Origin of the sequence: Streptomyces roseifaciens, from assembly GCF_001445655.1 — a bacterium.
Classification (GTDB): Bacteria; Actinomycetota; Actinomycetes; order Streptomycetales; family Streptomycetaceae; genus Streptomyces; species Streptomyces aureoversilis.
The window spans coordinates 57,385-172,727 of record NZ_LNBE01000008.1; the positions used below are offsets into that span (position 1 = coordinate 57,385).

General features: G+C 72.6%; 97 protein-coding genes, 3 pseudogenes and 1 riboswitch (1 of these 101 running past the window's edge). Of the genes and pseudogenes, 49 read left to right on the top strand and 51 right to left on the bottom strand.

All coding sequences use genetic code 11. The annotated features are described in order from the left end of the window. The 3 genes in view from AS857_RS36030 to AS857_RS36040 are tightly spaced (at most 39 nt apart) and all read left to right on the top strand, a layout consistent with a single transcriptional unit that may run on beyond the window. Positions 1-271, top strand: the end of a protein-coding gene (locus AS857_RS36030) for a YcaO-like family protein (RefSeq protein ID WP_107105767.1). The gene continues 1,241 nt to the left of window position 1, outside the view; only the last 271 of its 1,512 coding nucleotides appear in the window; its start codon lies off the left edge, out of view; it ends in the stop codon at positions 269-271. 39 nt (positions 272-310) lie between these two features. Continuing rightward, complete coding sequence (locus AS857_RS36035; protein WP_063804447.1) at positions 311-1,138, top strand: class I SAM-dependent DNA methyltransferase; 828 nt, start codon at positions 311-313, stop codon at positions 1,136-1,138. A 22-nt stretch (positions 1,139-1,160) separates the two neighbouring features. Continuing rightward, positions 1,161-2,000 (top strand): class I SAM-dependent methyltransferase, encoded by an 840-nt coding sequence (locus tag AS857_RS36040; protein WP_058047699.1) that lies wholly within the window; start codon positions 1,161-1,163, stop codon positions 1,998-2,000. 515 nt (positions 2,001-2,515) lie between these two features. Here AS857_RS36040 and AS857_RS36045 read toward each other — a convergent pair. After that, positions 2,516-2,707 carry a hypothetical protein gene (locus tag AS857_RS36045; RefSeq protein WP_058047700.1) on the bottom strand — a complete coding sequence of 64 codons (192 nt, stop codon included), beginning with the start codon at positions 2,705-2,707 and terminating at the stop codon, positions 2,516-2,518. Positions 2,708-2,766: 59 nt separating this feature from the next. Next, positions 2,767-3,219: pseudogene (locus AS857_RS38375) on the bottom strand (hypothetical protein); the annotation flags it as partial. Between AS857_RS38375 and AS857_RS42555 the strand changes: the two are divergent. Together AS857_RS42555 and AS857_RS41755 are read left to right on the top strand one after the other, a co-directional pair. After that, positions 3,214-3,465 (top strand): annotated as a pseudogene (locus AS857_RS42555) (hypothetical protein); the annotation flags it as partial. The pseudogenes AS857_RS38375 and AS857_RS42555 sit on opposite strands and share 6 nt — an antisense overlap. A gap of 209 nt (positions 3,466-3,674) precedes the next feature. Next, on the top strand, positions 3,675-4,232 hold the full coding sequence (locus AS857_RS41755) for an aKG-HExxH-type peptide beta-hydroxylase (protein ID WP_058047701.1): 558 nt from the start codon (positions 3,675-3,677) through the stop codon (positions 4,230-4,232). Positions 4,233-4,350: 118 nt separating this feature from the next. Here the strand turns inward: AS857_RS41755 and AS857_RS36055 are convergent, their stop codons facing one another. The 4 genes from AS857_RS36055 to AS857_RS36070 all read right to left on the bottom strand — a co-directional run bounded on the left by AS857_RS36055 (position 4,351) and on the right by AS857_RS36070 (position 8,124). Further along, positions 4,351-5,322, bottom strand: a complete 972-nt coding sequence (locus tag AS857_RS36055) for a phytanoyl-CoA dioxygenase family protein (RefSeq protein WP_058047702.1) — start codon at positions 5,320-5,322, stop codon at positions 4,351-4,353. Continuing rightward, positions 5,319-6,260 (bottom strand): NAD-dependent epimerase/dehydratase family protein, encoded by a 942-nt coding sequence (locus tag AS857_RS36060; RefSeq protein WP_058047703.1) that lies wholly within the window; start codon positions 6,258-6,260, stop codon positions 5,319-5,321. Before AS857_RS36060 ends, AS857_RS36055 begins: the two co-directional genes overlap by 4 nt. Then, positions 6,260-7,447, bottom strand: a complete 1,188-nt coding sequence (locus tag AS857_RS36065) for a glycosyltransferase family 4 protein (RefSeq protein ID WP_058047704.1) — start codon at positions 7,445-7,447, stop codon at positions 6,260-6,262. Before AS857_RS36065 ends, AS857_RS36060 begins: the two co-directional genes overlap by 1 nt. A gap of 263 nt (positions 7,448-7,710) precedes the next feature. Further along, entirely contained in the window at positions 7,711-8,124 is a 414-nt protein-coding gene (locus AS857_RS36070) for an ankyrin repeat domain-containing protein (protein ID WP_058047705.1), read from the bottom strand. A gap of 351 nt (positions 8,125-8,475) precedes the next feature. Here AS857_RS36070 and AS857_RS36075 point away from each other — a divergent pair, with 351 nt between their 5' ends. Together AS857_RS36075 and AS857_RS36080 are read left to right on the top strand one after the other, a co-directional pair. Then, entirely contained in the window at positions 8,476-8,670 is a 195-nt protein-coding gene (locus AS857_RS36075; protein WP_058047788.1) for a hypothetical protein, read from the top strand. Positions 8,671-8,791: 121 nt separating this feature from the next. Continuing rightward, positions 8,792-10,438 (top strand): hypothetical protein, encoded by a 1,647-nt coding sequence (locus AS857_RS36080; RefSeq protein ID WP_058047706.1) that lies wholly within the window; start codon positions 8,792-8,794, stop codon positions 10,436-10,438. Between the two features lie 544 nt (positions 10,439-10,982). On the opposite strand, the gene AS857_RS36085 is transcribed toward AS857_RS36080, so the two are convergent. Continuing rightward, positions 10,983-12,506 (bottom strand): SCO1417 family PLP biosynthesis transcription factor, encoded by a 1,524-nt coding sequence (locus tag AS857_RS36085; RefSeq protein WP_058047707.1) that lies wholly within the window; start codon positions 12,504-12,506, stop codon positions 10,983-10,985. A gap of 259 nt (positions 12,507-12,765) precedes the next feature. Here AS857_RS36085 and yczE point away from each other — a divergent pair, with 259 nt between their 5' ends. Both yczE and AS857_RS36095 read left to right on the top strand, forming a co-directional pair. Further along, positions 12,766-13,383 carry a membrane protein YczE gene (yczE, locus tag AS857_RS36090; RefSeq protein WP_058047789.1) on the top strand — a complete coding sequence of 206 codons (618 nt, stop codon included), beginning with the start codon at positions 12,766-12,768 and terminating at the stop codon, positions 13,381-13,383. Between the two features lie 256 nt (positions 13,384-13,639). Next, the gene (locus tag AS857_RS36095) at positions 13,640-14,014 is read left to right on the top strand and encodes an RNA polymerase-binding protein RbpA (protein ID WP_004948858.1); all 375 of its coding nucleotides are present in this window, start codon (positions 13,640-13,642) and stop codon (positions 14,012-14,014) included. A gap of 167 nt (positions 14,015-14,181) precedes the next feature. On the opposite strand, the gene fxsA is transcribed toward AS857_RS36095, so the two are convergent. The 5 genes from fxsA to AS857_RS36120 all read right to left on the bottom strand — a co-directional run bounded on the left by fxsA (position 14,182) and on the right by AS857_RS36120 (position 19,985). Beyond that, entirely contained in the window at positions 14,182-14,796 is a 615-nt protein-coding gene (gene fxsA / locus AS857_RS36100; RefSeq protein ID WP_058047708.1) for an FxsA family membrane protein, read from the bottom strand. 62 nt (positions 14,797-14,858) lie between these two features. After that, complete coding sequence (locus AS857_RS36105) at positions 14,859-15,620, bottom strand: polyprenol monophosphomannose synthase (protein ID WP_058047709.1); 762 nt, start codon at positions 15,618-15,620, stop codon at positions 14,859-14,861. After that, a complete protein-coding gene (gene lnt, locus AS857_RS36110) occupies positions 15,617-17,308 on the bottom strand; it encodes an apolipoprotein N-acyltransferase (protein WP_058047710.1) in 1,692 nt (563 codons plus the stop codon). The genes AS857_RS36105 and lnt overlap by 4 nt, the downstream gene beginning before the upstream one ends. Positions 17,309-17,823: 515 nt before the next feature. Next, the gene (locus tag AS857_RS36115) at positions 17,824-19,467 is read right to left on the bottom strand and encodes an amidohydrolase (RefSeq protein ID WP_058047711.1); all 1,644 of its coding nucleotides are present in this window, start codon (positions 19,465-19,467) and stop codon (positions 17,824-17,826) included. Between the two features lie 74 nt (positions 19,468-19,541). Then, positions 19,542-19,985 carry an Lrp/AsnC family transcriptional regulator gene (locus AS857_RS36120; RefSeq protein ID WP_030365423.1) on the bottom strand — a complete coding sequence of 148 codons (444 nt, stop codon included), beginning with the start codon at positions 19,983-19,985 and terminating at the stop codon, positions 19,542-19,544. A 208-nt stretch (positions 19,986-20,193) separates the two neighbouring features. On the opposite strand from AS857_RS36120, the gene AS857_RS36125 reads away from it, so the two are divergent. After that, the gene (locus AS857_RS36125) at positions 20,194-20,571 is read left to right on the top strand and encodes a hypothetical protein (RefSeq protein ID WP_058047712.1); all 378 of its coding nucleotides are present in this window, start codon (positions 20,194-20,196) and stop codon (positions 20,569-20,571) included. Positions 20,572-20,686: 115 nt separating this feature from the next. Here the strand turns inward: AS857_RS36125 and AS857_RS36130 are convergent, their stop codons facing one another. Then, positions 20,687-21,859: an acyl-CoA dehydrogenase family protein gene (locus tag AS857_RS36130; protein WP_058047713.1), complete on the bottom strand. Its 1,173-nt coding sequence runs from the start codon at positions 21,857-21,859 to the stop codon at positions 20,687-20,689. 366 nt (positions 21,860-22,225) lie between these two features. Between AS857_RS36130 and AS857_RS36135 the strand changes: the two genes are divergently transcribed. Then, positions 22,226-23,482, top strand: coding sequence for a glycoside hydrolase family 18 protein (locus AS857_RS36135; RefSeq protein ID WP_058047714.1), 1,257 nt, complete (start codon positions 22,226-22,228; stop codon positions 23,480-23,482). Between the two features lie 60 nt (positions 23,483-23,542). On the opposite strand, the gene AS857_RS36140 is transcribed toward AS857_RS36135, so the two are convergent. Beyond that, the gene (locus AS857_RS36140) at positions 23,543-24,217 is read right to left on the bottom strand and encodes an esterase/lipase family protein (protein WP_058047715.1); all 675 of its coding nucleotides are present in this window, start codon (positions 24,215-24,217) and stop codon (positions 23,543-23,545) included. Positions 24,218-24,470: 253 nt separating this feature from the next. On the opposite strand from AS857_RS36140, the pseudogene dhaL reads away from it, so the two are divergent. The 3 genes and pseudogenes from dhaL to AS857_RS36150 all read left to right on the top strand — a co-directional run. Next, positions 24,471-25,091: pseudogene (gene dhaL, locus AS857_RS41760) on the top strand (dihydroxyacetone kinase subunit DhaL); the annotation flags it as partial. Positions 25,092-25,196: 105 nt separating this feature from the next. Beyond that, positions 25,197-25,577 (top strand): PTS-dependent dihydroxyacetone kinase phosphotransferase subunit DhaM, encoded by a 381-nt coding sequence (locus AS857_RS41765; protein WP_275477397.1) that lies wholly within the window; start codon positions 25,197-25,199, stop codon positions 25,575-25,577. An 82-nt stretch (positions 25,578-25,659) separates the two neighbouring features. Continuing rightward, the gene (locus tag AS857_RS36150) at positions 25,660-26,901 is read left to right on the top strand and encodes a PP2C family protein-serine/threonine phosphatase (protein WP_144440931.1); all 1,242 of its coding nucleotides are present in this window, start codon (positions 25,660-25,662) and stop codon (positions 26,899-26,901) included. Between the two features lie 50 nt (positions 26,902-26,951). Here AS857_RS36150 and AS857_RS36155 read toward each other — a convergent pair whose 3' ends face one another. Further along, on the bottom strand, positions 26,952-27,671 hold the full coding sequence (locus tag AS857_RS36155) for a PIG-L deacetylase family protein (protein ID WP_058047790.1): 720 nt from the start codon (positions 27,669-27,671) through the stop codon (positions 26,952-26,954). A gap of 333 nt (positions 27,672-28,004) precedes the next feature. Here AS857_RS36155 and AS857_RS36160 point away from each other — a divergent pair, with 333 nt between their 5' ends. Genes AS857_RS36160 through AS857_RS36170 form a run of 3 tightly spaced genes read left to right on the top strand, consistent with a single transcriptional unit; the run spans position 28,005 to position 30,966 of the window. Next, the gene (locus AS857_RS36160) at positions 28,005-29,066 is read left to right on the top strand and encodes an ABC transporter substrate-binding protein (RefSeq protein WP_058047717.1); all 1,062 of its coding nucleotides are present in this window, start codon (positions 28,005-28,007) and stop codon (positions 29,064-29,066) included. Further along, positions 29,067-30,146: a FecCD family ABC transporter permease gene (locus tag AS857_RS36165; RefSeq protein ID WP_058047718.1), complete on the top strand. Its 1,080-nt coding sequence runs from the start codon at positions 29,067-29,069 to the stop codon at positions 30,144-30,146. A gap of 4 nt (positions 30,147-30,150) precedes the next feature. Then, positions 30,151-30,966 (top strand): ABC transporter ATP-binding protein, encoded by an 816-nt coding sequence (locus AS857_RS36170; RefSeq protein WP_058047719.1) that lies wholly within the window; start codon positions 30,151-30,153, stop codon positions 30,964-30,966. Between the two features lie 148 nt (positions 30,967-31,114). Here AS857_RS36170 and AS857_RS36175 read toward each other — a convergent pair whose 3' ends face one another. Beyond that, positions 31,115-32,281, bottom strand: coding sequence for a serine hydrolase domain-containing protein (locus tag AS857_RS36175; RefSeq protein WP_058047720.1), 1,167 nt, complete (start codon positions 32,279-32,281; stop codon positions 31,115-31,117). A gap of 88 nt (positions 32,282-32,369) precedes the next feature. Next, positions 32,370-33,155, bottom strand: coding sequence for an alpha/beta fold hydrolase (locus tag AS857_RS36180; protein WP_058047721.1), 786 nt, complete (start codon positions 33,153-33,155; stop codon positions 32,370-32,372). 209 nt (positions 33,156-33,364) lie between these two features. On the opposite strand from AS857_RS36180, the gene AS857_RS36185 reads away from it, so the two are divergent. After that, complete coding sequence (locus AS857_RS36185; protein ID WP_063804449.1) at positions 33,365-34,243, top strand: helix-turn-helix transcriptional regulator; 879 nt, start codon at positions 33,365-33,367, stop codon at positions 34,241-34,243. A 42-nt stretch (positions 34,244-34,285) separates the two neighbouring features. Here AS857_RS36185 and AS857_RS36190 read toward each other — a convergent pair whose 3' ends face one another. After that, positions 34,286-35,290, bottom strand: coding sequence for an L-tyrosine/L-tryptophan isonitrile synthase family protein (locus tag AS857_RS36190; protein WP_079110962.1), 1,005 nt, complete (start codon positions 35,288-35,290; stop codon positions 34,286-34,288). Between the two features lie 7 nt (positions 35,291-35,297). Beyond that, complete coding sequence (locus tag AS857_RS36195) at positions 35,298-36,569, bottom strand: cytochrome P450 family protein (protein WP_058047723.1); 1,272 nt, start codon at positions 36,567-36,569, stop codon at positions 35,298-35,300. Positions 36,570-37,246: 677 nt separating this feature from the next. Here AS857_RS36195 and AS857_RS36200 point away from each other — a divergent pair. Further along, complete coding sequence (locus AS857_RS36200) at positions 37,247-39,799, top strand: heavy metal translocating P-type ATPase (RefSeq protein ID WP_107105776.1); 2,553 nt, start codon at positions 37,247-37,249, stop codon at positions 39,797-39,799. Further along, positions 39,796-40,275, top strand: a complete 480-nt coding sequence (locus AS857_RS36205) for a copper chaperone PCu(A)C (RefSeq protein WP_058047724.1) — start codon at positions 39,796-39,798, stop codon at positions 40,273-40,275. The genes AS857_RS36200 and AS857_RS36205 overlap by 4 nt, the downstream gene beginning before the upstream one ends. A gap of 123 nt (positions 40,276-40,398) precedes the next feature. Here AS857_RS36205 and AS857_RS36210 read toward each other — a convergent pair whose 3' ends face one another. After that, entirely contained in the window at positions 40,399-40,974 is a 576-nt protein-coding gene (locus AS857_RS36210) for a sigma-70 family RNA polymerase sigma factor (protein WP_058047725.1), read from the bottom strand. Positions 40,975-41,044: 70 nt separating this feature from the next. Between AS857_RS36210 and AS857_RS36215 the strand changes: the two genes are divergently transcribed. After that, positions 41,045-41,224, top strand: coding sequence for a zf-HC2 domain-containing protein (locus AS857_RS36215; protein ID WP_058047726.1), 180 nt, complete (start codon positions 41,045-41,047; stop codon positions 41,222-41,224). A 170-nt stretch (positions 41,225-41,394) separates the two neighbouring features. Here AS857_RS36215 and AS857_RS36220 read toward each other — a convergent pair whose 3' ends face one another. Both AS857_RS36220 and AS857_RS36225 read right to left on the bottom strand, forming a co-directional pair. Beyond that, positions 41,395-42,054 (bottom strand): hypothetical protein, encoded by a 660-nt coding sequence (locus AS857_RS36220; RefSeq protein WP_245700785.1) that lies wholly within the window; start codon positions 42,052-42,054, stop codon positions 41,395-41,397. 371 nt (positions 42,055-42,425) lie between these two features. Next, entirely contained in the window at positions 42,426-42,713 is a 288-nt protein-coding gene (locus AS857_RS36225) for a holin (protein WP_058047728.1), read from the bottom strand. Between the two features lie 134 nt (positions 42,714-42,847). On the opposite strand from AS857_RS36225, the gene AS857_RS36230 reads away from it, so the two are divergent. Then, entirely contained in the window at positions 42,848-44,155 is a 1,308-nt protein-coding gene (locus AS857_RS36230) for a helix-turn-helix domain-containing protein (protein ID WP_058047793.1), read from the top strand. Positions 44,156-44,227: 72 nt separating this feature from the next. Beyond that, positions 44,228-45,751, top strand: a complete 1,524-nt coding sequence (gene exaC, locus AS857_RS36235; RefSeq protein ID WP_058047729.1) for an acetaldehyde dehydrogenase ExaC — start codon at positions 44,228-44,230, stop codon at positions 45,749-45,751. 408 nt (positions 45,752-46,159) lie between these two features. On the opposite strand, the gene AS857_RS36240 is transcribed toward exaC, so the two are convergent. Continuing rightward, positions 46,160-48,754 (bottom strand): AAA domain-containing protein, encoded by a 2,595-nt coding sequence (locus tag AS857_RS36240; protein WP_058047730.1) that lies wholly within the window; start codon positions 48,752-48,754, stop codon positions 46,160-46,162. Positions 48,755-49,867: 1,113 nt separating this feature from the next. Here AS857_RS36240 and AS857_RS36245 point away from each other — a divergent pair. From AS857_RS36245 to AS857_RS36270, 6 genes are all read left to right on the top strand, one after another. Beyond that, on the top strand, positions 49,868-50,272 hold the full coding sequence (locus tag AS857_RS36245; protein WP_058047731.1) for an FKBP-type peptidyl-prolyl cis-trans isomerase: 405 nt from the start codon (positions 49,868-49,870) through the stop codon (positions 50,270-50,272). A 545-nt stretch (positions 50,273-50,817) separates the two neighbouring features. Continuing rightward, positions 50,818-51,081, top strand: a complete 264-nt coding sequence (locus AS857_RS36250) for a hypothetical protein (RefSeq protein ID WP_058047732.1) — start codon at positions 50,818-50,820, stop codon at positions 51,079-51,081. Beyond that, positions 51,078-51,494 (top strand): PIN domain-containing protein, encoded by a 417-nt coding sequence (locus AS857_RS36255; RefSeq protein ID WP_058047733.1) that lies wholly within the window; start codon positions 51,078-51,080, stop codon positions 51,492-51,494. The genes AS857_RS36250 and AS857_RS36255 overlap by 4 nt, the downstream gene beginning before the upstream one ends. Before the next feature lie 436 nt (positions 51,495-51,930). After that, positions 51,931-56,229, top strand: coding sequence for a WD40 repeat domain-containing protein (locus AS857_RS36260; protein ID WP_160330292.1), 4,299 nt, complete (start codon positions 51,931-51,933; stop codon positions 56,227-56,229). Next, entirely contained in the window at positions 56,226-57,101 is an 876-nt protein-coding gene (locus AS857_RS36265; protein ID WP_058047735.1) for a hypothetical protein, read from the top strand. The genes AS857_RS36260 and AS857_RS36265 overlap by 4 nt, the downstream gene beginning before the upstream one ends. Before the next feature lie 456 nt (positions 57,102-57,557). Next, entirely contained in the window at positions 57,558-58,049 is a 492-nt protein-coding gene (locus AS857_RS36270; protein ID WP_058047736.1) for a hypothetical protein, read from the top strand. A 116-nt stretch (positions 58,050-58,165) separates the two neighbouring features. Here the strand turns inward: AS857_RS36270 and AS857_RS36275 are convergent, their stop codons facing one another. From AS857_RS36275 to AS857_RS36300, 5 genes are all read right to left on the bottom strand, one after another. Continuing rightward, positions 58,166-58,582, bottom strand: a complete 417-nt coding sequence (locus AS857_RS36275; RefSeq protein WP_144440932.1) for a hypothetical protein — start codon at positions 58,580-58,582, stop codon at positions 58,166-58,168. Continuing rightward, positions 58,566-58,763, bottom strand: coding sequence for a helix-turn-helix transcriptional regulator (locus AS857_RS36280; protein ID WP_058047738.1), 198 nt, complete (start codon positions 58,761-58,763; stop codon positions 58,566-58,568). Before AS857_RS36280 ends, AS857_RS36275 begins: the two co-directional genes overlap by 17 nt. Before the next feature lie 145 nt (positions 58,764-58,908). Continuing rightward, entirely contained in the window at positions 58,909-59,316 is a 408-nt protein-coding gene (locus AS857_RS36285) for a hypothetical protein (protein WP_144440933.1), read from the bottom strand. Positions 59,317-59,784: 468 nt separating this feature from the next. Next, positions 59,785-61,155, bottom strand: a complete 1,371-nt coding sequence (locus AS857_RS36290) for an outer membrane protein assembly factor BamB family protein (protein WP_058047740.1) — start codon at positions 61,153-61,155, stop codon at positions 59,785-59,787. Between the two features lie 597 nt (positions 61,156-61,752). Then, positions 61,753-62,451 (bottom strand): GGDEF domain-containing protein, encoded by a 699-nt coding sequence (locus AS857_RS36300; RefSeq protein ID WP_063804450.1) that lies wholly within the window; start codon positions 62,449-62,451, stop codon positions 61,753-61,755. 375 nt (positions 62,452-62,826) lie between these two features. Between AS857_RS36300 and AS857_RS36305 the strand changes: the two genes are divergently transcribed. After that, positions 62,827-63,231 (top strand): DUF779 domain-containing protein, encoded by a 405-nt coding sequence (locus AS857_RS36305; RefSeq protein WP_058047742.1) that lies wholly within the window; start codon positions 62,827-62,829, stop codon positions 63,229-63,231. 103 nt (positions 63,232-63,334) lie between these two features. On the opposite strand, the gene AS857_RS36310 is transcribed toward AS857_RS36305, so the two are convergent. The 4 genes from AS857_RS36310 to AS857_RS36325 all read right to left on the bottom strand — a co-directional run bounded on the left by AS857_RS36310 (position 63,335) and on the right by AS857_RS36325 (position 69,520). Next, the gene (locus AS857_RS36310; RefSeq protein ID WP_245700786.1) at positions 63,335-65,716 is read right to left on the bottom strand and encodes a putative bifunctional diguanylate cyclase/phosphodiesterase; all 2,382 of its coding nucleotides are present in this window, start codon (positions 65,714-65,716) and stop codon (positions 63,335-63,337) included. Positions 65,717-66,156: 440 nt separating this feature from the next. Continuing rightward, the gene (locus AS857_RS36315) at positions 66,157-66,981 is read right to left on the bottom strand and encodes an SAM-dependent methyltransferase (protein WP_058047743.1); all 825 of its coding nucleotides are present in this window, start codon (positions 66,979-66,981) and stop codon (positions 66,157-66,159) included. Between the two features lie 232 nt (positions 66,982-67,213). Further along, the gene (locus AS857_RS36320; protein WP_079110965.1) at positions 67,214-67,993 is read right to left on the bottom strand and encodes a GNAT family N-acetyltransferase; all 780 of its coding nucleotides are present in this window, start codon (positions 67,991-67,993) and stop codon (positions 67,214-67,216) included. 72 nt (positions 67,994-68,065) lie between these two features. Continuing rightward, positions 68,066-69,520: a peptidase C39 family protein gene (locus tag AS857_RS36325; protein ID WP_058047744.1), complete on the bottom strand. Its 1,455-nt coding sequence runs from the start codon at positions 69,518-69,520 to the stop codon at positions 68,066-68,068. A gap of 296 nt (positions 69,521-69,816) precedes the next feature. Here AS857_RS36325 and AS857_RS36330 point away from each other — a divergent pair, with 296 nt between their 5' ends. Both AS857_RS36330 and AS857_RS36335 read left to right on the top strand, forming a co-directional pair. Further along, positions 69,817-70,443, top strand: a complete 627-nt coding sequence (locus AS857_RS36330) for a uridine kinase family protein (RefSeq protein ID WP_058047745.1) — start codon at positions 69,817-69,819, stop codon at positions 70,441-70,443. A 471-nt stretch (positions 70,444-70,914) separates the two neighbouring features. After that, a complete protein-coding gene (locus AS857_RS36335) occupies positions 70,915-72,837 on the top strand; it encodes an AAA family ATPase (protein WP_058047746.1) in 1,923 nt (640 codons plus the stop codon). Positions 72,838-72,840: 3 nt separating this feature from the next. Here AS857_RS36335 and AS857_RS36340 read toward each other — a convergent pair whose 3' ends face one another. Further along, positions 72,841-74,265: a uracil-xanthine permease family protein gene (locus tag AS857_RS36340; RefSeq protein ID WP_058047747.1), complete on the bottom strand. Its 1,425-nt coding sequence runs from the start codon at positions 74,263-74,265 to the stop codon at positions 72,841-72,843. Positions 74,266-74,586: 321 nt separating this feature from the next. Between AS857_RS36340 and AS857_RS40210 the strand changes: the two genes are divergently transcribed. Continuing rightward, positions 74,587-75,066 carry a hypothetical protein gene (locus tag AS857_RS40210; RefSeq protein ID WP_058047748.1) on the top strand — a complete coding sequence of 160 codons (480 nt, stop codon included), beginning with the start codon at positions 74,587-74,589 and terminating at the stop codon, positions 75,064-75,066. A 151-nt stretch (positions 75,067-75,217) separates the two neighbouring features. Here the strand turns inward: AS857_RS40210 and AS857_RS36350 are convergent, their stop codons facing one another. Together AS857_RS36350 and AS857_RS36355 are read right to left on the bottom strand one after the other, a co-directional pair. Further along, complete coding sequence (locus AS857_RS36350) at positions 75,218-76,453, bottom strand: MFS transporter (protein WP_058047749.1); 1,236 nt, start codon at positions 76,451-76,453, stop codon at positions 75,218-75,220. 77 nt (positions 76,454-76,530) lie between these two features. Continuing rightward, positions 76,531-78,849, bottom strand: coding sequence for a chitinase C-terminal domain-containing protein (locus AS857_RS36355; RefSeq protein WP_420824009.1), 2,319 nt, complete (start codon positions 78,847-78,849; stop codon positions 76,531-76,533). A 444-nt stretch (positions 78,850-79,293) separates the two neighbouring features. Next, positions 79,294-79,424, top strand: a riboswitch (FMN riboswitch). A gap of 165 nt (positions 79,425-79,589) precedes the next feature. Between AS857_RS36355 and ribD the strand changes: the two genes are divergently transcribed. From ribD to AS857_RS36430, 15 genes are all read left to right on the top strand, one after another. Beyond that, positions 79,590-80,714 (top strand): bifunctional diaminohydroxyphosphoribosylaminopyrimidine deaminase/5-amino-6-(5-phosphoribosylamino)uracil reductase RibD, encoded by a 1,125-nt coding sequence (gene ribD / locus AS857_RS36360; RefSeq protein WP_245700788.1) that lies wholly within the window; start codon positions 79,590-79,592, stop codon positions 80,712-80,714. A 2-nt stretch (positions 80,715-80,716) separates the two neighbouring features. Beyond that, on the top strand, positions 80,717-81,334 hold the full coding sequence (locus AS857_RS36365) for a riboflavin synthase (protein ID WP_058047751.1): 618 nt from the start codon (positions 80,717-80,719) through the stop codon (positions 81,332-81,334). After that, on the top strand, positions 81,331-81,984 hold the full coding sequence (locus AS857_RS36370) for a nicotinamide mononucleotide transporter family protein (protein ID WP_058047752.1): 654 nt from the start codon (positions 81,331-81,333) through the stop codon (positions 81,982-81,984). The genes AS857_RS36365 and AS857_RS36370 overlap by 4 nt, the downstream gene beginning before the upstream one ends. 91 nt (positions 81,985-82,075) lie before the next feature. Beyond that, positions 82,076-83,362 carry a bifunctional 3,4-dihydroxy-2-butanone-4-phosphate synthase/GTP cyclohydrolase II gene (locus AS857_RS36375; RefSeq protein ID WP_058047753.1) on the top strand — a complete coding sequence of 429 codons (1,287 nt, stop codon included), beginning with the start codon at positions 82,076-82,078 and terminating at the stop codon, positions 83,360-83,362. Positions 83,363-83,425: 63 nt separating this feature from the next. After that, positions 83,426-83,911 carry a 6,7-dimethyl-8-ribityllumazine synthase gene (gene ribH / locus AS857_RS36380; protein WP_058047754.1) on the top strand — a complete coding sequence of 162 codons (486 nt, stop codon included), beginning with the start codon at positions 83,426-83,428 and terminating at the stop codon, positions 83,909-83,911. A 34-nt stretch (positions 83,912-83,945) separates the two neighbouring features. Then, complete coding sequence (locus tag AS857_RS36385) at positions 83,946-84,215, top strand: phosphoribosyl-ATP diphosphatase (RefSeq protein WP_058047755.1); 270 nt, start codon at positions 83,946-83,948, stop codon at positions 84,213-84,215. A gap of 81 nt (positions 84,216-84,296) precedes the next feature. Next, a complete protein-coding gene (hisG, locus tag AS857_RS36390; RefSeq protein WP_058047756.1) occupies positions 84,297-85,145 on the top strand; it encodes an ATP phosphoribosyltransferase in 849 nt (282 codons plus the stop codon). Positions 85,146-85,186: 41 nt separating this feature from the next. Beyond that, on the top strand, positions 85,187-85,651 hold the full coding sequence (locus AS857_RS36395) for a PH domain-containing protein (protein WP_058047757.1): 465 nt from the start codon (positions 85,187-85,189) through the stop codon (positions 85,649-85,651). A gap of 235 nt (positions 85,652-85,886) precedes the next feature. Further along, a complete protein-coding gene (locus AS857_RS36400; RefSeq protein WP_058047797.1) occupies positions 85,887-87,218 on the top strand; it encodes a hemolysin family protein in 1,332 nt (443 codons plus the stop codon). Beyond that, entirely contained in the window at positions 87,215-88,324 is a 1,110-nt protein-coding gene (locus AS857_RS36405; RefSeq protein ID WP_058047758.1) for a hemolysin family protein, read from the top strand. Before AS857_RS36400 ends, AS857_RS36405 begins: the two co-directional genes overlap by 4 nt. Before the next feature lie 147 nt (positions 88,325-88,471). Beyond that, positions 88,472-88,777: a CU044_2847 family protein gene (locus AS857_RS36410; RefSeq protein ID WP_058047759.1), complete on the top strand. Its 306-nt coding sequence runs from the start codon at positions 88,472-88,474 to the stop codon at positions 88,775-88,777. 10 nt (positions 88,778-88,787) lie between these two features. Further along, complete coding sequence (locus AS857_RS36415) at positions 88,788-89,696, top strand: trypsin-like peptidase domain-containing protein (protein ID WP_058047760.1); 909 nt, start codon at positions 88,788-88,790, stop codon at positions 89,694-89,696. After that, positions 89,693-92,113, top strand: a complete 2,421-nt coding sequence (locus AS857_RS38395) for a tetratricopeptide repeat protein (protein WP_245700789.1) — start codon at positions 89,693-89,695, stop codon at positions 92,111-92,113. Before AS857_RS36415 ends, AS857_RS38395 begins: the two co-directional genes overlap by 4 nt. Next, positions 92,110-92,943 carry a polysaccharide deacetylase family protein gene (locus AS857_RS36425; RefSeq protein WP_063804451.1) on the top strand — a complete coding sequence of 278 codons (834 nt, stop codon included), beginning with the start codon at positions 92,110-92,112 and terminating at the stop codon, positions 92,941-92,943. The genes AS857_RS38395 and AS857_RS36425 overlap by 4 nt, the downstream gene beginning before the upstream one ends. Then, complete coding sequence (locus AS857_RS36430) at positions 92,940-93,632, top strand: DUF5995 family protein (RefSeq protein WP_058047798.1); 693 nt, start codon at positions 92,940-92,942, stop codon at positions 93,630-93,632. Before AS857_RS36425 ends, AS857_RS36430 begins: the two co-directional genes overlap by 4 nt. Before the next feature lie 48 nt (positions 93,633-93,680). On the opposite strand, the gene AS857_RS36435 is transcribed toward AS857_RS36430, so the two are convergent. From AS857_RS36435 to AS857_RS36470, 8 genes are all read right to left on the bottom strand, one after another. Then, positions 93,681-95,381, bottom strand: coding sequence for a flavin monoamine oxidase family protein (locus AS857_RS36435; protein ID WP_058047761.1), 1,701 nt, complete (start codon positions 95,379-95,381; stop codon positions 93,681-93,683). 61 nt (positions 95,382-95,442) lie between these two features. After that, entirely contained in the window at positions 95,443-96,252 is an 810-nt protein-coding gene (locus AS857_RS36440; protein ID WP_058047762.1) for a carbon-nitrogen hydrolase family protein, read from the bottom strand. Between the two features lie 240 nt (positions 96,253-96,492). Continuing rightward, a complete protein-coding gene (locus tag AS857_RS36445; RefSeq protein ID WP_058047763.1) occupies positions 96,493-97,461 on the bottom strand; it encodes a LysR family transcriptional regulator in 969 nt (322 codons plus the stop codon). Positions 97,462-97,555: 94 nt separating this feature from the next. Continuing rightward, positions 97,556-98,011 (bottom strand): Lrp/AsnC family transcriptional regulator, encoded by a 456-nt coding sequence (locus tag AS857_RS36450; protein WP_030365350.1) that lies wholly within the window; start codon positions 98,009-98,011, stop codon positions 97,556-97,558. A gap of 157 nt (positions 98,012-98,168) precedes the next feature. Continuing rightward, positions 98,169-99,980: an amino acid permease gene (locus tag AS857_RS36455; protein ID WP_245700790.1), complete on the bottom strand. Its 1,812-nt coding sequence runs from the start codon at positions 99,978-99,980 to the stop codon at positions 98,169-98,171. Positions 99,981-100,362: 382 nt separating this feature from the next. Continuing rightward, a complete protein-coding gene (locus AS857_RS36460; protein ID WP_058047764.1) occupies positions 100,363-101,805 on the bottom strand; it encodes a GuaB1 family IMP dehydrogenase-related protein in 1,443 nt (480 codons plus the stop codon). A gap of 200 nt (positions 101,806-102,005) precedes the next feature. After that, positions 102,006-102,977, bottom strand: coding sequence for a LysR family transcriptional regulator (locus AS857_RS36465; RefSeq protein ID WP_058047765.1), 972 nt, complete (start codon positions 102,975-102,977; stop codon positions 102,006-102,008). Between the two features lie 53 nt (positions 102,978-103,030). Further along, on the bottom strand, positions 103,031-104,287 hold the full coding sequence (locus AS857_RS36470; RefSeq protein ID WP_058047766.1) for an MFS transporter: 1,257 nt from the start codon (positions 104,285-104,287) through the stop codon (positions 103,031-103,033). A gap of 69 nt (positions 104,288-104,356) precedes the next feature. Here AS857_RS36470 and AS857_RS36475 point away from each other — a divergent pair, with 69 nt between their 5' ends. Continuing rightward, a complete protein-coding gene (locus tag AS857_RS36475) occupies positions 104,357-104,959 on the top strand; it encodes a CGNR zinc finger domain-containing protein (RefSeq protein ID WP_063804452.1) in 603 nt (200 codons plus the stop codon). Positions 104,960-105,032: 73 nt separating this feature from the next. On the opposite strand, the gene AS857_RS36480 is transcribed toward AS857_RS36475, so the two are convergent. From AS857_RS36480 to rpe, 8 genes are all read right to left on the bottom strand, one after another. Further along, complete coding sequence (locus AS857_RS36480) at positions 105,033-106,148, bottom strand: prephenate dehydrogenase (RefSeq protein WP_420824010.1); 1,116 nt, start codon at positions 106,146-106,148, stop codon at positions 105,033-105,035. A 66-nt stretch (positions 106,149-106,214) separates the two neighbouring features. Then, complete coding sequence (locus AS857_RS36485; protein WP_058047769.1) at positions 106,215-107,897, bottom strand: FAD-binding oxidoreductase; 1,683 nt, start codon at positions 107,895-107,897, stop codon at positions 106,215-106,217. Next, positions 107,894-109,447: a CoA transferase gene (locus AS857_RS36490; RefSeq protein WP_058047770.1), complete on the bottom strand. Its 1,554-nt coding sequence runs from the start codon at positions 109,445-109,447 to the stop codon at positions 107,894-107,896. The genes AS857_RS36485 and AS857_RS36490 overlap by 4 nt, the downstream gene beginning before the upstream one ends. Then, positions 109,444-110,292 carry an oxidoreductase gene (locus AS857_RS36495; protein WP_058047771.1) on the bottom strand — a complete coding sequence of 283 codons (849 nt, stop codon included), beginning with the start codon at positions 110,290-110,292 and terminating at the stop codon, positions 109,444-109,446. Before AS857_RS36495 ends, AS857_RS36490 begins: the two co-directional genes overlap by 4 nt. A 52-nt stretch (positions 110,293-110,344) precedes the next feature. Beyond that, on the bottom strand, positions 110,345-111,520 hold the full coding sequence (hppD, locus tag AS857_RS36500) for a 4-hydroxyphenylpyruvate dioxygenase (RefSeq protein WP_058047772.1): 1,176 nt from the start codon (positions 111,518-111,520) through the stop codon (positions 110,345-110,347). 111 nt (positions 111,521-111,631) lie between these two features. Further along, on the bottom strand, positions 111,632-112,861 hold the full coding sequence (locus AS857_RS36505) for a cytochrome P450 (protein WP_058047773.1): 1,230 nt from the start codon (positions 112,859-112,861) through the stop codon (positions 111,632-111,634). Positions 112,862-113,196: 335 nt separating this feature from the next. Beyond that, entirely contained in the window at positions 113,197-114,186 is a 990-nt protein-coding gene (locus AS857_RS36510) for a sugar-binding transcriptional regulator (RefSeq protein WP_173864883.1), read from the bottom strand. Positions 114,187-114,338: 152 nt separating this feature from the next. Next, complete coding sequence (gene rpe, locus AS857_RS36515; protein WP_058047774.1) at positions 114,339-115,025, bottom strand: ribulose-phosphate 3-epimerase; 687 nt, start codon at positions 115,023-115,025, stop codon at positions 114,339-114,341. Positions 115,026-115,343: the final 318 nt, after the last annotated feature.

The window sequence follows — 115,343 nt, forward strand, 5'->3', positions numbered from 1 at the left end:
GGACGGGTCCGGCGGCGGGCCCGTGGACGCGGTACGAGCGCCGTACGGACGGAGTGCCTGCGACCGGCGGCCGGCCGAACCGGCCGAACCGTCCGGCGGGCTTGCCGCGCTCGCCGCGCACACCGGCGGCGACGTGCTGCTCGTCGACACCGACACCCCCGGCATCCGCGCGGAAGGCGTTCACGTGGTGCGGGTGATCGCCCCCGGTGCCCGGCCCCTGCCCGCCGACGACAGCCGGATGCCCGGCGCGCTCCCCCATCCCTTCGGCTGACCGCCCGCCGGCCGGCCGACCGCGAGAAAGGGCCCGACCATGACCTCATCCGGCTCGCCGGACTACACCGCCTTCGCCGCCCGCTACGACTCCTGGTTCGCCGCGTCCGGCACCACCGCGGCCACCGTGGAGGCCCTCGCCGGGCTCGCCGCGGCGGCCGGGCCGGGGCCGGCCCTGGAGCTGGGCATCGGCACCGGCCGGATCGCGGTGCCGCTCGCGGCGCGCGGCGTGGAGGTCCACGGCATCGACGCCTCCCCGGCCATGGTGGAGCAGCTGCGGGCCAAGTCCGGCGGCGAGCACATCCCGGTGACGATGGGGGACTTCAGCGCGGTCGGGTCCGGAGCCGATACCGGAGCCGGAGCCGGGGACGGGGCCGGGGATGGGGCCGGGGATGGGGCCGATACCGGCATTCCGGGGACGTACGCGCTCGTCTACGTCGTCAGCGGCACGTTCGCCGAACTGCCCAGCCAGGACGCCCAGGTGGACTGCTTCGCGGGCGCGGCCCGGCGGCTGCGCCCCGGCGGCCTGTTCGTCCTGGACGCGCACGTGCCCGAAGCCCTCGCGGACGACCGGTCCACGGGCGGCCAGGTGCTGCCGACCGGGGACGGCGAGGTCGTCGTGCGGTTCCGGGAGACCGACCGGGCGGCGCAGCGCTACCGCTCCCACTACGTCGTCCTCGACAAGGGCCCGGACGGCCTCGGCATGCACCGTACGACGGTGTCGTTCCGGTACGCGGCGCCGGGCGAGCTGGACCTGATGGCGCGCCTCGCGGGGCTGCGGCTGCGCGAGCGCTGGGGCGACTGGACGGGCGCGCCGTTCACGTCGTCCAGCGCGTACCACGTCTCCGTCTACGAGCGCCCGGAGTGACCCGGGGGAAGGGAGGGCGGCCATGGACCCCGAGGCGTACATGGCGGAGAACCGGCGGCAGTGGGAGGCGTGGACGCCCCTGAAGGCCGCCTCCGCCTTCTACGGCCTGGACGACTTCCGCCGCGGCGGCATGCGGATCCGCCGGCTGGAGGTCGAGGAGGTGGGCGACGTGTCGGGCCTGTCCCTGCTGCACCTGCAGAGCCACGTCGGGCTGGACACCCTCTCCTGGGCCCGGCTCGGGGCGCGCGTGACCGGCGTCGACTTCTCCGCCGAGGGGACGGCGACGGCGCGCTCCCTGGCCCGCGACGTCGCACCGTCGGCCCGGTTCCTCTGCGCCAACGTCTACGACCTGCCGCGGCACTTGGACGAGACCTTCGACCTCGTCTACACCTCGCACGGGGTGCTCGGCTGGCTGCCGGACCTGCGCCGGTGGGCGGCGGTCGTCGCGCGGTTCACGGCGCCGGGCGGCCGGTTCTACCTCTTCGAGTCCCACCCGACGGCCTGGCTCTTCGACAACCGCACGGACAGCCGGGAACTCGCCGTCCGCTACCCGTACTTCGGCTCCGGCGAGCCGTTGCGCTGGCGCTACCGCAGCCCGCTGGCGGTGCCGGAGGCCGAGGCGGACGGCTGGGAGTTCTCCTGGGGGCACGCCCTGGGAGACATAGTGAACGCGCTGCTGGAGGCGGGGCTCGCCATCGAGTTCCTGCACGAGTGGCCGTTCGTGGCCTGGCCGATGTTCCCCTTCCTGGAGGAGCGCGACGACGGGTGGTGGCACCTGCCCGCCGGCGTCCCCGCCGTGCCGCTCTCGTTCTCGCTGCTGGCCCGCAAGCCCGCGCCGGACGCCGGGAAGGACGTCCTTTGAGCCACGGCGGCCGTGGATACGCGGAAACCGCTGGTCGGCGGGCGGGTGCGGGCGGCTCGGAACGGCCCGTTCCACCATGGCGATCACGGTGTCCCGCAGGCACCATGTCAGCCGGGTGCGCCGGTGTTCCGACGCCTCGTCGAACGCAAGACCCCTCACCGCCGAAGGAGCGGAAATGCCCCAGGACATCGTAGAAGTCCAGGAAGTCCCGGCCGAGGAGCTCCCCGAGCTCGCCCTCATGGTCGACATACCGTTCGAGGAGTAGCCCGGCCGCGCTGCGCGGACCGCACTCCGGCGGCCGACCGGGCACGGGTCCGGTCGGCCGCTCCGTGCGACCGGGGCGGGCGGGGGCGGGCCGGGGGCGGGGGTGGCTACGGGGACGAGGCAGGAGGACTGCGTGGACGTCGAACCGGACCTCACGACGGCGCACGCCGACCAGCAGGCGCTGCAGCGCCTGCTGGTCGGCGGGCGGGGGCGGGGCGCCCCGCTCCGGGCTGCCCGGCCCGGCCCACCCGTTAGCCGGCGCCGAGCCCGTGCCCGGTCGGCGGTCCGCCACGGGCCGAGCGCGGCCGTGACCGGCTGCCCGTCGGCCCCGGGCCGGGCAGCCCGGAGCGGGTCGCCGAGAGCCGCCTGCGGTTGATCAGGACCGCGCCGTGGACGGTGAAGTCGGTGAATCCGTCGATCGCCATGCCGTCCAGGAGCGCCACTTGGCGGACCACCCCCACCTGCTGCGCATGGCCCGCATGGAGAACAGCCGCACCTACAACCCGCGCGAGCGCCGCCGCGGCAAGATGGTGCGGCTGTTCTCCATGCGGGCCATGCGCAGCAGGTCGGGGTTGACCTCGCGCCGCGCGGCGCGCAGGCGGGAGCGGGGGCGAAGGGGCGGGCACGGGTCCGGTCGGCCGCCGGGGGCCGGCCCCCGGCGGCCGCGGCGCCGCGGCCGCCGTGGTCCGTCTCCTCCTCGAAGAGGTCGTACATCCGCCGGCCGGCGAGCACGTGCTCGCCGGCAGGCGGATGTACGACCTCTTCGAGGAGGAGACGGACCACGGCGGCCGGGCGTCCAGATGCGGCTGCGCTGGAGGCGCTCGATGACCTCGGTGTCGCCGCGCACGGTGTCCAGCCAGTCGCCGAACTCCTCGGCGTTGGAGACGGTGGCCGACAGGGAGACCAGGGTCACCGACTCCGGGAGGTGGATGATGACCTCCTCCCAGACGGCGCCGCCAAGGTCGGCCTGCTGACCGGCGACAACAGCGTCAACGCCGACGCCCCGGTGCTCGTGATGACCACCGAGGTCATCGTCTCCGAGGAGCGGCCCGTCCCGCTGTGGCAGCACGGGCTCGGCGCCGGCTGCGAGGCCGCCGTCCAGCAGTGCCTCTACGCCGGCCTGCGGCTCAACGACGACGAGGCCCGCGCCAGGGTCCGCTCGATCGTCGAGGAGCGCACGGCCGCCATCCCCGACGAGGACCCCCGCCCCGCCCCCGCCCGCCCCCGACCGCGACCGGGCCCGCCGCGTGGCCCGTCGAGCTCGCCGGCCCGGCGGACCACCCCCACCTGCTGCGCAGCCTGCGGCGCGCCCTGGCCCAGCTGCCGTCCCGGCCCGGGGCCGACGGGCAGCCGGTCACGGCCGCGCTCGGCCCGTGGCGGACCGCCGACCGGGAGGCCCTGGAGGCGGCGGTGCGGCTGCTTCAGGACGTGTGGCCCGAGATGCTCGACGAACTCCGCACCGTGGTCCGCCAAGTGGCGCTCCTGGACGGCATGGCGATCGACGGATTCACCGACTTCACCGTCCACGGCGCGGTCCTGATCAACCGCAGGCGGCTCTCGGCGACCCGCTCCGGGCTGCCCGGCCCGGCCCGGCTGGCCGAGGCACTGGTCCACGAGGGCACGCACAACCGCTGCAACGTGGCAGGCGTGCGGGCGCCGTTCCTGCGCCCCGCGGCCGACGACACGGCGGGCCCCCTGGCCACGCCCCTGCGGCCCGACCCGCGCCCGCTCAGCGGACTGTTCCAGCAGACGGTGGTCCTGGCCCGGTGCGTCCTCCTCCACCGCCGGACGGCGGACGAGGCTGCGCTCCCTGCCGCCGGGACGGCGGCGGTACGTACCCGCCACGACCGCCTGCTGACGAACCTGCGAACGGCGGTAACGTCCCTGGCCACGCACCGAACGAGCCTGACGGAGCACGGGGCGGGGCTGCTGCGGCAGTGCGCGACGATCGCACGGGACACCACGTAGGGCCTGGCCGGCGGGGCAGAGCCGAACTGCGCGCATCCACGCCTCGCCGTGACGGCGCGAACGGATGCCTACGGCATCGGGGGGGCGCACGGGCCCGGCATCCCACCCGTCCGCGAAGTCACATCCCCCCGCGCCCCCGCGCCGTCCTCAGCGCATCCCTCACGCCCCCCGCTGTCAGGCGGGACCGCCACGTCGCCCAGTGTTCCCACCGTGTCCCCCAGAGACGGGGGTCCTCGTACGGGACCCAGCCCGTTGCCCGCGGTGGGTATCGCGGTACCCCTACGCACAGGCGCTTCGTGATGACGAAGCGGGTTTCGTCCGTGGTGTTGGGCTGGGACGCGTGGAGGTGGTCGCCGGCGAAGAGGAGGATGTCGCCGGGGTCCAGCTCGATGTCGACCGGGGCGCCGATCTGCTGGCCGGGCAGGAGCGTGTGCCCGTCGTGACGGAGGGGGCGCCGGTACGCGTCGGGGTGGAACAAGAGCCCGTTGCCGCTGCGGACCGGGCCGACGGCCATCCAGAGGTTGACGGAGTTGACGGCGGTGTTGAACCAGGAGTCGACGTGGGCGTCGCGCGGGGTCAGGAAGCCTTCGAGTCCGGCCAGTTCGTCTCCCCCCGCCCCGGCCCCGACCGAGCGCTGCGGCGGCATGATGCGGATCCCGAGGTGCCCGCTGAGGTAGAGCCGGGCTCCTTGCGGTTCCAGGGCCCTGGCCACGTCGTGCAGGACGGTGCGGGAGAAGGGCCGCAGCCGGGTCTCCAGGTCGGTGCGGACGGCCTCGATCTGCGCGGTGTCCGCGTGGCGGTGCGCGTTTTCCAGCGCCGCGGAGACCCGGGACGCACCGGCCGCCGGCAGGGCGGCGGCCACGGCGCGGGCGGCCTCCCGCCGGATCGTCCCCAGCGCGCCGATGTGGCGCAGTCCGCCCTTGACGACCACGAGGGCGCCGTCGAGGACGTGCCGCAGGGAGACGGGGATGCCGTACGGGCCGGGTTCGACGGTGTGCAGGGCGGCGGGCCCGGCCGCGGGCCGGGGGGCCGCACCGGGGACCGGCCCGGGGGCCGCCCCGGCGTCCGGCCCGGCCTCCGGCCCCGTCACGACGCCCCGTCCCGGCGCTCCCGGCCGCCGGCCATGGCCGCGATCCCGTCGTGCAGTGCCGTCCGCGGGCGGAAGCCGAAGGCGCGGGCGGCGACGGTGATGTCGGCTCCGGTGTGCCGGGCGTCGCCCGGCCCGGGTGGCCGCGGGACCACGGCGACGGGCCCGGCGACGCTTTCCACGGCGGCGATGGCCTGTTTCATGGACACCGGCGAGCCGCCGCCGATGTTGGCCACGCCGGTGAAGCCGGACAGGGCCGCGTCCCGCATGCCGGTGACGACGTCCCGGACGTAGGTGAAGTCGCGGGTCTGCTCGCCGTCGCCGTAGAGCGGGAACGGCGGGCCGCCCCGCGCCGCGGCCAGGAGCCGGGCGAAGGCCATGTCCGGCCGCTGCCGGGGCCCGTAGACGGTGAAGAGCCGCAGGGCGACGGCGGGCACCCCGTAGGCCGTGCGGTACAGCTCGCACAGGTGCTCGGCCGCGAGCTTGGTCACCCCGTAGGGCGAGACGGGCCGGGGGCAGGCGGTCTCGGCGGTCGGGAAGGCGCGGGCGTCGCCGTAGACGGAGGAGCTGGACGCGTAGACGAACTTGGCCAGCGGGCGCTCCCGGACGGCTTCCAGCAGCACCTGGGTGGCCAGGACGTTCCGGTCGGCGTAGAGGGCGAACTCGCGTCCCCACGACGGCCGGATGCCGGGCTGGGCGGCGAGGTGGTAGACGACGTCCGCGCCGTCGAGCACCGGGTCGAGCGCGGCGTCCAGCAGGTCGGCGCGGTGGAAGGTGAAGGCCGGGCAGCTCATCGGGCCGCGCAGGTTGCGCTCTTTGAGGGCCGGGTCGTAGGAGTCGGTGAGCGCGTCGATGCCGGCGACGCTGTCGCCGGCGGCCAGGAGGTGCGCGCAGAGGTGGGAGCCTATGAAGCCGGCCGCGCCGGTGACGACGGCGCGCACTAGGGCCGCCCTTCCCCGGGCAGGTCCGCCGGTTCCCCGGGGCCCTGTGGCGCCGCCCTGCCCCCGGGCGGCAGGACGCGGTCGGCGCGCGCCCGCCACGTGTGACGCTCCAGCAGCTGCCGCCGGGCCGCCTCCCCGAGGGCCCGGCGCCGGGCCGGGTCGCCGGCCAGGGCCATGACGGCGTCCGCCCACGCCGCGACGTCGCCGGGCGGGCACATCAGGCAGGTGCGCCCGTGGGCCATGACCTCCCGGAGGACCGGCAGGTCGGAGACGACGATCGCCTTGCCGTACGCCATGTACTCGAAGAGCTTCATCGGGGAGACCCAGCGGGCGATGTCCCCGATGCCCCCGGCGCAGGCCACGCGCTGCTGGTACGGGGCGAGGACGATGTCGAAGGCCCGGTGGTACGGGGGCAGGGCGGCGGGCGGCAGGTGGCCGTGGAAGTGGACGTTGGTGCGGGTGTTGCGGCCCCGCCAGTGGGCCAGGTCCTGCTCGGTGCCGCCGACCAGGTGGAAGTCGACGTCGGGCAGACGGCCGGCGAGGGCCAGGATGACGTCGGTGCCGCGGCCGGGGTAGAGGTGGCCGACGTAGCCGGCCTTCACGGCCCCCGGCCTGCCGGGGAGTTCCGCCACGGGCCCGCCCGCGGGGACCGGGTCGGCGCAGTCGTGGGCGGTGACGAGGTCGGTGCCCGGCCGGGCGCCCAGCCGGGCGCCGAGGCGGGGGAAGGCGGCGCGGTAGTCGTCGGCGAGCGCCTGGGAGACGAAGACGACGCGGGCGAGGCCGGGGCTGCGGAAGAGCAGCCGTTCGGCCGCGCGGACGGCCTTGCTGTGCCACAGGAGGTGGGTCTCGTAGACGAGCGGCGCGAGCCCGGAGGCGGCGACGAGGCCGTGCAGGTCGCGCCCGTAGAGCAGGTCGGGGACGCCGTGGCGCAGGATCTCGGCGCGCAGGCGGCGGGCGCGGAGCCAGACGCCGATCCCCGGTACCGAGGGCAGGGGGAGCGTGCGAATGGGGAAGCGGTTGCGGGTGCCGTAGTAGGCGTGGACGTCCTCCGCGGGGGCCGTGCCGGGCAGGGCGTACAGCTCGGTGTCGTGCCCGGCGTCGGTGAACGCGTCGCACATCCGCATCACGTGCACTCCGTTGGCATAGACGGAGGGAATGCTTCCAGAGTGCAGGTAGGCGATCCGCATGACTGGGCGACCTCCGGAGCGGGCTTGGCGGCTGCCGGCGCGAACCACCGGCCTCTCATTGCGCTCCGGGGCGCGCCGCTGCGGAAGACCGCGAACGAGCCAGCCTCGTCATCGAGCCAGGCGAGCCGGGCGAGCCACGCGAGCCCGGCGTGCCGGGTACGCCGGGCGCCCGGGCCCGCGTGCGGGCGGGCCGGGGCGCCGGCGCGGCACGGACACCGCCTGAGCCAGCAGATCGCTCGCTGCAGGGCCGGCCGCCCCCGGGGTCACTCGCCCCGGAAGAGCTCCAGCAGGTCCTGCCGGCCGAACACGCCCGCGGCCTCGATGGCCGAGGGAGCCCCGGCGGCCGGGTCGGCGCCGTGCGCCAGCAGCGTGCGGACGACCTCGTCCTCGCCCTTGAAGACCGCGCCCGCGAGGGGCGTCTGGCCGCGGTCGTTGGCCCGGTTCGGGTCCGCACCGCGCTGCAGGAGGGCGGTGACGGCGTCGAGGTGGCCGTGGTAGGCGGCCAGCATGACCAGGGAGTCGCCACGGTCGTTGGTGAGGTTGGCCGGCACGCCCGCGTCCACGTAGGCGGCGAGGGTGTCGGTGTCGCCGTGGCGCGCCAGGTCGAAGACCTTGGCCGCGAGCTGGAGCACCTCGGGGTCGTGGGCGGGCTCGGTCTCGGGGGTCTGCTCGGTCATGGTCTGCGGTCCTCCGGTTGGGCGCCTGGACAGCACGCGATGTCGGTGTACTTCCCACCCTATGTACGGTCGCGGCGCGGTGTCCGGCAGGCACGGACGCGCCCGTTCGGGTGAATTGGGAATCCCTCGCGCAGGAGTCGGCGCCGGTGGCCGGTTTCGCTCCCCGAGATGCCGCCCGGAGCCGCGGTCAGGCGGTTTGCCCCTCTTTGTCCATCCGTGGACGAAGATCCGCTCCTTGCCGATCAAGCCTTCCGGACGGTGATCGAACTGCGCTGTCCTTTTGTCGCATTAATACTTTCTGTGAGTCTTGAGGAGCTCATGGTGAACCCCTCGACCACTCAGGAGAACGTCATGATTCTGTCCATCTCCGGCGTCGTGCTGTTCGGCATCATCGTCTTCCTGTTCTTCCGCAAGGACAGCCTGAAGGCCAGCCACGCCATCGTCTGCGCCCTCTTCGGCTTCTACCTCTCCAGCACCGCCATCGCCCCCAGCATCAGAGCGGGCAGCGCGAGCCTCGCCGGGCTCCTGGGCGGCCTCAAGTTCTGACCGCCCCCCACGAGCACGGCCGCCGGGCACCGGGCGCGACCGCCGCGCCCGTTCCGCGCCCGTTCCGCGCCCGTACGCGGCCGTTCCGCCCCCGCCGCCCCGTCCGCAGGAGGAGACCGACGTGGACCCACGACAGCTCCCCCGCAGCCTGACCGGCAGCCGGCGGATCGCCCGCGGCCAGGACCTCGCGCGCACGGCGGCCGACAGCGCGGCCGACATATTCCACCCGCTGATCGTCATCGCGCGCGGACTGCGCGCCCTGGCGGCCGGCGCGTGGCGCAAGTGGGCGCAGACACCGGGCGACCGGCGCGGGCCCACCCTGCTGCTGGTGGGGTCCTGCATCGCCATCGTGGCGCTCGTGCCGTACGGGCCCGCGCTCGCCGGCATCGCCCTGATGACGCTGGCGGCCTGGGCCGGGCGCGACCGCGGCTCCGCGCACGAGACCGTGGCCCGCGAAGGCGAGGGCGAACGGCTCCAGGCGCTGTACGAGGCCCTGGTGCCCTACCTCTCCGTCCCGGAGGACCCGGCACCGCTCTACGCGTACGACGGCGACCGCGAGGAGGCGTTCGCGTCCCACGCCTTCGACCACGGCGGCCGGCTGGTCTCCCTGGAGCTGCGCTACCCGGCCTACTTCACCGACGGCGAACCGGAATCCCGGGCCAGGATCGAGCAGTTGCTGCAGATGAAGGCCGGCCGCGGGCGGGAGTACCGCTTCGACTGGGACGAGGAGGCCAACCGCCTCCACCTGTACGTCCTGCCGCCGCTGCCGGCCGACATCTTCGCCCAGCGGTTCGTGACCGCGCCCGGCGAGAGCGTCCTGGGCTTCACCGACCCCGGCGCCGTGCACCGCACCCTGCCCGTCCTCCTCGACGGCGCGGACCGCAGCGACGAGCCGCCGGTGCTGTGGCGCACCGGCCAGCGCTCCACCGAGCCGCACCTGCTGGTCCTCGGCCGGCCCGCCGCCGGCACCAGCACGCTGCTGCGCTCGCTCGCGCTGCAGGCCCTGCAGGAAGGCGACGTCGTGGCCGTCGACGGCAGCGGATCCGGCGAATTCGCCTTCCTCCGCGGGCGGGACGGCGTCCTGGCCGTCGAATCCTCGCCCGCCGGCGCCCTCGCCGCCCTGGAGTGGGCCACCCACGAGACCGAACGGCGCCTCCTCACGGCCAACCACGCCCGCCGGCAGGGCCACCAGACCCCCGAGGACGTCCGCCGCCCCCTGTGGATCCTCGTCGACCGGCCCACCGCGCTCAGCCACCTCGCCGCGGGCGAGGGGCGGACCGATCCCCAGGAGCTGCTGCAGGTGCCGCTGCGGCACGGGCGGATCGCCAACGTCACCGTCGTGGTGGGCGATCACCTGGACGACGCGGCGAACACGTCCCTGCTCTCCGAGCCGGTGCTCACGCACACGCGCGCCCGCGTGGTCCTCGGCGCCGTCACCGCCGACCAGGTGCGCTCCGTACTCGGCGCCCCGCCCCAGAGCACGCCCCCGCCGGAGGCCCCGGCCGGACGCGGCTACGCCCGCCTCGGCTCGGGCCCGGTCCACCGGATGCAGGTCCCGTCGACGCCCGACCCGTACGACGAGGACACGTCCGAACGTGAACGACAGGCGATCCTGGCGCTGCTGCCGGGCTTGTCCGGCGCAGCCCCCACGCACGACCCCGGGCCGGCCACGGAAGCCGAACACGCCGAGGAAAACTACGCCCACGACGGCCACCCCGGCACCCACCCCGGAGGCGAACCCGGCCCCTTCTCGGTCCAACCCACGTAGCCCGATCCGCCACCCGCTCCCGCAACGGCGACACTCAGGCCGGCTCGGCACCGCCGATCACCTTGTCGCCGGTAACTCGCCGTCGCGGCGGAAGAAGCCGCCGAACCCGGCGAAGGGCAACGGTGAACCCCGCCGCAACGACACAGCCCGGCGGGCGCCTCACACACCTCAGACCGGCTCGGCACCACCCGACATCCTGTCCCCGGCAACTCGCCGTCGCGGCGGCGGAAGGCCGCCGACCCGCACGCTGCTCGCCATCCGGGATCACAGGTGTCGGCACCTGTGATCCCGCCGCGGCGGCGCTCAGCCCCTACGGCGCAGCCCGGCGGTGCCCTGCGCACCCCGGGCCCGGTCGCCACCGCCGGGGGCGGGCCGGCAGACGGCCGCCCCCGGGCAAGCCCGGGCTTGCCCGGGCAGGCCCCCGCACGCCTCAGGTTGGCGCGGCACCGCCGGGCACGTTGGTGCCGGTTGCCCGCCGCCGTGGCGGATGACGCTGCCGGCCCGGGCGAGGTCAGGCGTGACCGGGCGGGCCCCCGGCCCCCCGTCACGCCACGTACGTCCGCGGCGCCTCGACCGCCGCCGTCGCGCCGCTCGCCACCAGGCGGGCGGCCTCGGCCAGGCGGGACGCCGCTTCTTCCGCGACGGCGCCGGTGACGGTGAACGGGAGGCGGACGTAGCCCTCGAAGGCGCCGTCGACGCCGAAGCGGGGGCCCGACGGCACGCGTACTCCGAGCCGTTCGCCCGCCTCGGCGATCCGGGAGCCGGAGAGGCCGCCGGTGCGCACCCACAGCGTGAGGCCGCCGCGCGGGACGGCGAACTCCCATTCGGGCAGGTGGCGCCGGACCGCCGCGACGAGGGCGTCGCGGCTCTCGCGCGTCGTGGTCCGCCGGATGGCGACGGCGGCGTCCCAGCCCTCGGTGGTCAGCAGCCAGGTGACGGCGAGCTGTTCGAGGACGGGCGTGCCGAGGTCGGCGTAGGCGCGGGCGGCGACCAGGCTGCGGATCACTTCGGGCGCGGCCCGCACCCAGCCGATGCGCAGGCCGGCCCAGAAGGACTTGCTGGCGGAGCCGACGGTGATGACGGCGTTGCCGGCGGGGTCGAAGGCGCAGACGGGACGCGGCAGTTCCAGGCCGGGTTCCAGGCAGAGGTCGGCCATGGTCTCGTCGGCGACGAGCAGGGTGCCGGCGGCGCGCGCCGCCTCGACGAGCTGCCGGCGCTGTTCCTCGGTGGCGAGGGCGCCGGTGGGGTTGTGGAAGTCGCCGATGACGTAGGCCATGCGGGGGGCGGCGTCGCGCAGCACCTGGCGCCAGGCCGGCAGGTCCCAGCCGCCGAGCCCGTCGGCCATGGCGACGGGCACCAGGCGGGCGCCGGCCTCGCGCATGAGCTGGAGGACGTTGGCGTACGAGGGCGAGTCGACGGCGACGCGCTCGCCGCGGCCGGCGAAGAGCCGGCAGATGGCGGCGACGGCTCCCATGGCCCCCGTGGTGATCATGATCTGCTCGGGCATGGTGGGCACGCCGCGGGCGGTGTAGCGGTCGGCGACGGCCTGGCGCAGGGCGGGCAGGCCGGCGGGGTAGTCGCCGTGGGTGGCCGCGTAGGGCGGGAGCTCCTCCAGCGCGCCCTGGAAGGCGCGGCCGAGCCAGGGCTCGACGGCGGGCAGGGCGGCGCAGCCGAGGTCGATGACGGAGCCGGCGGCCTCCGGGGGCAGGGGGTCCAGGGCGCGGGTGGGCAGCGGGTTGCCGGCGGGCACCGCGGTCCAGCTGCCGGCGCCGCGCCGGGACTCGAGGAAGCCCTCGCTGCGCAGGGCTTCGTAGGCCGCGGCGACGGTGGTGCGGCTGACGGAGAGGGCGGCGGCGAGCTCGCGCTCGGCGGGCAGCCGGGCGGCGACGGGGACGCGGCCTTCGAGGACGAGCAGGCGGATGCCGTCCGCGAGCGAGCGGTAGGCGGGGGCGCGGCGTCCGCCGAGCGGCGTGACGGTGCCGCGGCCGCCCTGTGCCTCGCGGTCGCGCTGCGAGCCGAGGAGGCGGGCGAGCTTCTGCGCCCCCACCGAGGAGGTCCAATGACTCATATGAATCGGTCCACCTTCCGAGGATTGGCCATGGATCTTGCGTCCACCTGTTCTCCAGACTGTCATGCGGCAGGCCACTTGCACCACTGCAGGTGGCCGCCGCTTGTACCGTCCACGCCGCCTTGGGGCGCGTGCCGAGTGTCAGGAGAAACCGTTGTCCGCATCAGGGGGACCGTCGGAAGGGTCGTCGGAAGGCGCGTCGGGAGGCCCGGGAAGCGCGCCGGAAGGCCCGTCGGGAGGGGCGTCTCTCGCCCGCCGGCTGCTGCAGCTCTACGTCGGGCTCGCGCTGTACGGGGTGAGCGCGGCGCTGCAGCTGCGGGCGGGACTGGGGCTCGCGCCGTGGGACGTGCTGAACCAGGGCGTCGCGGAGCACACGGGGATGTCGATCGGCACGGCGTCGATCGCGATCGGCGCGCTGGTGCTGCTGCTGTGGATCCCGCTGCGGCAGCGGCCCGGCCTGGGCACGGTCTCCAACGTGCTGGTCATCGGCCTGGCCATGGACGCGACGCTGAGCGTGGTACCCGACCCGCGGTCGCTGTGGATACGGATCCCGCTGCTGGCCTTCGCGGTGGCGCTGTGCGCGGTGGCGACCGGGCTGTACATCTCGGCCAGGTTCGGCCCGGGCCCGCGCGACGGGCTGATGACGGGGCTGCACCGCCGGACGGGGCGCTCGGTGCGGCTGGTGCGCACGTGCATCGAGGTGGTCGTGCTGGCGACGGGGTTCGTGCTCGGCGGCTCGGTGGGCCTGGGAACGGTCTTCTACGCCCTGGCGATCGGCCCGCTGTCGCAGTTCTTCCTGCGCCTGTTCGCCCTTCCGGAGGCCCCCGCTCCGGCCCCCGTACACCCGGCCGGACGCGAAATTCCGGACCTGGTTTAGGCCAGGATCGAGCGGGCCGGTAGTGTACGCCTTCGACCCACCGAACGAACCGTTACTGCACGCTAAAGCGACAGAAACACAGGGTGACATCCGTTGCCAGATGTGACAAAACGGGCGTTGGTGGGTACAACAAGGGGCGGCACGACGGGCGACGCATGTCCCTCAACGGGAATCTTCACCGCCGACCGGACGTTGACCGGATGACGACGACAGCGACACCTGTCCTGTGGGCGACTAAGCCCGGGAGGCACGATTCATGAGTGAGCGAGCTCTCCGCGGCACGCGACTTGTGGTTACCAGCTACGAGACCGACCGCGGCATCGATCTGGCCCCGCGCCAGGCGGTGGAGTACGCATGCCCGAACGGCCATCGATTCGAGATGCCGTTCTCGGTAGAGGCGGAGATTCCGCCGGAGTGGGAGTGCAAGGCGTGTGGCGCCGTGGCACTCCTGGTGGACGGCGATGGTCCTGAGGAGAAGAAGGGCAAGCCCGCGCGTACGCACTGGGACATGCTCATGGAGCGGCGTACCCGCGAGGAGCTGGAGGAGGTGCTGGCCGAACGGCTGGCGGTCCTTCGCTCCGGCGCCATGAACATTGCCGTTCATCCGCGGGACACCCGCAAGTCCGCCTGACCGGCGGGAGCCATTGCAGATTGCATTGACAAGGGCCCGGGCCACTGCTTCACGCAGTGGCCCGGGCCCTTGTCATGCGCCGGTGCAGGCGGTGCGATGCGGCCGGCGCGAGGCGCGCTCCAGAGGCCGGCGGCCGGAGGGCCGGCCAGGCCGGCGGGCCGGACGGGCTAGCGGGGCAGCTGGGGGCCGCCGGGGCGCGGCGCCGGCGGCTCGTCGTCACGGATGACCTCGCCCTGGACGACCTTGCCGCCGGGCCCGCCCATGCCGCCCGTGCCACCCGGACCGCCCATTCCACCCATTCCGCCGAGATCGGCGCTGCGGGCCTGCCGGAAGGCGTCCCCGAGGGTGCCGGGGGCCGCCGGGCGGTCGAGCCACCGCTCCCCCGCCTTGCGCAGCAGGGCGCGGGTGGGCGGGAAGAGGCACAGCAGGCCGGCCACGTCGGAGAGCAGCCCCGGCAGGATGATCAGCAGGCCGCCGAGCATGGTGAGGGCGTTGCCGCCGGTCTCCTGGGCTCCCGGCTCGGCGGTCACGCCGCCCGGCTGCAGGGAGACCGTCAGCCGCTTCCAGGCCCGCCGTCCCGCCCGCTTGATCACGTAGGAGCCGAGGACGACGCCGCCGGCCAGCAGGGCGAAGACGGTGAGCCCGCCGGCGGCACCGGCCACCAGCGTGAGCAGCCAGATCTCCAGGACGGCCCAGAGGGCCACTCCCAGAGGGATGAGCCTGCGGGCGCGCCGGCGCTGCGGCGGGCGGCCGTTCATCGTCTGCTGTGCTCCGAACGTCATGCCTCAAGTGTGCCTGGCCTGCGGCGGAACCCGGGGGTGGAGCTTATGGGGCGCTTACGGCGTCACTTGCGGCCGAGCGCCTTGCCGACGCGGGAGCCGACGCCCCAGGAGGTGACCCGCCACAGGGCCTCGGCGACGATGTCGCGGCTCATCTTGCTGTCGCCGAGCTCGCGCTCGACGAAGGTGATGGGGACCTCCACGACGTGGAAGCCGGCCTTGACCGCGCGCCAGGCCAGGTCGACCTGGAAGCAGTAGCCCTGGGAGGCCACGTCCTCCATGCCGAGGCCCTCCAGCGTCTCGCGCCGGAAGGCCCGGAAGCCGCCGGTGACGTCGCGGATCGGCACGTCGAGGAGCAGGCGGGAGTAGGTGGAGCCGCCGCGGGAGAGGATCTCGCGCGACTTCGGCCAGTTCACCACCCGGCCGCCGGGCACCCAGCGCGAGCCGAGCACCAGGTCGGCGCCCTTGAGGGCGGTGAGCAGGCGGGGCAGCTCCTCCGGCTGGTGGGAGCCGTCGGCGTCCATCTCGACCAGGACGCCGTAGTCGTTGTCCAGGCCCCAGCGGAAGCCCGCCAGGTAGGCGGCGCCGAGGCCCTCCTTGCCCTTGCGGTGCAGCACCTTGACGTGGTCGTCGTCGGCCGCGAGCTCGTCGGCGATCTTTCCGGTGCCGTCGGGGCTGTTGTCGTCCGCGACGAGGACGTGCGCCTCCGGCACGGCCGCCCGCACCCGGCCGACGATGGTCTTGATGTTCTCCGCCTCGTTGTAGGTCGGGATGATCACCAAGGTCGTGCCGAGCGGACCGTATCTGCGCTGCCCGTCGTCGTTCACTGCTGGCCCCTCTTGTTCCGCTCGTCCATTCGTACCCGACGGCCGATCAGGAGTGCGGCCGCACAGGACAGAAGCCCCACCATAGCGAGCGCCCATTCGGGCCCCGCACCCACACGGTCGGCGACGGTCGTCCCGTCGCGCAGCGGGATGGTGGCGCTGATGACGTCCCGGGTGAATTCCTCGCTCCGCTGCTGCACCGTGCCGTCCGGGGCGACCACGGCGCTGATGCCGCTCGTGGCGGCGGTGACGACGGCCCGGCCGTGCTCGACGGCCCGCAGCCGCGACATGGCCAGCTGCTGGTCCGGCTGGCCGGTGCGGCCGTAGGTGGCGTTGTTGGTCTGCACGACGAGGGCGCGGGCGCCGTCCTTGACGGTGTCGCGGACGATCTCGTCGTAGGCGACCTCGAAGCAGATGACGTCGCCGAGCCGGGCCGGGCCGACCTGCATCACGCCGGTGTGGTCGCCGGGGTAGAAGTCGCGCTGGACGCGCTGGAGGCGGGTGATCACCTTGCTCAGCGCGCTCCGGAAGGGCACGTACTCGCCGAACGGCACGGGGTGCTGCTTGGCGTACGAGGCGCCGGGCCCGGTCTTCGGGTCCCAGACGATGCCCTTGTTGTCGATGTAGCCGCTGCGGCCCGGGTGGTCCACCAGGGCGCCGACGAGGACCGGCACGCCCATGGCCTTCACGGCCTGGTCGATGCGGTCGTACGCCTGCGGGTACTGGAACGGGTCGAGGTCGGAGGAGTTCTCCGGCCAGATGACGAGGTCGGGCCGCGGGACCTTGCCCGCCTTCACGTCGCGGGCCAGCTGGAGGGTGGCCTCGGCGTGGTTGTCGAGGATCATCATCGGGCGGCCGAGGAAGTCCATGCCGGCGTGCTGGACGTTGCCCTGGACGAGGGCCACCTTGACCTCGTCGTCGGCCTTCGTGGGCACGGGCACGGCGTATCCGGCGAGCAGGAGCGCGGCGGCCAGCGCGAGCGCCTCGACGCCCGGGAGGGCGGCGCGGACGGTGCGGGTGCCCGCCCGGCGCAGCCGCCACAGGGCGGCCGCGGCGTACGCGAGGAGGCCGCCGGAGAGGGCGACGGCGAAGGTCACCAGCGGGGCGCCGCCGAGCGCGGCGAGGGGCGTGAAGGGCGAGCCGGTGTTGGCGAAGGCCAGCCGGCCCCAGGGGAAGCCGCCGAACGGCAGCCGGTCGCGGGCCAGCTCCTGGGCGACCCACAGGCAGGCGCCCCACAGCGGCCAAGCGGGCAGCCGCGAGACGAGGGCGAGGGCCGCGCCGAGCACGGCGACGAACAGGGCCTCGACCAGCGACAGGCCGAAGACGGCGTCGTAGCCGACGACGTGCAGCCAGCGCAGCAGTACGAAGAAGAAGGGCAGCGCGAAGGCGAAACCGGTCCACGCCGCCTGGCGGGCGGTGCGGCCGCGGGTCAGCAGGGCCAGCGCGGCGACGGCCACGACCGACAGCGGCCAGACGTCGTACGGCGGGAAGGACAGCGCGAGCGCGACGCCGGCGAGCACGGCGGCACCGGTGCGGCGGGCCTCGCGGCGCGCGAGCCGGGCGAGGCGCACGGCGCGGCCGGGGCGCTCCTGCGGGGCGGGCGCGTCCTCCGGGGTCTCCGGCGGGCGCTCCTCGCCGGCGGGGGCGGATGCCGCGGCGGCTCCGGCGGTGGTTTCGGGACCCGGGGGCACGGGCGAGCCTTCCTGCTGACTTGCGGTGGTGAGCCCGACGGTACCTCGCTCGGGGCGCCGTGCCCGCCCTGGGTGCGCGGGGAGGGCCGCGGAGGGCGGGAGGGGAGGGGTGGGGCGAATGGGGGCCCGGCGTCCTTCGGGCCGACCTGGGACCCGCTGGCTGCGGGTCGACCTAGAGCCGTTGTCTACTGAACGTCCGGGCCCCACCCGGGTCGCACCTGCCGGCCCGGCAGCACCTCCCTCGCCCCCGTGCGCTGGAACCTGGCTGCCAGTGGCGGTGGGCCGCTCCCCGGCGCACCGCCCCCATGGCCCAGCTGCGTTCGACGACTGTGTGGAAGTGCACCGGCCGGACGTCCTGTGGTGGACTCCGCAGAACCTACCGGCCGTCTCCCGCACCCTGTCAACACTTCCGTGACCTGGAGGTATGCACCAAATCAGCAGGTCAGTACGGCGAGTGATCACAAGTGGCGACAGGCCGACGTCTCATCGTTCGGCGGTACGCGCCGGGCGCGGAGTCACTCGTTCGGCCGCTCGTGGACGGTGTGCCCGCCCACGACGGTGCGCAGGCAGACGGGGAGCGGGCCGCCGGGGGTGAGGTCGGGCAGGCCGGGGGTGCCCGAGCGCGGGTCGGTGGACCAGCTGGCCACGCGATCGTCCGGCACCTGGACCACGAGGTCGCCGGCCTGCCAGACCGCGTAGTCGGCCGGTGCGCCGGGCACGAGGACACCGGCGTCGTCGCGGCCGATCGCCCGCCAGCCGCCGCGCGTGTGCGCGGTGAACGCGGCCCGGACCGAGATGCGGTGCCCGGGGGTGCGGTGGAAGGCGGCGGCGCGGACGGTGCCCCACGGGTCGAGCGGGGTGACCGGGCTGTCGGAGCCGAGGGCGAGCGGGACGCCGGCGCGCAGCAGGGCCGCGTACGGGTTGAGGGTGCGGGCCCGCTCGACGCCGAGGCGCTGGGCGTACATGGCCGTGTCGCCGCCCCAGGTGGCGTCGAAGGCGGGCTGCACGGAGGCCGTGAGGGCGAACTCGGCGAAGGCCGCGATGTGCTCCGGGGTGAGCATCTCGGCGTGCTCGACGCGGTGCCGGGCCGCGCGGACGCGGGCCAGGCCCAGCTTGTCCGCCGCGGCGCGGACGCCCTCCACGACGGCGGTCAGCGCGGCGTCGCCGATGGCGTGGAAGCCGGCCTGGATGCCCGCCTCGGTGCACGCGGCGACGTGGGCGGCGACGGCCGCGGCGTCGAGGTGGGCGGTGCCGGTGGCGCCGGTCAGGTCGGCGTAGGGCTCGTGGAGGCACGCGGTGTGCGAGCCGAGGGAGCCGTCCACGAAGAGGTCGCCGGCGGCGCCGAGCGCGCCGAGCTCACGGATGCGGCCGGCTTCGTTCGCGGACGTGATGGCCTCCGCCCAGTAGCCGACGACGCGGGGGCCGCGCCGGCCGGCGGCCAGGCTCAGCAGCCCGGTGAGGTCGTCGGCGCTGGAGATCTGCGGACCGGCGCACTCGTGCAGGGAGCCGATGCCGAGGGAGACCGCGCGGTCGAGCGCGGCGGCCTGGGCCTCGGCGCGCTGCGCGGGGGTGACCGCGTCGTGCGCGGCGGCGCGCACGGCGTGGTGGGCGTCGCCCGTCAGCGGCCCGTCGGGGTGGTACCCGCCGAGGCCGGCGAGGCCCGGGACGAGGTCGAGCAGGGCCGTGGTGACGACGGCGGAGTGGACGTCGGAGCGGGTGAGGTACAGCGGCCGGCCGCCGGTGGCCTCGTCCAGCTCGCGGCGGGCCGGGGGCCGCTGCTCGGGCCAGGCGCTGGCGTCCCAGCCGTGGCCGAGGAGGACGCGGTCGGCCGGGCGGGCGGCGGCGTGGGCCCGGATCCTGCCGAGGGCCTCGGTCAGGGAGCCGGTGCCGGTGAGGTCGAGGCCGGTGAGCGCGAGACCGGTCGCCGTGGTGTGCACGTGTGCGTCCGTGAACGCGGGGGTGACGAGCGCGCCCTGGAGGTCGACCACCTCGTCGACGCCGTCGGCGAAGGAGTCGGCGGCGCCTTCGGAGCCGACCCAGGCGACGGCGCCGCGCTCGACGACCATGGCCGTGGCGAACGGGTCGGCGGGGCTGTGCACGTCGCCGTTGCGCAGCAGAACGGTGCGCGGCGTGTCCTGGGATGCGAGGGGCTCGGTCATGGGGATCAGTCTCTCCCCTGCCCCGCCCCGCCCCGTAACCGGGGCTCGGCCTTCGGAGCCCTCGGGGCGTGGCGTCAGCCGACGCGCGGCGGCCTCGCCTCGTACGGCGTGGACAGCACGATCGTCGTCCGCGTGGACACCCCCGCCAGCGACCGGATCCGCGCCAGCAGGTGCTCCAGCTCCAGCGGCGTGGCGACGCGCACCTTGAGGATGTAGTTCTCGTCGCCGGCCACGCTGTGGCACGCCTCGATCTCGGGGATCTCGGCGAGGCGGTCCGCGATGTCGTCGGGAGCGCTGGGGTCGAACGGCTTCACCGAGATGAACGCGGTGAGCGGCAGCCCGACCGCCTCGGGGTCGACCACCGCCGCGTAGCCGCGGATGACACCGCGCTGTTCGAGCCGGCGCACGCGCTGGTGCACCGCCGAGGTCGACAGGCCCGTGGCCTTCCCCAGGTCGGTGTAGCTCATCCGCCCGTCCTTGACGAGCAGTTCCACGATTTCTCTGTCCAGCTCCTCCACGCGGATCAACCTACTGGGTTCCGGCCGGAGCAGCACAGTCGACGGCTCCAAGGGGGCGCATGCCGACGCACAAAGACATGTGACGAACAACACAGATATGCACCCGTGTCCTCCGCGATGCGGCGATTACCCGGCTCGCGGCGCGGGAAGTGCTTGCTGTGGCCGAGGCCGCGACGCCTGGCCGGCCAATCCGAGGGGGAGAAAGACTATGCCCAGCCTGGAACGCCTGAACGACGGCGACGGCAGCCCGTACGAGCCGTACGAGGTCGACACCAGCACGATGTTCCGGGTGACCTGCCCGGACTGCGCCCGCCCGATCGCCCTGCTCCCGGACGAGGACGTGCTCCCCGAGCACGCGCTGTGCCCCTCGCCGTGGAATCCCTTCGGGCTCACCGTGTGCCCCGGCTCCGGCCGCGCCATGGAGGAGGCCCCCGCGGTGGACGAGTCGCTGGAGGGCCAGGAGTTCGACACGGCGCTGCTGCTCACCCTGCCGGAGAGCCTGGACTGGCGGACCCAGCCGTTCTCCCACGTCGGGGGCCCCGGATCCCGCCCGGTCCGCGTCCCGGAGATGCGCCGGCCGTCCTGACGGCCGAGGATTCCCGGCGGGCGGTGCGCGTGGCGCCCGCCCGCCGTTCCGGTTCCTGTTGTTCCGCTTCCTGCCGTTCCGCTTGTCGCCGTGCCGGGGCCCGGCGCAGCGGTCCTCAGCGGCTCTCGGGGCCCGCCAGGTGACGGGCGATCACCATGCGCTGGATCTGGTTGGTGCCCTCGACGATCTGCAGGACCTTGGCCTCGCGCATGTAGCGCTCGGCGGGGAAGTCCGCGGTGTAGCCGTAGCCGCCGAGGAGCTGGACGGCGTCGACGGTCACCCGCATCGCCGCGTCCGTGCAGAACAGCTTGGCCATCGCCGCCTGCCGGGAGAACGGCAGACCGGCGTCGCGCAGCCGCGCCGCGGCGAGGTAGAGCGCGCGGCCCGCCTCGATCTGGGTGGCCATGTCGGCGAGCATGAAGCGCAGGCCCTGGAAGTCGGCGATCGGCCGGCCGAACTGCCGCCGCCCGGCGGTGAAGGCGAGCGCCTCGTCCAGCGCGGCCTGGGCGACGCCGATCGCGCAGGCGGCGATGCCCAGCCGCCCGGAGTCCAGCGCGGACAGGGCGATCGTGAAGCCCTGTCCCTCCTCGCCGATGCGACGCGCGTCCGGCACCTGCACCCCGTCGAAGTGCAGCTGCGCGGTCGGCGAGCCCTTCATGCCCATCTTGCGCTCGGGCGGTGCGGCCGACAGGCCGGGGGCGTCGCCGGGCACGAGGAAGGCGGTGATGCCGTGGGCGCCCTCGCCTCCCGTGCGGGCCAGGACGGTGTAGAAGTCCGCGACGCCGCCGTGGGTGATCCACGCCTTGGTGCCCTCGAGGGTCCAGGTGCCGCCGTCGCGGGTGGCGCGGGTGCGCAGTGAGGCCGCGTCGGAGCCGGAGGAGGGCTCGGAGAGGCAGTACGCGCCGAGGAGGCCGCCGCCGAGCATGCCGGGCAGGTGCTCGGCCTGCTGTTCCTTGCTGCCGAAGCCGGCGAGGGCGTGGCAGGCGAGGGTGTGCACGCTGACGCCCAGGCCCACGGTGAGGCGGGCCGCCGCGAGCTCCTCCAGGACCTGGAGGTAGACCTCGTAGGGCTGGTCGCCGCCACCGAACTCCTCGGCGTAGGGGAGGGCGAGCAGGCCCGAGGCGGACAGCAGCCGGAAGACCTCGCGGGGGAAGCGCCCGGCTTCCTCCTCCTCGGCCGCGGCGGGCTCGATCTCCCGCTGCACCAGGTCGCGTACGAGCGCGAGCAGGTCGCGGGACTCCTCGGTGGGCAGCTGTCGCTCCACCGGCTGGGGGCCGTGGTCGGTCATGGCGGCGCTCTCCTCCCTGTCAGGGCGCTGCGACGACGGGCGCGCAAGGGTGTGGCGCCGCCGTCGGTGATCCCCCAGCCGATGATTCCGCGCCGGGTCGCGACACGGGATGACCTGCGGCTGTGGCGGCTTGGAGTATGCCCGATCGGCGGGCGGACGTCACGGGTTGACAAGTCGTGCACCAGGGACAACGTGCTCCTGACGGAGTCGTGAACGGGGTTGGTCCAAACCATTGACCGCACTGGTCTAGTCCTTCTATGGTCCTGCCACCGCTCGGCGAGTGCATGCCAATCGCTGCGGCGGCTGAACGCAGGCACGAGTGCAGGTCACCCCCCGAGAGCTCTCCCCACCCACCGAGGAGAACCCATGCCCGCACGATCCCGCAGACCCCTCACCCTCCGCTCGACCCGCACGTTCCTGGCCGCCTTCGCCGCCGCCGGGGCCCTGATCACCACCACGCTCCTCGGCGGACCGGCGTCCGCGTCGCCCGCCGCCGCGGATCCCGACGACACCGCCGTCGGCGGCAAGGTGGTCGGCTACTTCACCAACTGGGGCGTGTACGACCGCAATTACCACGTCAAGAACATCGAGACGTCCGGGTCGGCCGCCAAACTCACCCACATCAACTACGCCTTCGGCAACGTCACCAACGGGAAGTGCACCATCGGGGACGCCTACGCCGACTACGACAAGGCCTACGACGCGGCCGGCAGCGTCGACGGCAAGGCCGACACCTGGGACGACGGCGCCCTGCGCGGCAACTTCAACCAGCTGCGCAAGCTCAAGAAGCTGCACCCGAACCTCAAGGTGGTCTGGTCCTTCGGCGGCTGGACCTGGTCGGGCGGCTTCGGCGAGGCGGCCAGGAACCCGGCGGCGTTCGCCGAGTCCTGTTACGGCCTCGTCAAGGACCCGCGCTGGGCCGACGTCTTCGACGGCATCGACATCGACTGGGAGTACCCCAACGCCTGCGGCCTGACCTGTGACACGAGCGGCCGCGAGGGGTTCGTGAAGCTGATGGCCGCCCTGCGCGCGAAGTTCGGCACGCGCAACCTGGTCACGGCCGCCATCACCGCCGACGCGTCGAGCGGCGGCAAGATCGACGCCGTGGACTACGCGGGCGCCGCCCGCTACGTCGACTGGTACAACCCCATGACCTACGACTACTTCGGCGCCTGGGAGGCGAAGGGCCCGACGGCCCCGCACTCCCCGCTGACCTCCTACAGCGGCATCCCGAAGGCCGGCTTCGACACCGACGCCACGATCACCAAGCTCAAGTCGCTGGGCGTCCCCTCCTCCAAGCTCCTCCTCGGCCTCGGCTTCTACGGCCGCGGCTGGACGGGCGTGACCCAGTCCGCCCCGGGCGGCACGGCGACCGGCCCGGCCAAGGGCACCTACGAGGCAGGCTTCGAGGACTACAGGGTCCTGAAGACCAAGTGCCCGGCCAACGGCACGGTCGGGGGCACGGCCTACGCCAAGTGCGGCAGCGACTGGTGGAGCTACGACACCCCGTCAACGATCGCCGGGAAGATGGCGTACAAGAACCGGCAGGGGCTGGGCGGCACCTTCTTCTGGGAGCTGAGCGGCGATACGGCGAACGGTGAGCTGATCAAGGCCATCCGCTGACGCCGGAGCCCCGCGAACCCGCGGTCCGCCCTCTCTCCTCCCGTGAGGGCGGACCGCGCTTCACCGAAGGAACGTCAGCACCTGCTGTGACACGGTGTCGTCGGTGAGCAGGTCGTTGTGCTTGAGGCAGCCGGTGGCCTGACGGTTGTCCGCCCCGTCGAGGGCCGTGCTCGACACGGGCGCGATCTGCTCGTCGCACGCCGACCACCACGTGGCGTAGCGCGTGGGGCCGGGGGTCTTGTCGCCCGCGTTGAGGTGCGACAGGACGTAGGAATTCGGCGTCATGTCCTTGCAGCCCTGGTCCCACAGCGCGCACAGATAGGCCAGGCTCGTCCCGTGGTTGGGGCCGCCGAGCGAGACCCAGTGCGCGACCTTGGCCGTCCCGCCGCCGAACGCGAGGTACCAGCGCGTGGGCAGCGCGCCCAGGCTGTGCGTGACGACGTCGACCCGCGCCGCACCGGTCCGGGCCAGCACGCCGTCGACGTAGGCGGCGAACTCCCCGGCGAGGACTTCGTTCGACGACTTGCCCGTGTCGTACGACCAGGCGTACAGCCGCTCCCGCCCGTACCCCGCGGCGGCGAAGTCGTCCTGCATCCCACCCCACACCCCGGTCCCGGCGTTCCGCCCGTGCACGAAGATCACCGGATTCGGCGGGGCGGCCGCTCGGGCGGGGGCGGTCCCGAGGGCGCCCGCGCCCAGGACGACCGCCAGGAGGAACAGAGCGAGCCGACGCATGGGGCCACCTCTCCACCGGACCGGACGGAAGCGGCACTATGGCAGATCCGGCCCGTACCCGGAACCCCTCGCGCACCACCCGCGCCGGGCACCCCGGTCACTTCTGCCCGGGTACTGACGCACGACCGGCGATCACACGGACGAGGCTCCCGCACTACGCTGAGGCGGACCGGGCCCGTACCTGCGTGTCCATGCGTCAGCAGGCCTGCGCACCGGCGTACTTGCATGTCCTTGCGACGAGGAGCCACCGCACATGACCGTCCCGCTCGACCTGGACTTCTTCCGCCGCTTCCTCGACCGCGCCACGCGCGTGATCGTCGCGGAGTCCGCGCACCTCACCGAACTCGACGCCGCCATCGGCGACGCCGACCACGGTGCGAACCTCAAGCGCGGGTTCACCTCCGCCGCCGAGGCGGTGGCCGCGGAGCCGCCGGCCACGCCGGGGGCGCTGCTGACGGCCGTCGGCGTGCACCTGACGAACACCGTGGGCGGCGCGTCCGGGCCGTTGTTCGGGACCGTGCTGCGGCGGATGGGCAAGATCCTCGGCGAGGATCCCGTGGTCGAGCCGGAGGCTCTGGGGCGGGCGCTGGGGGCGGCCGTGGCGAGCGTGCGGCGGCTCGGGGACGCGGCGCCCGGCGACAAGACGATGGTCGACGCGCTCCAGCCGGCCGCCGACGCCTACGTGGCCGCCCTGCCGCAGGGCGTCGTGGCCGCGCTGGACGCCGCCGCGCGGGCGGCCCGCGAGGGCGCCGAGGCGACGATCCCGCTGCAGGCCCGCCGCGGACGGGCGAGCTATCTGGGCGAGCGCAGCATCGGCCACCAGGACCCGGGCGCCACGTCGTCGGCGCTGCTGGTGACCGCGCTGTACGAAGCCACCGACCCGGAGCTGTGCGCGGCGCCGCCGGTGCAGGAGGCCGAGGAAGCGGAGGAAGCCCCGGTTCCCACCGAGGAGGCCGCCCCGGCGGGCCGGGTCGGCATCGTGCTCGTCTCGCACAGCCGCGAGGTGGCCGCCTCCACGGCCGCGCTGGCGGAGGCCCTGGTCGGCACGGGCGACCCGGCTCCGGCCGCGCCGGCCGGCGGGCTGCCCGACGGCTCGGTGGGCACGAGCGCCGAGCTGGTGCGGCGGGCGGTCGCGGCGGCGGACCAGGGTGCGGGCGTGGTGGTCTTCTGCGACATGGGCAGCGCGGTGCTCACGGTGAAGGCGCTGCTCGCCGAGGGCTTCGGCGGTGCCGAGGTGCGCATCGCCGACGCGCCGTTCGTGGAGGGCGCGGTGACCGGCCTGGTGACGGCGTCGGCCGGCGGCGACCTCGCCGCCGTCCTCGCCGCGGCGGACGACGCCCGCACATACCGCAAACTCTGAGTCAAGAGGCGGCGGCACCAAGATCGCATCGGTGGCCGAGGGGCGGCGCCCGTGCCAGGGTGTAATGGCAACAAATGCCCCTATGAGCCTCGTTCCGGCGTGGAGGTCCCGCCAGGTGTCGTCGTCGCGCAGACTGCCCTTCGCGCTCGTCCTGGCCTACCTGGCGGGCATCGTGTGCGTCGACCTGATGACACCGTCGAACCTGCGCCTCGACGTCTTCGCGGCCCTGGCCCCGATGACGGCCGCGGCGCTGTGCACGTACCGGCAGACGGTGTTCGTGGGCGTCATCGACTTCTGCCTGATGGTGGCGCACCACGGCGTGGCCGACGGCGAGGTGGCCGTCAACCGGGTCGGCTCGTTCGTCGGCAACGCGCTGATGGTGGGCGCGAGCATCGCCGTGGCCCGGCTGCGGCGCGACGGCGACGCCCTGCTGGAGCGCGTACGGGCCACCGGCGAGGCCGCGCAGCGGGCGCTGCTGCGGCCGCTCCCGCTGCGGACGCGCAGTGTGGTCGTGGACGGCTTCTACGTGTCCTCGCAGCGGGAGGCACTCGTCGGCGGCGACCTGTACGAGGTGGTCGACACGCCGTACGGGACGCGCGTGCTGATCGGTGACGTGCGCGGCAAGGGCCTGGGCACGCTGGGCGCGGGGGCGGCGGTGCTGACCGCCTTCCGGGAGGCGGCCTACCACCGGCGCGACCTGGAGAGCTCGGTGCGGGCGATGGAGCAGGGGCTGTACCGCTACCACCGCTCCGCGGAGTACCAGGCGCGGCTGCAGCCCGGCCGGCACGGCGGGCGGCCGGAGGACGCCCGGATGCGGGCGGCGGAGGAGTTCGTCACGGCGCTGGTCTTCGGCACCGAGGAGGGCTCCGAACGGCCCGGTGCGAGCGACCCGGTGCCGGTCACGTTCGTGGACTGCGGGCACGTGGCGCCGTTCCTGATCGACGCGGAAGGCGGCGCCCGCGAACTGGAACCGGCCGACGCGGGGCTGCCCCTGGGCCTCGGTGACCTGGCCGCCTCGCCCCGGACCGTCCAGCGCGTCCCCCTGCCGCCCGGCTGCCGGGTGCTGGCCTGCACCGACGGGGTGACCGAGGCCCGGTCGCCCGACGGCGGCTTCTACCCCCTGGCGGAACGGCTGGACGCGTGGGCCGCCCTGCCCACGCCCGACCTGCTGGGCAGGCTGCGCGCCGACCTCGACGCGCACACGGGCGGCCGGCTGCAGGACGACGTGGCGGTGCTGGTGCTGGAACGGGCGTCGGAGTACCACGGGACGGCCGACCCGGAGGGTGCGGCGGAAGGGGCGACGGCGGGGGTCCCGGTGGCGTAGGACGGGAGACCGGGAGCACGGACTGCGGGTCCGCGCCACAGTCCCTCCCGTCAGCGGTTGAAGAGTTCGAAGGAGACGCCCGGCCGGCCGCCGAACCGCGACGCGACGCCCTGCATGTTGCCCTCCAGGAACGTGCGGCAGTACGTCTCCGGGTCCTCCTTCGTCAGCGCCTCGATGTACGTGCGGTGGCACAGGAGGGACGCGACGGCCCGGTCGAGGCCGCTGCTCGCGTCGACGGCGTGGGTGGGCCGCGGGGAGCCGGCGACCGCCACGTAGCGCACGCCGTCCCAGGGCAGGAGCCCCTCCTCGGCGAGCTCGGGGAAGATCCAGCGGTTGCCGGCGTCGGCGACGGCGTCGAGGACGGCCCGGCCGACGTTGCGGTGGTCGGGGGTGTTCCAGAAGACGGAGTCGCCCCAGGACCAGGTGTCGTGGTGGTTGAGCGTCAGGACGAGCTCGGGGCGGTGGCGGCGGATGGCGGCGGCGAAGTCGCGGCGCAGGGGCGTGCCGTATTCGATGACGCCGTCCGGGTGGCCGAGGAACTCGACGGTCTCCACCCCGACGGCGGCCGCGCTGGCCCGCTGCTCGCGCTCGCGCAGCGGCCCGGCCTCGGCGGGGGCGAGGGTGTCGATGCCGGCCTCGCCGACGCTGGCCAGCAGGTAGACACACTCGCGCCCGTCGTCCAGCCAGGTGGCGACAGCGGCGGAGGCGCCGTACTCGAGGTCGTCGGGGTGGGCGACGATCGCGAGGGCGCGCCGCCAGTCGGTGGGCATCTCCTTGAGCTGGTCGCGGGGCTGCGGCTGCCCGCCGGGCCGCCCGGCCGCGGCCGTCGCCGCATCCGTCGTGTCCGTCACGTCCGCCGTCCCATCCCCCGTCGCGCCGGTCGTCGTGTCGGTCGTCGCATCCGTCGCATCCGCCATCACGGTCTCCTTCACCTGCCGGATCCGCCTCCGCCCGCGCGCCGCGTGCCGTCGGCGGGGCGTTCGATGCAGCCTACGTCGCACTTCTTCGCGACACGCGGGAACCCGGCGGGCCTGCGGTCCGACTACCTGATCCGGACCCGCACCGGCGGGCCCGTGGCGAACCGAAATTCCTGGAGTTGTCTGATGCGCCCTCGTGCGTGGTGCGGTGTACTGGCCGCTGTGGCCCTGTCGGCGACGGCCTGCGGCGGCGGTGGCGGTGAGGCGAAGAAGTCCGACGACGCCGCGGCCGGCGCGCGGTCCGGCTTCCCGGTGAGCGTCACGGACTGCATGGGTGCGAAGACCACCTTCGAGTCGGCGCCGAAGCGGATCGTCACCAGCAACGCCGCGAGCCTGGAGCTGCTGATGTGGCTGGGCGCGGGCGACAAGGTGGCCGGCACGGGCTTCCCGCCGGGCAAGGGCGCCATGCCGGGGCAGTACGCGGACCGCGCGGCGAAGGTGCCGGTGCTGGGCAGGACGGTGATTCCCAAGGAGAAGCTGCTGGGCTCGGGCGCGGACCTGTACGTCGACGCCTTCTCGTCCATGAAGAACATGGGCAAGATGGGTGACGCGCCGACGGCCAAGGAGTTCGGGACCGCCGGGATCAAGCACGTCTTCCTGAAGTCGACGGCCTGTGCCGCGATGAGCAAGACGCCGCGTACGGACCTGTCTGGCGTCGAGGCGGACATCGAGGAGCTGGGCAAGGTCACCGGCACCTCCGCGCGCGCCGCCGAGCTCGTCCAGGAGATGCGGAAGAAGACGGGCGCGGTGCAGGACGCCCTCAAGGACGTGCCGAAGGACAAGCGCCCGTCGTACTTCTTCTTCGACTACGACGCGGGCACCAAGCAGCCGATGGCCGTGTGCAACCGGCAGGTCGCCAACGCCGTGATCGGCATGGCCGGCGGCCGCAACGTCTTCGACGGCTGCGACGGCGACTTCAAGCCCGTGGGCTGGGAGGACGTCGTCGCCAAGAACCCGGACTGGATCCAGCTGGGCGTCCGCAACCGGGGCAGCGAGGAGGCGAACGCCAAGGCGTTCGACGAGGCCGCGGAGTTCCTGAAGAACTTCCCCGCCACCAAGGACCTCACGGCCGTCAAGGAAGGCCGCTTCCTGCGCATCGGCTCGGAGCGCACCACGATCGGCGGCGTGCGCAGCGCGGACACCGTGCGCGAGATCGCGCACACGCTGCACCCGGACCGGGTCAAGTAAATGGGTCCGGTGGGGGCGCCCGCCGCGGTCACCGCGGAACGGGCGGAGGAGCGCGAGCCCGGGGCGCGTGCGCCGTGGGTGGCGGCGGGGCTCGCCGCGGCCCTGCTGGTCGCGCTGACCGCGTCGGTGTGCCTGGGCTCCTCGGACGTGCCGCTCGGCGAGGTGTGGTCCTCGGTGACGCGCGGGATCAGCGGGCAGGAGCCGGTGCCGGGTACCCGGGATCTGATCGTGTGGCAGCTGCGGGTGCCGCGGGCGCTGCTCGCGGCCGTGGTGGGCGCGGGCCTGGGCCTGGTCGGCACGGCCGTCCAGGCCCTCGTCCGCAATCCGCTCGCCGACCCGTACCTGCTGGGCATCTCCAGCGGGGCCTCGCTCGGCGCGGTCGCGGCGATCGTGCTGGGGGCGGGTGCGGGCGGGCTCCTCGGGCTGGGGCTGTCGGCGGCCGCGTTCGCCGGTGCGCTCGCGTCGTTCGCGCTGGTGTGGGCGATGGCCCGGCGCGGGGGCGGCTTCTCGCCGCTGCGGCTGGTGCTGGCGGGGGTGGGGATCGGGCAGTTCCTGTCCGGCTTCACGCACTACCTCGTGCTGCAGGCCGGCGACGACCAGCAGACGCACGGCGTGCTGTTCTGGCTGATGGGCTCGCTCGGTGGCGCCCAGTGGGCGACGCTCGGCGTGCCGGCGGCGGCGGTGGCCCTGGGCCTGGCCGCGCTGCTCGCGCGCGCCCGTGCGCTCGACGCCGTGCTGATGGGCGACGAGACCGCGGCCGGGCTGGGCGTGGACGTCACGCGGCTGCGGCGCGAGCTGTTCGTGGTGACGAGCGTGCTGACCGGCGTGCTGGTGTCGGTCTCCGGGGCCATCGGCTTCGTGGGGCTGATGGTGCCGCACGTGTGCCGGATGGTCGTGGGCGGCGCGCACCGCGTGCTGCTGCCGGTGGCGGCGCTGTTCGGCGCCGTCCTGCTCGTCGTGGTCGACCTGGTGGCCCGTACGGCGCTGCCGGACCAGGAGCTGCCGGTGGGCGTGGTCACGGCGCTGATCGGCGCCCCGACGCTGCTGTACCTGCTGGACCGCCGCCTGGAGAGGGGCTAGGGAGATGCGGATCGCCATCGAGGACCTCGACGTGGCGCTGTCGGGCCGGACGATCGTGTCCGGAGTGCACCTCGTCGCGGAGGACGGGGAGATCGCCGGGCTCGTCGGGCCCAACGGCAGCGGCAAGTCGACGGTCCTGCGCACCGTCTACCGCTATCTGCGGCCGCACGCCGGCCGCGTGCTGGTCGGCGGTACGGACATCAGGTCGCTGACCGCCCCCGAGGCGGCACGGCGGGTGGCCGCGCTCCCCCAGGAGCGCGGCAGCGACTTCGAGCTGTCGGTACGGGCGGTCGTGGCCATGGGCCGCACCCCGCACAAGCGGGCGTTCGCGGGCGACGACCCCGCCGACGAGGACATCGTGGCCGCGGCCCTGGCGGGGGTGGGCCTCGCCGGGGCGGAGAAGCGGCGCTTCTCCGCCCTGTCGGGCGGCGAACGGCAGCGGGTGCTGCTGGCCCGGGCGCTCGCCCAGGACCCGGATGTCCTCGTCCTGGACGAGCCGACGAACCACCTGGACGTCCTGCACCAGGTGGAACTCCTGGCCCTGCTGCGGGCGCAGCGCCGTACGACGCTGCTGTCCCTGCACGACCTGAACGCGGCGGCGTCCCTGTGCGACCGCCTCCACGTCCTCCACGAGGGCCACGTGGTGGCCTCGGGCCCGCCGCGCGAGGTCCTCACCCCGGAGTTGCTGGCGGACGTCTTCGGCGTCCGGGCGGCGGTCATCGACCATCCGCTGACGGGCGATCCCCTGATCGCCTTCGACCACCGGGCACCGGCGGAGGCGTTGCCGCGGCCGGCGGAGGCGCTGACGGCGGACCGCTAGCCGGTGCGGTTGCTGCAGGCGTCCTTGCTACAGGCGCACTTGCCGCAGGAGCCCTTGCTGCAGGCCCGCTTACCGCAGGAGCACTGACCGCAGGCGCGCTTGCTGCAGGCGCACTCACCGCAGGCGCGCCTTCACTGCAGACCGCCGGCTAGCGCGCTGCGGCCGCCGCCCGTACCGCGGCCTCGGCCAGCCGGTGGTTCTCCAGGCCCGCGCCGAACCCCGACGGGAAGGCGAAGCGGCGGCGTGTGTACGCGTAGGCCACGCCGCTGTCCGGGTCCGCGAAGCCGAGCGAGCCGGCGGCGCCGCTGTGGCCGAAGGCGTCCGGGCCGAGGAAGGGGTAGCGGCCGGTCAGCTCCTCGAAGCCCAGGCCGAAGACGTCCTCGTTGCCGGTGACCAGGTCGGTTCCGCGGTAGTGGACGCGGGCGAACTCGGTGACGGTCTCCGGCTTCAGCAGCGGGGCCCGCCCGTCCACCTCGCCGATCGCCGCCGCGTACATCCCCGCCACGCCCCGCGCGGTGCCGACCCCGCCGGCCGAGGCGGGGCCCAGGGCCCGGACGGCACGGGTGTTGGCGAAGGCCACCAGGTCGGTCGGCGGGGTCGCGTTCTGGTTGAAGGCGATGCCCTTGACACTGTCCGGGGCCGGCGCGCCGGCCGCGAGGCGCTCGGCCTCCTCCGGGGTGGGCAGCAGCGGCAGCACGTCCGCATAGCGCGCTTCGAGCGCCTCGGGCAGGCCCAGGTGGAAGTCGAGCCCGTACGGCGCCCGGATCCGCTCTTCGTAGATCTCCTGGATCGAGCGGCCGGTCACCCGTCGTACGACCTCGCCCGTCAGGGCGCCGATCACGAAGGCGTGATAGCCGTACGCCGTTCCCGGCCCCCAGAAGGGCCGCTGCCCGGCGAGCCGCGCGGCCGTCAGCCGGTCGTCGGCCAGCTCCTCCGTGGTGAACCCGCCGTCGACGCCGACGACTCCCGAACGGTGCGCGAGCAGCTCGCGCACCGTGAGCCGGCCCTTGCCCTCCGCCGAGAACTCGGGCCAGTACGCGGCCACTTCGCGGTCGAGGTCGAGGACGCCGTCCTGCACCAGGAGCGCGGCCACGAGGTGGGCGGCGCCCTTGGTGATGGAGTAGAGGCCGGTCAGCGTGTCCGCCGCGGTACCGGGACCGCCCCACAGGTCGACCACCCGGCGGCCGTCCACGTGCACCACGAGCTGTGCCTCGGGCGCGTCCCGCGCCTCGCCGAGCACCGCCGCGAACGCCTCCCGCACGCCCTCGAACCCCTCTGCCACGGTCCCCTGCACCTGGTCGTCGTCGCGCGCCATGGTCAGCCCCCTTGTTGTTGCTCACGTGCTGGTCGAAGATCACAACAGCCTTATGGGGGTGGTCATTCCCGGGCCGCCGCAATGGCGATCAGCCCTCGATGAAGTCGGTCACGAGCTTGACGAAGGCCTCCTCCTGTTCGAAGAACGCGACGTGACCCGAGTCGATCTCGGCGTAGGCGCTGCCGGCGATCGCGGCGTGGAGGGCGCGGCTGTGTTCCACCGGGACCGTGATGTCCTGGGTGCAGCCGATGACCAGGGCAGGGGCCTGGATGTGCGGCAGCAGGGGGCGGATGTCCACCTGGAGGTCGTAGGCGATGTGGCGCAGCGTGCCCTCGGTGGGCGGCATGTTGGGGATCAGGGCCTCGAACTGCTCGCGCCCGATGGTGTTGAGGAAGCCGCGGCTGAAGCCGGTCATCGCGACGGCGCGGCCGAAGGAGGCGGGGTCGCTCGTTCCGAGGTTCTGCCAGAGGGTGAAGAGGCTGCGCAGGTACTCGTCGCCGTCGGTGTGGGCCCAGCCGGCCACCAGGATCAGCCGCCGGACGAGGTCGGGGCGGAGCGCCGCGACGGCGGCGGAGACGGTGGCGCCCATGGAGAAGCCCAGCAGGTCGACGGGCCCGTCGGCCGCGTCCTCGATGACGGCGATGACCTGGGCGGCGAGTCCTTCGGCGGTGAGCGGCGCGCCGTCGTCGACGGTGGCTTCGGTGCCCGACAGGTCGGGGGTGATCACGGTGCGGTGCGGGGTGAACCGGGGAGCGGTCCGCCCCCAGTTGACGGCGGCCCCCGCCGATCCCGTGCCGTGGACCAGGACGAGCGCGGGGCCCGAGCCGGCTCGCTCGTAGTGGACCTGGGCGCCGTTGACGGTGACGGTGGCCATGGGAGTGCTCCTTGCCTGTGATTGCTGTGGTTGCGGCGGCGGCTGTGGTGGCTGCGATCGCTACGGCTGCCGCCGGCAGTTGCTGTGCGGCCGGGGCGGCGTTCGCGCTCCGGCCCGACCAACAGTGCCGCCGCCGCGCGGACGCCGGGAGAGCCTTGCCGACCCTGGGATCGGCAGTCCCTGGTTGAGCCCGGGGGCGGTCCGGCAGGATGATCACCATGACGATCGACCGTTCCGGACTCGCCGACTTCCTGCGCCGCTCCCGCGACCGGGTGCGCCCGCAGGACGCGGGCCTGCCTGCCGGCCCCCGGCGCCGCACCCCGGGCCTGCGCAGGGAGGAGGTCGCTCAGCTCGCCGGCATGTCCGCCGACTACTACATCCGCCTCGAGCAGGCCCGCGGCCCTCAGCCCTCGCCGGAGATGCTCGCGGCGCTGGCCCGCGCCCTGCGCCTGAGCACCGACGAGCGCGACCACCTCCACCTCCTGGCCGGCCGCCGCCCGCCCGCCGGCCGGACCGCGGGCGATCAGGTGGGCCCGGGGCTGCTGCACCTGCTGGACCGGCTCCCGGCCACGCCGGTCCAGGTGCTCGGCGACCTCGGGGACGTCCTGGCCCAGAACGCGATGGCCGAGGCCCTGCTGGGCGGGGTGTGCACGGTCTCGGAGCACGGCCGCAACGTGGTGTGGCGCTGGTTCACCGACCCCGCGCAGCGCGCCGCGTATCCGGCCGGCGAGCACGACTACTACAGCCGGCTGCACGTGGCCGACCTGCGGGCGGCCGTGGGGCGGCGCGCAGGCGACCCCGCTGCGACGCGCCTGGTGGAACGGCTGCGGGACGCCAGTGAGGAGTTCGCGGGCCTGTGGAAGCTGCACGAGGTCGCGGTGCGCCGGGCGACGCGCATGAAGGTCCTGCACCCGCTGATCGGCCCGGTCGACCTGGACTGCCAGATGCTGCTCGCGCCGGAGGGCGACCAACGCGTCATCCTGTACACCCCGCCGGCCGGCAGCGACACCGCCGAACGCCTCGCCCTGCTCAAGGTCGTGGGCACCGGCCAGTTCGACCCGGCCCCGGCACCGGCACCGACCGGCTGACGGGTCGCTCTCTGCGGTCCCAGCTGCCGCTGCTCCCGGCCGCTACCCCCGCTCCTCGAAGTGGCTCGGGCGCCCCGCACGGAGGACGAGGCGCCCCCGCGTCTCCGCCTCCGCCCGGTGCATGAGCCGCGCCTCTCCCCCGCGCCCGCGCAGGACGGCGGCATGCCACGGCGTGGCCCACGCGTCGGCCGCGTCCAGCAGCCGGATGCCGAACTTCTCCGCGCCCGGCCGCTGCGGGTGGATGGACAGCCGCACGGACCTGGGGTGGCAGTCGGCGATGAGGTCGCCCCAGGCGCGGCTGCGCGCGATGACCCCGTAGGCGCGGATCCGGCACTCGCGCTGCAGCGCGGACCGCGTGCCGTCGAAGTCCGCGGTGTCCTCGACGAGGAAGCGGGTGATGCCGCGGTAGAGCCGCGCGGTCTCCTCGTCGCTGCGGACGAGGGCCCGCAGTGCCTCCACCGAGGGCGCGTAGGCCTCGGTCACGAGCCGGCGCTTGGTGTCGTGGTCGAGGTCCCCGTGGACGTCGCGCAGGTCGAACGTGCCGAGCCGGCCGAGCCCCTCCCCCGCGATCAGGTCGCGGAGCGCGTCGCCGTAGGCGTCGATGTGCTCGTCCGGTACGTGGATGAGATCCCCGAAGATGTGCCCGTCGGAGCAGATGAGGATGCGCGCGCCGGGCGCGTGGACCTCGCCGATGCGCGAGCAGAGCCGGTCGAGGAAGGCGAGGGAGAGCCGCTCGCCCTCGTCGGGGAGGTGGCCGAGGACCTTGGCGGGGTTGGGCGACTTGCAGGGGAACCCGGGGAGGGTGAAGAGGACGGGCTCGCCCGCGTCCGTGAACTGTCGTATCTGGCGAAGTTGCTCGGGAAAGTCCGCGGGATCCGCGGACCCGGCGCCGGTGGTGCGGTGGTACGGCAGGAGGAGGCGGAGGATGCGCGCCTCGACGGACGAGGCGGAGGAGGCGGAGGAGGCGGAGGAGGCACCGGCGGCCGGAGCGGGAGCAGCCGCAGCGGGGGTCACGGGAACGGGAGAGGTCAGCGTGGCGTGGGACATGCGGCACTCACCCACGGCCCATGGGGCAGACGGCGGCGGCCCGGTCGAAGGCGACCGGCAGTGCGGAGGTCCCGCGGCCGAGGACGGCCGGGATCCAGGGGAGCTCCTCGTCGGGCACGGCGAGCCGCAGGCCGGGCAGCCGGGCGAGCAAGGTGCCGAGGGCCACCTGGAGTTCGATGCGGGCGAGCGCCGCGCCGGGGCAGAAGTGGATGCCGTGGCCGAAGGCCAGGTGGGGCCCCTGGGCCCGGTCGAGGTCGAGCGTGTCGGGGTCGGGGAAGCGCTCGGGGTCGCGGTTGGCGGCGCACAGCGAGACGATCACGGAGTCGCCGGCGGGCACGCGCGTGCCGTGGAGGTCGGCGTCCTCGGCGAGGAAGCGCCAGGTGGTCAGCTCGAAGGCGCTGTCGATGCGCATGAGTTCCTCGACGGCGGCGGGCATGAGCTCCGGCTCGTCCCGCAGCCGCGCCAGGGCCTCGGGGTGGCGGAGCAGGTTCACCATGGCGGTGGTGATCTGGTTGGTGACGGGCTCCTGGCCGGCGACCAGCAGCTGGAAGATCATGGAGTCGAGCTCCTCCGGGGTCAGTTCGCCCGCGTCGCGGGCGGTGACCAGGCGGCTGAGCAGCCCGTCGCCGGGGGCCTCGCGCCGGTCGGCGACGACCTCGGCGATGTAGCCCTGGAGTTCGCGCAGCAGCGCCTCGTAGGCGGGCCGTCCGGGGTCCGTGGGCCCGACGGGCGCGACGACCTTGCCCCACTCGCGGCGGAAGCGGCGGGCCAGGTGCGGCGGCAGGCCGATGACCTCGGCGAGCACCCGGAAGGGGAAGCGGGCGGCGAAGCACTGCACGAGGTCGGCGGAGTCCGCGTCGGCCGGCATCGTGTCCACGAGCGCGTCGGCCATCTCCTGGAAGCGCGCCCGCATCCCCTCGACGCGCCGCGGCGCGAACGCGTCGGTCACCAGGCGGCGCATGGCCGTGTGCTTGGGCGGGTCCTGGTGGAGGAGGTGGACCTGCAGCTGCGAGTGCTGCGGCTCGGGCATGATCGAGGCGCGGGCGCGCCAGCGGTCGTTGCCGCGGTCGTGGTTCTTGCCGAGCCGGGGGTCGGCGAGGGTCTTCTGGGCGGCCTCGTGCCCGGTGACCAGCCAGGCGGTGACCCCGCTGGGGAAGAGGACCCGGTGGATCGGGCCCGCCTCCCGCATCCGCGCGTACAGCGGGTAGGGGTCCCGCTTGTACTCGGGCCCGTAGAGGGGGACGGGGTCGGGCAGCTCGGACGGCTCGGGCTGGGACACGGTGAGGGCTCCTCGCGAAGTCGTGGACCCCTGAGAAGTCGGACGGACGGCGGGGTGAGTTCCCGCCGGTCGGGGGGTTGTTCGCACGAATTTGCGGACGACTCTGCGAACGACGGCGGGGACGGCTCCCGGATCCCGGCCCTGCCACACGGGTTCCGTATCTCCAGGTAGTCGGCCGGCAAGGAGCTCTGGTTCCCGCGGGCACAAGGGACAATCCTCACGCGCCGGGAGCGGGCGGAAGGCGGCCGAACCGGCCGCACAGCGTGCCACGATGCGGAGATGACCGCTCGTCGCCCCCTCTCTCCATCCGGACGTCCATCCGGAACTCCGTCCGGAAGTCCCTACGGCAGTCCGTACGCGACCCTGATCGGTTTCGTCCTGCTCCTGGCCGCCCTCTTCGGCGTCGCGTACGCCGCCGGCACGGCCGCCGGTCCGGCGGCTCCCGGGATACACCGCACCGGTGGATCCGGCTCGGGTTCCGGATCGGGCTCGGGATCAGGCTCGGGATCGGGTTCCGGCGGAGGGATGGGCGGCATGGACGGCATGAACGGCATGGGCGGTATGCACGGCATGGGTGGGCGATGAGCATGAAGACCGACACCGCGGCCGGCACCGCGCCCGGCACCGGCTCCGCCGCCACGTCGGCGGAGGCGACCTCCGAACTGATCGTCGGCGGCATGACCTGCGCCGCCTGCGTGGCGCGCGTGGAGAAGAAGCTCGGCAGGCTGGACGGCGTGAGCGCGACCGTCAACCTGGCCACGGGCCGGGCCCGCGTCTCCCACCCCGCCGAAGTCACCCCCGCCGAGCTGATGGCGGTCGTCGAGGGCGCCGGCTTCACGGCGGCGCTGCCCGAGCCCGCCCCCGCGCCGGGTTCCGGGGGAGACAAGGCGGGCAAGGAAGGCAAGGAGGGCGAGGCCGCCACGGGCGCCCTGACCCGGCTGCTGATCACGGCCGTGCTGTCCGTCCCCGTACTGGTGCTGTCCATGGCCCCCGGCCTGCAGTTCCGCAACTGGCAGTGGCTGTGCTTCGTCCTCGCGACGCCGGTCGCCGTCTGGGGCGCGTGGCCCTTCCACGAGCGTGCGCTGCGCGGGCTGCGGCACTCCGCCGCGACGATGGACACGCTCGTCTCGCTCGGCGTCATCGCCTCCTACTCCTGGTCCGCCTACGCGCTCTTCTTCGGCGGCGCCGGACGCCCGGACATGAGGATGCCGTTCACGCTGGTGCCCTCCATGACGGTCGGCACGGCGGACGTCTACCTCGAAGCGGTCGTGGGCGTGCCCCTGTTCGTGCTGATCGGCAGGCTGCTGGAGGCCCGGGCCCGGCACAGCACGGGCTCCGCGCTACGGGCCCTCGCCTCGCTCGCCGCGAAGGACGTGCTCGTGCGGGCGGCGGACGGTACGGAGCGCCGGGTGCCCATCGAGCAGCTGCGCGTCGGCGACCGCTTCGTCGTACGGCCCGGTGAGCGCGTCGCGACCGACGGCGTCATCGTCGCGGGCAGTTCGGCGCTGGACCTGTCCCTGGTGACGGGCGAGAGCGCGCCCGTGGAGGCCGGGCCGGGCACGTCCGTCGTCGGTGGCGCCGTCAACTCCGGCGGGCTGCTGGAGGTACGGGCCGAGGCGGTCGGCGCCGACACCCGGCTCGCCCGGATCGCCAAGCTGGTGGAGGAGGCGCAGGCGGGCAAGGCGAAGGCGCAGCGCGTGGCCGACGCCGTCGCCGGGGTCTTCGTGCCGGCCGTGCTGGCCGTCGCCGTGACGGTCCTCGGCTTCTGGCTCGGCGCGGGCGCCTCGACGCAGGCGGCCGTCACCGCCGCGGTGGCCGTCCTCGTCGTCGCCTGCCCCTGCGCGCTCGGGCTGGCCACGCCCACGGCCCTGCTGGCGGCCACGGGCCGCGGCGCGGGCCTGGGCATCCTCGTCAGCGGGCCGCAGGCGCTGGAGGGGCTGCGGCGCGTGGACACGGTCGTGCTGGACAAGACCGGCACGCTCACGACGGGTTCGATGACGGTGACGGGCGTGACGGCCCGGCCCGACGGCATCGGCGAGGCTGCGGCACTGCGGCTGGCCGCGGCGGCGGAGCAGGGGTCGGAGCATCCGGTGGGCCGGGCGGTTTGTGCGTACGTGCAGGGTGCGGCGGGCACGGCGGGGCCGGGGGTTGCGGAGTCGGGAGTGCCGAGGGCGTCCGCTGCCTCGGCCGCTGTCTCCGCAGCGGCTTCGGAGCCCGCGGCATCGGCGGCGGCCGAGACGCCGCGGTCGAAGGCTGCAGGAGCGGGCGCTCCGGCAGCCGAAGCCCCGGAGGCGCCGGACGCCGCAGATCCCGCACCGCGTCTCCCGGAGGTCACTGATTTCACAGCCACTCCGGGCAAGGGCGTCGCCGGACGGGTCGAGGGACGGCTCGTGGAGGTCGTACGTCCGGACACGGTGGCCGGGCGCCCGCAGCGTGCGGGGCGCGCGCCCCGCACGAAGGGCCACACCACCGCGGCAGCGGCCCCGCTCCCCGAGGCGCTGGCCTCGGCCGTGCGCGACGCCGAGCGGGACGGGCGCACCGCGGTCCTGGTCCGCGTGGACGGCACGCCCGAAGCGGTGATCGTCCTCGGCGACACCGTGCGCTCCGGTTCCTACCGCGCCGTCGACCACCTCAAGCGCCTCGGCCTGCGGCCCGTCCTCGCGACGGGCGACAGCGAGGGCGCGGCGCACGCCGTCGCCGCGGAGCTCGGCATCACGGAGGTCCACGCGCGGGCGACGCCCGAGGAGAAGGCGGAGCTCGTACGGGAGCTGCGCGCCCAGGGCCGCCGGGTGGCGGTCATCGGCGACGGCGTCAACGACACGGCTGCTCTGGCCGGCGCGGACCTCGGCATCGCGATGGGCGGCGGCACGGACGCGGCCATCGGCGCCGCGGACGTCACGCTGGTCCGCGAGGACATGGGAGCCCTGGCGGACGCCGTCCGCCTGGCCCGGCGCACGTCTGCGACGGTGCGCGCCAACCTCGCCTGGGCGTTCGGCTACAACCTCGTCACGCTGCCGCTGGCGGCGGTGGGGCTGCTGAGCCCGATGGTCGCTGCCGCGGCGATGTCCGTCAGCTCGGTGCTGGTCGTCGCGAACAGCCTGCGGCTGCGCGGCTGGCAGCCGGTGCCGTCGCGGGCGTCGGCGGGACGGCGTCCGCACGGCAGGTCTGCATCTTCTGTTTCCACCGGCCGGCGCCCCGGCGCCGCCCTGGCCCCGCGAGGTGACGCGTGAACTTCTCCGGACTCACCGCTGCCGGGCGCGCCGCGCTCGTCCCCGTCCTGGCGTGCGCCGTGACCCTCGGCGGGCTCTGCGCGTGGACCGCCTCGGGCGCGGCGGGCCGGCCCCCGGCCGTCACGGTCGAGAACGCGCGCGTGCTGCTGCCGCTCGGCCGGGACGACACGGCCGCGTTCTTCCGGGTACGGAACGACGGCGACGTGGACGACGAGCTCGTCGGCGTCGACGCTCCGACGGCCGGCGGCGCGATGCTCAGCCGCACCGTGGGCAAGAAGGGCGCGGGCACCATGCAGATGGTGCGGTCGGCGACGGTGCCGGCCGGCGGCACGCTGGAGATGTCCCCGCACGGCCTGGACGTCATGGTCTCGGCCCCGCCGCGGCTGAAGCTCGGTGACCGGCTGCCGTTCGTGCTGAAGTTCCGCGGGGCGGGGGCGGTGCAGGTGGAGGCGGAGGTCGTGCGGCCGGGGAGCTGACGGCCTCGAAGGCTCATGGACCTCGAAGGTTCATGGGCCTCGAAAGTTCATGGAAAGGGGCCGGGAGGCCGGGCGTGACGCCCGGCCTCCCGGCCCCGCTCGCGTGGGTGCCTGTTGTGCTGGCTAGGCCGCGACCGGTATGCGCACGGCGTCCCGTTCGGCGGTCTCCAGCTGGCAGATCAGTGCCTCGCGGGCCCGCGCCACGCGCGACCGCACCGTACCGATGGGGCAGCCCGCGACGACGGCCGCCTCCGCATACGGCAGGCCGAGCATCTGGGTGAGCACGAACGCCTCGCGGCGCTCGTAGGGCAGGCGGTCCAGGAGCTGCGAGAGCGCGACGCCCTCGTCGAAGCCGGGCAGCTGGGCCGTCTGGGCCCGCTCGGCGGCCGACTGCCAGTCGTCCGTGTCGGACAGGCGGGGGCGGGCGGCGTTGAAGCGCAGCCGGTCGACGACCGTGCGCCGGGCGATGGACAGCAGCCACGTACGGGCGGAGGAGCGCCCCTCGAAGCGCTCCAGCGAGCGCAGGGCCCGCAGGTACGTCTCCTGGACGAGGTCGTCCGCGCCCTGCGGGTCGTTGCTGAGGCGGGCGACGTAGCGGCGTACGTCGCTCTGCGTCGCGCGGATGAAGCGCTCGATGGCGTCGGCGTCACCGCTGCGGGCGGCGAGGGCCCAGGCGGTCACGGCTTCGTCGTCACGCACGGGGGCCTCCCTCACGGGAGGATCGGGGGGTGATGCACCGGGCAAAAGCGGCACCGGGGACGATGGCAGGGTGCAGCACTGCAGTGAATTCCGTACCGCCATATCCGCCAGCGTCGACGGCGAGGACCTGCCGCCGGGCGTGACCGGCGCGGCCCTCGAAGCGCATGTGCGCGGATGCGCCGACTGCCACGCGTGGGGCGAGCGGGCACGCCGGCTGAGAGTGCTCGCGGCGGGACTCGGCATGGACTGAGGGAACGGTCGAACAAGAGGCCGGCTCGGCAGCCGGGACCGCGGGGACGGCGTGCCGGCGTGGCACGACCCGCGTACGGGCAGGGGTCATCGCCCTGTGTCCTTCCTGGAATCCGGGCAGCCCGAGGAGCGGGCGGGCCCGGTGACGTGGTTCGGCGCGGAAGGTCGCCGTCAGCCGAAGGCGACGGCGACGCGGGCCGGTGGACCACGTGTGGCCAGGACGTGCGCGTACAGCAGCTGCCGCAGGCGCTGCGCGGCGCGGCTCCGGTCGGCGCGGATGCGCGGCGGGCCGGAGGGCGCCGCCCCCGTGCGGAAGAGGACGAGGAGCGGGGTGAAGAGGCTGCTGCGCAGGGTGCGGGCGAGCCGGAAGGCCGCCTGTTCGCCGCCGGCGAGCCACATGCCGCAGATGACGGCGACGAGGACGTGCGCGGACCACATGCCGAGCGCGCCGTGGCCGGCGTGCATGGACATGGAGTGGCCGGCCATGTCGCCCATGGAGCCCATGTCCATGGAACCGGTGGAGCCCATGTCCATGTCCATGGGCATGCCGTCCATGGACATGGACGGCATGGAAGGCATGGATGGCATGGAGTGCCCGGCGGGCATGTCCATCGGCATGCCGGGATCCAGCCCCAGGCGGGCGGCCCGCGCCGTGTTCACGACGACGTTCTGGGCGAGGCCGAAGAAGAAGTGGAGCCCGGTCTGGGCGCCGACCGTGGCGAGCGTGATCAGCAGCGGGCCGCGCTCGCGTCCCGCCAGGAACCACGCCCCGCTGCCCGTACCGCACAGCGCGACGGCGACGGCCCACCAGGGGACGGTCGTCCCGGACATGACCGCGTGGCCCAGGGCAGCGAGCAGCACACAGACCGCTGCGAACACTGCGGCTCGCAGCGCTCGCGGTCCCTGTTCCGGCTGCGGCCCTGCTCTCATGACGACCACATCGTTGCACCCGCGCCGCGCGACGCGACGGCGGGGTACGCGGAGACGCCCGTACGACCCCCCGCTCGGGCGCACGGGCCCGCCCCGTACCGTCCGCCCGGCGGTACGAGGCGGTGGGTCGCCGGCTCGGGGGAAGGACCGACGGCCCGGGTCCCGTCGCTCCATTGGGACTCGCAGGAACGAGTCAAGCGCGCGGGGGGCGGGCGCGGGAACGTGTGTGCGGGGTCGATCGCGGGTGCGCGGCTCACACCCCGTGTGAACGATCAGCCTCCGGCGCGCGGCTTGCGCGTGCGCGTACGGCTGCCGCCGCTGCCACCGCTGCTGCTGCCGCCGCTGCGCTCGGGCAGCCAGGCGGCGCTGCCCTTCTCGCCGAAGCGGGTGCCTATCGCGCCCTTGATGACGGAGAGGGCGGCGGGCAGGGAGGCGATGGCCGCGGCCTTGAGCGCGGAGACGTCCGTGAGGTCGAACCCGTCGGCGAGGAGGAGCCCGAGGAAGGTGGTGATGTAGGCGGCTGCGGTGCGCTCGAGGATGTCGAGCAGAACTTTGGGCATGGCTGTTTCTTCGTCTCTTCCGTTCGTGTCCGATGGGTAAGGGAAGCGTCGTGGCGGAACGGCGCGCACCGCAAGCCCCGTAGGGCTCGGAAGGACTCGGAGGGCGGAGGATCCCCGTGGTCGATGTGGTCAATGTGGTCAATCCATGGCTGGCGATGGCGGGTGGCGGCGACCCGGCCGAGCGGAGCCGTACGGTCCGCGGGGCGCACGAGGAGTTCGTGAGCGGGGGGAGCGTGAGCCCGCGGGTCCGGGCGGTGGTCGCCGACTCGTGGCGGCGGTCGGCGGCCGCGCTGCCCGCGGCGGAGTTCCTCGCGCCGGTCGAGCTGACCGACGCAGAGCTGGAGGAGTACCGCGGGGCGCATCCGCTGGCGTCCGTGATGCCGCTCTTCAGGGAGCTGCTGGGCACGATCGCGGAGGACGGGGCGCACCTGCTGGCGGTCTGCGACGCGTCGGGGCGGATGCTGTGGGTCGAGGGGCACCGGGGTGTACGGAGCCGGGCCGAGGCCATGAACTTCGTCGCCGGTGCCCGCTGGGACGAGCGGCACGCGGGCACGAACGCGCCCGGTACGGCGCTCGCGCTGGACCACGCCGTGCAGATCTTCGCCACCGAGCACTACAACCGCGCGGTCCAGCCCTGGACGTGTGCGGCGGCGCCGGTGCACGACCCGCGGACCGGCCGGCTGCTGGGCGCGGTGGACCTGACGGGCGGCGACCACCTGGCGGCGCCGCACAGCCTGGCGCTGGTGCGGGCGACGGCACTGGCGGCGGAGGCGAGGCTGGCCGAGAGGGACCACGGGTCGGGAGGAGTCCGCGGCCACGAGCTGACGGCCCTGGGCCATGACGAAGCGACGCTGACGACACCGGACGGCCGCCGAATACACCTGGGAAGACGGCACAGCGAGATCCTGGTGCTGCTGGCCGGACGCCCCGAGGGGCTGACGGGGGATCAGCTGACGACGGAGCTGTACGGGGACCGCCCGGTGCCACCGGTGACGCTACGGGCCGAGCTGTCGCGGCTGCGGCGGCTGGTGGGACCGCTGCTGGCCTCCCGCCCGTACCGGCTGTGCGAACCGGTCGAGACGGACGTCGCCCGGGTGGAGCGCGAGCTGGAGGCGGGTGACGTACGCAGCGCGCTGCGCGCGTACGGCGGCCCGCTGCTCCCCTCCTCGGAGGCGCCGGGGGTGTGCCGGGTGCGGCGGCTGGTGGAGGGGCGGCTGCGGCGGGCGGTGCTGAGCGGCGGGGACGCGTGGGCGCTGCAGCTGTGGGCGGACAGCCGGTGGGGCGAGGAGGACCTGGAGGTGTGGGAGAGGCTGCTGGCGGCGCTGCCGGCGAGTGCGCCGCAGCGGGCGGGGGTGGCGGCGGAGGCGAGGAGGTTACGGGAGGCGTACGCGCCGGTCCTGCGGGCGGGCGGGGCAACGTTGGCGCAACGTACACGGCCCTAGCGTCTGACCGGTCACCGTCGACTCCGAAAGCGACGGAGCCACTCTCAGGAACCGGAAGGGAAGGCCCCTGCCATGCCTCGCTACGCGAACCCCGGCTCCCCCGACGCGGTGGTCTCGTACCGCCCGCGGTACGACCACTGGATCGGAGGCGAGTACGTACCGCCGAAGCAGGGCGGCTACTTCGAGAACCCGACGCCGGTGACCGGCATGCCGTTCACCGAGATCGCCCGGGGCACGGCGGAGGACGTCGAGCGCGCACTGGACGCGGCGCACGCGGCGGCCCCGGCGTGGGCCCGCACCTCCCCGGCCGAGCGCGCGGCCGTGCTGAACCGCATAGCGGACCGCATGGAGCAGCACCTGGAGATGCTGGCGGTCGCGGAGTCGTGGGAGAACGGCAAGCCGGTCCGCGAGACCCTGGCCGCGGACATCCCGCTCGCGATCGACCACTTCCGCTACTTCGCGGGCGCGATCCGCGCCCAGGAGGGCAGCCTCTCGGAGATCGACGAGGACACCGTGGCGTACCACTTCCACGAGCCCCTGGGCGTGGTGGCCCAGATCATCCCGTGGAACTTCCCGATCCTGATGGCGGCGTGGAAACTGGCACCGGCCCTGGCAACGGGCAACGCGGTGGTCCTGAAACCGGCCGAGCAGACCCCGGCCTCGATCCACATCTGGCTGGACCTGGTGGCCGACCTGATCCCCCCGGGCGTGGTGAACGTCGTCAACGGCTTCGGCGTGGAGGCGGGCAAGCCGCTGGCGGCCAGCCCGCGCGTGGCCAAGATCTCCTTCACCGGGGAGACGACGACGGGCCGCCTGATCATGCAGTACGCGTCGGAGAACCTGAAGCCGGTCACCCTCGAACTCGGCGGCAAGAGCCCGAACATCTTCTTCGACGACGTCTCGGCGGCGGACGACGACTTCCTCGACAAGGCCCTGGAGGGCTTCACCATGTTCGCCCTGAACCAGGGCGAAGTCTGCACATGCCCGTCACGAGCCCTGATCCAACAGGGCCACTACGCAACGTTCATGGAAGCCGCAGTAGCCCGCACCGAACAAATCACCCCGGGCCACCCCCTCGACACGACCACGATGATCGGCGCCCAAGCCTCCAACGACCAGGTCGAAAAGATCCTCTCCTACCTGGACATAGGCCGCCAGGAAGGCGCCCGCACCCTCACCGGCGGCCACCGCGCCGACCTCGGCGGCGACCTGGCCGGCGGCTACTACGTCCAGCCCACCATCCTCGAAGGCCGCAACAACATGCGCGTCTTCCAGGAAGAAATCTTCGGCCCGGTCGTAGCGGTAACCCCCTTCACCGACTTCGAAGACGCCATCACCCTCGCCAACGACACCCTCTACGGCCTCGGCGCCGGCGTCTGGACCCGCAACGGCACCACGGCCTACCGAGCCGGCCGAGCCATCCAAGCCGGCCGAGTCTGGACAAACTGCTACCACGCCTACCCGGCCCACGCGGCCTTCGGCGGCTACAAGCAGTCAGGCATAGGCAGGGAAACCCACAAAATGATGCTGACCCACTACCAACAGACGAAGAACCTCCTGGTCAGCTACTCCCCGAAGAAGCTGGGCTTCTTCTAGAGCATCAAGTCGATTGCCTGGACGCGCCGTTGCACTCCAGGCGACCCGACACGGCCGTCACTCTTCGTAATCCACAAGGTGCCTCACTTCACTGCCCGACCTCCCGGCGGCCTCCCGGACCAACTGGTGTCCTCGTGGAATTGCTTCCACCACCCGAGCGCAAGCAGCAAACCGAGGGGGCGATGGGCCGGTCACGGGCCGGATGCAATCTCTCACAAGAGAGACGCACGGACGAAATCAGGCAGGCCGACGACCATCGCTGCTTTCGCCAACCGATCCCCTGCCCAGCCCAGCCTGCCCAGCACCAGGAATCGACGCCGTTCGACGAGGCACCCGCCCCCGCCAGGCTCGGGACGTCTGCGCAGTACTCGGCCACGTTCCCCGAGGGGATGGCGGAATGAGAGCCGCTCAGCGGCCCCGTCCCAAGCGGATGTTCTGCGTCCAGGCGTTCGTCCCACCCCTCGGCGTGGTCTTGCAGGCGGTGGCATAGCAGCGCCAAACCCAGGTGCCATTCTGCCTGCGGCGGATCTCGATCTCCGCTCCGTTGCAACGCCCGCAGCGGGGCGGAGCCGCGAAGGCTGCCGCGTGTTCGTGTTCCAGCAGCTTCCGGGCGAAGTAGGCGCCTCGCATCGTCAGCATGACTTCACGGGTCCAGCTCTGGGAGAGCACGTTGAGGCTGCCGAGCATGACCGTCCGTTCGTCGATGACCGCGATCTTCTGGTGCATGACGTTCATCGGTACGACCACATGCGCAACAGTTCGCAGGTCGGTGATGAGTTTCTGGTTGGTCGGCTTCTTCTGGAGCTGGTCGGTGTCGTCTCGGATGAAGACACTGATCCGCACCCCACGGTCGGCCGCCGTGCGTAGCTCGGGCAGCAGGGAACTGACCCGCTTCGCCACCCAGGGTGCCCAGAGCCACAGAGAATGTCGTGCGTGGCGGATCTCCTCAGTGAACGTGCGGTAGAAGTCGCGTTCATCGTCGATCTCCGTTACCTCAACGTGCCGACTCAGCACCTCGGCAAGCGCGGTGCCGAACTCGCCACGGAACGCGGGCGGCGCGGTCGGTGGGGTGATCAAGGTCTTGGCCTGGAGGACCCGTACGCCACGCCGGGTGCCGATGAGCGCCGCGAGCTGTGCCAGGGCCGTTCCCGGTTTCGCGTTCTTGACGCGCTCGCCGCCGGCGATGACGTACAGACGAGTCTTGACGCGGGTGACCGCCACATTGAAGAGGCGGACGCCGTCCCGGGGCCAGCTGCTGGCCGCCGGCTGAAGGTGGGCGCAGGCCATCCACAGCTCGCGACTGCCCACTCCGCCCTCCACCGTGTCGAAGACGACGATGTCGAACTCCCGGCCCTGGAACTTGTGCGCGGTGCCGACCTCTGCCAGCGCGCCCCCTCCCGGGCCCTCGACGTCTCGCAGGGCCTCCAGGGTGGCATCGGACTGGACGCGGTACGGCGTGACGATGCCCGTTTCCTCACCCAGCTCGCGGTGCAGCTCCACCAGTGCCCGCGCGATCAGTGAACCCGCCGGCCACCAGCCACTGCGGCTTCCGGTCAAGTGCGCCCTGGCCAGCTCGTGCAGCCCGTCCGTGTCGATCAGCACGATCTCGGGGTCATCGTCCGGGCGTGCCGCTTGTGTCTGGCTACCTCCGCCAAGTACTCCGCCGTACGCGAGGCCGTTGGCCAACCGCATCACGGCGGGGCCGAACCGGTGCTGTTGGGTGAGGGTGACGCAGGCCGGGTGAGCCTGGGCATCGGACGGTTCCGCAATCCCGCAGTGCTGGAAGACGTCCGGGAGCAGCCGGCGTCTGATATCCGTGCGACCGTTCCCCTTGAGCTCGGGCGGGATGACCGCGCCCAGCTGCATGAAGTCCCCGAGAAGGACCGCGGTCCGACCGGCCTTGCCCGTTGCAAGCAGAACTTCGGGCAAGGTGGCTGCGCCTGCCTCGTCCACAAGGACGACGTCGTACGGACCCTCGAAGACCGCCCGGTTCGTGCGGAACCGGGCCAGGGTCGTGGCGACCAGCTTGGCACCCTTGATGATCTCGCTCTGGGCGTCACGGGCAAGACGCTCGTACTCCTCCTGGACTTTCTGATATTGCGCCTCCAGGTCAGGCTGCCGGGTCGTGTCAGCGGCTACGGCCGGGCGTAGTCGGCGGGCCAGGTCGAACCGGGCCGGCCAGCCCTGCTGCTCGGCCTGCTCCGCCAGGTCTTTGGCCTGCTGGGCCCGCTCCGCAGCCTCCTCCGCCCGGGCCTTGTCCTCCTTACAGCTGTCGTAGTGGCGTCCAGCCTGCTGTTCTGCCGCCAGCCGAGCTGTGACGTCGGCCGCCAGGCTGGCGGACTGTTCCCGAGTGAGCGCGATGGTGTCGACCAAGGCTGTGATCTGAGCGCTGAGGGCCGCGATATGGGTGGTCGCCGTGGCGCGGGCCTCAGTCGCCGACTGCTGGGCGGACGCGGCAGCATGCTCGGCGTCCGCCAGCTGCCGCTGGAGCTCACCGGCCTTTTCGCGCAGGCGCCACTTCTTCACAGCGCTCTTGCCCTCTATTTCCTCCAGCTCCTTGCGCAGGGGATCGCAGACGCCTTCCGCCAGCAGCGCAGCTGCCTCACGGAGCTCCGCCGCCTTCCGCACCTGGACCACTTCCTCGGACAGCCGGTCGGCTAGGCGCCACTGGGCCCGCGACGACTCCGCAGCCTTGTCCCGGGCCGCGGCCCCCTCGGCCGCGGCCAGTGCTTTCCGGAACATCGTCTCGGCATCAGCCAGACGTCGGCTGGCGGCTTCCTGCCGCGACCGCGCCGATGCGAGATCTTCACCAGGCGTGCGGAGCAGCTTCAGCGCGGTGAAGTAGGCAGAGGAGTCGAATCCGACCAGACCGCTGTCCAGGGTGGCGAGCTGTTCAGCCCGGCGCTTGATCTCTACGAGCGCGGCTTCGAGAGTGCTACGCCGGGCAGTTGCGTCCGCTAATCGCGCTTTGACCATCAGCGGCAGCGAAGCGTCCTCGGCCACCTCCCGAAGATGCGGTGGGCCCACCCGGACGATGTCACCGGGGCCGTGCTGCTTGTCGCGAGGTCGAGGGCCTCGAGGGTGAACGTCATGCGATCAGACCCCCGCCAGCCGCCCACAATCACGCCGACGTGGCTCACCCTGCAGACGACCTCGCCGGCACTGTCCTACGAAGCGATGGAGTCGCGTATCCCAATCAGAGGTCGAGTCGTCGCGGGCTCCGGGCGGCCAAGTTTCTGTAGCCATCCGACGGCGACACGTTGTCAGCCATACCCGGAGCCGGGTCCCACCGATCCTACGAACGACCGGCCCGGACCCGCCCTTGAAACGTAGGACAGGATGTGTCCGCATCGGCGGTGTCGTGAAGTTCGTCGGTATGGCAGATCCGCGAGTGCAGCGCGGAGGTGGTCCGCCCGCCTCAGCGGGCTGGTGCGATCCCGGAGAGTGCTCCCCGCACGAGCGGAAGCCCCGCCCCCCCCAGCCGCCGTATTTGCGGCAGAGTTCCCTCTCGACTCGGGCGAGAATGAGCGACAGAGCCCCTCAGCATCGGACCCGGAACGCCGCTGACGCCTCACATCATCCGGCCGGGGTGAGCTCAGCGCCCACCATCAACTTCACAGTCCGGCCCCACATCAAAATCCGGATCATTCACGGCCCAACAGCCGCCCCTGCCTCTGAGGCAGTGCCGGCTACCCAGGCCAGCACTCGTATCGCGACTGTACTACCAGTAGGCGAAGAACTTGCTGGTGAGCTACTCGCCGAAGAAGCTGGGGTTCTTCTAAGCGAGCAACAAAGCCGCCAAACCGCGGAGTTGAGGGCCGAGCTTCCTCTCACAGCCCAGCAAGATGTAAGCATGCTGATCCACGACGCGGTCGACATACCGCCATGACGCCGGACTGTCGACCGAGCGACCTCGTCTCGTTCGGGCGATGGCTGCGTGACCCGTGCTTGCGGGGTCGCGTTCATCGGCTATGCGAAAGATCATCACGTGCGGCCACTGGATTCGGTGTGCTCCGGGAATCGACATTCTCGGTAGCGTGACCATCTGCTGCATGGGGTGCCCACGTGTCCGGCTGGTCCGTGCGGGGGCTTTCGACGGAGAGTGATGAGGCTGCAATGAGTGAACTGACGAAGCCCGAGGTCGACGTTCCGGAGGGTGACGCTCCTACCGAGCTGACCATCCGGGACCTGGTCGTCGGGGACGGGGCTGAGGTGAAGCCGGGCATGGTGGTCAGGGTCCACTATGTCGGGGTGACCTTCGAGTCCGGGAAGGAGTTCGATGCCTCCTGGGACCGGGGCCAGCCGTTCAAGTTCGCCCTGGGCAGTGGCAGGGTCATCAAGGGCTGGGACCGGGGGGTGAGGGGGATGAAGGTCGGCGGTCGGCGCGAGATCATCGTTCCCCCGCGTCTCGGCTACGGCAATCAGTCGCCCTCGCCGTTGATCCCGCCGGGCTCGACCCTGGTCTTCGTGGTGGACCTGCTTGACTCGTATTCCAGCACAGCCGGGTGGAGCAACGCCTAGTGACCCTGACCTCTCCTCCCCTTCGACGCGCTGCGCCGTCTTCCGGGGTTGGCGGACGGCGGGTGTGCGGAGCGGGCGCCGGTACGGCCGTAATGGCGCGACCGGTCGACAGCCAGCTGAGCGGGATCCCCTCGGTCAGTCGCGTGTCGACCTTCCCACAGCGCGCGCCCATCCACCCGATCACCGCTGTCGCCGAGCACCGCACGCACCAAGATCCGGACCATTTCCGGACCAGCCCCGCCAGAAGGCCGCACCAACTGCCATTTGCCCTGATCGGCATGGGTGCCACTGCTGTGCCACCAGCAGACGAAGAATGTTCTTTGTAGCTACTCCCCCAAGAAGCTCGGTTTCTTCTAGGAATCTCAAACGGGCGCCTGGATCGACCGTTGCCCTCCAGGCACCCTTTCCACCTCAGACACCCCGGAATCGAACGCATACGCTATGCGGCCGATCCGCACCGATGTGACGCCCCGGAGGCAGGCACCCCGCCCAACGGAGGACCCCGGACCGCGTTCCGTGGGGGGATAGGAGGTAGGATAGATAGCATGAGCGAGCCTACCGGCAAGTATTCGATCACGATGCCCCGGGACATCGCGGAAGCTGCGCGCACCCGCAGCGGTCCGTCCGGCCTGTCCGCCTACGTCGCTTCCGCGGTCGCCCGCCAGATCGAACGCGACAACCTCAACGACCTGATCGCCGTAGCCGAGGCCGAACACGGCGCCATCACCGACGCGGAGATCCAGGCCCTGCGCGACCGACTCCACCAGGCACACCTGGAACAGACGCAAGGCGGGACGGACGCCGCGTGACCCGCTCCCCCACTGCCACGCCGGGCGGCACCCTCGTCCTGGACAGCGAGGGACTGGCCAAGGCCGTCCTGCGTGACCGCACGGTCACCGCCTGGCTCGCACTCGCCCGCGCCGACGACCTGCGGGTGATCACGTCCGCGGCCACTCTCGTCGAAGTGGTCCACCCCCGGATCAACCGCCCGGCCCTGGAATGGACGCTGTCCCGGATCGTCGTCGAACCGGTCACCGAGCCGGTCGCCCGCCACGCCGCCACGCTGCTCGCCGACGCGGGACTGCACGGACACAAGTACGCCATCGACGCCATGCTCATCGCCACCGCCCTCGCCGCGCCCGGCCCCGTCACGATCCTCACCTCCGACCCAGAAGACATCACCGCGCTGAGCAGCGCACGGGCCACCGTGATCAAGGTCTGACCAGCATCGGTTCTCCTCTACCGAACCACGTCCGGGCATGGTGCCGCGGGTGCGCTTGAGATCCAAGCAGCGAAGGACCATCTGCGAGGAGACGCCGAGCAGGCCACGCTCGCTCCTGCTCACGGCACGGAGCTGACCGCCCGCTGGAGTCGCGACCGACCTCCGTCGAGGAACGGCCTTGCGCCAGTTGGCGACCGGGGTCCCGGGGCGGGGCGACACGGGAGTGGAGCCCGGGCGAGATGCCCACGTGGCTCAGGTCGTACCACCGCTTGGCGATGATTGCCGAGCTTCAGGAGCCACTCGGCCTCGCCACTCCCGAAACCCAAGAACCCAGAGACCCGCACGACGATGGCTGATCTACGATTCCAGGTTGGGTGACCCCTTCAGGCCGTCTCCATGGCCACATATGGGGACAGGTGCGAGCGAGGGGTCATGGATGCGCCGTCAGGCACTCGTGGTCGGTATCGAAGGTGCCGATGGAAGACTTGCCGACGAGGCTCCGCCGCAATGGCAGAAGCTGGAATACGCAGCGCCGTATGCCCGACGGTTGCGTGAGGTCCTGGGCAAGCAATACGCGTACGTCGTCTTGGATCCCGAACCCGATCCCGCCTCCACCACAGCCGCGCTCAGCGAGGCACTGACGACTGCAGTCACCGGCGACTCGGACTACACCATCATCCATCTGCTCGCGCACGGGAGACGTACGCGGAACAGTCAGGGACTCCAAGTGGTCGGCGGTGACGGACAGTTCACTGAGGCACTGTCCCGTTGGATCAACCTCGTCGAGGATCGCGAAGCGGACGGCGAAGGGCCATCCGTCCTCCTGATCCTCGACCTGTGCTACTCAGGCGCGGCAACGACCGAACATCTGCGTTCGCTGATCCGCCCGGAGCGTCGCCGCGTATGGGTGCTGGCCGCCTGCCACCCCGACAGGCCCGCCTACGATGGCCGGCTCAGCCTAGCGGTCGACGAAGTACTTCGCGGTTTCGCCTCGGGATCCTTGAAGCTCGATGAGTCTCTGGAGTACATACCCATCGATCGCTTCTGCCGCGAAGTGGCACGAAGCGTCGAGGAACAGAGTGCGGGATCCTACCCACAGAGCGTCGAGCGGCCACTCGCGGCTCTCGGCGACGATCTGTCCCACCTCCGCTTCTTCGTCAATCCGCGCCACGCCCCGGACGACCTCCGCAGTCGTGGAATCGTGGACCCTGCAGTGTTCACGCTCCTGGACGAGGCGGCCGACTTTCGCCACTTTGTGATCCGAGCCCATGGTGCCCACAACGCCTACGGTGACGGCAGCCGACCGACCTTCACCGGACGGAGCGACGAACTCCGCGAGCTCTCGGCCTGGATGGCAGGTCACGGCTCGTCATTGCGCGTCATCACAGGCACACCCGGATCCGGTAAATCCGCGCTGGTCGGTGTCCTCGTCTGCGCCGCGCACCCTGCATTGCGCGAGGCCACAGAGCAGGTCTGGCGGCCCTCTGCCGGCGACATGCCTGACGCGGTCGATGGGCTGGCTGTCGTGCACGCCCGGCGGCGGACCATTTCCGAGGTTCTCTCTTCCCTTGCAGCTCAGTGGAGCCTGGGCTCGCCCCATAGTGGGGAGACCTGGACCACGGACCGGCTAGTGGCCTCTCTGCGAACGAAGGCCGAGCCACCCCATCTCATCGTGGACGCCGTGGACGAGGCGGAGCACCCGGCCGATCTGGTCACAGCACTGCTACTCCCATTGGCCTCCACACGACGAGCGGATGCGAAACCACTGTGCCGGGTCCTGATGGCAACCCGTCCCCAGGAAGAACTCCAACACCTCTTCGAGGCTTCTGAGGCCCACGGCGGGCTGATCAACCTCGATCGGATCCCTGCCGAACGGCTGCGGAGGGACCTGGTGAACTTCGTCAGCCGAGTGCTGCGCCCCATGGGCAGTGGCACGTCCCCGTGGTGCTCACTCAAAGCTGCCGAGAGTCTGGGTCGCGCAATGGCAGACACCCTTCTGAGCGGGACACGGGAGTGGGGCGAGTTCCTCGTCGCCGGGCTGTACATCCGTCACCTCCAGGAGCAGGCAGCCCCACCGCTCACCACCGCCGAAGCCGAGGCTCTGGGCAGCGGTGTACCTCGCGCCCTTGATGCAGTCCTCGACCTCAACCTGGAATTCATCGCCCAGCCAGGACTGCTCGAGCTCTTGACCGCACTGGCGTGGGCCGAAGGTGCCGGCATGCCGGAGAGGCTGCTCGCCCACGTTGGCGACCTGCCCACGGCCGAGGCAGGGGAGGGACAACCCAACGTTTCGGATCTCCTCCGGACCGCCCGCTTCTACCTGCGCCGAAACGTCGACCGTGACGGCACGCCGCTGTATCGCCTTTTCCACCAAGGCCTCGCCGACCAACTGCGACGCCGCCCCATCTTGAATGCAGCCACCGTCTGGGACCGGCTCTTGGCCACGGTACGCACGCGCTCCGGAGGGCCGAGCCGCTGGGCCACCGCCGACCCCTACTTGCTCCGCCACGCCGCCCGGCACAGTTCACTGGCCGGGAAGTTGGGCGAGTTGCTCATGGATGCCGAGTATCTGGTGCACGCCGACCCCGCTCCGCTGGCCGAGGAGCTCTATCACGGCGAGCGGACCTCTCACGGAGCGGTATACCTGACGTCTTACGGAGCCCATCACTCTGGTCCACCGGATCAACGGCGCAATATCCTCGCCATCGACGCAGCCCGGCACCAGCAGTGGGAGCTAGCCACCGAACTGTCGGAAGAGGCACTGTGGAAGGTCCGCTGGACAGCCGGCCGGGACCTGCACATCGGCCTGCTGACCACGCTCACCGGGCATCAGCGCGCGATCAGGGGCCTGACCGCTCTCATGATCCGAGGACGGCCCCATGCCCTGACAGCCAGCCAGGACGGCACCGTGAGGCTGTGGGATCTGGATTCTGCCGTGACGACGCACGAGCTGGGCGGCCACGGTTCCGAAGTGAATTGTGTCGTCGCCGAAGAAGCCGATGGCATCTTCCTGGCGGTGACAGGCTGCAACCGCGGAGTACTACGGGGATGGGATCTGACCACGGGGCACCTCCTCTGGACGAGGCAAGCGCACCAATGTCCGGTGCGCTCGATGGTGATCGTGCAATACGAGGGGGTCCGTTCGGTCGCAAGTGTCGGTAAGGATCGGCTCATTCGGTACTGGGACATCACCACCGGAAAACCACTGTCCACCACCCAGCTGTCACCCGTCCACGGCCCTGTGTTGCAACTCTCCCACGTAACCGTCGCCGGGCTCGGGGAGTGTGTCGTCGCCAGCCATGACGATTGGGTGACCGTTCTGACGGTCCAAGGTGAAGAGGTGGACGAGGAAGACCTACCGATCGCCCCACAGCTACGGATGACCTGTCTGCGATACCTCGATCTCGGTCATGGCCCGGAGTCAGTCGCGGGCGACGACGACGGCACCGTCTGGATCGGCGAAGAAGTCGCCGACGAGGGGCATGCAGCCCCCGTCACCGATCTCGCGGCGGTGTCCATGGCAGATTCTGCCTACGTCGTCAGTGCCAGCGAGGACGGCACCGCCAGACTGGTCAACACAACGACTTGGCGTGTACGCCAGGTCGCGAGCCACACCACGGCGATCAATCGCATTGCGGTCGTTCAGGACCCAGACCGGACGCGGCTCCTCACAGCAAGCGAGGGGGGAACCGTCCGCATCTGGGACGTGGACGCGAGCACGGTTCGTCAGCGATACCCGGGACACACGCACGCGATCAATGCGTTGGTGACACTGCCCGGCGCCCGACTGGTCTCGTGCAGCGCGGACGGGACCTTGGCACTGTGGAATACCGAGACAGGCGACAGGCAGCAGATTTGGCTGACCTATGAAGGCGACTACCCGGTTCCGGAAGAACCCACCAGCATCGCAGTGCTGGAAGCCGGGGATCATCCACGGATCGTCGCCTCGTGCGCGATAATGGGCTTTGCCCTCTGGGACACAAGCATTACTCAGGAATACCTCAGGGACCGTGCCGACTCGAGCCCGGATAGTTCCCAAGCGATCCTCAAGGTAGTCATCGCCGGGGTCACCCACATCGCATGCGCATGGGGAAACGGCGACATCAAGCTCTACAGCGCAGATCGCGTGGACTTCCTGGCACGTTGGCCTCACCATGACTCAGCGGAACTCGCCAACCCCCCTGAGGAAGAGCGGGTACTCCTTACGGTAGCCCGAGGCGGCACCTGCCTGTCAGCCTCGACCACCCACCTCGTCGCCGGGGACCACACGGGTTCAGTCTGGTCCGCGCGTCTGCAAGGCTCGCCCATGCGACGGGAGCTGAGCCGGCATCCCTCACCCGTACACGCCGTCGCCACTGTCGAACTCGACGGGCGACCCCACGTCGTCAGCGGTGACGAAACCGGCGGGCTGCGGGTGACCTCCGTTGAAGCCGACGCACGGCTCGACCTCACCGGACACACTCGTGCGGTTTTTGCCATCACACCGGTCCTGATCGACGGACGACCACACGCTCTCACCGGCGGCTTGGACCGCTCCATTCGTCTCTGGGACCTGAAGACCGGGAGGCTGCTCGATGTATTCTGGTTTCCGGACACCGTGTTCACTATTGCCGCAGCTCAAGACGGCACTGTATTCGCCGGAGTGGGCCCGGACATCATTCGCTTGCAGCTGAATACGCAACACGCACCGCTGCACCCTTACACAACTCCCGACCAAGGAATCGTGATCGGATGACTGCCATCGTGGCAGTGCATGGTGTGGGCCACTACGCCCCAGGTTTCCCACTCACCGACATAGTCAACGCACGCTCGGCTACGTGGGCCAAAGAACTCGCCGACGGGCTTGGTGTCGCCCCCAGCCAGGTCCCTCTCACCTACGCCTACTACGCCCACCACCTCCACCGGAACAAACCCGCCTCGCAAAGCGAAGACGACCTGGAGCAGCTCGAACATGAGCACCCGGAGGTGGTCCACGAGATCGCCCGGTGGGCAGAGTCCCTGGATGTTTCCCTGAAGTTGGGACTTCCCTCGGTCACCGCTCAGGGGCGCCTTGCCGTTCCGCTCCGACAACTCGTTTCGTTTGTCGCCGAACGCCTCAGCCTGGACGGACGGCTGACACAGGCCTTCGTAGCCCTGTTCTTTCGCGAGGTCGCCATGTACCTAAAGTGCCACGACGACCCCGCCCGAATTTCCGCCCGCGAGGAAGTCGCCACCACCATCGCCTCGACCGGCGCTGGGGTGGTGATCGCCCATTCACTCGGTACCGTCGTCACTTACGAGGCCCTGCATGCCCACCCGGAGCTTGACGTCAAGCTGCTCCTGACCCTGGGATCACCGTTGGCTCTCCCTCACAGCGTGTTCGACCAGCTGTCGCCAGCTCCCGACAACGGCACCGGACAACGCCCGGCAAACGTCCACCGATGGGTCAATCTGAGTGATCACGGCGACATCGTCGCCGTACCACGCCCCCTCAAACGACGCTTCCCTACCTTGGACCTCGACCTGACGGACAGCATCGCCCCCTTCGACTTCCATCGCGCAGCCCCGTACCTGCGCTCCGCTGCCGTGGCTGCGGTCGTCGGCCCATTTTTGGGAACCGAGAGGTAGCCTCCCGATTGGTTGTGCATGGGCGTGGCTCGCGACTCGATGGTTCAACTCGTCAGTGCGGGCTGTACGGACTTTTTCCATGTCGGTGGGATTCTCAAGATCCGGACCACTCCCGAGCCAATCACTCACCGCTTACTCCGTCAAGATTATTTCCGCCGGTCACGCTAGGTGTGCCACACATACCACCAGCAGACCAAAAACCTCCTGGTCAGCTACTCCCCGAAGAAGCTGGGCTTCTTCTAGAGCCAAGCAAAAGAGCCTCCGACCTGCGCAAAGCGTGGGTCGGAGACCCTTTCTGCGTGGAGCCGGGAACTGCCCGCCGACCAGCCCGCGATGCGGCGTGCGCATTACCTTGCCCCACAACTGTCCCGGAGCTGACCGGCACTTCCGGACCAGTCACGGCCCGGGTCAGAGGAAAGCCAATCTTCAAAATTTCCGTCCGCCACAAGGAGAAGAATGCAAGCTGACCCTCTCCAGGCCATCGAAATTCGGCCGTGCCTCTACTACAGCACGGTCCAGCTCGCGTTGGTGTCGTTTGATCAGCAGCCCGAAGGTGACGGCGTCGTGAGCCCACGAAGCCCGGCCCTGAATCTCCTATGCAGCGATGCAAGTAACTATCCGCTGTTCCGGATGGAGTACCTCGCAACCGCGCCTGAGGTGGTGCCTCCGGGCCCTTGGGACTACCAACGCACCCTTGACGGGATGGAAATCCACAACCCTCCCATTAAGGTACTGAGCCTCACGGGACCGGAAGAAGCTGAATTAGACGTCCCCAAGGGGCTCTACAGCCTGCGCATCCTGCGAGCCCCCAACCCCTCCTATGAGGAACCCTCAGACGAACCGGACGAGTTCATCGACGACAACCACGATGAGGACGCCGAGCCTGGCGAGCCGGAAGAGCACTGGCTGATCCAGATCTGGCCCCAGGTCGAGACGCCTGCCTCCTAGGTCTGCTGCCACTACCGAACAAACTGCCCCCTTACCCGAAACCGGGCGAGGGGGCAGTGCGTTGCTGCTGGCGCGGTGTCGATCGTGCTGCTCGGGCACTGCAGTGGCAGCCTCTTCTACGCCGCGCTGCTTCCCGCGCGGGTGTAGGCGGTCGAGGCCACGATGTACGTGATGCCGCCGAGCGCGCTCAGCATGGTGAAGGGGCCGCCGAGTTCGTCGCGGGCCAGTTCGTAGGCGACGCCGCACAGGAGCGCGGCGACGAGGACGTTCGCAGTCGTCGCGCCCGCCCGCAGGTTGATGAGCTGTCGGCGTTCGTCCTCTTCGTGCCCGCTGAGCTGCGCGGCGACGTCGCTGCGGGATGCGGAAAGGGTCACGATGAGTCCGTAGCCGATGCTGATGGCCGGCAGGAGGACGGCCATCATGATGTCGCCACGCATCGCCATGACCACCGCCATCACCACACCCGCCACCAAGGTCACGGCGAGCACGGCCCACCGCATGGGCGTGCGAGCGGTGCTAGGCGTCGTCGACATGGAAGATCTCCTCAACGGCGAGCCCGAAGTGTCGGGCTATTCGTATGGCCAGTGGCAGCGACGGGTCGTAGCGGCCCTGCTCGATGGCGTTCACCGTCTGCCGGGACACCCCCAGCGCCGCGCCCAGCGCTTGCTGGGACAGCCCTTGGAGACCACGCAGTCGGCGGACCTCGTTTCGCATGAATGGAAAGTAAGCTTTACACCCTCGGGTGTCAACGGTCCGCTGACCGGAGGCCCGTGCGGGACGAGGCAACGTGGCCGCACGGTCGCCATGACCATCAGCTGGGCGCCGGGCCCGGCGCCCAGCTGATGCGGTGGGTGGAGTGCTACCAGCTACCGCCCCAGACGGCTCGCGTTCCCACGGGGCAGGTCAGGCGGAAGTCCCACTGGCCCGAGAAGGTCTCCGGGAACAGGTGGCGGCCGTCCGTGCAGTCCACGTACACGTGGTACGAGGTGCCGTTGCACGTCATGAAGAAGTTGCGGCCCCCGTCCGTGCGGCCGTTCCAGCAGGTCGCGGCCAGTTCACGCTCGGTGGAGCTCGAGGCGCGCTGGATCGGGGTGTTCCCCGCGATCGGCGCCAGGCCGGCGGTGCTGGTCTTGCTCTGGCCGTCGGTGCTGGTCGCCTGGGCTTCGGCGGTGTTGGGCACCGGGTCCGCGCCGGCTGGTGCGGCGAGGCCTGCGATCGCGGTGACGGCGATCGATGCGGCCACTGCGGCGTTCCTCAGGAACGTCACGTTCTCCTCCGAGTGGTGGATGTTGCGGTAGGTACGGGATCTTTCCCGGCCTTTCGGTGACATCGTGGATGATTGCCGCGTCTATGGGGAGTTGGGGTCACTTCGGGGGCGTGCGGGCAGAAACGTCGCCAACAGGGCATGTGTGTCCATGTGGTTGCTGTGCGCTCCCGCGAACGTGTGGTCAGCATCGGCGCGTTGTTCCTCCGGAGGAGGTACGGAGCTGAAGCCGCGCCAGGCATCTTCCGGCTGCTGGCCGGGGGGTGAGCGCCGCTCTCGGCGAACGCCGCGGTCTCCACGACGTTCAGGAACGTGGCGTTCGCGCGGCTGATGAGGACCTGATCGGGGATTCCCGTGGTGTCCGGGCGGGCCGTGTCCCCCCCCCCCCCCGAAAGGTGAGTCCCGCTTCTGCCGGAATCGTCTCCGTGGGGGGGAGGCCCGTATCGCTGTGCGTGCGGGCCTCCCCCCGCGTCAGTTGTCGTTGCCCGGCAGCGCTATCAGGGACTTCTGGCGGCGTTCGGTCTCGGTGCCCTTGTTTTCCGAGACGTAACCCGCCGAGAGGTAGAGGGACTTGCCGTGGGCGGCCGGGTAGGGGTCGGAGCCTATCCAGGCCTTGGTGGGGGTGGGGCGGTAGGTGCGGACGGTCTTGCGGGATCCCGTCGTCGGGTCGAAGCGGACCAGGGTGGCCGGGTCGTGGATGTTGCCGGCCGAGTAGGCAAGGATGTCGTCGGTGTCCGACGTCGCCACCAGGTGGAACGTCTGCAGGTAGCCCGTCGCGCGCTGGTCCCACAGGCGCTTTCCGGTGGTCAGGGACCAGGCGATCAGCTGGTTGTTGTCGTCGGAGTCCTTCTCGTCGCGGTCCGTCTCCATGACCAGCTTGTCGCCCGCGATCCGGACGTCCGGGGCCGGGGCGCTGCCGTCGCCGCGCGTGAGGCCGTAGCGGCGCTTGGGGGTGCCTTCGAGGCGGGTACGGAGTTTGCCGTTGTCGTCGAGGACGCTCACGCGCATGCCCTCGTAGGGCCGCTCGGGGTCGTCGACGACGATCGGGGAGGTCGCAAGGACCTGTCCCTGCCCGCCGTATGCGCCGAGGCGGTACTTCCACTTCGCGTGGCCGGTGGCCGGGTCGACCGCGGCGAGGTACGTGCCCGGGTCCTTGCTGCCGAGGAGGCAGTGCTGGATGCGCAGGAGCTGCTTGCCTCCCGTGTAACCGTCGCCCCGGCAGGTGTCCTTGGCGTCGTCGTCCTCGTACAGGCCCTTGTCGTCGTCCTTCCACAGCTGCTTGCCGTCGCTCACCCGGAAGGCGGTGGTGACGTGGTCGTTCGCGGAGACGACCACCACGTCGCCGCTGCGGGCGATCCGGGGGCTGCCGGAGGGAGCCCACTCGTCGGAGCCGGTGGAGTGCTCCCACAGCGTCTTGCCCGACGTCAGGTCGACGGCGTAGAAGGTGTGGCACGCCTGCCCGGCGCCGCGGGCGAGGACCGCGATGCCCGCCGTGGAGTCCGTCGACGCCTGGCACAGGACGCTGCCCGAACCGGGGGTGGGGGCCTCCCACCGCTGTCCGCCGGTCTTCGGGTCCAGGCCCACGAGGCGGTTCGGCAGGGCCTTGACCACGGTCTTGTCGGTGAACCACACGCCACGGATCATCCTGGGGTGGTCGAGCCCCGACCTGGTGTACGGCAGGCTCCACGACACCGTCGCCCGGCTTCCGCCGGAGCCGCCCTTGCCGGATCCGTCCTTCGTTCCGTCCCCCGGCAGCAGCATCCAGACGCCCGCTCCCAGCGCGACGACGAGGACCAGTCCGACGGCCACCGCCAGGGCGATCAGCCCCTTGCGCGGCGGCACTCTCGGTATACCGGATATGCCTGGGGCGCCCGGCGTGTACATGGGCGGCGGGACCTGGCCTGTTCCGTGGGGAAGTGGCGCGTAGGCAGGTGCCGCTCCGTAGGGAGGCGCTGCTCCGTAGGGAGGTGCTGCTCCGTAGGGAGGTGCCGCCCCGTACGCCGGTGCTGCTCCGTGCCCGGGCGCTGTTCCGTGCCCGGGCGCTGTTCCGTGCCCGGGTGCTGTTCCGTACGTCGGCCCCGTTCCGTACGCCGGTGCCGCTCCGTACTGCGGCGGCGTGGCTCCGTGCTGCGGCGGCGCCGGTGCCTGGCCCGGTGCCCCAGCAGGTGCCGGCCCCGATGCCGGTGCCGGTGCCGATGCCGGCGGCGTCGACGGCGGCATCGGCGGTCGCGTCGCTTCCGGCGGCGCGATGACGAAGTCGTCCTCGCCGTTCTCGTTCAAGGGCTCGCCCATTCGGCCTCGAATCTCCTTCTCTCCCTCGTAAGGGACTAGTCATACCAAGTCGGATTCCCCGGCGGCCCGCCGGGCGGGGTGCGGGCGCCGGGAGCAGGGTGAGGTGCGAGAGGTGAGGGTGTGTCAGGTGCGGCGTGACGGGCCCGGTTACGACGCGTTCCTGCGCATCGGTGCGAGCAGTGTCAGGTGGGCGCCGGAGCGGGCACCCGAGCGGGCACCCGCGCGGGTGCCGGAACGGCCGTCGCGGCGGCCGCTGGTGGTGCGGTAGACGTCGACGGGGCCGGCGGGACGCCAGTGTTCGCCGAGCCGCTTGGCGGTGTACATCGCCTCGTCCGCGCCCCGGAGCAGGTCCGAGAGGGCGGCGCCGGGCCGGTGGCTGGTGCGGCAGATGCCTATGGAGGCGCGCGGGGAGAGGGTGACGCTGCCGGTCTCCAGCGGCGCCGAGAGACGGGCGGAGAGGCTGTACGTCAGCTCGGAGTCCAGGTCGGCGTCCGGCGCGAGGCGCACCACGGCGGTGAACTCGTCGCCGCCCAGCCTTGCCGCGAATCCGCCCCGCTCCCGGCACCAGACGGACAGGCGCCGTCCGACCGCCGCGATGACCTGGTCGCCGATGTCGTGCCCGTGCGTGTCGTTGATCTGCTTGAAGCCGTTGAGGTCGAGCAGCAGGACTGCTGCGTGCGGCCGCTTCACCGCCCGCTGCGCCCGGCTGGTGAACTCCTCGCGGCACATGAGGCCGGTGAGCGGGTCGGTGCGGGCGGTGCGCAGGCGGCGGACGAGGAAGAGGGCGTGGGCGGCCCATCCGATGGTGGGGGCGGCGATCGGTAAGGCCTGGAGCACGAGGTTCATCGGACACCTTCCGGAACAGAGAGGTGGCCCGCCGCTTCCCTCGCCGTGGGCGACGTGAGTGCGCGTCGAGACGCGAGTACGCCGTCGCGGTGGGGCGCGAGCGGGCCTGTGGGTGGATCCGGTCATGCTGGAGATCCCCCGTTTCCCCGGGCCCCGCCCGTGGCCCCGCCCGTGGCCCTGCCCGACCCTGTCCATGGCCCTGTCCATGGCCCGGTGGCCCGGCCCGTGAGCCCGCCCAGTGAGCCCCTCTCCGCCGGACGGCCCCGCCCGCTCCGCGCACCCCTGGCAGACGCGAGCCGATCGGGGCAGGCTGTGCACTCCGGCGGAAACCCGCCGGAGACCCGATGGAATCCCGACGGACAAGGGAGATCAACGGTGAGTCCGCAACAGACCGGCCGCCCCGAAGCCCCCCTCTCGCGCGTCGCCCTCACCCCCGCCGCAGCGCGCCTCCTGCGCCTGTTGCGCGAGCAGCACGGCCCCTTGATGTTCCACCAGTCCGGCGGCTGCTGCGACGGCAGTTCGCCGATGTGCTACCCGGAGGGCGAGTTCCGTACGGGCGCCTCGGACGTCCTGCTCGCCGAGCTGACGGTGGAGGGCGTCGCGGAACCGGTCGGCTTCTGGATGTCCGCCGACCAGTTCGAGCGCTGGCGCCACACCCACCTCACCGTGGACGTGGTGCCCGGCCGCGGCAGCGGCTTCTCCCTCGAAGCTCCGGAAGGGCAGCGCTTCCTGCTGCGGTCACGGCTCCTGACGGACTACGAGGCTCAGCAGCTCGGATGACAGCACACCCATCCTGACCAGCGCGTCCATCCTGACCAGCGCGTCCATCCCTGACCAGCACACCCATCCTGACCAGCACGCCCCTCCCTGACCAGCACACCCGCTACGACGCCGCGTCCACCAGCGACAGCGTGTGCAGCCGCTCCGGCGGGCCCGGCCGCGCGTAGTACCAGCCCTGGGCGGTGTCGCACCCCAGCACCCTCAGGTGCTCCGCCTGCGTGCCCGTCTCCACCCCTTCGACGGTCACCGACAGGTCGAGGGTGTGGGCGAGCGAGACGATCCCCTCGACGATCTTCACGTCGACGGGGTCGGCCGGCGCGCACTGCATGCCGCGGGTGAAGGAACGGTCCAGCTTGAGCGTGCTGACGGGGAGCCTGCGCAGGTAGGAGAGGTTGGAGTAGCCGGTGCCGAAGTCGTCCAGGGCGATGTCCACGCCCAGGTCGGCGAGCTGGCGCAGCGGCCGCAGCTCCTCCTCGTCGGCCCCGATGAGGGCGTTCTCGGTCACTTCCAGGCACAGGGCCGACGGGTCCAGGCCGGAGCTGTCGAGGACGGCCACCGTGTCGGCGACGAGGGAGGGGTGGCGCAGCTGCGAGGGCGAGAGGTTGACGTTGACCCGCATCGGGACCTCGCACGTGCCCTCGGCCCGCCAGGCGCGCGCCTGCCGTGCGGCTTCCTGCAGCACCCAGCGCCCCAGGGGCACGATCAGGCCGGTGCTCTCGGCAAGCGGGATGAACTGGTCCGGTCCCAGCACGCCGTGGACGGGGTGCAGCCAGCGCACGAGCGCCTCCGCGCCCCGTACCGTGCCGTCGTGGAGCCGGACGAGCGGCTGGTACTCGATGAAGAACTCGCCGTTGTCGAGCGCCGCCGGCAGGCAGTTGGTCAGGTCGTGCCGGGCGATGGCGCGGGCGTCGGAGTCCGCGTCGGCGAGCTCGTAGCGGTTCCCGCCGGCGGCCTTCGCGCGGTACATGGTGATGTCGGCGCTGCGCAGCACCTCCGCGGCGCCGCTCGCGCCGGACGCGCCGTCCACGATGCCGATGCTGGCCCGTACGGACAGGTCCCGGCCGTCGAGGCGTACGGGCTCGGCGAGCGCGGACAGCATCCGGCGGGCGAGGGCGGTCGCGTCCTCCTGGGCGGTGGGGCCGGTCAGCAGGGCCACGAACTCGTCGCCGCCGAGGCGGGCGACCAGCTCCGCGGGCTCCTCGGCGCACGAGCGCAGCCGCTCGGCCACGGCGACGAGCAGCCGGTCGCCCACGGCGTGGCCCAGGCTGTCGTTGACGGCCTTGAAGCCGTCCAGGTCGAGGTAGCAGACGCCGAAGCGGTCCCCCCCGGGGGCGAGGGCCCGGTCGAGCCGCTCGAAGAACAGCGTGCGGTTGGGCAGGCCGGTGAGGGCGTCGTGCGTGGCCTCGTAGCGCAGCTGCTCGTGCAGCAGGCGGCGCTCGGTGATGTCCTCCAGGAGCGCGAGCTGGTACTGGGGGCGGCCGTGGGCGTCGCGCAGCAGGGCGACGGACAGGTCGGTCCACAGGACGCTGCCGTCACCGCGGTAGTACGCCTTCTCGACGCGGTAGTAGTCGCGCTCGCCGCGGACGAGTTCGCTGTAGAGGCCCCAGACGTCGGGCGAGTCGTCGGGGTGGACCATCTCGCCGACGTTCCGGCCGGTGACCTCGGCGGCGTTGGTGCCGAACATGCGGCTGAGGGCGTCGTTGACGTCCATGATGCGGCCGTCGACGTCCGCTATCCCGACGCCGATGGCGGCGCCCTCGAACACGGCACGGAACCGCTCCTCGCTGGTGTGCAGCGCCCGCTCCGTCTCGGCCTGCGCGGCGAGGGCGGCGCGCGAGAGGGCCTCCTGCTCGGCGAGGGTCCGCTCGCGCAGGGCGCGGGCGAAGCCGGCGGCGACGGTGTGCTGCAGGCGCGAGCAACGGGCGCGGCTCTCCTCGTCGGACAGGTTCCGGTCCGGCGGGCAGTACAGGACGAGGTACGAGTCGACCGCGCCCAGGATCAGCGACAGGGCGTCCGGGTCGGTGCAGTGCGCGCGGACGAGCGCGACGCCGACCTCGGCCACGGGCTCGGGGTCGAAGGGCTGCGAGCGGAGCGCCGTACGGAGGATGGCGGCGAGCGGGACGAGGTAGTCCTCGAACTCGGCGCGGGTCATGGAAGTGGCTGTCGCGGGGTAGACGGCCCGGCTCCAGACGGCGGCGAAGCGGCGAAGGGCGTCCTGCCCGGAGGGCAGGGGCTCGGACGGCGCCTGCCCGGTTACGGGGGCGGAGGACACCTGGCCGGACACGGGGGCGGAGGACACCCGGTCGGACACGAAGTGGGCGCTCCCGGAAGGCGCCTGTCCGGACACGGGGTGGGCGGAAGACATCCGGCCGCGCGCCCGGCCGGCGGTCTCCGGGGCGGACCCGTCCCGCCCGTCCCGCCCGTCCCGGCCGTCCCGGCCGAGGCCCGGTCCTCCCCCGCCCGGCCCCCGGACGTCGCGGTCCATCTGGACGTGGGCATTGCGTGCCCACGAACCGCCGGAACCGCCGGAACCACCCGAGCCACCCGAGCCACCCGAGCCACCGGAAGCATCCATCCCACCCGAACCGTCCGTCCCGGGCGCGCCGTCCGGCATCACACCCGGGTCGCGGCCGACGCCCCGATCACCGCCCCGGTCGCCGGTCCCGTCGCCGTCCCGCCCGCAACGGCCCGCCACTCCGCCCGCGGCCGCCGTGTCCAGTGGCGACAACGCCCCGCTCCCGATACCCACCCCGACCTCGGTTCCGCTTCCGCTTTCGATTCCGTTTCTGATTCCGCTTGTGCCCTCGGTCCCGGCCTCGCTCCCCCTGCGAGGCCTTGTGACTTCTGCCCCGGCAGGGCCACCGGTAACCGGCCCCACCGTTCCGTCTCCGGATCCGCTCGGCTTCTCGCCGCGCGGCTTTCGGGTCATGGCTTGCGCCCCACGCCCGCGAAGCCGACATACATGGCGGGATCGTTGTCCGCTCCGCCGGCGTTCTTCACCGGGTCGGGCCGCCAGTCCGGCATGGCCACGAGGCCCGGCTCGACCATCTCGAAGCCGTCGAAGAAGCGCGCCACTTCAGGGCGCGAGCGCATCAGCAGCGGCGAGCCCACGTTGCGGTAGACGCCCTGCACTCCCTGCCCCTCCTCCGGCTTGATCGGACCGGTCTCGGTCGTCGCATGCGTGAGGACGAGCAGGCTCCCCGGCGCGAGCGCGTCGCGCAGCTCGGCCACCGCCGCCCAAGGGTCGTCCTGGTCCTCCACGAAGTGGAGGACGGCCACGAGCAGCAGTGCGACCGGCCGGTCCAGGTCGAGGAGCCTGCCGACCTCGTCACTGGTCAGGATGTCATGGGGCTTGCGGAGGTCCGCGGGCAGGACGGCGGAGCGCGGGTCGCCCTCCAGGACGGCCCGGCCGTGGGCGACGGCGACCGGGTCGTGGTCGACGTAGACGACGTGCGAGCGCGGGTCCGCCGCCTGGGCTATCTCGTGGACGTTGCCGAAGGTCGGGATGCCCGAGCCGATGTCGAGGAACTGGGTGACGCCCTCGCCGACGGCGTGGCGCACGGCGCGCCGCATGAAGGCCCGGTTCGCCTGCATGATCTTCGGCAGCCCGGGAAAGGCCTCCATGGCCCGCCGGCCGGCCTCCCGGTCGACCTCGAAGTTGTGCGAGCCGCCCAGGTAGTAGTCGTAGATCCGGGACACGCTCGGCACGGAAAGGTCGATGCCCTGGGGGGCCCAGGTGGGACGCTCCATCAGTCTCTTGCTCCAGCTCGTCTCGGGGACATGTGAGCAGAGGCTACTGATCGTTCGTTCGAATGGAAGCGGCAAGCGGAAATCGGCGATCCGCATTGAGCTGTCATTCACCCTCGTCCGCACGGCGTCGATCATGCCAATAGCCGATCATGCCAACAAATGACCCGGAGGGGAAATATGTCCGGATGCCGTCCCGGGAGCGCTCCCGGGACGGCCCGCGGCCGACGCCGCGTCAGCCCCGCGGCTCCCGCCACATCGGCCACATCCGCGGCCCGCCGTCAGGCAGGTCGATGGGCGTACCGGTGAGGACGAAGCCGAGGCGCTCGTAGAGCCCCCTGCTCCGGGCGTTGCTCGCCTCCAGGTAGGCGGGCACGCCCTCCTCGTCGCACCGGTCGAGGACGGTCGTCAGGAGCGCCCTGCCGCGGCCCTCGCCGCGCCGGCCGGGAGCGGCGACGATGGTCGGCAGGTAGTAGTGCGCGCGGCCCCCGGGGTGGGCGGCCTCCGTCAGCTCGGCGACGATCCGGGCGCGGTCGTTCTCGGGATCCGCCATCGCCAGCAGCTCGCTGATCTCGTCGCCACCCTGATCGCCGCCCTGGCCGTCGCCCTGAGCCTCATCACCGCCGACGCCCTCACCCGCGCCCTCACCCGCACCGCCACCGGCCTCCGCCTGCACCGGTATCCACAGCGCCGCCGCCGACAGGTCGTCCGTCACGTCGACCCACCCGTCGCGCAGCGCCGCGTCCAGGAACACCCCGAAGAACGCGGGGTGGACGGCGCGGCGGTGCGCCTCGTCCGGGAAGACCCAGCCGCTGATGGGGTCCTCCATGAAGGACTCCCCCAGCAGCAGGCTGATCGCGTCCCGCTCCTCCGGCCGGGCCCGGCGGATCCCCGGCACGACGGTGGTGGCGGCAGGGACGGCAGGGGTGGCAGGGGCCGCGGTGGCGGCAGTGGGAGCGGGGGTGGGAGCGGGGGTGGGAGCGGGAGCGGCAGCGGCTCTCTGATGCACAGTCATGGTTCCTTCCGTACGGCGTACGACGCACACGTCTGTCCGCGCCCGATCGTACGGAGGTTCCCCTTCCGTCCGTCAGCGGATCCCCAGCTCCCGCAGCACCCGCCGCTGCCGCTCCTCCGGCCGGACGGGGAAGTAGAGGTAGCAGACGCCGCCGGAGCCCGTCTTGACCTGCCCCTGGGCGTTGTAGCGCTTGGTCCGGAGCCAGATGTTCTCGAACTGGCGGCGCTTGTAGACCCGCCGGACCGCCTCGTTCGACGGGCTCGCCGGGTCGTTGGCGACCACGTCGCCCTGCCGGGTGAATCCGACGACGCACATCAGGTGGCCGGCCGTGCCGTAGCCCGCCCCGTCGAGTTCGGAGGCGAGGAAGGACTGGGAGGTGATGACGGGGATCCGCGCGCGGATCAGCTTCTCGACGTCGCCGAGCGAGCGCAGCCGGGTGACCACCGCCTGCACGTCGTGGTACGTCGCCGCGTAGGCCGCGTTGAAGGGCCAGTTGCCGCACCCCTTGTACTGGTAGTCGAAGGTGAAGCGGGCGGCGTGGCAGACCTGGGGGTCGGCGTAGTCGGGGTCGACCCACGCGAGCTCCTCGGCGGAGGGCACCCGGCCCCAGTACGCGAGGACCATCTGCGAGGAGGTCGGGCTGCACCAGGCCTCCCCGCCGTTGTCGTACTCCGGGTACTGCCCCTTGTGGATCTCCTGCGAGTAGCGCGGCACGCGCAGTTCGTGTCCCGCGCCGCTCCCCGGCGCGGAGGCGGGCACGGTGAAGCGGTCGGGGACGTCCGAACTCATCGCGCCGAGCCGCCACACGGTGGGCGTGAGGCGGCTGCCGGCCCTGCGGTGGAGGGTCAGGCGCAGCTCGTACGAGGCGATGCGCAGGCCCGACGCCGGGTTGTCGACGGCGAGGGTGTCGGTGGAGACGTTGCTGCGGCCGTCGCCCTGGCCGTCGACGGACGTGCGGCGGATGTCGCCGGGGCCGTCGCCGGCCGTCCAGCGGCCCATGACGTACCAGGGGGTCCGGGTGCGGTCGGTGTAGGTGCCGCGCACCTCCGTCTGGATCCAGGTGCCGGCGGGCGCGTGGGCGTTCCAGGAGGTGATGACCTCGCTCGCGGGGACGGGAAGGGTACGGACCGGCGCGGTCCAGGTGGCGTACTCCCACGAGGCCTTGGTGCCGGTGTGCGGGTCGGTGTACTCCAGCGTGCCGGCCGGCCGGTCGAGCGCCAGGCCGTCGCGCCGCCCGGTACGGATGCGGGTGCCGTGGGCGGTGCCGCGCCGCCAGTCGTCGGCGGAGGTCCAGGCGTGGTAGTCGACGGCTGCGCTCCCGGAGACGGAGGAATTCGAGGAAACGGAGGAAGGGGAGGAAGGGGAGAGGGACACGGGGCCGGAGGAACCGGATCCGGGTGGCCCCGAGGACGTCCCGGACGAGGCCTGCGAGGAGGTGGCCGGGAGGGACGCGGCCGCCGCGGCACCCAGGGCGGCGGCGAGCACGGTACGGCGCGGGGTGGGTCTGCTGGGCGTGCTGCTGGACATGGCGCTGGTCCCCCAGTCGTCTGCGGTGTGCGGATGGAAGCGCGAAGGGAAGTGCGAAGGGAAGTACTGATGATGGAGAGCGATGATGGAAGTGATGATGGAAGTACTGACGAACGTACGGATGCATGGCGCATAAGACGCACGCACGGACTCCGCGCGCCGGTGCGCCAGTGATTCCCCGTCACGCCGGTCCCGATACCGGCAGGACGGGGGAAGGACCGTCACGGCCGTCAACCCGACTCCATCCGCCTCCCACCTTGGAGTGATCCACCCCGCTCTCCCCCTAGGCTGGCCCGGTGAATGCTCCGCTCCGCAACGGTCCGGCCTCCTTCGACGACCTCGCCCCCTGGCTGCTGACGCAGCCTCCGTCCCTCGGCCCCGTCCGTCTGGTGGCCGTCGACGGGCACGCGGGGTCCGGGAAGACCACCTTCAGCGGACGGCTCGCGGCGGCGCTCGGCGGCGCGCCCGTACTGCATCTGGATGACCTCGCGACGCACGAGGAGCTGTTCGAGTGGACCGGGCGGCTGCGCGAGCAGGTGCTCGACCCCCTCGGCCGCGGGGAGACGGCGCGCTTCCGGGCGTACGACTGGGTGGCCCGCCGGTTCGCCGGCGAGCGGGAGATCGGGCCGGAGCCGGTGGTGCTGGTGGAGGGCGTCGGCGCGGGGCGCCGCGCGCTGCGGCCCCACCTCGCGTGTCTGCTGTGGATGGAGTTGCCGCATGAGCACTCCTGGGAAAGGGGTCAACTCCGTGACGGCGCAGAGCTGTCCGATTTCTGGGACGGCTGGATGCGGGCGGAGCGCGAGCATTTCGCCGCCGACCCGACGCGCCCGTACGCGGAACTGCTGATTCTTCAGCGTGGAGGGGGGTACGAGGTGCTGCCGGGGCTGCACAAAACGACCACAACCCCGCGCGGACGAACCTGATCATCACGCTCCGTGAACAACGCCGGGCGGTCCGCCCGGTCTCGCGGTCCGATCCCCGCCGACTGCGCCAACTCCGCTTGACCGACGGGGCGTACAGGACTTACGTTCTCATTGTGCGGCCGGTCGAGGCCGCCCGCGGACGCGAAGCCCCCGGTTGTTCCCCCGTGATCGGGGGCTTCGTACTACTCGGTATTCTCCTTTTGGGCACTTTGCCCCGTCTACCCCCTCACCCTGGGTGACCATGTGCCGGAGCGGTCCGCCGACCGCCGGGGATCGCTTTTCCGCCGCGAAGGGCAGTGCGGCACCCTTCGGCCCGGGCCAACAGCGCAGGTACGATGCGACTCGGTGCCCCTATCGGCGGGTGCACCGGCACACACTGGTCAACTCCCGTCCACAGCACAGCGGTTCGGCAAGGCGCGCCTGGCACTCGCCGGGCAGCACGCTACGGGGGCACGGTTTGTGGGGGACGTGATGGATTTCGGCATGCAGGGCCCACCCGCCCCGGCCGATCTCGCCTGGCTGCGCGCCGTCGACGCCTACACCATGGGCGCGTACGCACAGGCCGAGGAGGAGTTCCGGGCGGCGGTCCGGGTGGACCCCGGCATGGCCGACGCCTGGCTGGGCCTGCACGCGCTGCGTGCGGACACCACCACCGCGCTGCTGCGCATGTACCGCCACCGGGACCGGTTCGGCGAGCAGCGCACACGCCACCGGCGCACCCTGAACTCCTGGTACTGGCTGGGCTGGTGGGTCCAGCCCGTCCTGGAGACCGGCCGGGACCTGCTGCTCGCGCACGCCTCGCACTGGCTCGACGGCCGGCACGTCCCCGAGCTGGACCGGGCCCTGGCCGGCTGCCCGCCCGTCGAGACCGACCCCCAGGCCCGCTTCCTGCACGCCTGCCGCGCCTACCTCGTCAAGGACTGGGAGCAGCTCGTCCGGCACACCGAGCCGCTGCTGGACGATCCCCTGCTCGGCATCGAGGCCGGGCTGTTCGGCGGCATGGCGCGGGTGCGGCTGGAGATGTACGGGCAGGCCGAGCCGCTGCTGGCCTCGGCGCTGATGCGCTGCCGCAGCGAGCAGCCCCAGCGCAAGGAGCTGCGCTACTGGCTCGCGCGCGCCCACGAGGGCACCGGCCGCAGCGCCGCCGCGCTCCCCCTGTACCGGGCCGTGCACCGCGTCGACCCGTCCTTCATGGACACCTCGGCCCGGCTCACCGCCATCGCCGACGGCGACGGCCTCGACGACGGCCTGGACCTCGCCCCGGTGCCGCTCGGCGGGCCCGGCGAGGAGCCGGCCGGGCCGGTCCCGCCCGCCGCCTCCGCCGACGCGCCCGCCGCCGTCCCGGACGCCCTCGACGGCCGGGACCTGCTGACGGGCACGGATCCGGAGCCCACCGGCACCCTGCAGACGGACGCCGGGCCCGACGACGTACGCCGCAAGGCCCGCGTGCCCGCCCAGCCCACCGGCAAGCCGCTGCCGGGCCCCTCCGACCCTCTCCTGCTGGCCAAGGCCCTCGCGGAGCTGGAGCGGATGGTCGGCCTGGAGCCCGTCAAACGGCAGGTGCGGGCGCTCTCCGCCCAGCTGCACATGGCCCGGCTGCGGGCCGGTCAGGGGCTGCCGGTGCAGCCTCCCAAGCGCCACTTCGTCTTCTCCGGCCCCTCGGGCACCGGCAAGACCACCGTCGCCCGGATCCTCGGCCGGGTCTTCTACGCCCTCGGGCTGCTCGGCGGCGACCACCTGGTCGAGGCCCAGCGCGCCGACCTGGTCGGCGAGTTCCTGGGCCAGACGGCCGTGAAGGCCAACGAGCTGATCGACTCCGCGCTCGGCGGGGTGCTCTTCGTGGACGAGGCGTACAGCCTCTCCAACTCCGGCTACTCCAAGGGCGACGCCTACGGGGACGAGGCCCTGCAGGTGCTGCTCAAACGCGCGGAGGACAACCGCGACCGGCTCGTGGTGATCCTCGCCGGCTACCCCGAGGGCATGGACCGGCTGCTGGCCACCAACCCCGGCCTCGGCTCCCGCTTCACCACACGCGTCGACTTCCCCAGCTACCGCCCTTCCGAACTCACCAGCATCGGCGAGGTGCTGGCCGCCGAGAACGGCGACGGCTGGGACGAGGAGGCCCTGGAGGAGCTGCGCAGCATCAGTGCGCACGTCGTCGCCCAGGGCTGGATCGACGAGCTGGGCAACGGCCGCTTCCTGCGCACCCTGTACGAGAAGAGCTGCGCGTACCGCGACCTGCGGCTGTCCGGCTACCCGGGCACCCCGACCCGCGACGACCTGGCCACGCTGCGCCTGCCGGACCTGATGCAGGCCTACGGGGAGGTGCTGTCGGGGCCCGGCTGGGGCTCCCGGCGCGACGGGTCCCGCGATCCTCAGGACCCGGCGCCGTAACGACTAACCGGTGCGCTTGTCCTCCGCGTCCTTCTCCCCCGCGGCAGCGGACTCCGCCTGGTCGTCGTAGCTGCTCGTCCCCTCGTCCAGCAGGGGCTCCTGCGTCTTGAGGTGGGCCGGGGCCAGGGCGCGCAGGACGTGGTAGCCGGAGAGGACCACGATCGTGCCCAGGGCGATGCCGCTGAGCTCGAAGTTCTCGCTGACCTTCAGGCTGACGCCGCCGATGCCGATGATGACGCCCGCGGCGACGGGCACCAGGTTCAGCGGGTTGCGCAGGTCGACCTTGTTGTGGACCCAGATCTGCGCGCCGAGCAGGCCGATCATGCCGTAGAGGATGACGGTGATGCCGCCGAGCACGCCGCCGGGGATCGCGGCGACGACGGCGCCGAACTTCGGGCAGATGCCGAAGAGGAGGGCGAAGGCGGCGGCTGCCCAGTAGGCGGCGGTGGAGTAGACGCGGGTGGCCGCCATCACGCCGATGTTCTCGGAGTACGTGGTGTTGGCGGGGCCGCCGACGGCGGTGGAGAGCATCGTCGCCACGCCGTCCGCAGAGATCGCGGTGCCCAGCTGGTCGTCCAGCCGGTCGCCGGTCATCTCGCCGACGGCCTTGACGTGGCCCGCGTTCTCGGCGATCAGCGCGATGACGACCGGCAGCGCCACCAGCGCCGCGGACCAGCCGAAGCTCGGGGCGTGCAGCGACGGCAGGCCGATCCAGTCGGCCTTGGAGACCCCGGACAGGTCCAGGCGCCAGTGGTCGACGGCCTCGGGGCCGCCGTTCACCGAGTGGATCTTGCCGAAGAGGCGGTCGAAGAGCCACGAGACCGCGTAGCCGAAGACCAGGCCGAGGAAGATCGCGACGCGGGACCAGAAGCCGCGCAGGCACACCACGGCGAGGCCGGTGAAGAGCATCGTCAGCAGCGCCGTCCACTGGTCCTGCGGCCAGTACGTGCGGGCCGTGACCGGCGCCAGGTTGAAGCCGATCAGCATGACCACGGCACCGGTGACCACCGGCGGCATCGCCGCGTGGATGATCTTCGCGCCGAACTTCTGTACGACCAGGCCGCTCAGCAGGAGCGCCGCACCCACCACGAAGATCGCGCCGGTGACGGCCGCACTGCCGCCGCCCTGCGCCCGGATGATCGCGGCGACGCCGACGAAGGACAGGCTGCACCCCAGGTAGCTGGGCACCCGGCCGCGCGTCGCGAGGAGGAACAGGACGGTGGCGACGCCCGACATCATGATCGCGAGGTTGGGGTCCAGGCCCATGAGGACCGGAGCCACGAAGGACGCGCCGAACATGGCGACCACGTGCTGCGCGCCGAGGCCGGCGGTCCGCGGCCACGAGAGCCGCTCGTCGGGCCGGACGACGGCCCCAGGGGCGGGGGTGCGCCCGTCACCGTGCAGGGTCCAGCGCACGCCGAGGCCCATGGAAGCTCCCGAAAGGTCATGTGGGGGGGTGATGATCCGGTTCATGCTAAGCCGGGCCGGACGGTGCTCCGGTCCACCCGGCCCCGCCCGCCGCTCCACCCGGCGCCCTCCACCGGTCCCCCCGGCCCGCTCCGCCGATCCCCCGGCCTGTCCGCCGGCCGCCCCGGGGCCCCCTCCCGGCCCGTCCGCCGCCGCGGGGATTTGCTGCAACCGGCGCAATCAGTCGCCCGTAGGACTGTATGACCGTCTCCCCATGATGTTCTCCGCCCTACGCACGGTATCGGTGCCATTGTCCGATTCCTGCAACTCAGGAGAAAACATATGCGTAAGCTCGCCGGCCGCGCCGCGGCCGCTGCCATCATCGCCGCAGTCGCAATCGTCCCGGCCGCCGGAGTGGCCCAGGCCGCACCCGCCACGCCGGCGGTCGCGTTCCACGACGACGACCACGACCGTGACGGCCGCGACCACGGACGTGACCACGGCCGCGACAACGGCCGCGACCACGACCACGGCCGCGACAACCACCACAACGGCGGCTGGGGCGGCCACCACGACCACAACGGCTGGAACGGCGGCCACCACAACAACGGCTGGGGCGGCGGTCACCACCGCGACCACGACGACTGCGACCACGGCTGGGGCTGGGACGACTGGGGCTGGGGCGGCGGCTGGGGCGGCGGCCACCACCGCGGCGGCCACGGCGGCTGGGACGACGACTGCCACCGCAGCTGCGGCGGCCACCACCACGGTGGCTGGGGCGGCTGGGGCGGCGGCTGGGGCATCCTCGGCGGCATCTTCTAGTCACACCTGCTCCTCAGCACCACGGCGCGGGCCGTGGCGACGGACCTCACCGGTCCGCCGCCCGGCCCGTCCGGCTTTTCCCTCCCCGGCCCCGGGGGCCGGAGCCCCGCGATCCGGGGCTCCGGACCCCGGGGCCGGGTCGCCGACCCGGCTACTCGGCCCTCGACCGCTCCCCCGGCGCCTTCCCCTTCGCCGCCGTGCGCTCCGGTTCCCGGGTCCGCAGCACGCCCGCCCCGGCCACCAGCCCCGCCGCCAGGACGGTGACCAGGCCGAACGACGTCACCAGCGAACTGGCGTCGGCGATCTGGCCGATGGCGGCCGGGGCCACGAGCCCCGAGGTGTAGGTGATCGTCGCGACGCCCGCGATCGACTGGCTCGGCGCGGGCCCGCTGCGCCCCGCCGCCGCGAAGGCCAGCGGGACCACGACGGCGATGCCCACGCCGATCAGCGCGAACCCGGCGATGGCGGACGGCGCGCCCGAGGCGGTCACCACCAGCACCCCGCCGGCCGTGGCCAGTACCCCGCTCGCCCGCACGGTCCGCACGGGGCCGAAGCGCCGCACGACCGGGTCCCCGGCGAACCGGGCGAGGGCCATCGTGCAGGAGAACGCCGTGGTGCAGGCGGCGGCGACGCCGGGGCCGGAGCCGATGACGTCGCGGAGGTAGACCGCCGACCAGTCCAGGCTCGCGCCCTCGGCGAAGACCGCGCAGAAGCCCACCGCGCCGATGACGAGCGCCGACCGGGGCGGCAGGGCGAACCGGGGCGGCGGGTGCTCGTCGGCGGCGGTGCGCAGGTCGAGCACCCAGTGGCAGGCCACCGCGCCGAGGACGGCCAGCACCGCGGCCGCGATGCCCAGGTGGACCCGGGCGTCGAGGTCGGCGTGGGCCGCGGCCGCACCGGCCGCCGACCCCGCGAGCGCGCCCGCGCTCCACATCCCGTGCAGGCCCGACATGATCGAGCGGCCCAGCCGTTCCTCGGTCTCCACGCCGAGCGCGTTCATGGCGACGTCCGCCATGCCGGACGTCGCCCCGTAGACGGCCAGCGCCCCGCAGAGCGCGAGCAGCCCCGGCGAGAGCGCGGGCAGGGCCACGGAGGCGCACCACAGGGCGATCAGGCCGCGCAGCGCCGCCCGGGAGCCGAAGCGGTGGCTGATGCGGCCCGCGAGCGGCATGGCGCACGAGGAGCCGATGGCGGGGAGGACGAGCGCGAGGCCCAGCTCGCCGGAGCCGAGGTCCAAGTGGCTCTGGATCCAGGGGATGCGGGTGGCGAAGCTGCCGGTGACCGCGCCGTGGACGGCGAACACCGCGGCCACGGCGAACCGTGCGCGGCGCAGCCGCCCGTCGGTGCGGTCCGTGGTCCCGCCGCCCGTCCCGTCTCTGGCGTCCATGGCGCCTCATCCTCCCGGACGGGGCCCGCGCGGGTCGACCCCGCCACGGGCCCCGGATGCGGACCGGGCCGCGGGCTTCAGCAGGCGCCCGCGTCCTGCCACGCCCCCCATTCGCCGGTGGTGCCGGGCTCGTCGCCCTGGGTCCACCACCGGGCCTTCCAGGAGTGGGACTTCCAGGAGACGGTGGCGCCGCCGTTGTAGACGGCCGTCTTGTCCCACTGGGGCGCGGTGCAGGTGCCGCCGGTGGGCTTGCCCGTGGGCGTGCCGGTCGGCGTCCCCGTCGGGGTGGGCGTGGGGCCGCCGGGGTCGACGACGGTCGTGCCGCGGGCGTGGTCTCCGGCGAGGGCGTAGGTCCTGCCGCCGAAGCTCACGGTCCAGTTGGACGGGGTCGACACCGGCAGGTAGTAGACGAAGTCGAGGTCCGCGGAGGCGCCGGGCGCGAGCGGCTGGGAGGCGGGGAGCTTCACGGAGACCCGGTTGTAGTCGCCCTTGAGGCCGCCGATGTTGTTGGCGGCGGTGTGGTCGCTGCGGACGACCTTCAGCCCCCAGCCCGACTGGTCCTTGGCGTTCCCGGGCGCGGAATTGGCGTAGTCGAACTGGAATTCCGTGCCGCCGGGGAGGGCGGCCTTGGTCCGGTTGGTGATGTGGATCTTCGGGTTGATCGGGTAGTTGCTGTCCCCGAGCGGGAAGTTCGTGAAGCTCACGTCCACGTCGAGGGCCTGGGAGGGCAGCTCGGTGGTCGCGCGGCGGGCGCCGTAGGCGGGGGCGGCCTTGAACGCGTCGTACATCGCGGTGGTGAGGGTGTTGCCCGGTTCGTACTGCCCCTTGGCGGCGTTCCAGCCGTAGTCTCCGGCGAGTTCCCAGACCATGGTCCCGCCGAGGCCCTTGTCGACGACGTACTGGGCCTTGGCCTTCACCGACTGCTCGTCCTCGGTGGACAGGAAGACCTTCTTCTCCGCGTTCCACAGCCAGGGCGCGGTCAGGCCCGTGTCGTAGTTGCGGGCGTAGGTGCCGGTGAGCTTGGTGCCGGCGGGGAAGCCGTACTTCCCGGCGTAGTCCCCGACGACGCCCTTCTCCAGGTTCTTGGCGTGCCACATCGGGTTGGAGCCGGCCGGGGACTCCTTGCCGGCGTCGTCCTTGTCGTGCCAGAGGTTGTCGATGCCGACGGCGCCGTCGCCGCAGGTGGTGAGCCCGGAGCCGGCCGGGCAGGAGGTGGTCTTCGCGCTGCCCCACAGGCCGTTCGTGCCGCCGGTGACGTTCTTCCAGCCGCGCGTGTAGTACGGCAGCCCGAGGTTGATCCGGCCCGCGGGCATCGATCCGCGGAAGTAGTGGTAGGCCCAGTCGCCGTTGAGGTAGCCGATCCCGCCGTACTGGGCGGTGGTGTAGACGCCCCACTTGGCGAGCTCGGCGTCCTTTCCGTCGTCGTGGAGCGCGGCATTGGGCCCGACGAATTCGTTCCAGGCGCCGTGCAGGTCGTACGACATCACGTTGACGTAATCCAGGTACTTCGTGGTCTGGTACGTCTCCATGCCGCGCAGCAGATATCCGGAGGAGGGTGCGGCGACGGAGAGGAGGTAGTGCTTTCCGTCCGCGGCCCCGGCCCGGTCGAGCTTTTCGCGGAGCGTCTTCATCAGCGCCGCGTAGCCCTTGTTCAGGCCGCCGCGCCGGGCGTTGGCGAGCGCCCAGTCCTTGGGGTTCCCGGCGTCCTTCATCGACGTCGGGTATTCGTAGTCGATGTCGACGCCGTTGAATCCGTACTTCTTGACGAAGGCGACGGCCGAATCGGCGAAGGTGTCGATCCCGGCCTGGTTGACCGAGCCGTCGGCGTTGGTGGCCGTCTTGTAGAAGCCGCCGGAGTCGACCCGCTTGCCGTTCTCGTCGATGTAGCCGCCGGTCTCGGCCCAGCCGCCCACCGAGACGAGGGTCTTCACCTGGGGGTGCTGCTTCTTGTACTTGTTCAGCAGGTTGAAGTGGCCCTTGTAGGGCAGGTCCGGGTCCATCTCGGCGCCGGGGACGCCCGGCCAGGTCATGCCGGTGGCGGGGTTGTTCGCGCCGTCCGCGCCGACGGAGATCCTGTCGTCGGGGCCGACGTGCGCGAAGGCGTAGTTGAGGTGGGTGACCTTGTCCCAGGGGATGTCGGAGGCCAGGTAGGCGGGGGTGCCGTCCTTGCCGGTGCGCCAGCCCGTGAAGTAGCCGATGACGCGGCGCTGGTGGTCGGCGCCCATCTTCTCGCGGCCGGCGGAGTCGTAGACGGAGCAGTAGGGGACGTCGGTCCCGGGGGTGGTGTAGAGGCCGTCGGGGCGGCAGGCGGCGTGGTCCTCGGCGTACGAGGTGGTCGCCGAGACCGTGCCGATCAGCAGTCCGGCCAGGGCGGTGCCGACGGCGGCGACGGTGATCCCGCGGCGGGCGCGGGGGCCGGTACAGGATCTCTCCCGGCGCTCCCGGTTCTCTCGGAACAACACGATCAGGTCCTCCAGGTGGGGTGCCCGGCGCAGCCGGGCGGGCGGGGGGTGAGCGTCGTGCTGTGGCCCGCCGGTGTGCGCCCACCGGCGGGCCGTACTCCTCGGAGGTGTGGCAGAGGTTAAGAGGACTAGACCAGTGCGTCAATAGGTACGGACCAAGTCCGGGAAGGGCCCGGAATCCGGAGCCCGGCGCTCCGCCGCGAGGCCGCTGCACAGGGCCTCCGCGGCCCTGCCGACCGTTTCCCGCCCGGCGTGTCCAGTGCGTCACATCGCCGTGGACACCGCGCCGCCGCCCGGCGTACGCTCGATCCCGTCGACCAGCGGTTTTGACAAGCCGCGGGCCGTACGCATGTAGCATGACCTGACATTCAAGAAACGCAGCGCACTCCGGGGTCGGTGAAAGTCCGAACCGGCGGTTACAGTCCGCGACCCGTCCGCAGCCAGCGGCCGGTTGACCAGGTGAAATTCCTGGACCGACGGTTAAAGTCCGGATGGGAGGCAGTGCGCGGCGGGTACGCATCGGCACACCGTCGCAGGTGGTTCGCCCTCACCGGGCGACCCTTCCCGCACGGCCCCGCGAGGGCCGTGGTGTCCCCCGATGCGGTGTACCCGCTTCTTTCCGTCGTCCCGTACGACAGCCCCGGAGTCCGTGCCCGAAGAGGCAGGAGGACCCGGTGGCCACCGCGACCGAAGCAGACGCGATGCGACGCGCCATTGCGCTCGCCGCTCGCGCCCTTGGCGCGACGAGCCCCAACCCCGTCGTCGGCTGCGTCGTCATCGACCCGCAGGGCACCGTCCTCGGCGAGGGATGGCACCGCCGCGCCGGCGGTCCGCACGCCGAGGTCGAAGCCCTCGCCGCGGCCTCCGCCGCAGGCCACGACGTGCGCGGCGCCACCGCAGTCGTCACCCTCGAACCCTGCAACCACACCGGACGCACGGGCCCCTGCGCCCAGGCCCTGATCAGCGCCGGCATCGGCCGGGTCGTCTACGCCGTCGCCGACCCCACCGACGCCGCCACCGGCGGAGCGGCCACCCTGGCCGCCGCCGGCGTCGACACCGAGGGCGGCCTCCTCGCCGACGAGGCCGCCGCCGGCAACGCCGCCTGGCTCACCTCCGTGCTCCACGGGCGCCCCTTCGTGCTGTGGAAGTACGCCGCCACGCTCGACGGGCGCAGCGCCGCCGCCGACGGCACCAGCCGCTGGATCACCTCCGCGGACTCCCGCGCCGACGTCCACCGGCTGCGCGCCGAGGCCGACGCCGTCGTGGTGGGCTCGGGCACCCTGCGCGCCGACGACCCCCACCTGGCCGTGCGGGGCCGCGAAGGTGCCGTCCAGCCGCTGCGCGTCGTCATCGACACGCACGCCTCGGTCACCCCCGGCGCCCGCGTCCTGGACGACGCGGCACCCACCCTGATCGCCGTCGGCGAGCACGCCGACACCACCCACCTGCCCGGCGCCGACGTCGTGCGCCTGCCCCGCGCCGGGGCCGGCGGCGACCGCGGCGGTCTCGACGTACACGCCCTGCTCCGCGAGCTCCACGCACGCGGCGTCCGCTCCGTGCTGCTCGAAGGCGGCCCCGCCCTCGCAGGCTCGTTCGTCGCCGCCGGCGCCGTCGACCGCGTCGTCGGCTATCTCGCCCCCGCCCTGCTCGGCGCCGGGCCGGCCGCCCTCGGCGACGCCGGCATCGGCACGATCGCCCACGCCCTGCGCCTCGAGGTGACCGACGTCGCCCGGCTCGGCACCGACCTGCGGATCACCGCAGTCCCCACCGCTTCCGCCACCGCCCCTGAGGAGAACTGACAGTGTTCACCGGAATCGTCGAAGAACTGGGCGAGGTCGTCTCCGTCGAGAACCTCGGCGACAGCTCCCTCTTCCGGCTCCGCGGCCCGATCGTCACCCAGGACGCCAAGCACGGCGACTCCATCGCCGTCAACGGCGTGTGCCTGACCGTCGTGGAGACCGCCGACGGCGAGTTCACCGCGGACGTGATGGCCGAGTCCCTCAAGCGCTCCAGCCTGGGCGCCCTCGTCCCCGGCTCGCGCGTCAACCTCGAACGGCCGATGGCCCTCGGCGGACGCCTCGGCGGCCACCTGGTCCAGGGCCACGTCGACGGCACCGGCACCGTGCTGGAGCGGATCCCCGGCGAGCACTGGGAGATCGTGAAGATCGGCCTGCCGGCCGGGCTGGCCCGCTACGTCGTCGACAAGGGCTCCATCACCGTCGACGGCATCAGCCTGACCGTGGTCGAGGCGGGCGACGAGCACTTCACCGTCAGCCTGATCCCCACCACGCTCGAACTGACCACCCTCGGCATCAAGCAGCCCGGCGACCCGGTCAACCTCGAGGTGGACGTCCTCGCCAAGTACGTCGAGCGGCTGCTCGGCGCGCCCGCCCGCGGCACCGGGGAGAGCGTCGCATGAGCGCCCTCGACTGGCTCAACGGCGAGGCGTTCAGCGCCTTCGGGCAGCACGTCATCTGGTCCGACGCGATCGGCAACACCATCGGCCTCGCCGCGCTCGCCCTCGGCTGGCGGCGCTCCATATGGACCTGGCCCGTCCAGTTCCTCTCCGGCGTCATCCTCGTCGCCGCGTACGCCTCCGCCCACCTCAGCGGCGGCATCGGCAAGCAGCTCCTCGTGATCGGCGTCGCCGTCTGGGGCTGGCGCCAGTGGCACCGCGGCAAGCAGCAGGCCCAGGACGGCTCCATCGCCGTCCGCTTCGCCGGCTGGCGCGAGCGCACGGTGCTGCTGGCCGGCACGGCGCTCGGCACACTGGCCGTCGGCGCCCTGTTCACCGCCGTGCCGCAGCTGTCCTGGAACCCCTGGCCCGACGCCTACATCTTCGTCGGCACGCTCGCCGCGATGGTGGCCCAGGCCCGCGGGCTCGTCGAGTTCTGGGTGGCCTGGCTGCTGGTCGACATCGTGGGCGTCCCGCTCGCGTTCAGCAGCGGCCTCCCCTTCTCCGGCCTCGTCTACGTCATCTACTTCGCCCTGGTCCTGTGGGGCATGCGCGACTGGTGGCTGCGCTCCCGCGAGAGCGTGAAGCCCGCGCTGGAAGGAGCACTTTCGTGAGCGACGCACGCGCGGCCACCGGGCTGCAGCCGACCACGACACCCGCACCGCTGCGCCGCGCGGGCGGAGAAGCGAACAAGGGAGCAGGCGCATGACCATTCTGGAGACCGAGGACTGGCCCCTGACCGGCGAGTTCGCGCTCGACTCCGTCGAGCGTGCCGTCGCCGACATCGCCGCCGGACGGCCCGTCGTCGTCGTGGACGACGAGAACCGCGAGAACGAGGGCGACCTCGTCGTGGCCGCGGAGAAGGTCACCACCGAGATCGTCGCCTTCATGATGAGCGAGTGCCGCGGGCTGATCTGCGTGCCGCTGGAGGAGGACGACGTCGAGCGGCTCGACCTGCCGCAGATGGTCGCCGACAACACCGAGTCCATGCGCACGGCCTTCACCGTCTCCGTCGACGCCTCCCGCGCGCACGGCACCGACACGGGCATCTCCGCCGCGGACCGGGCCACCACCATCCGCCTGCTCGCCGACCCGGCCGCCGTCCCCGGCGACTTCGTCCGGCCCGGCCACGTCTTCCCGCTGCGCGCCAAGCCCGGCGGCGTCCTGGTCCGCAACGGCCACACCGAGGCCGGCGTCGACCTCGCCCGGCTCGCCGGCCTGCGGCCCGCCGCCGCGATCGTGGAGATCGCCGGCGAGGACGGCGCGATGCTGCGCCTGCCCGAGCTGATCCCCTTCGCCCGCAAGCACGGCCTCGCGATCATCTCCATCGAGGACCTGATCGCCCACCGCCGGGCGGCGGAGGCGACCGTGCACCGCGAGGCCGAGACCCGGCTGCCCACCGCCTTCGGCGACTTCCGCGCCTACGGCTACCGCTCCGCGGCCGACGGCATCGAGCACATCGCGCTCGTCGCCGGCGACCTCGGCGACGGCGAGGACGTGCTGGTGCGCGTCCACTCCGAGTGCCTGACCGGGGACGTCTTCGCGTCGCTGCGCTGCGACTGCGGCCCCCAGCTGCACGCCTCCCTGGAGCGGATCGCCGGCGAGGGCCGCGGCGTCGTCCTCTACCTGCGCGGCCACGAGGGCCGCGGCATCGGGCTGCTGCCCAAGCTGCGCGCCTACGAGCTCCAGGAGGACGGCCGCGACACCCTCGACGCCAACCTCGAACTGGGCCTGCCCGCCGACGCGCGCGACTACGCTGCCGGCGCACGCATCCTCACCGACCTCGGCGTGCGCTCGCTGCGCCTGCTGACCAACAACCCCGACAAGACCGCCGCCCTCGTGCGCCACGGCCTGCGCGTCACCGGCCGCGAGCCCATGCCCGTCCAGGCCGGCGAGCACAACCTGCACTACCTGCGGACCAAGCGGGACCGCATGGGCCACGACCTGCCCTGGCTGGACGCCGACCGCGTGGCCGCCTGCGGCAACCAGTGATCATCACCTCACCGACCGAGCACCACTCCCACTGAGCACGACACCGACCGAAAAGAGAACGACGTGAGCGGCAAGGGCGCCCCCGAGCTGAGTGTGAAGAACTGCCAGGACCTGCGGGTGGCCGTGATCGCCGCGCAGTGGCACGAGAAGGTCATGGACGGCCTGGTCGACGGCGCCCTGCGCGCGCTGCACGAACTCGGCATCGACGAGCCCACCGTGCTGCGCGTGCCCGGCAGCTGGGAGCTGCCCGTCGCCGCCAAGGTCCTCGCCGGCCGCGGCTACGACGCGATCGTCGCCCTCGGCGTCGTCATCCGCGGCGGCACCCCGCACTTCGACTACGTGTGCCAGGGCGTCACCCAGGGCCTCACCCAGGTGTCCGTGGACACCGGCGTCCCCGTCGGCTTCGGCGTCCTCACGTGTGACGACGACGCGCAGGCCCTGGACCGGGCCGGCCTCGAGGGCTCGAACGAGGACAAGGGCCACGAGGCCGTCACCGCCGCCGTCGCCACGGCGGTACTTCTGCGCTCGGTGTCCGAGCCCTGGCACTGACAGCGGGGGCGGACCCCGTAGGGTAGGACGCACCATGTCCAAGAAGACGTTCGAGGAGCTGTTCGCAGAGCTCCAGCAGAAGGCCGACGGCGACCCCGCCACCTCCCGCACCGCCGAGCTGGTGGGCAAGGGCGTCCATGCCATCGGCAAGAAGGTGGTCGAGGAGGCCGCCGAGGTGTGGATGGCCGCCGAGTACGAGGGCGCCGACGCCACCGCCGAGGAGATCTCCCAGCTGCTGTACCACGTTCAGGTGATGATGGTCGCCCGCGGGATCTCCCTGGACGACGTCTACTCCCACCTCTGACCCCGCCGGCACCGGCCCCCGGTGCCACCGCAGTTCCTGCCCACATTCCGCACATCCCCACGCACGAAGGAAACCGACCTCATGCTGCGCATCGCCGTTCCCAACAAGGGTTCTCTCTCCGAGCCTGCGTCGGCGATGCTCCATGAGGCCGGCTACCGCCAGCGCAAGGACCGCAGGGAGCTCGTCCTCGTCGACTCGGCCAACGACGTCGAGTTCTTCTTCCTGCGCCCGCGCGACATCGCGGTCTACGTGGGCTCCGGCAAGCTCGACATCGGCATCACCGGCCGCGACCTGCTGCTGGACTCCGGCTCGCAGGCCGAGGAGATCATGCAGCTCGGCTTCGCCGGGTCCACGTTCCGCTACGCCACCCGGCCGGGCACGGCCAAGGACGTCAGCGAGTTCGGCGGCATGACCGTCGCCACGTCCTTCTCCGGCCTGGTCACCAAGCACCTCGCCGACAACGGCGTGGACGCCGCCGTCGTCCACCTCGACGGCGCGGTCGAGACCGCCATCCAGCTCGGCGTCGCCGAGATCATCGCGGACGTGGTGGAGACCGGCACCACCCTGCGCAACGCCGGCCTGGAGATCATCGGCGAGCCGATCCTGAAGTCCGAGGCCGTCGTCATCCGCCGCTCCGGCGCACCGGCCGACGACCCCAAGGTGCAGCAGTTCCTCCGCCGCATGCAGGGCGTCCTGGTCGCCCGCCGGTACGTGATGATGGACTACGACATCCGGGTGGAGCACGTCGAGCGCGCCGTCGCCCTCACCCCCGGCCTGGAGTCGCCGACCGTCTCCCCGCTGCACCACGAGGGCTGGGTCGCGGTCCGCTCGATGGTCCCCTCCAGCGATGCCCAGAGCATCATGGACGAGCTGTACGAGCTGGGCGCCCGCGCCATCCTCACCACCAACATCCACGCCTGCCGCCTCTGACCGGCCCGGCCCCCTCCCCACCCAGCGAGAGCACCAGCGACGTGTCCACGCCCGCATCCCCGTCCGGCCTGCCCGGGCTCCCGGTCACCTTCCGCCCGACCCGCACCCGGATCGTGCTGATGAGCCTGGGCACGGCCCTGCTCGCCGTCCTCACGGCGGTGTCCTTCCTGCTCGACACGGCCACGGCCGGGGACCGGGCCTCCTTCATCGGCACCGGCCTGCTCGTCTTCGCCTTCCTCGGGCTGCTCAGCCGCCCCAAGGTGGTCGCCACCCACGACGGTGTCACCGTGGTCAACCTGACCACGAAGCGGCAGCTGGCGTGGGCCCAGATCGTCCGGGTCACCCTGCGCCCGGGTGACGCCTGGGTCCATCTGGACCTGGCCGACGGCACGAGCCTGGCGGCCATGGGCATCCAGCCCGGCATCGCCAAGGAGCAGGCCGTCGCCAACGCCCGGGCCCTGCGCGCCCTGGTGGAGGAGCACGGCACGGGGCACTCCGCCACCTGATCCACGTCCGGTTTCCCGAGCGTTCCCCGTGCGGGGCGGCCCGCCTGTGACCGCGGTTCCTTGATTACTCTGGTGCCACGGGCACACACCTGCCCCGCCCCGCACGAGGAAACGGCCGTGGAACAGCGCGGCCCGCGGGGCACCTGCGACCCGAGGAGTGACTCCCTCCGGCAATGGACGGATCGTCCTGTAGTACCCGCGCCGCCGCCCACCCCACGGAGGCGGCGGCATGAGTATCACCGTGTCCCTGCTGCTGCTCGCGGCAGCACTCCTCCTCATCCTGGCGAACGGCTTCTTCGTCGCCGCCGAGTTCGGCCTGGTGACCGTGGAGAAGCCGGAGGCCGAACGGGCCGCGGCCGGCGGTGACCGCCGGGCCCGCACCGTCGTCGCCTCCCTGCGCGAGCTCTCCTTCCAGCTCTCCGGGACCCAACTCGGCATCACCATCACCTCGTTGGTCGTCGGCATGCTGGCCGAGCCCGCCCTGGGCCACCTGCTCACCGGGCCGCTCTCCGCCACCGGCCTGCCCGCCGGAGCCGCGCCCGGTGTGGCCGTCGTCACCGGCATGCTGGTGGCCTCGGCCGTGCAGATGGTCATCGGCGAACTCGTGCCCAAGAACTGGGCGGTCTCCCGGCCCCTTCAGGTCGCGCGGTTCGTCGCCGGCCCGCAGCACGCCTTCGCCCACTTCTTCCGGCCCGTGATCACCCTGCTGAACGCGGTCGCCAACCGGCTCGTACGGGCCCTGGGCGTAGAGCCCGCCGAGGAGCTGGCCTCCGCCCGCACCCCGGGCGAACTCGTCTCCCTGGCCCGGCACTCGGCCCGCGCCGGCGCCCTGGAGCAGGACACCGCCGACCTCTTCGTGCGCACCCTCTCGCTCGGCGACCTCACCGCCCAGCACGTGATGACGCCCCGCGTGAAGGTCAGCGCCCTGCAGTCCTCGGCGACCGCCGAGGACGTCCTCAACCTCACCCGTGCCACGGGCCTGTCGCGCTTCCCCGTCTACCGGGAGCGTCTGGACGACATCACCGGCATGGTCCACCTCAAGGCCGCCCTGGCCGTCCCCGCGGACGAGCGGCTGCGCACCCCCGTCGGGCGCATCGCCGTCCCCCCGATGCTCGTACCGGGCACGCTGCCCGTGCAGCCACTGCTGGAGCAGCTGCGCAGCGGGCAGCCGATAGCCGTCGTCGTCGACGAGTACGGCGGTACGGCGGGCGTGGTGACCCTGGAGGACATCGTCGAGGAGCTCGTCGGCGAAGTGCGCGACGAGCACGACGCCGAGGACGCCCACCGGCCCGAACTGGCCCCCGTGGCCTGCGAGGACGGCCGCACCGGGTGGGAGGCCGACGGCGGCTGCCGCGTCGACGCCCTGCGCCGCATGGGCCTGGAGCCGCCCGACGGCCCGTACGAGACCGTCGCCGGGCTCGTCGCCGGGCTGCTGGGCCGCATCCCCGCGGCCGGCGACACCGCCGAACTGCCCGGCTGGCGGATCTCGGTGCGCCTGGTCGCCCACCACCGGGCCGAACGGGTCCGGTTCGCCCGCACCGCCACCGGCAGGGGGGAGGCGCGATGAGCGTGCTGCAACTCCTCTTCGCCGGGCTGCTGGTGCTCGCCAACGGCTTCTTCGTGGGCGCCGAGTTCGCGCTCGTGTCCGTGCGCCGCAGCCAGATCGAGCCGAAGGCCGCGGAGGGGTCGGCACGGGCCCGTACGGTCCTGACCGGCCTGGAGAGCCTGCCGCAGATGATGGCCGCCGCCCAGTTCGGCATCACCGTCTGCTCGCTGACGCTCGGCGCGGTCGCCGAGCCGACGGTGGCCGCGCTCCTGGAGCCCGTCTTCGAGGCGGCCCGGGTGCCCGCCGGGCTGATCCACCCGCTGGGCTACGTCATCGCGCTGGCCGTGGTGGTCTTCCTGCACCTGGTGATCGGCGAGATGGTGCCGAAGAACCTGGCCATGTCGGCGCCCGACCGGGCGGCGCTGTGGCTGGGCCCGGGGCTGGTGGCCTTCGCACGGGTCTGCCGGCCGGTCACCCGCCTGCTGGGCGCGTGCGCCCACGGCGTGCTGCGGCTCTTCCGCGTCGAGCCCAAGGACGAGGTGGAGGCCGTGTTCACCAGCGAGCAGCTCACCCACCTGGTCGAGGACTCCCGCCAGGCCGGGCTGCTGGAACCCGCCGAGCAGGAGCGCCTGGAGGACGCCCTGGGGCTGGGCAGCCGCCCGGTGACCGACGTGCTCCTCGACCCCGCCGCCCTGGTCACGGTCGACCCGTCCGTCACCCCGCGCGGCATCGAGGAACTGACGGTGCGGACCGGCTACTCCCGCTTCCCCGTGTGCGCCCCCGGCGGCGCCGTCATGGGCTACCTCCACGTCAAGGACGTCCTGGACCTGGAGGACCGGGAGCGCGCGGTGCCGCAGCACGTGTGGCGGCGCGTGGAGACCATCCGGGCCGAACTGCCCCTGGACGACGCCCTGACGGTGATGCGCAGGGCCGCGGCCCACCTGGCTGCGGTCACGGACGCATCGGGGCGGGTGCTGGGCCTGGTGGCCCTGGAGGACGTCCTGGAGAAGCTCGTGGGCGAGGTCCGCGACCCCTCCCACCGGGAGGCCCCGGCGGCGGCCGTCCGGGTCGCCGACCCGCGGGTGCCGCGCAAGCCCCGGGAGCGCAGCGGCGTACTGGCGGGATAGGAGCGGCCCGTCGGGGAGGGCGGCCCGTCCGTCCTCCCCGACGGGAACTCCCCCGATTCCCCTGCCGCGAGTGGCCCGCGTGGCTAGGCTGAACGAGCCGCCGCGTCACGGCCGGTGAAGCTCATGGAGCAATCGGGGGAGCCTGCCATGTCCGTACCGCTGGTCCGCGTGGAGACGGTGGAACTGGACGCGCAAGGGTCCCGGCAGATCAGCAACCGGTCCCGCCGCACCGCCTCCCTGGAGGAGCGCTCCGAGGAACTGGAGCAGGCCATCACCTCCGCGTCCTCGATCGCGCAGGACGCCCTCGCCCGCATCCCGGAGCGCGACGGCTGGCGCGTCGGCAGCCTGCAGGTCACCTTCGGGGTGACGCTCGCGGCCGAAGCCGGGGTGATCCTCTCGAAGGCGTCCGCGGAGGCGTCCTTCGAAGTCACGCTGACGGTGGAACGCGCCTGAGGGGCCCGCGGTGCCCGGATCCGGCTACGCGGTCGACCTCTACCAGGCGGACAGGCCCCTGGGCGCGGGGTTCCTGCTCACGCGGTGCTTCGTCCTGACCGCGGACCATTGCCTGCGGTACCTGGCCGGTGACGAGGAGCACGTCAGCGTGCACCTCGGCGACGGCACCGCGGTCGGCGGGCGCGTCTGCCGGCGCATCGAAGAGGCCGACCTCGCCCTGATCGAGGTCCTCGAACCGGAACTGGTGCCGCTGACCCTGCCCGTCGGGGACCTCCCCCGCCGCGGCGACCGCTGGCGCGGCCTGCACCGGCCGACCCTCGGCGATCCCCACCTGGGCGGCCACGTCGACGCGGACGCCGTCGACTACACGTGCGTGGGCGGAGGGCGCATCCAGGCCATGCAACTCGTGGCGGAACAGGCCCTGGGCGACTACTCGGGCTACTCCGGCGGGCCCGTCGAGCGCGTGACGACGGCGGAGCGGGGGGCGGCCCTGCTGGGCGTCCTGATCGAGCAGTATCCGGACCGGCAGGCACCCGACCGTGCGGCGAACGTGCTGTTCGCCGTGCCGCTCCGGGAGGTGATGAGCCGCTTCCCCCACTTCCGGACGGACCACCTGCTGCGGGTGCTGGAGCCGCCCGCGAGCGTGGCGGAACCGGTGGAGCGGCACGAGGAACAGTCCGCTACAAGAGGGGCCGTGGTTCCTCCGCCGGTCGCGGTGCCGGTCCCGGTGAACGGCCCTCCCGGAGCGGAGCCCGCTCCCGTCTCCGTCGACATGGCGGTCGCCAAGGGCGAGGCGCTGCTGAGCGCGCTCAAGGAGTGGTCGGAACGGGGCCTCATCGACCCGGGGCAGGTGGCCGGGCTGCAGGTGCACATCGCCAAGAACGTCGTCGACCTGGCGCTGGGGGGTGAGGCGTCGTGACGGATGAACTGCGGGAAGCCATCGGGCGGGCGGAGGAGGCGGTGACCGGTGGGGGCGCGGCAGGGGCGGCGCTCACCGTGACCGCCGGGGCCGTGCGCCGCGCCGTTGCGGCGGGGCGCCCCGGCGCCGTCGAGGACGTCTGCTACCTGGCGACGCTCCTGCATGCGCTGGGCCGGTGCAAGACGGCTCTGGTGATCCTGCGCTCCGGGTCCCTCGCCGTGCCGGACTCCCCCGCCCTCGACAGCTCCGCCAAAGCCGCGGCGCTGAACAAGCTGGCGGCGAGGATGGTCGACCTCGGAGAGCTGGAAGAGGCACGCCGCACGCTGGAAGCCGCGCGGGAGCACGACGACGCCGAACAGCACGTACGGGCCGAGACGTTCGCCAACCTGGCCGCCGTCCACGCGCGCGCCGGCAACTTCGAGAAGGCCGAGCTCGTGGTGGGGCTCGCGCGCCTCGCGCTCGACGGGGGCGAGGAGCGTCAAGTGCGCCTCCTTCTCTCCTCGGTCGACCTGGCCCTCGCGCGCTGGAGCAACGACCCCGTACAGCTCAGCGAGGTGGCCGCCGACGTGCGCGAAGCCGACCGGCGGGCGCCGGCCGCGCCGGAGCCGCAGCAGTCCGCGGACATCTCGGCGCTCGCCTTCCGGGCGGCGGTGGAGTTCGAATGGGCGCGGTCGCTGCGCGCCCACGAGCGCATGGTGCAGGTCACCGACGTACTGGCCACCGTCGCGGCCCGGGCGGCCGCCGAGCTGGGCGCCCGTCACCCGCAGACCGTGACCGCCGTGGCCGACCTGGCCTGCGCGGAGTACGAGACCGTGCGGCGGACGGAGGATCTGCCGCGGCTGCAGCGCGCCGTACGGGCGCTGGAGGAGGCGGCGGAACAGGCCTCGGACTGCTTCGGCGACCGTCACCCCCTCACCATCACCGCGCTGACGAACCACGCGTGCGCCGAACTCGACCTCGCGCGGGCCATGGAGTCGCCCGGTCGCATGGAGTACGCCGAGGAGGCCCTCGACGAGGCCGACCGCATCGCCACGGCCGGCTTCGGGGCGGAGCACCCCATGGCGCTGCTGCTGAAGGGGACCCTGAAGGCGTGCCGCCGGATGCAGGGCATGGACGGGATGACGATCGGCTACGGAAGCCGGCTCACGCTGGTGCGCACGGCCGTCGGCGACGAGTGGCATCCCCGTGAGGAGCTCGTGTCGCCGGACGTCGCCTCCCGGGTGCTGAAGTCCGGCCCGCTGCCGCATCCCGCCTCCGCCTCGCTGGAGTTACTCGGTCTCCTGCAGGAGAGTCACGAACTCGCGCTCTCCCACAGCCGGCAGGGGAACTGGAGCCAGGCGCTCGGCGCCCACCGGCGGGTTGCGGCGACCCGCGAGCGGCTGCTGGGGCAGGAGCACCCCGAAACCCTGGCGAGTCAGTACGAGGTCGCCTTGGCCCTGTCCAGGCTGGGCCGGCACGCCGATGCGCTGGGGTTCTTCGGGCAGCTCGCCGGTGCCCGCGCCCGGGTGCTCGGCCCCGAGCACCCGGACACGCTCGCGGCACGCCAGGAGATGGCGTACGTCCTGGGCCGGCTGGGGCGGCACTTCGAGGCCTTCCAGATGTATTCCGAGGTCCTGGGCGCCCGGGAACGCACGATGGGCCCGGAGCACCCGGGCACGCTGCTCTGCCGGCACAATCTCGCGTTCAGCCTCGGGCGGCTGGGGCGCTGGGAGGAGGCGTACCCCATGCTGTGCGAGGTGGCGGCCGACCGGGCCCCCGCGCTGGGCGCCGAGCACCCCGACACCCTGACCACGCAGTACGAGGTCGCCTACGCGCTCGGCCAGCTCGGGCGGTGGGAGCAGGCCCTCACGGCGTACCGCAATGTGGCCGAAGCCCGGAGCCGGGTTCTGGGGCCCGACCACCCCGACACGCTCGCCGCCCGCTACGAGACGGGCATCTGCCTCGGGCGCCTGGGGCACAGCGCGGAGGCCCTTCAGGTGTACGACGCGCTCGTCGCGGACCGTGAGCGCATCGAGGGCCCGGATGCTCCGGAGACCCTGCGGGCCCGGCACGGGCGGGGCGTCAACCTCGGCCGGCTCGGCCGCTGGGAGGAGGCCCTGGCGGAGGCCCGGCTGGTCTGCGAGCTCCGGGAACACGTGCTCGGTCCCGAGCACCCCGATGCGTTCGTCAGCCGCCGCGAAGTGGCCGTCGCCCTGGGGTGGCTGGGCCGCTGGGAGGAAGCGCTCGTGGCGTACCGGCATGTGGCGCGGGACCGGGAGCGCGTGCTCGGGCCCTCGCACAGCGACACCCTCGCGAGCGTCAACGACGAAGCGCACTGCCTCGAACAGCTCGGTCGTACGGCCGAGGCCGTCGTGCTCTACCGCCGCGTGACAGCTGCGCGTGCCGCCGCCCGCCCGCCCGGCGTTGAGGGGGCATGAGACCTCTCACCGCATCCGTTCCGCCCAGGACGCTGGTCGTCACGCTGCTCCTGGCCCTCGCCTCCGTGCTCGTCCTCGCCTCTCCCCCGTCCCGCGCCACACCTCCCTCCCCCGTCTCGGACCTCTACGGCTCGGACGTCAGGCGCCTGCCGACCACCCGTCCCGTCGTCGCGCTGACGTTCAACGCGGCGTGGGACGAGGCCGGGATCGCGGACGTGCTCGGCACGCTCACGCGGCTGGGCGTGCCCGCGGCGTTCTTCCCCACGGGGGACTTCGCCGACCGGCACCCCGGCGCCGTGCGGGCCATGGCGGAGCACGGGTTCGGGCTGGGCAACCACTCGTACAGCCACCCGTATTTCGACCGCATCGGCGCCAGGGAGGCGCAGGAGGAGGTGCTGCGCGCGGACCGGGCGATCCGGCGGGCCGGGAGGGTGGAACCCCTGCCGTTCTTCCGCTTCCCATACAGCGAGGCGCCCGCGGACAAGGTCGCACTGGTCAACTCGCTGGGCTTCGCGGACCTCGAATTCACGGCCGACACGAAGGGTTACCTCGGCGCTTCCCAGGGCATGACCGTCGACCAGGCCGTCGGCCGCGCCCTGGACGCGCTGACGCCGGGGGCCGTGATCCAGATGCACGTCGGCAGCGACGACGGCGGGCCCGTGCTCGACGCCCTGGCGCTGCCGCGGATCGTCGCGGGCGTGCGGGCGCGGGGGTACGGCTTCGCGGACCTGCGCGCATATGCCGGAAGGTCCTGCCGGTTCATCCGTTCCGGTCAACTACCGCGCACGAACCCCTACTCTGCGTATTCACATGTCACTCTGTGTGCATGACGCTGACTTGGGCGAAGCCCGCGGCACCCGCCGGCATCGAGGACGTACTGGCGCAGATGCGGATGCTGGACGGGGCCCTGCCGCCGCGGGACGGGGTGCACGTCTTCAACCGCGTGTACCTGAAGGTCACGGAGCGGGTCGCCGAGCAGGCGGGGGCCGGAGGGTTCACGGACGGGGCCGCGGCCACCGAGCTCGCCGTCCGGTTCGCGGCGCGCTACCTGGCCGCCGTCGACCACACGGCGGCGGGCCGGGAGCCGCCGGCGTGCTGGCGGCCGCTGTTCCAGCTGCGGGGCCATCCGGCCGTCCGGCCCCTGCAGTTCGCGCTGGCGGGGATCAACGCCCACATCGGGCACGACCTCGCGCTGGCCCTCGTCGACACCTGCCGCGCGCTGCGCGGCAGACCCCACCTGATGGAGGCCGACTTCGAGCGGGTGGGCGGGCTGCTGGTCGCCATGGAGGAGCGGATCCGCGAGGAGCTCATGCCCGGGCCGGATCTGCTGGACGTCGCCGATCCGCTGACGCACCTGGTGGGTTCGTGGTCCCTGCAGGCGGCACGGCGCGGTGCGTGGGCGTCCTTCCGCGCGCTGTGGGCGGTGCGCGGCCTGCCCGACGTGGCCGAGGAGCTGACCGGCCGGATCGACTCCAGCGTCGGGCTGGTGGGGCGCTGCCTGCTCACGCCCTTGGGGTGAGGCCCCCCGAGCTGGGGGGCTCGGGGGGCCTCGGTCAGGGAGCCCGGGTCAGTCCTCGGGCAGCTCGACCGGCGCGAGCTCGTCGTAGCGGTCGCCCGGGCCCGGGTTGGACGGGTCGGTCCCTCCGCCGAACTGGTGCATGATGCCCCACACCGCGTTGAGCGCGGTCTGCACGGCGCCCTCCGCCCAGCCGGCGGTCCAGGAGATGTCGTCGCCCGCGAGGAAGAGCCCGCGCTTGTCCTCGGGCAGGCGGTCCTGCATGAAGTGGGTGAACAGGCGCCGCTGGTAGCGGTAGTGGCCCGGCAGGTTCGCCTTGAACGCGCCCATGAAGTAGGGCTCGTTCTCCCAGGAGACGGTGACCGGGTTGCCGATGATGTGCTTCCGGATGTCGACCTTGGGGTAGATCTCGCCGAGCGACTTGAGCATGACCTCCAGGCGCTCGTTCGCCGACAGCGGCAGCCACTTGAGGCTGTCGTCGCACCAGGTGTACGAGAGGCAGATGACGGCCGGCTTGTCGGGCCCGTCGTCCAGCAGGTAGGTACCGCGCGTCATCCGGTCGGTGAGCGTCATCGACATGACGTCCCGCCCGGTCTCCTCGTCCTTGTCCAGCCAGAACGGCCGGTCCACCGGCACGAACAGCTTGGAGGACTCCATGTAGTGGGTGCGCTCCATCGCCGTCCAGTGGTCGATGGGGAACAGCGAGTCGTCGCAGGCGATCTTCGACAGCAGCATCCACGACTGGGCGGTGAAGACCGCCGCCTTGTACGTGCGGATGTCGCCGGAGGCGTCGGTGACGGTGATGCCGTTGCCCGCGGTGCGGTGCAGACGGGTCACGGCCGGACGCGGGTCGCCGCCGTGCAGCGAGGACAGCGAGGTGCCCGGGGCCCAGTGGACGAGCTTCTCCGGCTCGCGCTCCCACAGGCGCATCGGGAGCTGCTGGCTGCCGCCGACGATGCCGCGGTGGTGGTCGTCGGCCTCGGTGTAGACGACCCGCAGGATCTCCAGGATGGAGTTGGGGAAGTCCGTGTCCCAGCCGCCGGTGCCGAAGCCGACCTGGCCGAAGATCTCACGGTGCCGGAAGGACTTGAACGCCTCCGACTCGCACAGGAAGCCGTAGAAGGTCTGGTTGTCGAGCTTCTCGACCAGCTTCGCCCAGATCTCCCGGATGCGCGGCACGTCGCGCTCGCGCAGGGCGCGGTTCATGTCGGAGAAGTCCGCGCCCTCCTCCAGGCAGGCGTTCCACGCCTCGGCGACCTCGCGGTAGACCGGCGGCAGGTCGTCGATGGTGTGCGCGTAGTGCGACTCGCCCTTGAGGTCCACGACGGTCGACGGGGTGTCGGGCGCCAGCGGGTTGGGGAAGGGCTTGGTCTCCAGGCCCACCAGGTCGATGTAGTACTGCAGCGCGGTGGAGCTCGGGGGGAAGCGCATCGCGCCCATCTCGGCGGTCAGCGAGGGGTCGCAGCCCTCGAAGCCGACGGTGCGCAGCCGGCCGCCGATCTTGTCGGCCTCGTAGACGACGGGCTTGAGGCCCATCTTCATCAGCTCGTAGGCGGAGATGATGCCCGACAGGCCGCCGCCGATGACGGCGACCTCGGTGCCGTGCTCGGTCGCCGGTATCTGCCCGAGGCCCGCCGGGTGGGCGAGGAAGTCGTCGTACGGGAAGGGGAAGTCCGGGCCGACCATGGTGATCGGGGGCAGGGCCGGCTCCGACGGCTCGTCGTGGGCGGCGGTGGGCACCATGGACGTCATCGGCTGAACTCTCCTGCGAAAAGTGGGGGTTGCGGCTCTGAGGGGCCCGGAGGCGGTGGGGTCAGACGAGTGAGGCGTACAGCTCCGGACGCCGGTCGCCCAGGTAGGTGTTCTCGGCGCGGGAGGCTTTCAGCAGCGCCGGGTCGACGTCGGCGACGATCAGGTCCTCGCCGCTGCCCGCCCGCGCCCGTACGGTCCCGTCGGGGGCGGCGAGGCAGCTGAGGCCGGCGAAGGTGAAGTCGCCCTCGTCGCCGCAGCGGTTGGCGTAGGCGATGTAGAGCTGGCTCTCCCAGGCGCGGGCCGGGACGATCGTCCGCGGGACGATCTCGTACGGGCGCATCAGCGCGGTGGGCGCGAGCAGCAGCTCGGTGCCGGCCAGTGCGTGGGCCCGCACCGGCTCGGGGAACTCGACGTCGTAGCAGATCAGCAGGCCGAGGCGGAGGCCCGCGAAGTCGGCCTGCACGACGGCCTCGGAGCCGGGCCGGAAGTGGGCCGTCTCGTACGCGCCGAAGAGGTGGGTCTTGCGGTAGTTGGCCAGGCGGGCGCCGTCGGGGCCGATGAGCTGCAGGGCGTTGTAGACCGTTCCGCCGTCGGCGTCGTCGCGCTCGGGGTAGCCGTAGCCGACGGCCAGGCCGTGCTCGGCGGCGATGCGGGCGACCGCGCGGGCGCCGGGGCCGTCGACCGCCTCGGCGCGCTCCCGGACCGCGTCCCCGAGGGCGTAGCCGGTGAGGAACAGCTCGTTGGTGAGCAGGATCCGTGCTCCCGCGGCGGCGGCCCGGCGGGCGGCGCCGTCGAGGGCGGCGAGGCTGTCCGAGGTGGAGGAGGGAACGCCGGCGGGGCCCTGGTACAGCGCGATACGCGGCGGCGTCATGCGGCCTCACTTCACCTGGTCCGGAGGGGGCGTGCGGAGCCCCTGCGGGGGCGTCGCGTTAAGACGCCTTGACGGTACGGTCCGCCGTCCTGACCGGACAAGGCGCGTCCGTTGCGTGGAGGTGGACGATTCGTTGCGCCTTTCTGCCGTTTCGGCGCGATTCGTTGCGCGGGGCCTTGCCGGGGCTCGCGGGGTCACGCCCCGGGGTCGGTCCGGCACTGCCGGACCGGCCCCGGGGGCTCAGCTCTCCGGGTGGGCCGGCGCCACCGCGCGGACCGTGTCGCGGACGATGTCGCGGAGCCAGCGGTGGCCGGTGTCGGCCTCGTGGCGGGGGTGCCAGGCCATGGAGACGGCGAGGGGCGGGAGGTCCAGGGGGATGTCGAAGGTCACGAGGCCGAGCGCGTCCGCGGCCGGGCGGCCGACCCGTTCCGGGACGAGGCCGACGGCGTCGCTGCCGGCGACGACGAAGAGGGCCGAGGCGAGCGTGGGGACGGTGCCGGCGACGCGCCGCCGCAGGCCGTGCGCGGCGAGGGCCTCGTCGACGGGCCCGGAGAGGCGGCCGCGCCGGGAGTCGAGGAGGTGGCTCGCGGCGGCGTAGCGGCGCAGGGTGACGGGCCCGTCGAGGAGGGGGTGGCCGGGCCGGGCGACGCCGACCATGCGGTCCGTCGTGAGGGGTTCGACGCGGATCTCGGGTTCGTTGCGGTCGATGACGCCGATCTCGAGGTCGAGGGGGCCGTCGCGGAGGGAGGGGACGCCGGCGGCGTCCTCGGCGAGGAAGCGGAGGGTGACGCCCGGGGCCTCCCGGGCGGCGCGGCCGAGGAGGGCGGCGCCGAAGGCCAGCACGGCGCTGTCGTGGGCGCTGAGGGTGAAGGCCCGCTCCAGGACGGCCGGGTCGGCGGGCGCGGCGGGGGCGAAGAGGGAGCGGGCGTCGGCGAGGACGCGGCGCACGTCGGCCCGCATGGCAAGGGCGCGCGGGGTGGGGACCATCTGGCGGCCGGCGCGGACGAGCACGGGGTCGCCGAGGGCGCGCCGGATGCGGCCGAGGGTGCGGCTCATGGCGGGGCCGGACAGGCACAGGCGCTCGGCGGCGGCCGTGACGCTCTCCTCGGCGAGGAGGGCGTCGAGGGCGACGAGCAGGTTCAGGTCGATTCTGGCCAGCTGGTCGGTCGGCGAGGCGGGGACGGGCCTCTCAGCCGCTTCTTTGCGCATGGCGCAAGTATGGCGCGCGCACTTTGCACGTGAAAGCAAGTGAGGGTGGTCCTGGCGCCTGGGCACGCCCGTACGGTGGCGGTTGCGACGGGGCTCAGGAGGGGGCACCGGAGCTGAAGCGGCGCAGCAGCGGGGAGAGCACGAGCACGGACTTGGTGCGCTCGACGAAGGGCTCCCCCGCGATGCGCTCCAGCACGCGCTCGAAGTGGCGCATGTCGGAGGCGAAGACCTGCACGAGGGCGTCGGCCTCGCCGGTGACGGTGGAGGCGGACGCCACCTCGGGGTAGCGCGAGAGGCCGCGGTGGATGGCCTCGGGCGAGGTGTTGCGGCGGCAGTAGATCTCGATGAACCCCTCGGTCTCCCAGCCGAGGGCCGCCGGGTCCACACGGACGGTGAATCCGGTGATGGCGCCTTCGGCGCGGAGCCTGTCCACGCGCCGTTTCACGGCGGGTGCCGACAGACCGACCTCTGCGCCGATGTCGGCGTAGGAGCGCCTGGCGTCCTCGGCCAGGGCATGCACGATGCGTTCGTCGAGCTCATTCAATCGCACGGCGGGTGAATCACATTTCTACGGGTGACCAGCTACTGCTACTACCAGCAGTAGATCACGTACCCGGCCGTGATCCCGACACGTGTTCCCGGTCCGCCCGCCGGGTCCGCGGACGGCGGACCCGGCGGGCGGGATCACGGGAGTGACACGGAGAAGATCACTTCTTCTTGCCGCGCGCCTTCTTCCGCGGCTTCGGCCGGCTCTTGCCGGCGGCCTTCGCGGAGGACGTGGCCCCGGACCCGGCCGCGTTGCCGGCGTTCCCGGCCTTCGCCGCCTGCTGGGCCGGAGAGGCGGCCTTCTTGGCCGTCGTGGCCCCGGTCTTCGCCCCGGACTTCGCCGCGGGCTTCGTCGCCGGCTTCGCCCCGGCCTTGGCCACGGACTTCGCCGCGGGCTTCGCACCGGCCTTCGCCTCCGCCTTGGCGGCCACCGGCTCCTTCGTCAGGACGGCCCCGGCCGCCCTGTCGACCGACAGGCGCGACCTGCGCATGCCGTAGGCGAAGTAGATCAGCAGACCGACGAGCATCCAGCCGCCGAAGACCTGCCAGGTGATGGCGTCCAGGCTGAGCATCATGTAGATGCACATGGCGAAGCCCAGCACCGGGAAGAGCAGGCCGAGCGGAATCCTCGCCGAGCCGATCGCGATGCGCACGCCCGAGAGCGGCACCTGGAAGCTGCGGTGCATGTCGGGGCGGGTGAAGCGCAGCACGATGACGGCGACGTTCACCAGGGCGAAGGCGAAGAGCGTGCCGATGCTGGTGGCGTCGGCGAGCTGGCCGAGCGGGACCGCGGCGGCCAGGATGCCGCAGAACAGCGAGACGATCACGGTGTTCGCCATCGGCACGCCCTTGCGGTTGACCTTGGCGAAGGCCTTGGGGACCAGACCGTCGCGGGACATCGCGAAGAGGATGCGGGTCTGGCCGTACAGGACGGTCAGCACGACGCTCGCGATGGCGATGACGGCACCGGCGGCGAGCAGCACGGCCCAGAAGCTCTGGCCGGTGACGTCCTTCATGATCCCGGCGAGCGCGGCCTCGGAGCCCTCGAAGTCGCCCCACGGCATGGCGCCGACCGCGACGGCCGCGACCAGCACGTACAGCACCGTGACGATCAGCAGCGACAGCATGATCGCCTTGGGCAGGTCCTTCTTGGGGTTCTTGGCCTCCTCACCGGCGGTGGAGGCGGCGTCGAAGCCGATGTAGGAGAAGAACAGCGTGGCGCCCGCGGCGCTGACGCCGCCGAGGCCGAGCGGCATGAACGGCGCGTAGTTGCCGGCGCGGATGCCCATGAAGGCGACGGCGCAGAAGAGCAGCAGGGCCACGATCTTCACGCCGACCATGATCGTGTTGGCGCGGGCGCTCTCCTTGGCGCCACCGATCAGGAAGGCCATGCACAGCAGCACGACGAGCAGGGCGGGCAGGTTGAAGATGCCGCCGTCGGCGCCGGGCGGGTTGGCCAGGGCGGCCGGGATGGTGACGCCGATGGTGCCCTCGAGGAGCTCGTTGAGGTACTGGCCCCAGCCGACGGCCACGGCCGCCACGGAGACGCCGTACTCCAGGATCAGGCACCAGCCGCAGACCCAGGCGATGATCTCGCCGAGGGTGGCGTAGGCGTACGAGTACGAGGAGCCGGAGACCGGGATGGTGCCGGCGAGCTCGGCGTAGGACAGGGCCGAGAACAGCGCGGTGATGCCGGCGAGCACGAAGGAGATCACGACGGCCGGGCCGGCGTCGGGCACGGCCTCGCCGAGCACGACGAAGATGCCGGTGCCGAGCGTGGCACCGATGCTGATCATGGTCAGCTGCCACATGCCGAGCGAGCGACGCAGGCTGCCGCCCTCGCCCTGGCCGCCCTCGGCGACCAGACGCTCGACGGGCTTGCGGCGCATCAGGCGGGCGCCGAAGCCGGTGGACTGCAGCGGGGGAAGCTGCTTGCCGCCGGTGGCAGGTGGCGCAGTGCCTTGGTCCAACACGGGGTTGCTCCGTTCATGACTGCCGGTCGGGGGTACCGGTCCGGAAGCAGGGGTTCCGCGGCGGTTCCCGGGGCGCGCCGACATGGCAGAGCAATCCCGTAGCGAGGGGTACCGCCGAGCAAGCGGTACCCGCCACTCCACGTTCTGCGCAGACCCTACGAGGTCAGGGCCCGCGCTCGTAATGCACCATTCTTGCGTATGCCCGGCTGATCATTGCGTCCGGGTGGCCAGAACAGGTGATCGTTGCACGTCACGTTATGAATCGGTACATGGGGAGCAAAAAAGGGGCGCGACCCGGCGAACCGGAACACTTCCCCGGAAAACGCAAAGAAGGGGCGCAGTCCGGATCGGACCGCGCCCCTTCCTCAGGGCTGTGCGGGGATTACTGCCAGCTGGCGTGCAGCGGCTTGCCCTCGGCGTAGCCGGCGGCGCTCTGGACGCCGACGACGGCACGCTCGGCGAACTCGGCCAGGGAGCCGGCGCCCGCGTAGGTGCAGGAGGAGCGGACACCCGCGATGATCGAGTCGATCAGGTCCTCCACGCCCGGGCGGGTGGGGTCGAGGAACATGCGCGAGGTGGAGATGCCCTCCTCGAACAGACCCTTGCGGGCCCGGTCGTACGCGGACTCCTCGGAGGTGCGGTTCTGGACCGCGCGGGCCGAGGCCATGCCGAAGGACTCCTTGTAGAAGCGCCCGTCGGCGGTCTGCTGGAGGTCGCCCGGGGACTCGTAGGTGCCCGCGAACCAGGAGCCGATCATCACGTTGGACGCGCCCGCGGCCAGGGCCATGGCGACGTCGCGCGGGTGACGGACGCCGCCGTCGGCCCACACGTGCTTGCCGTACTTCTTCGCCTCGGCGGCGCACTCCAGGACGGCGGAGAACTGCGGGCGGCCCACGCCGGTCATCATGCGGGTGGTGCACATGGCGCCCGGGCCCACACCGACCTTGATGATGTCCGCGCCGGCCTCGATGAGGTCGCGCACGCCGTCGGCGGCGACGATGTTGCCCGCGACGATCGGGACCTGCGGGTCGAGCGCCCGGACGGCCTTGATCGCGGAGATCATCGACTCCTGGTGGCCGTGCGCGGTGTCGATGACGAGCGTGTCCACGCCCGCCTCGAGCAGCAGCTTGGCCTTGCCCACGAAGTCGCCGTTGATGCCGACGGCGGCGGCGATGCGCAGCTTGCCCTCGGCGTCGGTGGCGGGGGTGTAGAGGGTCGCGCGCAGGGCGCCGCGGCGGGTCAGGATGCCCGCGAGGCGGCCGTCCTTGTCGACCGCGGGGGCGAGCTTGCGGTGCGCGGCGTCGAGCTGGTTGAAGGCCTCGCGCGGGTCGATGTCCGCGTCGAGGAGGAGCAGCTCCTTGGACATGACCTCGGACAGCTGCGTGAAGCGGTCCACGCCGGTCAGGTCGTGCTCGGTGACGACGCCGACGGGGCGGTGGTCCGCGTCGACGACGACGCCGGCGCCGTGCGCGCGCTTGGGCAGCAGCGACAGCGCGTCGGCGACGGTCTGGGAGGGGCTGAGGACGATCGGGGTGTCGAGCACGTGGTGGCGGCTCTTGACCCAGGAGATGACGTCGGTGACGACCTCGATCGGGATGTCCTGCGGGATGACGACCAGGCCGCCGCGGCGGGCGACGGTCTCCGCCATGCGGCGGCCGGCGATCGCGGTCATGTTCGCGACGACGAGGGGGATGGTGGTGCCGGTCCCGTCCGGCGCGGAGAGGTCCACGGCCTGGCGGGAGCCGACCGCGGAGCGGCTCGGCACCATGAACACATCGTCGTACGTGAGGTCGTACGGCGGCTTCTGGTCATTAAGGAAACGCATACTGGCTCTCTCACCTGCGGTTTTACGTACAGAGCGGGTGGGGAGTCAGACCGGGCCGACACCGGATCGGGCTGAGGTTCCTGGACCCATCATCCACGATTTCCGGTCGCCGTGGCGAACTGGCGTCGCATTCTGTGACTTCGGCCAAGCGGCCCGGGCGCGCCCTGTGGCTTCGCCCGAGCCGCCCGGCTTGCCCGTTTTTACGCGGTGGCGGTGCTGGAGATCTCCACTCCGGCGAGGTCCGTGTACTGCACGCCGCGCGGCGTGCGGTGGCTGCCGACCAGCTGGTGGCTGTTGGAGCGGGCGACCGACAGGAAGTTGTCCACCACCAGCGACCGGGTGGCCCTGCGCCAGGCCACGGCGATCTTCGTCACCGGGACGGGCGCGGTGAAGCGCCGTACGGCCATGCCGTGCCGGACGAACCGCTCGGCCACCCGCCGGTCCATGACGGCCACGGCCGTGCCCCGCTCGACGAAGGCGCACACGCTCTCGTAGTCGGGCTCCTCCTGGACGATGCGCGGGGAGACCTCGCCCCACACCTGGCCGACGATGCGGTCGTACAGCTCCGGTGCGAGCTTCCTGGGCCACATCACGAGCGGCTCCTCCTGCAGCTGCTCGCGCGTGATGCGCAGGGAGGAGGAGAGGCGGTGGCCCGAGGGGAAGACGGCCACCAGCTCCTCCTCGGCGAGGACGAAGGAGTCCACCTCGGGGCAGCGGGCCTCCTGCCGGATGAAGGCGACGTCGACCTGGCCGTCGCGCAGCATCTCGATGTTGCGGGCCGAGCAGCCGGAGTCGGTCTCCACCCGGACGGCCGGGAAGCGCTTGCGGAACTCCTCGACGATGTCCTGCTGCCCGAGGGACGCGCCGGAGAGGCTGTAGGCCAGGCCGATCGTGCCGGCCCGGCCGGTCGCGACCTCCTGCAGGCGGGCGGTGAGGTCGTCGCAGAGGGAGAGGATCCGGTCCGCGCCCTCCACCAGCTCCCGGCCGGCCTCGGTCAGCTCGGCGCCCTTGGCCCCGCGGCCGGTGATGAGGTCGACTCCTACGTCCTTCTCCAGGGCCTTGACCTGTTGCGACAGTGCCGACTGCGTGATCCCCAGCGATTCGGCGGCCCGCCCGAAGTGGAGCTCTTTGGCGAGCACGACGAAGTATTTCAGGCGTCGCAGGTTCATCATGTGGCCCGGATCCCCCTTTGTGGTGCTGTGTGCCGATGAGTTGGCCCCGGTCGTCAGGGGCGGCTGTCCACCGCTCCGGCGGACGTCTGCGGCGCCGCCGTCACCGCGGCGGCGGCGCTCGCCGCCGGGCGGGCGGCCCGCGCGCCGATCGCGAGGACGACGAGGGCGAGCACCTCGAAGCCCGCGCCGGCCAGCGGCAGTTGGCGCAGGTGGCCGGCGTCGGCGAAGAGCCCGCCGACCACGGCCGCCGCGGTCTGCCCGATGTAGACGGCGCTGTTGTTCAGCGCCAGGAGCATGTCCCCGTTCTTGCCGCCGATGGCCAGCAGGCGGTGCTGGATGAGCGGGAAGCTCGCCCAGTGCACCAGGCCCCACACGGTGAGGCCCACCGCGGCGCCGACCACGGAGTGCAGGGCGAGGGTGAGCGCCGCGAGGACGGCGGCGAGCAGGGCGACGGTGGCGGCGAGGCCGCGGGTGGAGTCGACGCGGTCGGCGAGCCGGCCACCGCCCATGACGCCGGCGAAGCTGCCGATGCCGAACAGCAGGAGCAGCCAGGTCCGGTCCGCGTCGGCGGCGCCGCTGACCTTCTCCAGCACGGTGCCGAGGTAGGTGTAGACGACGAAGGTGCCGACGACCCACAGCGTGGTGGTCAGCATGGCGGTGGGGGCGCGCTTGATGCGCACGGCGCCCAGGCGCTCGCGGACGCCCAGGCCCGCGTTGCCCTCCACCGACGGGATGCCGGCCGCGGCGCCGAGCGCCGTGACGAGGGCGAGCAGGGCGACGAAGCCGAACGCCCAGCGCCACGAGGAGAGTTCGCCGATGGCGTTGCCGATCGGGACGCCCAGGGCGATGGCGCTGGTCATGCCCGCGTAGACGATCGCGAGGGCGCGTCCGCGCCGCTCGGGCGCGGTGATGCGGGCGGCGACGGCGGAGGCGGTGGAGGCGTAGAGCGCGGCGGAGGCACCGGCGACGACGCGGCTGAGGAGCAGCACGGCGTAGTTCGGGGCGAACGCCGAGAGGGCGTTGCCCACGGCGAAGACGATGAGCACGGCCAGCAGCAGCGTGCGCCGGTCGAGGCGGGAGGTGACGCTGGCCAGGATCGGCGCGGCGACGGCGTAGGTGATGGCGAAGACGGTCACCGTCTGGCCGGCCGCGGCCGTCGACAGGTCCAGCTCGTCGCCGAGCGCCGGCAGCAGCCCGGACACGATGAACAGGTCCGTGCCGATCGCGAACATGCCGAGGGCCAGGAGCCAGACCTTCGCCGCGCCCGCCCACCCGCCCTTCGGCGCTTCCGCCGCTGCCTGCTGGGACATCGCACAACCTCTCTCCCGGTTGCTAACCGGTAGTACGGTTACTCGGTCCGGGTAACCTATCATGGGGTTATGGCTGTGGAACAGGTGCAAGATCGCCAAGTGCCGGAGCGCTGGGTCTGGTACGGCGGGCGGCTGAGCGTCGACTTCGTCAACACCCTCCGGGACCGCTTCAAAGGCGGCCGCGAGCTGCTGGTGGGCCCCGGCGACCTCGCCGAGTGGTTCGCCGAGGCGGGCGTCACCCCGCAGGACGTCGCCGTGGACGACGCACTGCTGCGGGAGGCGAGGGAGCTGCGCGAGGCCATCGACGCCGGGTACCGGGCGAGCGTCGCGGGCGAGCCGTTCCCCGAGGCCGCGGCCGGCACGATCAACGTGTGGCTGGCGCGCCTCGGCGAGCACCCCTCGCGCCTCGACGTGCAGGACGGCGCCGCCGTCTTCCGTACGGACACCGCGCCGTCCGACGCCCGCCGCGCGCTGTGCCGGATCGCCGTCGACGCGGCAACGCTGCTCGGCAGCGGGGACACGCGCACGCGGCTGCGCATCTGCGACGGGCACAACTGCAGCGGCCGCTTCGTCGACAAGTCGGTGGGCAAGCGGCGCCGCTGGTGCTCGATGGCCATCTGCGGAAACCGGGCGAAGGCGGCACAGCACCGCAGGGCCGCCCGGGCGCACTGACCTCTCCCCCACGAAAGAGCGGGGGCGGACCGGATGAACCCGGTCCGCCCCCGCTCGGTGTCGGTGGGGTGGCTTACGGCATGGCGCCGGCCAGGACCCGCCGGTCGGCCCGGGCCGCCTCGAAGCCGTCCCGTACGAGCCTGCGCAGCACTTCCTCCGCCCTGAGCGGCGCCACGCCCAGCTCCACCTCCAGCCCGGAAGCACCGCCGCTGCGCGGCGACACGTCGTCCGCCCCGATGCCGAAACCGGCCACCGAGGCGAGCATCCGCGCCAGCTCCCCCGGCCTGTCCCCCAGGGCCACCCGCAGCCGCACCGGGCCCGCGGCCTGTGCACCGCCGCGCCCCTGGATCGCGCCCATCCCGGCGATGCCGCGATCGAGGAGGTCGACCAACCGCGCAAGGCCGGGCGAGTCGTCGCCCGCGGGGGCGGCCGACAGCTCGTTGAGCGCGGCCAGCAGGTCGGAGAGGTCGGCCTGGAGCTCCCGCAGGACTCCGGCCACGGCGGCGGCGTTGGACTGCAGGATGTCCCCCCACAGACGGGCGTCGCCCGCGGCGATGCGGGTGACGTCGCGCAGCCCCTGCCCGGCGAGCCGGGCCGCCTCGCGCGGGGCGTGCTGCAGGCGCGCGGCCATGAGGCTGGCCACCACGTGCGGCACGTGCGAGGTCAGTGCCACGGCGCTGTCGTGAGCCTGGCTGCCCATCAGCACGGGCACGGCGCCGCACAGCGCGATCGTCTCCAGGGCCCGGTTGAGGGTCTCCTGCGAGGTGGCCTCCGACGGGGTGAGCACCCAGGAGCGGTCCTCGAAGAGGTCCGCCCGGGCGGCGAGCGGCCCCGACTTCTCCCGGCCGGCGAGCGGGTGGCCGCCCACGTAGGAGGAGGCGTCGGCGAGACCGGCCAGTGCGTGCCGCTCCGGCGCGGCCTTCACGCTCGCGACGTCGGTGTAGGCGCGGGCGAGGCCGCGCAGCTGCTGCTCGGCGAGGACCGGGCCGAGCCGGCCGGGCGGCACCGCGAGCACCGCCAGGTCCACCGGCCCGGCGGGGGCGGCCAGGACCCCGGCGCCCAGCGCCGCCGCGGTCCTCGCCGCCGTCTCGTCCTCGTCCATGAGGTGGACGGTCACGCCGTGGCGGCTCACCGCGAGCCCCACGGACGTGCCGATCAGTCCGGTGCCGACTACTGCCATCGTGCGAATCACGCGTTCACGCCCTCTTTCGGATGGAGCCGGTGAAGCCCTGTCCGGCGCGGTGCCGCGCCCGGGTTACGGGGTGGCCGGCAGAGCGATGGACTGCGGGTGACGGAAGACGTTCCCCGGGTCGTACGCGGCCTTGATCCGCTGCAGCCGCGGGTAGTTGGCGCCGTAGTAGAGCGTCTGCCACGGCACTCCGGACCGGTTGTGCGCGGGGTCGGTGATGTCCGTGTCCGCGTAGTTGATGTAACAGCCGTCCGTGGCCGGGCCCGGGACGGGGTAGCCGCCGGTCGCGGCGAAGACCTCGGCGTAGGACTCGCGGGTCCAGCGCACGTTCGCGTCGTCGTCGGCCCGGTCCGCCCACATCGACTGGAACAGGGCCTTGAAGACGGAGTCGCGCTGGACGGAGGCGGTGTCCCCCGGCCGCGCCGCGTTGATCCGCCCGCCGAAGGACAGCAGCGAGACCATCGAGCTCGGGTTGCGCAGGTCTGTCCGGGTCAGGTGCCGGTGGACGGCGGCGATCTGCCCGTCGGTGAAGCCCTTGCGCATGTACGCGGACTTGTGCGCGCCGCGCAGGGTGGGGTTGACGAGCGCCGCGTTGTTCGTGCCGAGGAACTTCGTGGCGGTCAGCCAGGGCAGCCGGCGCGGGTGGAAGAGATCCGGCATCGGGGGGTTCTCCCCCACCGGGGCCGTCATCGGCCGCGCCGCCCCCTTGCCGAGGGAAGCGGTGACCGAGGCGACGTAGTCGTGCAGCAGCCGCTCGGCGTCCGGCACGCCGGCGTCCATCTGGGTCAGCAGGCTGACGGTGCCGTTGGCCTGGTGGCACAGGGTCAGGAAGCTGCACAGGGAGGCGTAGGGGGAATCGGCACCCGCGTTCTTCTCGTGCCAGGCGCCGTAGTCGCGCACCAGGCCCGTGAAGGCCTTCTCGTCCAACGCGCTCCACGGCAGGGCCAGGGCGCTGACCAGCACCTCCTTCGGCGGGCGGATGAGCTGGCCGGCCGGGTCGGCGCCCCGGGCGCCGGGCGAGCGGAACCAGTAGCGGGTGATGACGCCGAAGTTGCCGCCGCCCGCCCCGGTGTGGGCCCACCACAGGTCGCGGTGCGGGTCGCCCTCCTCGCGCGTGGCGACGACGGGGCGCGCCCTGCCGTCGGCGCCCACGACGACGACCTCGACGGCGTACAGGTGGTCCACGGTGAGCCCGTGCTTGCGCGAGAGCATGCCGTAGCCGCCGCCGCTGACGTGCCCGCCGACGCCGACCGAGTGGCACCGGCCGCCGGGGATGGTCACGCCCCAGCCCTTGTAGAGGGCCTCGTAGACGTCGAGGAGGGTCGCCCCGGCCTCGACGCAGAACGCCTTGCGCCCGGCGTCGTAGGAGACGGCGTTCATCGGCGTCATGTCGATGACCGTCTGCACCTGCGGGTTGAAGACGAAGTCGGCGTAGCAGTGCCCGCCGCCGCGCACGGAGATCCGCTTCCCGCCGTCGACGGCGTCCTGCACGGCGCGGACGGCGTGCTCGGTGGTGGCGACGAGCCGCACCGTCTCCGGCCGGCCCACCCAGCGGGCGTTGTTGCCCACGACGAGGTCGCCGTAGCGGGGGTCGCCGGGGCCGACCGTCACGGCCGGGAAGCCGGCCCCGCCCGCGGGGCTCCCGGCGGGCGCGGCGGCCGCGGCGGGGCGGGCGGCGAGCACGCCGGCGGTGCCCGCCGCGGCCGCCACGGTCCCCGCCAGGAGGGACCTTCTGCTCGGGCCGGTCATGCGGTCCGCCTCTCGCCGGGCAGCCACTCGGGCCGGGAGGAGCCGCGCGGCACGAGGACGTGCCGGTAGCTTCCGGGCGTGGCCGACATCCGGACCTGGTCCGTGACGCCCTGGTAGGCGCCGAGCGCGGTGTCGGCGGTGAAGGTCTCGGGGTCGAGGTAGAGGTGGCGGGGGCTCGACCCGGCGACCTGATGGGCGTAGTCCCGGTCGAAGACGCCCATGCTCAGGATCCACAGGGCGGCCCGGACGAGCGAGACGTGGACGCGGTAGCTGCCGCCCTCCTGCGCGCGGCGGTTGAGCGCCTCGACGATGCCCACGGTGGTGAGCCAGGAGGTGATGTAGTCGTTGACGACCTGGACGGGCGGCAGCTGGGGGCGGTCCCCGTCGCCTTCGAGGGTCATGATGCCGACGAGGCTCCCGGCCGTCTGGTCGAAGCCGATCCGGCCCGCCCACGGCCCCGTGCGCCCGGCCAGGGAGTTCGTCGCGTGGACGATGCCGGGGCGCGCCGCCGCGGCCTCCTCCTCGGACAGGCCGATGCGCTCGAGGTAGCCGGGGCGGCGGTTGGCGTAGAAGACGTCCGCGTCGCGCAGGAGGGTCCGCAGTCGCCCGGAGCCCTCGGCCGTGTACGGGTCGAGGTAGGTCGAGCGGACGCCGACGTTGGCGCTGATATAGCTGCGCTCGTGCTCCAGCTCGTCCGGCCGCCAGAGGTTCAGGACGTCGGCGCCGTGCAGGGCGAGGGCCCGGCCGACCCCCGCGCCGGCGATGACGTGGCCCATGCCGAGGGCGCGGATGCCGGAGAGCGGCTGGGCCGCGCCCGGCGGCAGGGGCTCGGGGTCGCTGTCGCCGATCTTCTCGATCTCGATGAGCGGGGCGTGGGCGAGGACGTCGCGGTACTGCGGCTCGGCCAGGAACTCACGGGTCTCGCGCAGCATCGCCATGACGATGCCGGCGTCGTTGCCGGCCTCCTCCAGCTCGCGGGCGTCGCGGGCGGCGATGGCGGCGGCCACCGCGTCGGCGTCGTCCGGGACCCCCAGGAACCGCTGCGCCTCGACCTTGATCTTGGGGTACATGTTCTGGGGCATCATCCAGCGGCCGTCGCGGCTGCGGTAGAAGGCCCAGCCCAGGGCGTTGCTGGGGTTGGAGGATTCACTGAGGGGGCTGCCGTTGATCAGCTCCCACTTGCGGTCGTAGAAGGGGCAGAGCCGGTGCGGCGCCACCCGCAGGTCCATGGAGATGTCCTGGCCCGGTCCGCCGCGCAGCCGCCAGAGCTTGGCGACGGCGGCGGACTTCGCGACGAGGGCGATGCCGGCGGCCGCGCCCAGGCGCAGCGTGGAGGGGACGACGGGGTCGGCGCCCTCGAAGGTGATGGCGCCGCCGGTGTCGGCGGCCGTCATGCCGACGCCCGCGAGGACGTCCTCCAGTGCGGCGTGGACGTCGAAGGCGTCGTCGGTCGCGGGCGCGGCGAGGGCCTTCTCGATGCGCTGCGTGAGATCGCCGGTGGTCCTTCCGGTGGGATCGCCGGTGGCGCTGCCGGTGAGGTCGTCGGTCACGCCCCGGCCTCCGCGGTGTCGTGGTCGGTGGACAGGGCGACGTGCCGCCATGCCGCGAGCTCGCCGGTGACGTGCGCGAGCTTGGCCTCGATGCGGGCCACGCTGTCGCTGCCCAGCGGCAGTCGCAGCGGCGGCTCGGCGCTGTGCGCGAGGGCCACGACGGCCTGCGCGGCCTTGACCGGGTCGCCGGGCTGCCGGTGGTTGGTCCGGGCGAAGTCGGTGCGGCGGGCGCCCGCGGTCTGCGCGTAGTCGTCGATGGTGTGCGCCGCGGGGCGCAGGCTCGACGGGTCGAAGAAGTCGGTGCGGATCTGGCCGGGTTCGACGACCGTGACCTTGATGCCGAGGGCGGCCACCTCGGCGTGCAGGGCCTCGGTGATGCCCTCCAGGGCGAACTTGCTCGCCCCGTAGATCCCCGAGCCCGCGCCCTGGGCGAAGCCGCCGACGGAGCCGATGTTGATGACGTGGCCGGCGCGCTGGGCCCGCAGGACGGGCAGGACGGCGCGGGTGACCTTGAGGAGCCCGAAGACGTTGGTCTCGAACAGGGCGCGGACCTCGTCGTCCGAGGTCTCCTCGACCGCTCCGACCACCCCGTACCCGGCGTTGTTCACCAGCACGTCGATCCGGCCGAAGTGCTCGGTGGCGCGGGCCGCGGCGGTACGGGCCTGCTCCTCGTCCGTCACGTCGAGCGGCAGGACGAGGAGGTTGCCGGAGGCGTCCGGCACGGTGCCCGTGAAGGCGCGGGGGTCGCGGACCGCGGCGACAACCCGGTCGCCGTGGGCGAGCGCTGCCCGGACGAGCTCCAGGCCGAGACCGCGCGAGGCGCCGGTGATGAACCACACCGTCATGTGATCAGCTTTCTCCAGAGGTGGTACGGGGTTGCCGGGCTTGCGGGGTGGGTCAGAGGTTGCCGCGCAGGGCCTGATCCCGCTCGATGGCCTCGAACAGCGCCTGGAAGTTGCCCCGGCCGAAGCCCTTGGCGCCGCGCCGCTCGATGATCTCGAAGAAGACGGTGGGGCGGTCCTGGACCGGCTTGGTGAAGATCTGCAGCAGGTAGCCGTCCTCGTCGCGGTCGGCGAGGATGTTCAGCTCCCGCAGCTCGTCCACCGGGACGCGCATGTCGCCGATGCGCTCGGCGAGGACGTCGTAGTAGGCGCCGGGGGTGGTGAGGAACTCCGCGCCGGCCGCCTGCATCGCGCGGACGGTGCCGACGATGTCGTCGGTGGCGAGGGCGATGTGCTGCACGCCCGGGCCGCCGTAGAACTCCAGGTACTCGTCGATCTGCGACTTGCGCTTGCCGATGGCCGGCTCGCTGACGTTGAACTTCACCTTGCCGCTGCCGTCGCCCAGGGCCTTGGACATCAGCGAGGACAGCTCGGTGGCGATGTCCTCGTCGGTGAACTCCTGGATCTGGGTGAAGCCCATGACGCGCTGGTAGAACTCGATCCACTTGTCCATGGCGCCGAGCTCGACGTTGCCGACGACGTGGTCGATGAGCTCGAACAGCGGCTCGCCCTGCGGGCCGAAGCGCTCGGGGTCGACCGCCTCGTAACCCGGCAGGTAGGGGCCGGAGTAGCGGGTGCGGTCGACGAGGGTGTGGACGGTGTCGCCGTAGGCGGCGATGCGGGCCAGCACGACCGTGCCCCACTCGTCGGTGAGCTCGTACGGCGCGGCGAGGCCGTGCGCGCCCCGCTCGACGGCGCCGGCGTAGGCGGCGCGGGCGTCGGGGACCTGCAGGGCCACGTCGGTGACGCCGTCGCCGTGGGCGGCTATGTGCTCGGCGAGCACGCGGCCGGCCTCGGTGTGCGGCTGGACCGGCGAGGTGAGGACGAAGCGGACGCCCTTGGACTCCAGCACGTAGGAGACGGTCTCGGGCGTGCCGGTCTCCGGGCCGCGGTAGGCCGTCACGCGCATCCCGAACGCGGTGCGGTAGAAGTGCATCGCCTGGCGGGCGTTGCCCACGGCGAAGACGACCGCGTCGTTGCCGAGGAGGGGGAAGGGGTCGGCGGCAGGGGCGGTGGGAGGGGCAAGAGGGGCGGAAGAGGGGGCCGCGAGGGCCGTGGACACAGCGTTCATCGGTCGTTCCCGTCTCTTTCGTGGGGAAGAGGAGTGAGGGGTGAAGGGCGGCGGGGCCGGGTGCCCGGCGGCGCGGGCCGATGGGCGGACGAGCCGGGCGGCGCGGGCCGGTCAGCCGCTGATGCGGGACCAGGTGACGGGCAGGGCGTCGAGCCAGCGCACGACCATGCCCTGCTTCCAGCTCAGCTCCTCCTCGGGGACCGCGAGCCGCAGGCCCTCGACGCGGCGCGCGAGCGCGGCGATGGCGACCTGCAGCTGCATGCGGGCCAGGTGCGCGCCGGGGCAGAAGTGGGCGCCGAGGCCGAAGCCCAGGTGCGGGTTGGGGCCGCGCTCGAAGTCGAGTTCCTCGGGCGAGGAGAAGACGTCCCGGTCCCGGTTGGCCGCGCAGATCGAGCCGACGACGGCCTCGCCCGCCCGCACGACGGTCCCGCCGAGCTCGACGTCCTCGGTCGCGTAGCGGGGGAACATCGTGGAGGTGTGGAAGGGGGTGTAGCGGATCAGCTCCTCGACGGCCGCGGGCACGAGGCCGGGGTCCGTGCGCAGCCGGTCGAACTCCTCCGGGTGCTGCATGAGCACGAGCACGAAGTTGGCGAGGGTGAGCACGGTGTTCTGCACGCCGGGGGCGAGCAGGCGCACGGCCACGAGCACGAGCTCGTCCTCGGTGAGCCGCTCCGGGTCCTCGTCCCGGGCCTGGATCATGCCGTTGAGGAGGCCGTCGGTCGGCTCGCTGCGCCGGATGGCGACCAGCTTCGCCATATAGCTGTGCAGATTCCCCATGTATTCATTCATCTTCGCCGGCGGGAGCGATGTGGTGGAAACCACCGCCTGCGACCATTCCTGGAAATCCGCACGGTCCTCGAAGGGAACGCCGAGCAGTTCGCAGATCACCGTGACGGCGAGCGGGTTGATGAATTCGGCCATCAGGTCGGCCGGGGATTCCCCGGATTCCTTGCGGGACAATGCGTCGAGCAGTTCGTCGGCTATCCGCTCGGTGAGCGGGCGCAGCCGCTCGGTCTGCCGCGGGGTCAGGCCGGCGTTGGCGACCCGGCGCAGCCGGGTGTGGTCCGGCGGGTCCATCGACAGCAGTCCGCGGTCGACGACCTCCTCGCCGATCCGCGGTTCGTCCCGGTGGAGCGTGGCCGCCCGGCTGAAGGTGTTGTCCGTCATCACCTTGCGGATGTCGGCGTAGCGGGTGGCCAGCCAGGCCTCGTCGCCGTACGGCAGCTGCACCCGGCTCAGCGGCTCGCTCTCGCGGAGCTCCGCGTAAAGCGGGTCCAATTCGAGTCCGGCCGGATCGCCGAATGGGTAGGACCGCACCTGGAGTGTCTTGTCGTCATTCACCTTCAGGACGTCCTTTCCGGAAGAGGCTGCGCACGGAAATTGAGTCTGCTGAGGCAAATTTGTAGTGTCAAGCTATCTTGTCTACTGGCGCTATTCGGGTTTGCTTATCTTCGCAGCTGGAATCGGCCGCCGGGGCGACCGGGGACCGCTCCATGACCTCGGTCACACAAAGAAAAAACCGGACTGCCGACCGGTGGAATTACCAATGGAATGCAAAGTTCCGCCCTGCGTTTTCACAACGCCGAAATAGGAGAAGGAAAAAGCGGGCGGCGTGCCCTCGGCACGCCGCCCGCTCACTCCGTCTCCCGCTCGCTGCGGATCCCCGCTGCCGCCCGCTACGCGCCGTCCGGATCCGCCCGGTCCAGCGCCGGACGCGGCCCCGGGCCGGTCTCCAGCAGCAGGTGGTCCGCGGCGGCGGTGTCCGTCACCAGGCTGGTGACCAGCCCGGAGCGCAGCACCGCACCGATCGCCGCCGCCTTGCGCAGCCCGCCCGCGATCGCGACGACCTCCGGAATGCGGCGCAGCCGGTCGGCCTCGACCGTGATGCAGCGCTCGCCCAGGTCCCGGCCGATGCGGCGGCCCTCGGCGTCGAAGAGGTGCGCGGACATCTCCGCGGCGGCGCCCAGGGAGGCGTAGTGGGCCCGCTCCTCCTCGGTGAGCATGTCGTAGACGGTCGAGATGCCGGGCGCCCACGAGCCGATGGAGACGGCCGCGACGGTCACCTTGTCGAAGTAGTCGAAGGCGCGCGCGATGCCCGTCTGGCCGCGCAGCGCCGCGGCCGTGGCCGGGTCCGGCAGCAGCATCGGCGCGTAGATCGGGTGCGCCTCGCCGCCCGAGACCTGCGCGGCACGCCGCACGGCCTCCACCGAGCCGCGCTCCGCCGTGCCCGCGTCGTAGACGCCGGTCAGCTGGACGACCGTGCACGGCGGCAGCCGGTGCAGCGCCGCGGCCATGTGAATGGTCGAGCGGCCCCAGGCCAGGCCCAGCACGTCGCCCTCGTGCACCAGCTCGCCGAGCAGGTCTGCGGCCACCTCGCCGAGGTTCTCGGGGTCGGGCGCATCGTCCGCGGCGTCGGCCGGGGACTCCACGACGACCGCGTGGCGCAGGCCGTAGCGGGCGCGCAGCGCGTCGGAGCGCTCCGCGTCCAGCTCGGCCGGGACCCTGATCTCGATCCGCACGAGATCGCGTTCGAGCGCCGTCTCCAGCACCCTGGCGACCTTGAAGCGGCTCACGCCGAACTCCTCGGCGATCTGGATCTTCGATTTGCCCTCGAGGTAGAAGCGGCGGGCCATGGCCGCCGCCTGCACCAGCTCGGCGGGCCCCATCGGCGTGGCTGAACGGCCCGTCGACACCACCGTCTCCTCACTGTTTTCATGCTGTTCGAGCTTGGACTCCACCGTCATCCTGTCAGAAACGGCGGTCCTTGATCAGACCTTGACCTTCGCGCTCAGCATTTCGGGCGAGCGCGGCACCCCGCTCAGTGCCCGCAGGCCCAGGCCGCACCGGCCGTGGCACGCTCCGCCTGGGCGCGCAGGGCCCGTACGGTCGCCGCCGGGTCCTCCGTACCGTAGACGGCGGATCCGGCCACGAACACGTCCGCGCCGGCCTCCGCGCACCGTTCGATCGTCTCCGCCGAGACCCCGCCGTCGACCTGCAGCCACATCTGCAGGCCGTGCCGCGAGATCAGCTCCCGCGTGCGGCGGATCTTCGGAAGCATGATGTCCAGGAACGCCTGGCCGCCGAAGCCGGGCTCGACGGTCATGATCAGCAGCATGTCCAGCTCGGGCAGCAGGTCCTCGTACGGCTCGATCGGCGTCGCCGGCTTCAGCGCCATCGAGGCCCGCGCGCCCTTCGCCCGGATCTCCCGCGCGAGCCGCACCGGGGCGGCCGCGGCCTCCGCGTGGAAGGTCACCGAACCCGCACCGGCCTCCACGTACTGCGGCGCCCAGCGGTCCGGGTCCTCGATCATCAGGTGGCAGTCCAGCGGGGTGTCCGTGGCCCGGCTCAGCGACTCGACGATCGGCACGCCGAGGGTGAGGTTGGGGACGAAATGGTTGTCCATGACGTCCACGTGGAGCCAGTCGGCGCCCTTGACCGCCTCGGCCTCGTCGGCGAGTCGGGCGAAGTCGGCGGACAGGATGCTGGGGTTGATCTGCGCGGCCATGCCTTAAGCCTGCCATGTCCGCTGCGCTCCGCTGTGCGGGGGCCCACTTGTGCGGGTCCGGCGACGTCCCCGGCCACGCCGCCGTCTCCGCCACGGGCTACGACCTGAGGCCGGCCCCGCACCGCCGGACACCACCATGGGGGTTACGCGCCACGGCGGCGGAGAGAAGAGGCGCAGGCCTCTTCCGACACCCACCCCGCGGCAGCAGATCGAAGCGGCGCAACCGCTTCACTTCCCTCCGCCGCAACGGCGACCAGCCACCGCGGCGCGGACCGGCGGTGCCACGGCTGCTCAGCCTTGCGCGCCACGGCGGCGGAG

Excerpts from the sequence above, each read along its gene's own strand:
- AS857_RS36035 (WP_063804447.1), top strand. The coding sequence starts at position 311 with ATGACCTCATCCGGCTCGCCGGACTACACCGCCTTCGCCGCCCGCTAC.
- AS857_RS36040 (WP_058047699.1), top strand. The coding sequence starts at position 1,161 with ATGGACCCCGAGGCGTACATGGCGGAGAACCGGCGGCAGTGGGAGGCG.
- AS857_RS36065 (WP_058047704.1), bottom strand. The coding sequence starts at position 7,447 with ATGCGGATCGCCTACCTGCACTCTGGAAGCATTCCCTCCGTCTATGCC.
- AS857_RS36070 (WP_058047705.1), bottom strand. The coding sequence starts at position 8,124 with ATGACCGAGCAGACCCCCGAGACCGAGCCCGCCCACGACCCCGAGGTG.
- AS857_RS36075 (WP_058047788.1), top strand. The coding sequence starts at position 8,476 with ATGATTCTGTCCATCTCCGGCGTCGTGCTGTTCGGCATCATCGTCTTC.
- AS857_RS36085 (WP_058047707.1), bottom strand. The coding sequence starts at position 12,506 with ATGAGTCATTGGACCTCCTCGGTGGGGGCGCAGAAGCTCGCCCGCCTC.
- AS857_RS36095 (WP_004948858.1), top strand. The coding sequence starts at position 13,640 with ATGAGTGAGCGAGCTCTCCGCGGCACGCGACTTGTGGTTACCAGCTAC.
- fxsA (WP_058047708.1), bottom strand. The coding sequence starts at position 14,796 with ATGACGTTCGGAGCACAGCAGACGATGAACGGCCGCCCGCCGCAGCGC.
- AS857_RS36115 (WP_058047711.1), bottom strand. The coding sequence starts at position 19,467 with ATGACCGAGCCCCTCGCATCCCAGGACACGCCGCGCACCGTTCTGCTG.
- AS857_RS36125 (WP_058047712.1), top strand. The coding sequence starts at position 20,194 with ATGCCCAGCCTGGAACGCCTGAACGACGGCGACGGCAGCCCGTACGAG.
- AS857_RS36130 (WP_058047713.1), bottom strand. The coding sequence starts at position 21,859 with ATGACCGACCACGGCCCCCAGCCGGTGGAGCGACAGCTGCCCACCGAG.
- AS857_RS36135 (WP_058047714.1), top strand. The coding sequence starts at position 22,226 with ATGCCCGCACGATCCCGCAGACCCCTCACCCTCCGCTCGACCCGCACG.
- AS857_RS36140 (WP_058047715.1), bottom strand. The coding sequence starts at position 24,217 with ATGCGTCGGCTCGCTCTGTTCCTCCTGGCGGTCGTCCTGGGCGCGGGC.
- AS857_RS36150 (WP_144440931.1), top strand. The coding sequence starts at position 25,660 with ATGAGCCTCGTTCCGGCGTGGAGGTCCCGCCAGGTGTCGTCGTCGCGC.
- AS857_RS36155 (WP_058047790.1), bottom strand. The coding sequence starts at position 27,671 with ATGCCCACCGACTGGCGGCGCGCCCTCGCGATCGTCGCCCACCCCGAC.
- AS857_RS36160 (WP_058047717.1), top strand. The coding sequence starts at position 28,005 with ATGCGCCCTCGTGCGTGGTGCGGTGTACTGGCCGCTGTGGCCCTGTCG.
- AS857_RS36165 (WP_058047718.1), top strand. The coding sequence starts at position 29,067 with ATGGGTCCGGTGGGGGCGCCCGCCGCGGTCACCGCGGAACGGGCGGAG.
- AS857_RS36170 (WP_058047719.1), top strand. The coding sequence starts at position 30,151 with ATGCGGATCGCCATCGAGGACCTCGACGTGGCGCTGTCGGGCCGGACG.
- AS857_RS36175 (WP_058047720.1), bottom strand. The coding sequence starts at position 32,281 with ATGGCGCGCGACGACGACCAGGTGCAGGGGACCGTGGCAGAGGGGTTC.
- AS857_RS36180 (WP_058047721.1), bottom strand. The coding sequence starts at position 33,155 with ATGGCCACCGTCACCGTCAACGGCGCCCAGGTCCACTACGAGCGAGCC.
- AS857_RS36185 (WP_063804449.1), top strand. The coding sequence starts at position 33,365 with ATGATCACCATGACGATCGACCGTTCCGGACTCGCCGACTTCCTGCGC.
- AS857_RS36190 (WP_079110962.1), bottom strand. The coding sequence starts at position 35,290 with ATGTCCCACGCCACGCTGACCTCTCCCGTTCCCGTGACCCCCGCTGCG.
- AS857_RS36200 (WP_107105776.1), top strand. The coding sequence starts at position 37,247 with ATGACCTGCGCCGCCTGCGTGGCGCGCGTGGAGAAGAAGCTCGGCAGG.
- AS857_RS36220 (WP_245700785.1), bottom strand. The coding sequence starts at position 42,054 with ATGTCCGGGACGACCGTCCCCTGGTGGGCCGTCGCCGTCGCGCTGTGC.
- AS857_RS36225 (WP_058047728.1), bottom strand. The coding sequence starts at position 42,713 with ATGCCCAAAGTTCTGCTCGACATCCTCGAGCGCACCGCAGCCGCCTAC.
- exaC (WP_058047729.1), top strand. The coding sequence starts at position 44,228 with ATGCCTCGCTACGCGAACCCCGGCTCCCCCGACGCGGTGGTCTCGTAC.
- AS857_RS36245 (WP_058047731.1), top strand. The coding sequence starts at position 49,868 with ATGAGTGAACTGACGAAGCCCGAGGTCGACGTTCCGGAGGGTGACGCT.
- AS857_RS36250 (WP_058047732.1), top strand. The coding sequence starts at position 50,818 with ATGAGCGAGCCTACCGGCAAGTATTCGATCACGATGCCCCGGGACATC.
- AS857_RS36260 (WP_160330292.1), top strand. The coding sequence starts at position 51,931 with ATGCGCCGTCAGGCACTCGTGGTCGGTATCGAAGGTGCCGATGGAAGA.
- AS857_RS36265 (WP_058047735.1), top strand. The coding sequence starts at position 56,226 with ATGACTGCCATCGTGGCAGTGCATGGTGTGGGCCACTACGCCCCAGGT.
- AS857_RS36270 (WP_058047736.1), top strand. The coding sequence starts at position 57,558 with ATGCAAGCTGACCCTCTCCAGGCCATCGAAATTCGGCCGTGCCTCTAC.
- AS857_RS36275 (WP_144440932.1), bottom strand. The coding sequence starts at position 58,582 with ATGTCGACGACGCCTAGCACCGCTCGCACGCCCATGCGGTGGGCCGTG.
- AS857_RS36280 (WP_058047738.1), bottom strand. The coding sequence starts at position 58,763 with ATGCGAAACGAGGTCCGCCGACTGCGTGGTCTCCAAGGGCTGTCCCAG.
- AS857_RS36300 (WP_063804450.1), bottom strand. The coding sequence starts at position 62,451 with ATGAACCTCGTGCTCCAGGCCTTACCGATCGCCGCCCCCACCATCGGA.
- AS857_RS36310 (WP_245700786.1), bottom strand. The coding sequence starts at position 65,716 with ATGGACCGCGACGTCCGGGGGCCGGGCGGGGGAGGACCGGGCCTCGGC.
- AS857_RS36315 (WP_058047743.1), bottom strand. The coding sequence starts at position 66,981 with ATGGAGCGTCCCACCTGGGCCCCCCAGGGCATCGACCTTTCCGTGCCG.
- AS857_RS36320 (WP_079110965.1), bottom strand. The coding sequence starts at position 67,993 with ATGACTGTGCATCAGAGAGCCGCTGCCGCTCCCGCTCCCACCCCCGCT.
- AS857_RS36325 (WP_058047744.1), bottom strand. The coding sequence starts at position 69,520 with ATGTCCAGCAGCACGCCCAGCAGACCCACCCCGCGCCGTACCGTGCTC.
- AS857_RS36335 (WP_058047746.1), top strand. The coding sequence starts at position 70,915 with ATGGATTTCGGCATGCAGGGCCCACCCGCCCCGGCCGATCTCGCCTGG.
- AS857_RS36340 (WP_058047747.1), bottom strand. The coding sequence starts at position 74,265 with ATGGGCCTCGGCGTGCGCTGGACCCTGCACGGTGACGGGCGCACCCCC.
- AS857_RS40210 (WP_058047748.1), top strand. The coding sequence starts at position 74,587 with ATGCGTAAGCTCGCCGGCCGCGCCGCGGCCGCTGCCATCATCGCCGCA.
- AS857_RS36350 (WP_058047749.1), bottom strand. The coding sequence starts at position 76,453 with ATGGACGCCAGAGACGGGACGGGCGGCGGGACCACGGACCGCACCGAC.
- AS857_RS36370 (WP_058047752.1), top strand. The coding sequence starts at position 81,331 with ATGAGCGCCCTCGACTGGCTCAACGGCGAGGCGTTCAGCGCCTTCGGG.
- AS857_RS36375 (WP_058047753.1), top strand. The coding sequence starts at position 82,076 with ATGACCATTCTGGAGACCGAGGACTGGCCCCTGACCGGCGAGTTCGCG.
- AS857_RS36385 (WP_058047755.1), top strand. The coding sequence starts at position 83,946 with ATGTCCAAGAAGACGTTCGAGGAGCTGTTCGCAGAGCTCCAGCAGAAG.
- hisG (WP_058047756.1), top strand. The coding sequence starts at position 84,297 with ATGCTGCGCATCGCCGTTCCCAACAAGGGTTCTCTCTCCGAGCCTGCG.
- AS857_RS36405 (WP_058047758.1), top strand. The coding sequence starts at position 87,215 with ATGAGCGTGCTGCAACTCCTCTTCGCCGGGCTGCTGGTGCTCGCCAAC.
- AS857_RS36410 (WP_058047759.1), top strand. The coding sequence starts at position 88,472 with ATGTCCGTACCGCTGGTCCGCGTGGAGACGGTGGAACTGGACGCGCAA.
- AS857_RS36425 (WP_063804451.1), top strand. The coding sequence starts at position 92,110 with ATGAGACCTCTCACCGCATCCGTTCCGCCCAGGACGCTGGTCGTCACG.
- AS857_RS36430 (WP_058047798.1), top strand. The coding sequence starts at position 92,940 with ATGACGCTGACTTGGGCGAAGCCCGCGGCACCCGCCGGCATCGAGGAC.
- AS857_RS36435 (WP_058047761.1), bottom strand. The coding sequence starts at position 95,381 with ATGACGTCCATGGTGCCCACCGCCGCCCACGACGAGCCGTCGGAGCCG.
- AS857_RS36440 (WP_058047762.1), bottom strand. The coding sequence starts at position 96,252 with ATGACGCCGCCGCGTATCGCGCTGTACCAGGGCCCCGCCGGCGTTCCC.
- AS857_RS36445 (WP_058047763.1), bottom strand. The coding sequence starts at position 97,461 with ATGCGCAAAGAAGCGGCTGAGAGGCCCGTCCCCGCCTCGCCGACCGAC.
- AS857_RS36460 (WP_058047764.1), bottom strand. The coding sequence starts at position 101,805 with ATGCGTTTCCTTAATGACCAGAAGCCGCCGTACGACCTCACGTACGAC.
- AS857_RS36465 (WP_058047765.1), bottom strand. The coding sequence starts at position 102,977 with ATGATGAACCTGCGACGCCTGAAATACTTCGTCGTGCTCGCCAAAGAG.
- AS857_RS36470 (WP_058047766.1), bottom strand. The coding sequence starts at position 104,287 with ATGTCCCAGCAGGCAGCGGCGGAAGCGCCGAAGGGCGGGTGGGCGGGC.
- AS857_RS36475 (WP_063804452.1), top strand. The coding sequence starts at position 104,357 with ATGGCTGTGGAACAGGTGCAAGATCGCCAAGTGCCGGAGCGCTGGGTC.
- AS857_RS36485 (WP_058047769.1), bottom strand. The coding sequence starts at position 107,897 with ATGACCGGCCCGAGCAGAAGGTCCCTCCTGGCGGGGACCGTGGCGGCC.
- AS857_RS36495 (WP_058047771.1), bottom strand. The coding sequence starts at position 110,292 with ATGACGGTGTGGTTCATCACCGGCGCCTCGCGCGGTCTCGGCCTGGAG.
- hppD (WP_058047772.1), bottom strand. The coding sequence starts at position 111,520 with ATGAACGCTGTGTCCACGGCCCTCGCGGCCCCCTCTTCCGCCCCTCTT.
- AS857_RS36510 (WP_173864883.1), bottom strand. The coding sequence starts at position 114,186 with ATGGGGCCCGCCGAGCTGGTGCAGGCGGCGGCCATGGCCCGCCGCTTC.
- rpe (WP_058047774.1), bottom strand. The coding sequence starts at position 115,025 with ATGGCCGCGCAGATCAACCCCAGCATCCTGTCCGCCGACTTCGCCCGA.